This is a genomic window from Oceanobacter sp. 3_MG-2023 (assembly GCF_030688925.1).
Lineage (GTDB): Bacteria > Pseudomonadota > Gammaproteobacteria > Pseudomonadales > Oceanobacteraceae > Oceanobacter.
In genome coordinates this window covers 172559-287901 of record NZ_JAUYVX010000002.1, presented here as the reverse complement: position 1 = coordinate 287901, position 115343 = coordinate 172559, and the positions used below count along the sequence as shown (strand labels likewise).

The 115343-nt window shown below is 53.3% G+C and carries 101 protein-coding genes and 1 pseudogene (2 of these 102 running past the window's edge); 62 read left to right on the top strand and 40 right to left on the bottom strand.

Features of this window, described 5'->3' with window-relative positions; genetic code table 11:
- Nucleotides 1–496: the 5' portion of a hypothetical protein gene (locus Q8W32_RS03210; RefSeq protein ID WP_305413676.1), read on the bottom strand. Its footprint begins 203 nt before the window's first position; 496 of the gene's 699 nt are visible here — the first part of the coding sequence; it begins with the start codon at nt 494–496; its stop codon lies beyond the left edge, outside the window.
- A 199-nt stretch (nt 497–695) separates the two neighbouring features.
- On the opposite strand from Q8W32_RS03210, the gene smrA reads away from it, so the two are divergent.
- From smrA to Q8W32_RS03195, 3 genes are all read left to right on the top strand, one after another.
- On the top strand, nt 696–1280 hold the full coding sequence (smrA, locus tag Q8W32_RS03205; RefSeq protein WP_303431353.1) for a DNA endonuclease SmrA: 585 nt from the start codon (nt 696–698) through the stop codon (nt 1278–1280).
- Between the two features lie 125 nt (nt 1281–1405).
- Nucleotides 1406–1972, top strand: a complete 567-nt coding sequence (locus Q8W32_RS03200) for a DJ-1/PfpI family protein (protein WP_303431352.1) — start codon at nt 1406–1408, stop codon at nt 1970–1972.
- Between the two features lie 94 nt (nt 1973–2066).
- Nucleotides 2067–2381 (top strand): ribbon-helix-helix domain-containing protein, encoded by a 315-nt coding sequence (locus tag Q8W32_RS03195; RefSeq protein WP_303431350.1) that lies wholly within the window; start codon nt 2067–2069, stop codon nt 2379–2381.
- A 17-nt stretch (nt 2382–2398) separates the two neighbouring features.
- On the opposite strand, the gene ilvA is transcribed toward Q8W32_RS03195, so the two are convergent.
- Nucleotides 2399–3916 (bottom strand): threonine ammonia-lyase, biosynthetic, encoded by a 1518-nt coding sequence (ilvA, locus tag Q8W32_RS03190; RefSeq protein WP_303431349.1) that lies wholly within the window; start codon nt 3914–3916, stop codon nt 2399–2401.
- Between the two features lie 143 nt (nt 3917–4059).
- Here ilvA and rpiA point away from each other — a divergent pair, with 143 nt between their 5' ends.
- The 4 genes from rpiA (at nt 4060) to ppk1 (ending at nt 10851) form a co-directional block, all read left to right on the top strand.
- Nucleotides 4060–4734 carry a ribose-5-phosphate isomerase RpiA gene (gene rpiA, locus Q8W32_RS03185; RefSeq protein WP_303431348.1) on the top strand — a complete coding sequence of 225 codons (675 nt, stop codon included), beginning with the start codon at nt 4060–4062 and terminating at the stop codon, nt 4732–4734.
- On the top strand, nt 4734–7514 hold the full coding sequence (locus Q8W32_RS03180) for a YdbH domain-containing protein (protein WP_305413672.1): 2781 nt from the start codon (nt 4734–4736) through the stop codon (nt 7512–7514). The genes rpiA and Q8W32_RS03180 overlap by 1 nt, the downstream gene beginning before the upstream one ends.
- A gap of 217 nt (nt 7515–7731) precedes the next feature.
- Nucleotides 7732–8742, top strand: coding sequence for a porphobilinogen synthase (gene hemB / locus Q8W32_RS03175; protein WP_303431346.1), 1011 nt, complete (start codon nt 7732–7734; stop codon nt 8740–8742).
- Nucleotides 8743–8751: 9 nt separating this feature from the next.
- Complete coding sequence (gene ppk1 / locus Q8W32_RS03170; protein ID WP_303431345.1) at nt 8752–10851, top strand: polyphosphate kinase 1; 2100 nt, start codon at nt 8752–8754, stop codon at nt 10849–10851.
- Between the two features lie 66 nt (nt 10852–10917).
- Here ppk1 and ppx read toward each other — a convergent pair whose 3' ends face one another.
- The gene (ppx, locus tag Q8W32_RS03165) at nt 10918–12429 is read right to left on the bottom strand and encodes an exopolyphosphatase (RefSeq protein WP_305413670.1); all 1512 of its coding nucleotides are present in this window, start codon (nt 12427–12429) and stop codon (nt 10918–10920) included.
- A 160-nt stretch (nt 12430–12589) separates the two neighbouring features.
- Between ppx and trxA the strand changes: the two genes are divergently transcribed.
- Complete coding sequence (trxA, locus tag Q8W32_RS03160) at nt 12590–12916, top strand: thioredoxin TrxA (protein WP_303431342.1); 327 nt, start codon at nt 12590–12592, stop codon at nt 12914–12916.
- A 185-nt stretch (nt 12917–13101) separates the two neighbouring features.
- Nucleotides 13102–14364, top strand: a complete 1263-nt coding sequence (rho, locus tag Q8W32_RS03155) for a transcription termination factor Rho (protein ID WP_303431341.1) — start codon at nt 13102–13104, stop codon at nt 14362–14364.
- Between the two features lie 170 nt (nt 14365–14534).
- On the opposite strand, the gene rpoH is transcribed toward rho, so the two are convergent.
- The 4 genes from rpoH to ftsY all read right to left on the bottom strand — a co-directional run bounded on the left by rpoH (nt 14535) and on the right by ftsY (nt 18702).
- Nucleotides 14535–15407, bottom strand: coding sequence for an RNA polymerase sigma factor RpoH (gene rpoH, locus Q8W32_RS03150; RefSeq protein WP_303431340.1), 873 nt, complete (start codon nt 15405–15407; stop codon nt 14535–14537).
- Nucleotides 15408–15572: 165 nt separating this feature from the next.
- The gene (gene ftsX / locus Q8W32_RS03145) at nt 15573–16607 is read right to left on the bottom strand and encodes a permease-like cell division protein FtsX (protein ID WP_305413667.1); all 1035 of its coding nucleotides are present in this window, start codon (nt 16605–16607) and stop codon (nt 15573–15575) included.
- On the bottom strand, nt 16588–17265 hold the full coding sequence (gene ftsE / locus Q8W32_RS03140) for a cell division ATP-binding protein FtsE (RefSeq protein WP_303431395.1): 678 nt from the start codon (nt 17263–17265) through the stop codon (nt 16588–16590). Before ftsE ends, ftsX begins: the two co-directional genes overlap by 20 nt.
- A 9-nt stretch (nt 17266–17274) precedes the next feature.
- Nucleotides 17275–18702 (bottom strand): signal recognition particle-docking protein FtsY, encoded by a 1428-nt coding sequence (gene ftsY, locus Q8W32_RS03135; protein WP_305413665.1) that lies wholly within the window; start codon nt 18700–18702, stop codon nt 17275–17277.
- A gap of 170 nt (nt 18703–18872) precedes the next feature.
- On the opposite strand from ftsY, the gene rsmD reads away from it, so the two are divergent.
- Nucleotides 18873–19424 (top strand): 16S rRNA (guanine(966)-N(2))-methyltransferase RsmD, encoded by a 552-nt coding sequence (gene rsmD / locus Q8W32_RS03130; RefSeq protein ID WP_305413664.1) that lies wholly within the window; start codon nt 18873–18875, stop codon nt 19422–19424.
- 21 nt (nt 19425–19445) lie between these two features.
- Here rsmD and parC read toward each other — a convergent pair whose 3' ends face one another.
- Together parC and Q8W32_RS03120 are read right to left on the bottom strand one after the other, a co-directional pair.
- Complete coding sequence (parC, locus tag Q8W32_RS03125; RefSeq protein ID WP_303431335.1) at nt 19446–21704, bottom strand: DNA topoisomerase IV subunit A; 2259 nt, start codon at nt 21702–21704, stop codon at nt 19446–19448.
- Between the two features lie 55 nt (nt 21705–21759).
- Nucleotides 21760–23613, bottom strand: coding sequence for a bifunctional diguanylate cyclase/phosphodiesterase (locus tag Q8W32_RS03120; protein WP_305413663.1), 1854 nt, complete (start codon nt 23611–23613; stop codon nt 21760–21762).
- Between the two features lie 856 nt (nt 23614–24469).
- Between Q8W32_RS03120 and Q8W32_RS03115 the strand changes: the two genes are divergently transcribed.
- From Q8W32_RS03115 to Q8W32_RS03060, 12 genes are all read left to right on the top strand, one after another.
- The gene (locus tag Q8W32_RS03115; RefSeq protein ID WP_305413661.1) at nt 24470–25132 is read left to right on the top strand and encodes a hypothetical protein; all 663 of its coding nucleotides are present in this window, start codon (nt 24470–24472) and stop codon (nt 25130–25132) included.
- Nucleotides 25114–26184, top strand: coding sequence for a hypothetical protein (locus Q8W32_RS03110; RefSeq protein WP_305413659.1), 1071 nt, complete (start codon nt 25114–25116; stop codon nt 26182–26184). The genes Q8W32_RS03115 and Q8W32_RS03110 overlap by 19 nt, the downstream gene beginning before the upstream one ends.
- The gene (locus Q8W32_RS03105; RefSeq protein ID WP_303431330.1) at nt 26154–26672 is read left to right on the top strand and encodes a TlpA disulfide reductase family protein; all 519 of its coding nucleotides are present in this window, start codon (nt 26154–26156) and stop codon (nt 26670–26672) included. The genes Q8W32_RS03110 and Q8W32_RS03105 overlap by 31 nt, the downstream gene beginning before the upstream one ends.
- 10 nt (nt 26673–26682) lie before the next feature.
- Nucleotides 26683–27189, top strand: a complete 507-nt coding sequence (locus Q8W32_RS03100) for a hypothetical protein (RefSeq protein ID WP_303431329.1) — start codon at nt 26683–26685, stop codon at nt 27187–27189.
- Between the two features lie 3 nt (nt 27190–27192).
- A complete protein-coding gene (locus Q8W32_RS03095; RefSeq protein WP_305413658.1) occupies nt 27193–29124 on the top strand; it encodes a hypothetical protein in 1932 nt (643 codons plus the stop codon).
- Between the two features lie 112 nt (nt 29125–29236).
- On the top strand, nt 29237–31948 hold the full coding sequence (locus Q8W32_RS03090) for a tetratricopeptide repeat protein (protein WP_305413657.1): 2712 nt from the start codon (nt 29237–29239) through the stop codon (nt 31946–31948).
- Nucleotides 31929–32690, top strand: a complete 762-nt coding sequence (locus Q8W32_RS03085) for a tetratricopeptide repeat protein (protein ID WP_305413656.1) — start codon at nt 31929–31931, stop codon at nt 32688–32690. Before Q8W32_RS03090 ends, Q8W32_RS03085 begins: the two co-directional genes overlap by 20 nt.
- On the top strand, nt 32690–32986 hold the full coding sequence (locus Q8W32_RS03080; protein WP_303431325.1) for a hypothetical protein: 297 nt from the start codon (nt 32690–32692) through the stop codon (nt 32984–32986). Before Q8W32_RS03085 ends, Q8W32_RS03080 begins: the two co-directional genes overlap by 1 nt.
- Nucleotides 32987–33149: 163 nt before the next feature.
- Nucleotides 33150–33800 carry a MotA/TolQ/ExbB proton channel family protein gene (locus Q8W32_RS03075; protein ID WP_303431324.1) on the top strand — a complete coding sequence of 217 codons (651 nt, stop codon included), beginning with the start codon at nt 33150–33152 and terminating at the stop codon, nt 33798–33800.
- Nucleotides 33801–33813: 13 nt separating this feature from the next.
- On the top strand, nt 33814–34335 hold the full coding sequence (locus Q8W32_RS03070) for a biopolymer transporter ExbD (protein ID WP_303431323.1): 522 nt from the start codon (nt 33814–33816) through the stop codon (nt 34333–34335).
- Entirely contained in the window at nt 34332–34835 is a 504-nt protein-coding gene (locus tag Q8W32_RS03065) for a biopolymer transporter ExbD (protein ID WP_303431322.1), read from the top strand. Before Q8W32_RS03070 ends, Q8W32_RS03065 begins: the two co-directional genes overlap by 4 nt.
- Nucleotides 34832–35770: a TonB family protein gene (locus Q8W32_RS03060; RefSeq protein ID WP_303431321.1), complete on the top strand. Its 939-nt coding sequence runs from the start codon at nt 34832–34834 to the stop codon at nt 35768–35770. Before Q8W32_RS03065 ends, Q8W32_RS03060 begins: the two co-directional genes overlap by 4 nt.
- A gap of 134 nt (nt 35771–35904) precedes the next feature.
- On the opposite strand, the gene parE is transcribed toward Q8W32_RS03060, so the two are convergent.
- The 5 genes from parE to Q8W32_RS03035 all read right to left on the bottom strand — a co-directional run bounded on the left by parE (nt 35905) and on the right by Q8W32_RS03035 (nt 40542).
- The gene (gene parE, locus Q8W32_RS03055; protein WP_303431319.1) at nt 35905–37839 is read right to left on the bottom strand and encodes a DNA topoisomerase IV subunit B; all 1935 of its coding nucleotides are present in this window, start codon (nt 37837–37839) and stop codon (nt 35905–35907) included.
- 68 nt (nt 37840–37907) lie between these two features.
- The gene (locus Q8W32_RS03050; protein WP_303431394.1) at nt 37908–38516 is read right to left on the bottom strand and encodes a YqiA/YcfP family alpha/beta fold hydrolase; all 609 of its coding nucleotides are present in this window, start codon (nt 38514–38516) and stop codon (nt 37908–37910) included.
- A gap of 31 nt (nt 38517–38547) precedes the next feature.
- Entirely contained in the window at nt 38548–39354 is an 807-nt protein-coding gene (gene cpdA / locus Q8W32_RS03045; protein ID WP_305413654.1) for a 3',5'-cyclic-AMP phosphodiesterase, read from the bottom strand.
- A gap of 45 nt (nt 39355–39399) precedes the next feature.
- Complete coding sequence (locus tag Q8W32_RS03040; protein WP_303431317.1) at nt 39400–39885, bottom strand: DUF1249 domain-containing protein; 486 nt, start codon at nt 39883–39885, stop codon at nt 39400–39402.
- A 42-nt stretch (nt 39886–39927) separates the two neighbouring features.
- Complete coding sequence (locus Q8W32_RS03035; protein WP_303431316.1) at nt 39928–40542, bottom strand: NUDIX domain-containing protein; 615 nt, start codon at nt 40540–40542, stop codon at nt 39928–39930.
- Nucleotides 40543–40696: 154 nt separating this feature from the next.
- On the opposite strand from Q8W32_RS03035, the gene Q8W32_RS03030 reads away from it, so the two are divergent.
- Entirely contained in the window at nt 40697–42043 is a 1347-nt protein-coding gene (locus Q8W32_RS03030; RefSeq protein ID WP_303431315.1) for a TolC family outer membrane protein, read from the top strand.
- Nucleotides 42044–42165: 122 nt separating this feature from the next.
- Here Q8W32_RS03030 and glmU read toward each other — a convergent pair whose 3' ends face one another.
- Together glmU and Q8W32_RS03020 are read right to left on the bottom strand one after the other, a co-directional pair.
- The gene (gene glmU, locus Q8W32_RS03025; RefSeq protein ID WP_305413652.1) at nt 42166–43569 is read right to left on the bottom strand and encodes a bifunctional UDP-N-acetylglucosamine diphosphorylase/glucosamine-1-phosphate N-acetyltransferase GlmU; all 1404 of its coding nucleotides are present in this window, start codon (nt 43567–43569) and stop codon (nt 42166–42168) included.
- Nucleotides 43570–43756: 187 nt separating this feature from the next.
- Entirely contained in the window at nt 43757–44731 is a 975-nt protein-coding gene (locus tag Q8W32_RS03020) for a metal ABC transporter solute-binding protein, Zn/Mn family (RefSeq protein WP_305413651.1), read from the bottom strand.
- Between the two features lie 57 nt (nt 44732–44788).
- Between Q8W32_RS03020 and Q8W32_RS03015 the strand changes: the two genes are divergently transcribed.
- From Q8W32_RS03015 to znuB, 3 genes are read left to right on the top strand one after another with little or no spacing between them, the layout of a single operon-like run.
- Nucleotides 44789–45292 carry a Fur family transcriptional regulator gene (locus tag Q8W32_RS03015; protein WP_303431312.1) on the top strand — a complete coding sequence of 168 codons (504 nt, stop codon included), beginning with the start codon at nt 44789–44791 and terminating at the stop codon, nt 45290–45292.
- Nucleotides 45285–46052 (top strand): ATP-binding cassette domain-containing protein, encoded by a 768-nt coding sequence (locus Q8W32_RS03010; protein WP_305413650.1) that lies wholly within the window; start codon nt 45285–45287, stop codon nt 46050–46052. The genes Q8W32_RS03015 and Q8W32_RS03010 overlap by 8 nt, the downstream gene beginning before the upstream one ends.
- On the top strand, nt 46049–46846 hold the full coding sequence (gene znuB, locus Q8W32_RS03005; RefSeq protein WP_305413648.1) for a zinc ABC transporter permease subunit ZnuB: 798 nt from the start codon (nt 46049–46051) through the stop codon (nt 46844–46846). Before Q8W32_RS03010 ends, znuB begins: the two co-directional genes overlap by 4 nt.
- A 56-nt stretch (nt 46847–46902) precedes the next feature.
- On the opposite strand, the gene Q8W32_RS03000 is transcribed toward znuB, so the two are convergent.
- Nucleotides 46903–47541, bottom strand: a complete 639-nt coding sequence (locus Q8W32_RS03000; protein WP_303431309.1) for an SCO family protein — start codon at nt 47539–47541, stop codon at nt 46903–46905.
- 38 nt (nt 47542–47579) lie between these two features.
- Here Q8W32_RS03000 and Q8W32_RS02995 point away from each other — a divergent pair, with 38 nt between their 5' ends.
- The gene (locus tag Q8W32_RS02995) at nt 47580–48998 is read left to right on the top strand and encodes an MATE family efflux transporter (RefSeq protein WP_305413646.1); all 1419 of its coding nucleotides are present in this window, start codon (nt 47580–47582) and stop codon (nt 48996–48998) included.
- 97 nt (nt 48999–49095) lie between these two features.
- Nucleotides 49096–49686, top strand: a complete 591-nt coding sequence (locus tag Q8W32_RS02990) for a hypothetical protein (protein WP_303431307.1) — start codon at nt 49096–49098, stop codon at nt 49684–49686.
- Here the strand turns inward: Q8W32_RS02990 and Q8W32_RS02985 are convergent.
- Nucleotides 49683–50600 carry a LysR family transcriptional regulator gene (locus tag Q8W32_RS02985; RefSeq protein ID WP_305413644.1) on the bottom strand — a complete coding sequence of 306 codons (918 nt, stop codon included), beginning with the start codon at nt 50598–50600 and terminating at the stop codon, nt 49683–49685. The genes Q8W32_RS02990 and Q8W32_RS02985 overlap by 4 nt on opposite strands.
- 180 nt (nt 50601–50780) lie before the next feature.
- On the opposite strand from Q8W32_RS02985, the gene Q8W32_RS02980 reads away from it, so the two are divergent.
- Together Q8W32_RS02980 and Q8W32_RS02975 are read left to right on the top strand one after the other, a co-directional pair.
- Nucleotides 50781–51320 (top strand): cytochrome b, encoded by a 540-nt coding sequence (locus Q8W32_RS02980; RefSeq protein WP_305413643.1) that lies wholly within the window; start codon nt 50781–50783, stop codon nt 51318–51320.
- Nucleotides 51321–51397: 77 nt separating this feature from the next.
- Complete coding sequence (locus Q8W32_RS02975; RefSeq protein ID WP_303431304.1) at nt 51398–51967, top strand: YceI family protein; 570 nt, start codon at nt 51398–51400, stop codon at nt 51965–51967.
- Nucleotides 51968–52010: 43 nt separating this feature from the next.
- Here Q8W32_RS02975 and Q8W32_RS02970 read toward each other — a convergent pair whose 3' ends face one another.
- The 6 genes from Q8W32_RS02970 to Q8W32_RS02945 all read right to left on the bottom strand — a co-directional run bounded on the left by Q8W32_RS02970 (nt 52011) and on the right by Q8W32_RS02945 (nt 59194).
- Nucleotides 52011–53078 (bottom strand): hypothetical protein, encoded by a 1068-nt coding sequence (locus Q8W32_RS02970; RefSeq protein WP_303431303.1) that lies wholly within the window; start codon nt 53076–53078, stop codon nt 52011–52013.
- Between the two features lie 3 nt (nt 53079–53081).
- Nucleotides 53082–53714, bottom strand: coding sequence for a penicillin-binding protein activator LpoB (locus tag Q8W32_RS02965; protein WP_305413641.1), 633 nt, complete (start codon nt 53712–53714; stop codon nt 53082–53084).
- Between the two features lie 79 nt (nt 53715–53793).
- The gene (locus tag Q8W32_RS02960) at nt 53794–55479 is read right to left on the bottom strand and encodes a hypothetical protein (RefSeq protein ID WP_303431299.1); all 1686 of its coding nucleotides are present in this window, start codon (nt 55477–55479) and stop codon (nt 53794–53796) included.
- Between the two features lie 133 nt (nt 55480–55612).
- Complete coding sequence (locus Q8W32_RS02955; protein WP_303431298.1) at nt 55613–55894, bottom strand: YheV family putative zinc ribbon protein; 282 nt, start codon at nt 55892–55894, stop codon at nt 55613–55615.
- Nucleotides 55894–57969, bottom strand: a complete 2076-nt coding sequence (prlC, locus tag Q8W32_RS02950; RefSeq protein WP_303431297.1) for an oligopeptidase A — start codon at nt 57967–57969, stop codon at nt 55894–55896. The genes Q8W32_RS02955 and prlC overlap by 1 nt, the downstream gene beginning before the upstream one ends.
- A gap of 151 nt (nt 57970–58120) precedes the next feature.
- Nucleotides 58121–59194: an alkene reductase gene (locus Q8W32_RS02945; protein ID WP_305413638.1), complete on the bottom strand. Its 1074-nt coding sequence runs from the start codon at nt 59192–59194 to the stop codon at nt 58121–58123.
- A 146-nt stretch (nt 59195–59340) separates the two neighbouring features.
- Here Q8W32_RS02945 and Q8W32_RS02940 point away from each other — a divergent pair, with 146 nt between their 5' ends.
- The 9 genes from Q8W32_RS02940 to Q8W32_RS02900 all read left to right on the top strand — a co-directional run bounded on the left by Q8W32_RS02940 (nt 59341) and on the right by Q8W32_RS02900 (nt 68607).
- Nucleotides 59341–59928 carry a gamma carbonic anhydrase family protein gene (locus Q8W32_RS02940; protein ID WP_303431295.1) on the top strand — a complete coding sequence of 196 codons (588 nt, stop codon included), beginning with the start codon at nt 59341–59343 and terminating at the stop codon, nt 59926–59928.
- Between the two features lie 127 nt (nt 59929–60055).
- On the top strand, nt 60056–60697 hold the full coding sequence (locus Q8W32_RS02935; RefSeq protein WP_305413636.1) for an LON peptidase substrate-binding domain-containing protein: 642 nt from the start codon (nt 60056–60058) through the stop codon (nt 60695–60697).
- 435 nt (nt 60698–61132) lie between these two features.
- Nucleotides 61133–62086 (top strand): arsenosugar biosynthesis radical SAM (seleno)protein ArsS, encoded by a 954-nt coding sequence (arsS, locus tag Q8W32_RS02930; protein ID WP_303431293.1) that lies wholly within the window; start codon nt 61133–61135, stop codon nt 62084–62086.
- 18 nt (nt 62087–62104) lie between these two features.
- The gene (locus Q8W32_RS02925; RefSeq protein WP_305413635.1) at nt 62105–64327 is read left to right on the top strand and encodes an FAD-dependent oxidoreductase; all 2223 of its coding nucleotides are present in this window, start codon (nt 62105–62107) and stop codon (nt 64325–64327) included.
- The gene (locus Q8W32_RS02920) at nt 64320–65327 is read left to right on the top strand and encodes a DUF547 domain-containing protein (protein ID WP_305413633.1); all 1008 of its coding nucleotides are present in this window, start codon (nt 64320–64322) and stop codon (nt 65325–65327) included. The genes Q8W32_RS02925 and Q8W32_RS02920 overlap by 8 nt, the downstream gene beginning before the upstream one ends.
- A complete protein-coding gene (locus Q8W32_RS02915; protein WP_303431289.1) occupies nt 65296–66045 on the top strand; it encodes a TIGR04283 family arsenosugar biosynthesis glycosyltransferase in 750 nt (249 codons plus the stop codon). The genes Q8W32_RS02920 and Q8W32_RS02915 overlap by 32 nt, the downstream gene beginning before the upstream one ends.
- A complete protein-coding gene (locus Q8W32_RS02910; RefSeq protein WP_305413631.1) occupies nt 66042–66686 on the top strand; it encodes a TIGR04282 family arsenosugar biosynthesis glycosyltransferase in 645 nt (214 codons plus the stop codon). Before Q8W32_RS02915 ends, Q8W32_RS02910 begins: the two co-directional genes overlap by 4 nt.
- Before the next feature lie 44 nt (nt 66687–66730).
- Nucleotides 66731–67759 (top strand): methyltransferase domain-containing protein, encoded by a 1029-nt coding sequence (locus tag Q8W32_RS02905; RefSeq protein ID WP_305413630.1) that lies wholly within the window; start codon nt 66731–66733, stop codon nt 67757–67759.
- A 41-nt stretch (nt 67760–67800) separates the two neighbouring features.
- Nucleotides 67801–68607 (top strand): sterol desaturase family protein, encoded by an 807-nt coding sequence (locus Q8W32_RS02900; RefSeq protein WP_305413629.1) that lies wholly within the window; start codon nt 67801–67803, stop codon nt 68605–68607.
- A 179-nt stretch (nt 68608–68786) separates the two neighbouring features.
- On the opposite strand, the gene Q8W32_RS02895 is transcribed toward Q8W32_RS02900, so the two are convergent.
- Both Q8W32_RS02895 and Q8W32_RS02890 read right to left on the bottom strand, forming a co-directional pair.
- Nucleotides 68787–71957, bottom strand: a complete 3171-nt coding sequence (locus tag Q8W32_RS02895) for a DUF3427 domain-containing protein (protein WP_305413628.1) — start codon at nt 71955–71957, stop codon at nt 68787–68789.
- Between the two features lie 63 nt (nt 71958–72020).
- The gene (locus tag Q8W32_RS02890; RefSeq protein ID WP_303431276.1) at nt 72021–72299 is read right to left on the bottom strand and encodes a hypothetical protein; all 279 of its coding nucleotides are present in this window, start codon (nt 72297–72299) and stop codon (nt 72021–72023) included.
- Between the two features lie 416 nt (nt 72300–72715).
- Here Q8W32_RS02890 and Q8W32_RS02885 point away from each other — a divergent pair, with 416 nt between their 5' ends.
- The 5 genes from Q8W32_RS02885 (at nt 72716) to Q8W32_RS02865 (ending at nt 78432) form a co-directional block, all read left to right on the top strand.
- Entirely contained in the window at nt 72716–73423 is a 708-nt protein-coding gene (locus tag Q8W32_RS02885) for a tRNA-uridine aminocarboxypropyltransferase (RefSeq protein ID WP_305413626.1), read from the top strand.
- Between the two features lie 202 nt (nt 73424–73625).
- Entirely contained in the window at nt 73626–74348 is a 723-nt protein-coding gene (locus Q8W32_RS02880; RefSeq protein ID WP_303431273.1) for a YebC/PmpR family DNA-binding transcriptional regulator, read from the top strand.
- Between the two features lie 312 nt (nt 74349–74660).
- Nucleotides 74661–76442: a choice-of-anchor I family protein gene (locus Q8W32_RS02875; RefSeq protein ID WP_305413625.1), complete on the top strand. Its 1782-nt coding sequence runs from the start codon at nt 74661–74663 to the stop codon at nt 76440–76442.
- A 219-nt stretch (nt 76443–76661) separates the two neighbouring features.
- Entirely contained in the window at nt 76662–77654 is a 993-nt protein-coding gene (locus Q8W32_RS02870) for a hypothetical protein (RefSeq protein ID WP_305413624.1), read from the top strand.
- A 1-nt stretch (nt 77655) separates the two neighbouring features.
- Complete coding sequence (locus Q8W32_RS02865; protein WP_305413623.1) at nt 77656–78432, top strand: HIRAN domain-containing protein; 777 nt, start codon at nt 77656–77658, stop codon at nt 78430–78432.
- A gap of 73 nt (nt 78433–78505) precedes the next feature.
- Here the strand turns inward: Q8W32_RS02865 and aroE are convergent, their stop codons facing one another.
- From aroE to Q8W32_RS02830, 7 genes and pseudogenes are all read right to left on the bottom strand, one after another.
- Nucleotides 78506–79330, bottom strand: a complete 825-nt coding sequence (gene aroE / locus Q8W32_RS02860; RefSeq protein ID WP_305413622.1) for a shikimate dehydrogenase — start codon at nt 79328–79330, stop codon at nt 78506–78508.
- A 45-nt stretch (nt 79331–79375) separates the two neighbouring features.
- A complete protein-coding gene (gene hemF / locus Q8W32_RS02855) occupies nt 79376–80326 on the bottom strand; it encodes an oxygen-dependent coproporphyrinogen oxidase (protein ID WP_305413620.1) in 951 nt (316 codons plus the stop codon).
- 29 nt (nt 80327–80355) lie between these two features.
- Nucleotides 80356–80913, bottom strand: coding sequence for an L-threonylcarbamoyladenylate synthase (locus Q8W32_RS02850; protein ID WP_303431267.1), 558 nt, complete (start codon nt 80911–80913; stop codon nt 80356–80358).
- 170 nt (nt 80914–81083) lie between these two features.
- Nucleotides 81084–81806: pseudogene (locus Q8W32_RS02845) on the bottom strand (IS3 family transposase); the annotation flags it as partial.
- Nucleotides 81807–81829: 23 nt separating this feature from the next.
- A protein-coding gene (locus Q8W32_RS02840; protein ID WP_303434947.1) for an IS3 family transposase occupies nt 81830–82971 on the bottom strand; the annotation gives its coding sequence in 2 pieces (ribosomal slippage) (nt 81830–82722 and nt 82722–82971; 1143 coding nt in all).
- Between the two features lie 463 nt (nt 82972–83434).
- Nucleotides 83435–84544 carry a DNA-processing protein DprA gene (gene dprA / locus Q8W32_RS02835; RefSeq protein WP_305413619.1) on the bottom strand — a complete coding sequence of 370 codons (1110 nt, stop codon included), beginning with the start codon at nt 84542–84544 and terminating at the stop codon, nt 83435–83437.
- 65 nt (nt 84545–84609) lie between these two features.
- Nucleotides 84610–85668 (bottom strand): LysM peptidoglycan-binding domain-containing protein, encoded by a 1059-nt coding sequence (locus Q8W32_RS02830; RefSeq protein ID WP_303431260.1) that lies wholly within the window; start codon nt 85666–85668, stop codon nt 84610–84612.
- A 159-nt stretch (nt 85669–85827) separates the two neighbouring features.
- Here Q8W32_RS02830 and def point away from each other — a divergent pair, with 159 nt between their 5' ends.
- Genes def through Q8W32_RS02805 form a run of 5 tightly spaced genes read left to right on the top strand, consistent with a single transcriptional unit; the run spans nt 85828 to nt 91554 of the window.
- Nucleotides 85828–86349, top strand: a complete 522-nt coding sequence (def, locus tag Q8W32_RS02825) for a peptide deformylase (RefSeq protein ID WP_303431259.1) — start codon at nt 85828–85830, stop codon at nt 86347–86349.
- A complete protein-coding gene (gene fmt, locus Q8W32_RS02820; RefSeq protein ID WP_305413618.1) occupies nt 86349–87326 on the top strand; it encodes a methionyl-tRNA formyltransferase in 978 nt (325 codons plus the stop codon). Before def ends, fmt begins: the two co-directional genes overlap by 1 nt.
- A complete protein-coding gene (gene rsmB, locus Q8W32_RS02815) occupies nt 87323–88699 on the top strand; it encodes a 16S rRNA (cytosine(967)-C(5))-methyltransferase RsmB (protein WP_305413616.1) in 1377 nt (458 codons plus the stop codon). Before fmt ends, rsmB begins: the two co-directional genes overlap by 4 nt.
- Before the next feature lie 2 nt (nt 88700–88701).
- Nucleotides 88702–90075, top strand: coding sequence for a Trk system potassium transporter TrkA (trkA, locus tag Q8W32_RS02810; protein ID WP_303431256.1), 1374 nt, complete (start codon nt 88702–88704; stop codon nt 90073–90075).
- A gap of 30 nt (nt 90076–90105) precedes the next feature.
- Nucleotides 90106–91554 carry a TrkH family potassium uptake protein gene (locus Q8W32_RS02805; RefSeq protein ID WP_303431255.1) on the top strand — a complete coding sequence of 483 codons (1449 nt, stop codon included), beginning with the start codon at nt 90106–90108 and terminating at the stop codon, nt 91552–91554.
- Between the two features lie 26 nt (nt 91555–91580).
- On the opposite strand, the gene Q8W32_RS02800 is transcribed toward Q8W32_RS02805, so the two are convergent.
- Entirely contained in the window at nt 91581–92462 is an 882-nt protein-coding gene (locus Q8W32_RS02800) for a lysophospholipid acyltransferase family protein (protein ID WP_305413615.1), read from the bottom strand.
- Between the two features lie 427 nt (nt 92463–92889).
- Between Q8W32_RS02800 and Q8W32_RS02795 the strand changes: the two genes are divergently transcribed.
- The 5 genes from Q8W32_RS02795 to Q8W32_RS02775 all read left to right on the top strand — a co-directional run bounded on the left by Q8W32_RS02795 (nt 92890) and on the right by Q8W32_RS02775 (nt 98614).
- Nucleotides 92890–93543 (top strand): sensor histidine kinase KdpD, encoded by a 654-nt coding sequence (locus tag Q8W32_RS02795; RefSeq protein ID WP_303431253.1) that lies wholly within the window; start codon nt 92890–92892, stop codon nt 93541–93543.
- A gap of 208 nt (nt 93544–93751) precedes the next feature.
- A complete protein-coding gene (gene glyQ / locus Q8W32_RS02790; protein ID WP_303431252.1) occupies nt 93752–94771 on the top strand; it encodes a glycine--tRNA ligase subunit alpha in 1020 nt (339 codons plus the stop codon).
- Nucleotides 94771–96849, top strand: a complete 2079-nt coding sequence (glyS, locus tag Q8W32_RS02785) for a glycine--tRNA ligase subunit beta (RefSeq protein ID WP_305413614.1) — start codon at nt 94771–94773, stop codon at nt 96847–96849. The genes glyQ and glyS overlap by 1 nt, the downstream gene beginning before the upstream one ends.
- 157 nt (nt 96850–97006) lie before the next feature.
- A complete protein-coding gene (gmhB, locus tag Q8W32_RS02780) occupies nt 97007–97582 on the top strand; it encodes a D-glycero-beta-D-manno-heptose 1,7-bisphosphate 7-phosphatase (RefSeq protein ID WP_305413612.1) in 576 nt (191 codons plus the stop codon).
- 207 nt (nt 97583–97789) lie between these two features.
- Nucleotides 97790–98614, top strand: a complete 825-nt coding sequence (locus tag Q8W32_RS02775) for a 1-acyl-sn-glycerol-3-phosphate acyltransferase (protein ID WP_303431247.1) — start codon at nt 97790–97792, stop codon at nt 98612–98614.
- A 500-nt stretch (nt 98615–99114) separates the two neighbouring features.
- Here Q8W32_RS02775 and fabV read toward each other — a convergent pair whose 3' ends face one another.
- The 5 genes from fabV to dnaA form a co-directional block, all read right to left on the bottom strand.
- Nucleotides 99115–100305: an enoyl-ACP reductase FabV gene (fabV, locus tag Q8W32_RS02770; RefSeq protein ID WP_305413610.1), complete on the bottom strand. Its 1191-nt coding sequence runs from the start codon at nt 100303–100305 to the stop codon at nt 99115–99117.
- A gap of 296 nt (nt 100306–100601) precedes the next feature.
- Nucleotides 100602–103019 carry a DNA topoisomerase (ATP-hydrolyzing) subunit B gene (gene gyrB, locus Q8W32_RS02765; RefSeq protein ID WP_305413608.1) on the bottom strand — a complete coding sequence of 806 codons (2418 nt, stop codon included), beginning with the start codon at nt 103017–103019 and terminating at the stop codon, nt 100602–100604.
- Nucleotides 103020–103074: 55 nt separating this feature from the next.
- Nucleotides 103075–104166, bottom strand: coding sequence for a DNA replication/repair protein RecF (recF, locus tag Q8W32_RS02760; RefSeq protein ID WP_303431242.1), 1092 nt, complete (start codon nt 104164–104166; stop codon nt 103075–103077).
- A gap of 6 nt (nt 104167–104172) precedes the next feature.
- Entirely contained in the window at nt 104173–105273 is a 1101-nt protein-coding gene (dnaN, locus tag Q8W32_RS02755; RefSeq protein WP_303431241.1) for a DNA polymerase III subunit beta, read from the bottom strand.
- A gap of 16 nt (nt 105274–105289) precedes the next feature.
- A complete protein-coding gene (gene dnaA / locus Q8W32_RS02750) occupies nt 105290–106795 on the bottom strand; it encodes a chromosomal replication initiator protein DnaA (protein ID WP_305413607.1) in 1506 nt (501 codons plus the stop codon).
- 522 nt (nt 106796–107317) lie between these two features.
- Between dnaA and rpmH the strand changes: the two genes are divergently transcribed.
- The 6 genes from rpmH to Q8W32_RS16565 all read left to right on the top strand — a co-directional run bounded on the left by rpmH (nt 107318) and on the right by Q8W32_RS16565 (nt 111544).
- A complete protein-coding gene (rpmH, locus tag Q8W32_RS02745; RefSeq protein ID WP_303431238.1) occupies nt 107318–107452 on the top strand; it encodes a 50S ribosomal protein L34 in 135 nt (44 codons plus the stop codon).
- Between the two features lie 32 nt (nt 107453–107484).
- Nucleotides 107485–107877, top strand: coding sequence for a ribonuclease P protein component (rnpA, locus tag Q8W32_RS02740; RefSeq protein ID WP_303431237.1), 393 nt, complete (start codon nt 107485–107487; stop codon nt 107875–107877).
- Nucleotides 107837–108133, top strand: a complete 297-nt coding sequence (yidD, locus tag Q8W32_RS02735) for a membrane protein insertion efficiency factor YidD (RefSeq protein ID WP_303431236.1) — start codon at nt 107837–107839, stop codon at nt 108131–108133. Before rnpA ends, yidD begins: the two co-directional genes overlap by 41 nt.
- Before the next feature lie 2 nt (nt 108134–108135).
- On the top strand, nt 108136–109785 hold the full coding sequence (gene yidC / locus Q8W32_RS02730) for a membrane protein insertase YidC (RefSeq protein ID WP_305413606.1): 1650 nt from the start codon (nt 108136–108138) through the stop codon (nt 109783–109785).
- A gap of 93 nt (nt 109786–109878) precedes the next feature.
- On the top strand, nt 109879–111273 hold the full coding sequence (gene mnmE / locus Q8W32_RS02725; protein ID WP_303431234.1) for a tRNA uridine-5-carboxymethylaminomethyl(34) synthesis GTPase MnmE: 1395 nt from the start codon (nt 109879–109881) through the stop codon (nt 111271–111273).
- A gap of 100 nt (nt 111274–111373) precedes the next feature.
- Nucleotides 111374–111544: an AAA family ATPase gene (locus Q8W32_RS16565; RefSeq protein WP_368501347.1), complete on the top strand. Its 171-nt coding sequence runs from the start codon at nt 111374–111376 to the stop codon at nt 111542–111544.
- A gap of 292 nt (nt 111545–111836) precedes the next feature.
- On the opposite strand, the gene Q8W32_RS02720 is transcribed toward Q8W32_RS16565, so the two are convergent.
- Nucleotides 111837–112385 carry a TetR/AcrR family transcriptional regulator gene (locus tag Q8W32_RS02720; RefSeq protein WP_303431233.1) on the bottom strand — a complete coding sequence of 183 codons (549 nt, stop codon included), beginning with the start codon at nt 112383–112385 and terminating at the stop codon, nt 111837–111839.
- A 613-nt stretch (nt 112386–112998) separates the two neighbouring features.
- On the opposite strand from Q8W32_RS02720, the gene Q8W32_RS02715 reads away from it, so the two are divergent.
- Nucleotides 112999–113601 carry a hypothetical protein gene (locus tag Q8W32_RS02715; protein WP_303431232.1) on the top strand — a complete coding sequence of 201 codons (603 nt, stop codon included), beginning with the start codon at nt 112999–113001 and terminating at the stop codon, nt 113599–113601.
- A 509-nt stretch (nt 113602–114110) separates the two neighbouring features.
- Nucleotides 114111–115343, top strand: partial view of a tRNA uridine-5-carboxymethylaminomethyl(34) synthesis enzyme MnmG gene (mnmG, locus tag Q8W32_RS02710; RefSeq protein ID WP_305413605.1) — the 5' portion only. It continues 669 nt past the right edge of the window; 1233 of the gene's 1902 nt are visible here — the first part of the coding sequence; its start codon is at nt 114111–114113; the stop codon falls past the right edge of the window.

Genomic DNA, 115343 nt, shown 5'->3' with positions numbered 1-115343 from the left:
TCAGCTCCATCTGGCGATGATCAATCGGCCAGTGGAAATCTGCTGCAATCGAGGCCTGGGCTTTTTTCAGACGATGACGCTGATCGGCAGTCAAATCCAGTTCTTGGGTGATTCGCTCCAACATGCCAGCCGCTGCTTTAGTGTGAAAACGTTGCACAATGGTATCGGCCTTCAGACGTTGCGATTCATTCAGTACCTGCCGTAATTGCTGTCTTATGCCAGCCTCCAGCTCCCGCTCCCTGGCTCGCTGCTCCAACCACCGCTGCTCATCAAACCCTTGTCCCCACCGGGGGATGGCGTCATCACGCAACTGCTGAAAATGCTGCAGGAAGCTGGCTTCTATACCTTTAATGTCAGCTTGCTGCTGGCTGCTCAAATCGAGTAGCTGTGCCCAATCCATCACCCGATGGGAGCCCTCGAAGGCATTGGCAACAACGCCAATGCCGAGCATCGCCAATGCACTTGACAGCAATAATAATCGTCGAAATATTGTCATGACTCGCCTTCAGCGATCCTGTTCATTAAACACCCAACGATATACCACATTAAGATCACTGACCGTCCCCAGTCTGTGATTCTGAGCAAAGATTTGTCACTACATGGCCCAATGCCCTCGGTTCAAGGGTCGTCAATTTTACCGCATCTCAGTAATACTGGTTATTATAGACAGGAACACTGGCAAGGGCGCCCCCCTCATGACTGATCACGACGATACGTTTTCCCAGCACATGCAAGACGTCAAACCCCTGCAAACCCGGGACAGAGTCGCCATCAAAAAAGGTGATATTACCCGCGCCTCACAGCAAGCCCGCCGTATTGCCGCGGTGGATAGCAGCCCGAAACGCGACCCGAATCACTTGCAAACGACCGGCGTCCAGCGTGTCGGCCCCCACGACGTCGTGGGGTTCAAGCGCCCCGGTATCCAGGATGGTGTTTTTCGCAAATTGCGCCTGGGCAAGTACGAAAGCGAAGCCCGCCTTGATCTGCATCGACGTACCGTCGAAGAAGCCCGCCGCCAACTGTTTCATTTTTTGCAGGACTGTATGGCACATGACATTCGCAGTGTGGTGATATTGCCCGGCAAAGGAGACCGCAGCGAAGGTGATCCGGCCATCCTGAAAAGCTATCTGGTGTATTGGCTGGAACAGATCGATGACGTTCAGGCTTATCACACTGCCCAGCCTCAACATGGCGGCACCGGAGTCTTGTATGTTTTGTTGCGAAAAAGCGAGAAAAAGAAACAGGAAGCGCGTGAGCGCTACAGCAAGGGCCGACTGTAACGGCCACTGCCAGGTGCCTCTGCCATGTAGTAACCCGCTGTTACCCACCGTCACTCACCAGCCCTTAGAGTAAAAGCCCATTGTCGTTACAGCGACGATTCAGATAACAATAAAGGAACTGACTCATGGCTAAAGTACTGTTTATTGCTGGTGATTTTGTTGAAGACTACGAGTTGATGGTGCCTTTCCAGGCGTTGCAGATGGTTGGTCACGAGGTGCATGTAGTCTGCCCGGACAAAGCCGCAGGGGATATCGTCAAAACCGCGATCCACGACTTTGAAGGCGACCAGACCTACACCGAAAAGCCGGGCCACAACTTCGCCCTGAATGCCGATTTTGCCGGTCTGGACCCTGCCGATTATGATGCCTTGCTGCTTCCCGGTGGTCGCGCGCCAGAGTACTTGCGTCTGAACAGCGACGTTATCGCACTGGTCAAATACTTTGCAGACAACAACAAACCCATTGCCGCTGTCTGCCATGGTGCCCAGATCCTGACCGCCGCCGATGTCATTCGTGAGCGTACCATTTCCGCATACCCGGCCTGCGCTCCGGAAGTTGCCATGGCCGGTGGTATTTATGCCGACCTCGCGGTAACGGATGCCATCACGGATGGTAATCTGGTCACCGCACCCGCGTGGCCTGCCCACCCGGCCTGGTTGGCTCAATTTAACCAACTGCTGATGGCATTGTAAGTTTCCCTTCCTGCCAAACCCGCTAGAATCATCCAGACATGCCCTGCCATACCGCAGGGCATACTGACCTTGGCCAGGGCCAGGAGAGGGTGTTATGTGTGAGATTTATTCTGCTGCCGAACCGGAGCTGTTTGAACTGAAAACCCGCTCCATCCGACTCGATGGTGTGGTCACCAGTATTCGGCTGGAAGCGGTTTTCTGGCATCTGCTGGAAGACATTGCCAGCGATGCCGACTTGTCTTTGGGGACCTTCTTGAGCCGTATTCACCGAGAAGTGATTGAACGGCGCGGCGAAGTCGGTAACTTTGCCTCTTTGCTGCGGGTGGCCTGTACCACCCATCTGAATCAGGGCCAGCGCCTGACAGTGCCAGCTGCCCGAACCCGGTTAAGCCCGGACATTTCGCACTGACGGCAGCAGCATCAGCCCTAGCGCAAAAACAACTGGTACGCCATGTTGTCGCTTTCGTCCCAGTAGGGATAACCCAGCTCATCCAGATAACCATGCAGTTGCGCCAGTTTTTCGGCCGGTACCTGTAAGCCCACCAATGTACGAGCACTGGCCGCACCGTGGTTACGGTAGTGGAACAGCGAGATATTAAAGCGCTTGCCCAGTGTTTTCAGAAACAGCAACAAGGCTCCCGGACGCTCCGGAAATTCAAAGCGGTACAAACGCTCATCCTGAACAGATGCCGGTGCGTGCCCACCGACCATATGGCGAATATGATATTTGGCCATTTCATCATCGGTCAGATCCAGCACCGGATAATTATCCGCGCGTAATTCCGCCAGCAACGCATCCCGTGCCCCCGGTTCCGGCCCGACCTTGACGCCGACATAAATCCTCGCCATATCGTCATCACCATAACGATAGTTGAACTCAGTAATCGGACGCTTGCCCAGCAACGCACAAAAACGCTGGAAGCTGCCCGGCTGTTCCGCAATGCTTACTGCCAGAATAATTTCGCGGCCTTCACCAATTTCCGCCACTTCCGAGATATACCGCAGGCGGTCGAAGTTAACGTTGGCGCCACTCAAGACCGTGACCAGATTCTGGTTCTCACAACCTTCGCGCTCAACGTATTTTTTGACCCCGGCAATGGCCAGTGCACCGGCCGGCTCACAGACCGCCCGGGTGTCATCAAAGACATCCTTGATGGCAGCACAAATTTCATCCGGCGTACAGGTAATGACTTCATCCACACAGTCTTTGGCGATTGCCCAGGTGTGTTCACCAACAGTCGCTACCGCCACCCCATCGGCAAAAATGCCCACCGATGGCAAGGTAACGCGCTCACCCGCTGCCAACGCCGCTGCCAGACTGGCTGACTCCGTGCTTTCAACACCAACCACCCGGATTTCCGGGCGGAGGGCCTTGATATACGCCGCCACCCCAGCCACCAAACCACCACCACCGACCGGAACAAAAATGGCATCGATCGGCTGCGGCATCTGACGCAGGATTTCCATACCAATCGTTCCCTGACCGGCAATCACCTCAGGATCATCATACGGGTGGATATAGGTCATGCCTTTTTCAGCCACCAGCTTTTGCGAGTAGGCAAAGGCATCATCAAAGGCATCACCATGTAACACCACTTTGGCCCCACGGGCCTTGACCGAACGCACCTTGATTTCCGGCGTCGTACGCGGCATCACAATAACGGCTTTCAACCCCAGCTTGCTGGCAGCCAGAGCCAGCCCCTGGGCGTGATTACCAGCAGAAGCGGTGACAACACCACGTGCTTTTTCCTGAGCCGTCAACTGAGCGGCTTTGTTGTAAGCACCTCGAATTTTGAAGGAGTACACATCTTGCTGATCTTCACGTTTAATCCAGATCTGATTGCCCAGTCGCTCAGACAAAAACGGGGCAATATGTAACGCCGTCTCGGTAGCGACATCGTAAACCCGAGAAGTAAGGATTTTTTTCAGATACTCGTTCAACATGGTGAAGTGGCCAATCCAGAAACAAGGCCAGGCCGGATTGCCTGGCGGGGGAAGAATAAGAATGAAGCCAGACATTGTAACGCACAGCGCTCTATAATGGGCACCGTTTAAGCGCCAGTATCATTTGCACATACGGAATCAACATGACTCAAGATGAACTCAAACAAGCCGTCGGTGCCGCCGCGGTGCAATATATTCTGCCTCACCTCGAAGACAGCAGCATTGTCGGCGTAGGCACCGGCTCCACCGCCAACTGCTTTATTGACGCCCTCGCCCAGCACAAGGATCTGTTTGATGGCGCTGTCGCCAGCTCCGATGCTTCAGCCCAACGACTGCGAGATCATGGTATTCCGGTGTATGACCTGAACTCCGCCAATGTCATCGACTACTACATCGATGGTGCCGACGAGATCAATCACCATCTGGAAATGATCAAGGGGGGCGGGGCCGCGCTGACGCGCGAAAAAATCGTTGCCGCCGTTGCCCGTCATTTCATTTGTATTGCCGACCAAAGCAAACTGGTCACCACCCTGGGCGAATTCCCGCTGCCCGTGGAAGTGATTCCCATGGCCCGCTCTTACGTAGCCCGCGAAATCGTCAAACTGGGTGGAGACCCGGTCTACCGGGAAGGCGTGATCACCGACAATGGCGGCCAGATCCTCGACGTCTATAACCTGCGTATCGATGCTGCCATCACACTGGAAAAACAGCTGAACCAGATCACCGGTGTTATCACCAATGGCCTGTTTGCCATGCGCCCGGCCAATACCCTGCTGCTGGGCACCGACAAGGGCGTCCAGACCCTGACTGCGCAGTAATGAGCGCCCAGCACCCGACCGGCTGGCGGACCCTGGGCGCGTGGCTGTGTCGCGGCTTGGCGGCCGTCGGGTTATTGGTTATCTGCCTGCTGATTCTGGTGCTGGTGTCATTACCGGCCTTGGTCAAATCGGCTGCCAACCAGTGGCTGCCCGGCCTGGTGCAGCAAGTGACCGGTATTGAAGTCAGCTGGCATATCAAGACCTTGCAGCTGGATCGGCTCGAACTGGATTACCTGTCAGCCCGGCTCACCGATGGCACCACTCTGGCTTTGCAGGACGCACGCCTGCAATACGACTCCATCGGATTACTGGGCGGCCAGCTGGAGCAACTGCAGATTCACGAATTGAATATTGTGCTCGGCAGTACCAGCACCCAACTGGCGACAGCGCACGCAGACAGCACTGAAGCCGCTGCCCGCGCACAGCTGGAAAGTGAGTGGATCGAGTTACCAGAATTAAGTCAGCTACTGACCACTCTGCCGATCAACGATATAGCCATTGATACTCTGCGCATCGAACATCCCCAATTACACGCCCGACTCAGTGCCCACCTAAACTCACAACGCTGGCAACTGCTCGGACAATTAACCCCTTTTCCTGCCGAGGCAAGCGCAAGCACAAGCAGCGCCGCACCGTGGAACCTGAACCTGCAGTTACTGGCTGACGGCCAGATTCTGGCGCAAATCTCCGACCAGTCGACCCTGCTGGCACACTGGTTTGTCCAGCTGCAACAGGATGACACCACCACCCAGGCTAACGTTCGTCAGGTACTGGTACTGCCGGAGTTATCCCGCCAGGCCTATCGACTCCCCCACGACCTGCGCCAGCTATTCAGCTCCCACCCCGTGTTGTCAGCACTCGAAACACTGGAATCCACTGCCACCCTGTCGGTAAACAACCGGTTTCGTTTTCCTCAAGACCTGCAGGTGGAGTCGACCACCCTTTTAACCATGCGCCCCGGCCAACACCAGCTCAGTCGCGAGCTCCCCGATACAACGATTGAAGCCCTGACTGACACCGGTCACCGCCTCGGCCAATGGCAATTCAGTCTGCAACACCAACAGGATGCCTGGCACAGCCAGCTCAGTGGCCCAGCCATCCATCTGCGCCAACCAGGCCAAAGCGTTCACATATCACCATGGCAGGCGACGATGCAATGTGACCGGTTGCTGACGGACTGCCAGGCCAAGACCCAGCCCGGTATGCACTTCCAGTGGCAAGACCAGGACCAGACCCGCATTGACAGCCAGATCACGGTACCGATGCAGCTGCAGTGGCACAGCCTCAGCACCGCCAGCCACCCCATGCTCTCGGCCCAGATGCAGCTGGCCGCCACCGGCACGCTGAACAGCACCGGCCTGACCAGCGCCTGGGACCTCACCAGTCATCTACAGCTCACCCTTAACCCTACCGGCCCGATTACACTGCAACTGGACAACACCCGGATCAACGCCCAGCCACAGCCGATTGAACAGTGGCAACTGTCTGACCTGCAGCTGCGCCAAAGCGAGCACTTGCTGGCGACCTGGGACACGGATAACAGCACCGCCCCCTTTGCCGCCCTGACGGAGCTGGCGTTCGACCTGTCACCGCTGACGGCCCGACAAGAAGATCGGGTAATCCGTACCGGTGCATCACAGCTCGGCTGCATGCTCGATCTGGCAAAACCACGCTGTCAGTTACGGCTGCTGTTGCGACCATCCCAATGGCAACAGTGGCCCTTGCCCGATGCTCGCCTGACGGCCAACCTTCGCTACCATGTTGCCACCACCCGACTGACCGCCAACCCCGAGCTGCGCCTGGGCAACGGCGAGTTACAATTACGTAGCCAGCTGCAGCACCAGCTCGATTCCGGTATCGGCTCCTGGCAATTCCAGCTACTGGACAGCAGCATCGTCTGGAGCCAGCTGGGGCTGAACAGCATGCCCAACCTGACCGGTGTCGAGATTCTCAGTGGTGAGCTGTCTGGCCAGGGCTGGGTTGACTGGGATCTGGAACAACAGCGCATCCAGCCCGATATCATGTTACGCGGCGACAATATCAGCCTGGTCTACGACAACCGCATCACCCTGGATCGCTGGCAATTCCTGATGGCCATGCGCTCCGACGCAGACCAGCACTATCAGATCAACAGCCAGATCAGTGGCAGCACCCTGAACACTGGCGTCGAGCTGTCCGAACTGCTGGCCCGGGCCGACATCACCCTGCCCCAGGACTTCAGCTGGGCAACGGCCAATGTCCACGAACTGCATACCCGGTTACTGGGTGGCCGGATTTATATTCCAGCCGTGCAATACGACAGCCGCAAAGAGATCAACTCCTTCGGTATTGCCATTGAACAACTGCAGCTGGGCAGTCTGGCCAGGCTGGAACCCAGTGCCGAACTGGATGCCGACGGTCTGCTCGACGGTGCCTTGCCGATTGTCCTGACCCCGCAAGGCCCCAGCATTCCTGCCGGCAATCTGTTTGCCCGCGCTCCCGGTGGCACCATTCGTTATCAGACTGACGCCAGCGAAGCCCTCAAACAAAGCGACCCCAGCGTCGCCCTGGCCATGCAGTTACTGGAAAACTTCCACTTCAAGGAACTCAAATCCGGGGTACGCTACCAACCCGATGGCGCGCTTAACCTCAGTTTGCAGTTTGAAGGCAACAACCCCGATTTTTTTGACGGCCAGGCCACCCACCTCAACGTCAATCTGGAATACAACCTGCTCGATTTGCTCTCGAGCCTGCGGGTCGCCGACGACGTGATCAACCGGCTGGAACAGAAATACCAATAGCTGTTGATCCGGCCACGGTTCCGCTCTGGACACCGGATCAAACCCGACAGGACGGTGGCGGATATTTTGCCGTAAAACCGTCATGTTCTTGCTCTAGGCTGCTGCTCCTTTGATTCAGGTTCAGAATTCCGCGTTGTCCTGCCGGATAATGTCCCCAGCCTTGGCCAAAGCGGGCTACAATCGGACTGATTTTTCACGGGTAACTCAGGAGTACATCATGGCCTTTAACGATTCACAGCGAATGTTCCCAGAAACCCGCATGCGCCGCATGCGTCGGGATGATTTTTCACGCCGCCTGATGCGCGAAACACAGCTGACGACGGATAGCCTGATTTACCCGATGTTTGTTCTCGAAGGTCATCAGGAACGTGAGCCTATTGCTTCCATGCCGGGTATCGAACGCCTGTCCATTGATGAGTTGGTAAAAGAGGTCAAATACCTCTATGACCTGGGCATTCCCTGCATCGACCTGTTTCCCTATACCCCGGCAGATGCCAAGTCTGAACGGGCGGAAGAATCGTTTAACCCCAATGGTCTGATCCAGCGGGCAATCCGTGCCATCAAGGACGCCGTACCAGACATGGGCGTCATGACCGATGTCGCACTCGACCCTTTTACCACCCACGGTCAGGATGGCATTATTGATGGCGATGGTTATGTGCTTAACGACATCACCGTTGAAACCCTGGTGAAACAGGCGCTGTCCCATGCCGAAGCCGGTGCCGATGTTATTTCGCCGTCCGATATGATGGATGGCCGGATTGGTGATATCCGCGCGGCACTGGAAGAAGAGAGCTTTGTGAACACCCGTATCATGGCCTATTCCGCCAAATACGCTTCCGCTTTCTATGGCCCGTTCCGGGACGCCATCGGTTCTTCCGGCAACATAGGCACAGGCAACAAATACACCTATCAGATGGACCCGGCCAACAGTAATGAAGCCCTTCATGAAGTGGCGCTGGATCTGGCAGAAGGGGCCGACATGGTGATGGTCAAACCGGGCATGCCCTATCTTGATATCGTGCGTCGGGTAAAAGATGAATTCCAGGTGCCAACCTTTGTCTATCAGGTCAGTGGTGAATATGCCATGCAGAAAGCAGCGGCTCTTAATGGCTGGCTGGACGATGAAGCCATCATGCTGGAATCGCTGACCTGTATCAAACGAGCCGGTGCCGATGGCATCCTCACCTACTATGCCAAGCAATACGCCGAGTGGATCAACGCTTAAGGAAGCCGAATGAGCGACGTACAGACAACCGAAGCACCTATCGATCTGAGCAGCAGCGAATACTACTTCAATCGTGAATTGAGCCATTTGCAGTTCAATATCCGGGTACTGGAGCAAGCACTGGATGAAAGCCATCCACTGCTTGATCGCCTGTTTTTCCTGTGCATTTTCAGCCGCAACCTGGATGAGTTCTACGAAGTCCGGGTCGCCAACCTGACACAGCAACTCACCTTCGCCCGTGAACAGGCCGGTGCCGATGGCATGCATCCACAGCAGGTTCTGAGTGCGATTCATACCCTGTGCAGCGAAACCGTCGAGCGTCAGTATCGTATTCTCAATGAAACCATTCTGCCGGCGCTGGAGCAGGAAAATGTTCACTTCCAGCGACGCCGGGACTGGACCGAAGAGCAGCGGCTCTGGGTGGAAGAATATTTTCGCGACAGCATTCAGCCACTGGTCAGTCCGATTGGTCTCGATCCTTCTCATCCGTTCCCACGACTGGTCAACAAGAGCCTGAATTTTATTGTGGAGCTGGATGGCAAGGATGCCTTTGGCCGTGAAACCGGCCTGGCGATTATTCCGGCACCACGTTCCCTGCCGCGCATCATCCGGATTCCGGATCATCTCACTAGCGGTGGCGACCACTTTATTTTCCTGTCCTCCATGATTCACGAGCATGCCGCTGAGCTGTTCCCAGGCATGAAGGTCAAAGGCTGTTACCAGTTCCGGGTAACCCGTAACGCGGATCTGGAGATCGACGAAGACGGCACCAACGATCTGGCCTCCGCGCTTGAAGATGAGTTGCACTCCCGTAACTTCGGTGAAGAGATGCGACTGGAAGTGGCCGACAACTGCCCGTCCGAGCTGGTGAACTTCTTGCTGCACAAGTTCAACCTGGCGGCCAACGATCTGTATATGGTGAATGGTCCGGTGAATCTGGGCCGCATGATGGAAGTGATTGGCCAGATCAATCGCCCCGACTTGCAATACACGCCATTCACTCCTGGCCTACCCAAGAACATCAAGTTCAAAAAGAGCATTTTTGAAAGCATGCGCGAACGCGACACGCTGCTCTTACACCCGTTCGAATCCTTTACTCCTGTCGTCGACCTGCTGCGGGAAGCCGCCAAAGATCCTGCGGTACGCGCCATCAAGCAGACGCTGTACCGTACCGGTGCCAAGTCTGAAATTGTTAACGCCCTGGTCGACGCCGCCCGCAGTGGCAAGGAAGTCACGGTTGTAATCGAGCTGCGCGCGCGATTCGACGAAGAAGAAAATCTCTACCTTGCCAACCGCCTGCAAGAAGCCGGAGCGGTGGTGGTGTATGGTGTAGTTGGGTATAAGACCCACGCCAAGATGATGCTGATCGTGCGCAAGGAAGAAGATCGCTACAAACGCTACGTGCATCTGGGAACGGGCAACTATCACGCTGGTAACGCTCGTGCTTACACCGATTACAGCTTCCTCACCAGTAACGATGTGATTGGTGAAGATGTCGCCGCGGTGTTCCAGCAACTGACGGGCATGGGCGCAGCACTGAAAATCAAGAAGCTGTTTCACGCTCCCTTTACCTTGCACAAGAAACTGATCGAACTGGTTGATCGCGAACGCAGCCATGCCGAAGCAGGTCTGCCAGCACTGATTCGCCTGAAAGCCAATGGCTTGACGGAACCCAAGCTGATCCGGGCGCTGTACAAGGCGTCTCAGGCAGGGGTGAAGGTGGAGTTGATTATCCGTGGCATGTGCTGCCTGAGACCGGGAGTACCAGGTGTTTCCGAAAACATTGAAGTGCGCTCCATTATTGGCCGCTTTCTTGAACACACCCGGGTGTATTACTTCCTCAATAATGGCAAGGACGAAGTCTACGCTGCCAGTGCAGACCTGATGGAGCGTAACCTGCTCAACCGGGTTGAAACGGCCTTTCCGATCGAAAGTAACAAACTGAAAGAGCGCGTCAAGTCTGAGCTTGAAGCCTATATGCTCGACAACAGCCAGGCCTGGATCTTACAGTCGGATGGCCGTTACCTGCGCAGCGAGCCAGCAGAGGGCGAAGAAGTTATCCGCGCGCAAAATATCCTGTTGGCGACACTCGCCACAACCTCAAGCTAGCCTTTCAAGCCCGCCTCGGCCGCCAGGCCGAGGCGACTGGTCACCCGTCGTCGATGCTGGCACCGGTTACTCAACCGTCAGTGTCATACCCGCCGCTTTCTGGTAATCCACTTCCGCCATCAAGTCACCCGCCGTCAACGAATGCCCTGCCAGCCAGCCAGCCGGCAGTGTCAGGCTTAGCGAGTCATGGTCACCGGCAATAATCTTCAGTTCCGGCACCGGTACCGGATGTGCTCCCCGGCCATGATTCAGAATCACCGCAATACGTAACAAGCGCGTCAGCTGGATAACAAAAGCCCGGCTTTCCGGAGACAGGGTTGCAAATTCACCCAGATTGAATTTACGTCGGTGACAACGTACCAGGGCCGCCAGTTTGGCTTGCCCTTGGCGGGTAAAGCCCAGCATATCAGCATGCTGCAGCAGATAAGCACCATGTTTATGGAATCCGCTATGCGACAGGCTCAGTCCAATTTCATGCAACTCGGCCCCCCACAACAGCCAGCGCACCTGGCTCTCCTCCAGACCAAGATCCTGGTACACCTGCAGAAACAATGCACGGGCCATATCACTGACTCTGGCGGACTGGGCCTCATCGATATAGAAACGCTCCTGCAAGGAACGCACAGTGCGCTGACGCACATCTTCATGGCTTGAGCGTCCAAACAGATCCCATAGTGCGCCTTCACGCAAAGCGCCGTCGGAATACACCATGTGTTCAATATCGAATGTATCAAAAACAGCGGTCAAGATAGCAAGGCCTCCAATAAAGACCTGCCGACGCTCAACCTTTACACCAGGCAAAACCACATCATCCAGCGTCTCGAACTGCAGCGTTTGTTTGCGCAGCTTTTTTAACGCCTGGCGGGTAATGCCTTCGGTTGACCAGCCAAATTCCACCACGGATTGCTCTACTGCGCGGATCGTACCGGATGAGCCGACAACGTTTTGCCAACCAAGATGCTTGTAGTCGGTTTCAATATGCAGCAATTCCTGACGAGCCGCCGCCACCGCCCGCTCAAACGCGGCTTCGGTAATCTGGCCATCAGCAAAAAAGCGCCGGGTAAACGACACACACCCCATATGCAGGCTTTCCAGCGCCTTGGGTTCGAAGCGTTCACCAATAATAAATTCGGTACTGCCGCCACCAATATCCACCACCAGCCGGTTACCGACATCGTCGGCCAGCGTATGCGCCACACCCAGGTAAATCAGGCGGGCTTCTTCGCGCCCGGCAATCACCTCAATGGGGTAACCCAGCACCGCTTCGGCACGATCGATAAAGTCTTGCCGGTTGCGAGCGGCCCGTAACGCATTGGTGGCCAGTACGGTTACTCTGGTGGAGTCCATACCTTGCAAGTGTTGGCCAAATTCACGCAAACAATCCAGACCACGCTGCTGGGCCTCTTCAGACAACATGAACTCGTCATCCAGGCCTGCAGCCAGCTGAACTTTTTGTCCGCGCCGCTCCAGAGTACGAAATTCACCATGAAATTCGCGGGCGATGACCATATGAAAACTGTTGGAGCCCAGATCAACCGCTGCAATCAATTCGCCTGGCTGGGCTGAGGAATCTGACATAACTCGAAGTCCTGAAACTGTCTTTTTTGAGGGCAGGCCACGAATATGCAACTCACAGGGGCAGGCGTCCAGTAGATCTTTGCGCTATCTCTGCGATTGATTCCCACAGAAGCCCGCGTACAATGACATAAATTATGACCTCAACACGCAAGGGGAAACCATGAGCGATCTCATCACAATGACGAGTGACGACAGTTTTGAAACAGATGTACTGGCCAGCGACCTGCCTGTACTGGTGGATTTTTGGGCTGAATGGTGTGGTCCATGTAAGATGATCGCCCCGGTATTGGAAGAAATTGCTGAAGAGTTCAAAGGCCAGTTAAAAATAGCCAAACTGAATATCGATCAGAATGAAGCCACTGCACCCAAATACGGCATCCGTAGCATCCCGACCCTGATTCTGTTCAAAGGCGGCAACGTCGAAGCCACCAAAATTGGCGCCATGAGCAAATCGGAACTGACAGCATTTATCCAGCAAGCCCTGTAAATGCGACTTGCTTGACACGTCCAACCAACCCAAAAATGGTTCAACATTTTTGGGTTGGTTGGACTGGACACCCCCGGACATTGGGTCTATAGTTTCTGTACGCCTTGGGTTCTCCAAAGTTTTTCTCCTCTTGATATCATTCAAGCTCCGCCCCAACACCCACTAAATTGCATCTATCTGTCCCTATGAATCTTTCCGACCTTAAATTGAAAGCCGTTCCTGAGCTCTTGGCTATCGCCAAGGAAATGAGTCTCGAGAACGTTAGCCGTACCCGCAAACAAGATATTATCTTTGCCATTCTCAAGCATCATGCCAAGGGCGGAGAAGATATTTATGGTGATGGGGTGCTGGAAATCCTGCAAGACGGGTTTGGTTTTTTAAGAAGCTCCAACAGTTCTTATCTTGCCGGCCCTGATGATATCTATGTTTCACCCAGCCAGATTCGACGCTTCAATCTGCGCAAGGGTGACAAGATAGCAGGCAAGATCCGGCCTCCCAAGGATGGCGAACGTTATTTTGCGATGTTGAAAGTCGCTGAGATTAACGACGACAAACCTGAAAACGCCAAATCCAAAATCCTGTTTGAAAACCTCACCCCCCTCTTCCCCGATCATCGTTTCTTCCTTGAACAAGGTAATGGTTCAACCGAAGATCTCTCTTCCCGAGTACTCGATCTGGTAGCACCCATTGGTAAAGGCCAGCGTGGTTTGATTGTCGCGCCACCCAAAGCCGGTAAAACCATGCTGCTGCAAACCATCGCCCAATCCATCACCCGTAACAATCCGGAATGTGATGTGATTGTGCTGCTGATTGATGAGCGGCCGGAAGAAGTAACCGAAATGAAACGTTCGGTACGTGGTGAAGTGGTTGCCTCCACCTTTGATGAGCCACCTGCGCGCCATGTTCAGGTGGCTGAAATGGTGATTGAAAAAGCCAAGCGCCTGGTTGAACACAAACGTGACGTGGTGATCCTGCTGGATTCCATTACCCGTCTGGCACGTGCCTACAACACCGTCGTCCCCAGCTCAGGCAAGGTACTGACCGGTGGTGTCGATGCCAATGCACTGGAAAAACCAAAACGTTTCTTCGGCTCTGCCCGTAACGTGGAAGAAGGTGGTTCCCTGACGATTATCGCCACCGCTCTGGTCGACACCGGCTCCAAAATGGACGAAGTGATCTATGAGGAATTCAAGGGTACCGGTAACCAGGAACTGCACCTCGATCGCAAGATCGCCGAAAAACGCATCTACCCAGCCATCAATATTCGTCGCTCCGGTACGCGCCGTGAGGACATCATGTTTGATGAGTCTTCGCTACAGCGTCTGTGGATTTTGCGTAAACTGCTGACCGAAATGGAAGATGTGCAATCGATTGAATTCTTGCTGGGCAAATTGAGCCAAACCAAGACCAACGATGAGTTCTTCGACTCCATGCGTGGCGGCAAATAATTTGTTACGCCCTTGATGCTTTTTGGCCCTGCCGGACAAAACCGGAACAAGGGTTAAAACAGCCATAAAAAAAGCCACCCGAGCGGTGGCTTTTTTTATGGCTTGAATTTATACCTTGAAACATGAAACAGACTGACGGACCCGGCTGACCCCAGCCAGCAAAACGCAGATCAGATTGCCGGAATCAGGCTACCGCCCATGGCATTCTTGAGCTTTTTCATGGCGTTCTTTTCCAGCTGACGAATACGCTCAGCGGAAACATTGTAAATCGCCGCCAGCTCATGCAGGGTCGCCTTTTCATCGCTCAGCCAACGCTGCTGCAGAATCGCCCGACTGCGGTCATCCAGATCACTCAACGCCGAGCTTAAACGTTCGCTGGCATCCTGCTCATAATTATCGGCTTCGACGGTCAGTGCCGGATCAGCACTTTTATCTTCCAGATAATACGCAGGGGCCTGATAGGCGGAATCATCATCGTCATCGACACCGGCATCAAACGCCGCATCGTAAGCATTCAGCCGGCCTTCCATCTCGAATACCGTACGGGTTTCAACCCCCAGATCGGCAGCGATGGATTTGGCTTCTGCCTGGCTCAACCAACCCAGACGCTTCTTCTGGCTACGCAGATTAAAAAACAGTTTGCGTTGTGACTTGGTGGTAGCCACTTTGACGATACGCCAGTTACGCAGGATAAATTCGTGAATTTCGGCCTTGATCCAGTGCACCGCAAATGACACCAAACGCACACCCACTTCCGGGTTAAAACGTTTGACGGCCTTCATCAGACCAACATTACCTTCCTGGATCAGATCGGACTGGTTCAGCCCATAGCCGGAATAGCTGCGGGCAATGTGAACAACGAAGCGCAAGTGAGCCATAACCAGTCGACGCGCCGCTTCCAGATCTTCCTGGTAGTGCAGGCGGTTGGCCAGCTCTCGCTCTTCTTCAACACTCAGAATAGGAATCGCATTAACCGTTGAAATGTATGCCTCGAGATTGGCTCCCGGGGACAGTGCATCGACGGCTTGCAAGCCTTTGTTCATTACATACTCCATTAGCGACAAGGTAGCGAATTGCTCCACCGCATAAACTGTGGCGAGGTTCGCTACAGAATCTGAATTTCAGGGTCAGTGTAGCACCCGGATTCTCCGACATCCAAGGCAGCACTGAGTTCCATTACAGCAACAATAACGGCATAAGTCACACTATCAGGGTTCTATTTCATGCAGATGGCGGCTTACAGACCACCAGGCACCTAACCAACCCAGCAACATCGCGCCAGACAACAAGACCAGAGCGGCATTGGCGGACAAGGGTTGCAGCTCAAAGGCAGAGCCATACAGGGCGGACAGTTCTGCCACCGGTTGTTTCAGCAACAGCCAGCAACCAATCAACATCAGCCAGGCCAGCAGTCCGCCCACCATGCCGTACCACAAGCCGGTATACAAAAAAGGCCGACGCACATAGGCGTCTGTGCCCCCCACCAGCTTGATCACCCGGATTTCATCCACCCGCGCGGCAATGGACAAGCGAATGGTGTTACCGACCACCAGCAAGATAGCCAAGGCCAGCATCACCCCCAACACCCAGATCAAGCGTTCGCCCAATGCAATGATGGCCCGTAACCGCTCCAGCCAGGCCATATCCAGCTGTGCGCTATCGACGATATGGAAAGAGGTCAGCTGCTGCAGCAACTGTTGCAAGCGCTCCGCAGTCAGCCCCAACGGCGGCTCTACCAGAATCACCGCAGGCAACGGGTTTTCCGCCAACATGGCCAACGCATCCGCCAGGCCGCTGGCGGCACTGAATTGCGCCAGTGCCTGCTCGGCGCTGATGTATTCGGTGTCGACCACATCTTCCAGCCCTTCGATACGTTGCAGTAATGTCTGCCCTGCAGCCACACTGGCTTCTTGCTGTAAATACAGGGTAATACGGCCGGACTGCTGAAAATTTCCACTCAGCTGCTCAATATTGGTCAGAGACATCCACAATGCCCCCGGTAACGTCAAGGCAATGGCAACCACCAGCCAGGTCAACAGGCTCGATGCCGGTCGTGCCAGCAAGGTCAGCAAGGTCTCTACCGCCACAAGCTGGTTATGAGCCAGCCAGGCGGTCGCCCGATGAACAAAACCAATACTTTGTGCCGAGGCTCCTGACGACGCTGAACGCGTGGGCTGAGCCGCAGATGCGGCGGAACGCGACGCCGCAACGGCGCCCCGTTTTTTATCCGGAGTGGTCGACATGCAAATCGCCTCCCATCTGACCATGATCAAGAATCAGGCGACGCTTGCCCATACGTTCAATCAGGGCAATATCGTGGGTGGCGATCAATACGGTGACCCCCACTTGCTGAAAGCGTACAAACAAATCCATGATTTCTGCTGACAGTTCCGGGTCAAGATTACCGGTTGGCTCATCAGCCAACAGCAGAGGGGGTTTGTTGACCACGGCGCGGGCAATACCCACCCGTTGCTGCTCTCCTCCAGACAATTCCACCGGATTGCGGCCTTCCAGATGCAGCAAGCCAACGGAATCCAGCGCTGCCCGTACCCGTCGGGCACAATCCAGTGGTGAATACCCGGCAATCTGCAGCGGCAACGCGACGTTATCGAATACCGGACGATCAAACAGTAATTGGTGATTCTGGAATACCACGCCGACCTTACGGCGGTGATAAGGCACCTGTCCGGCCCGCAAGCGGTTCAGGTTCTGGCCATCCACAAACACCTGTCCCCGGGAGGGCCGCTCCATCAGCATCATCAGCTTCAGCAGTGTGCTTTTACCAGCGCCACTGTGACCGGTCAGGAAAGCCAGCTCACCCCGTTCCAGCTCAAAGCTGACGCCACTGAGCGCTTCCTTGCCCCCGGCGTAGCGTTTGCCCACCTGGTCAAAGCGAACCATGCTCATCGCTCAGTCTCCGCTGTTGTCGCGCTGGAACAGAGCATCGATAAATTGACCGGCATGAAACGGACGTAAGTCTTCAATGCCTTCACCGACACCAATAAACCGCACCGGAATACCAAACTGTTTCGCCAGTGCAAAAATCACCCCACCCTTGGCAGTGCCGTCCAGCTTGGTCAGCGTCAGGCCGGTCACGCCGACGGACTGCAGGAATTGCCGGGTCTGGTTGATGGCATTCTGGCCAGTACCGGCATCCAGCACCAGCATGACTTCGTGAGGGGCTGCCGGATCAAGTTTTTTCATCACCCGAACCACTTTTTCCAGCTCTTGCATCAGATTGTCCTTGTTGTGCAGACGTCCGGCAGTATCGGCAATCAGCACATCGACCTTACGGCTTTGCGCCGCCTGCAGCGCATCAAAAATCACTGAGGCGGAATCGGCTCCGGTATGTTGGGCAATCACCGGTACGTCGTTACGTTCACCCCATACCTGCAGTTGCTCAACCGCCGCGGCCCGGAAGGTATCGCCTGCAGCCAGCATCACGCTCTTGCCTTCACTCTGGAATTGGCGAGCCAATTTGCCAATCGTGGTGGTTTTACCCACACCATTGATACCCACCATCAGGATGACATAGGGTGCCGCCTGCGCCGTCACCAGCAGTGGTGCTTCCACTGGGGATAGTGCGCTTTTTAATTCATCAATCAGGGCGTCGTACAACGCGTCGGAATCTTTCAGTTCCTTGCGGCTTACGCGGTCGGTCAGTCGCGACATGATATCTGCGGTGGCCTCTACACCAACATCCGCCATAATCAGCTGGGTTTCCAGCTCTTCCATCAGGTCGTCATCAATGGCTTTTTTGCCCAACAGCAAGTTCGCCAGCCCATCGGTCAGACTGCTGCGGGTGCGGCTGAGGCCAGCCTTGATGCGGGCGAAAAAGCCGGGTTTTGAGACTTTTTCTGGTGCTGCCGGTGTGGCTGGGGCGATGGGTTCGGAGTCGGGTTCAGGGGTTATATCCACGACTGGCTCGATGGATGCTTCCACGACCGGTTCAGGTTCAAGAGCATCGTCAACAAGGCCGTCAACCTGGGCGTCAACAGGAATATGAACAGCAGGCTCCTCAGCCGCTGCCAAACCAGAGTCTGAGGCAAGATCGTTTGTTATCGGCGCTGCTTCATCCAGAGTATCTTCCAGCTCGGGAAAGGCAGACATCCCGGATGGGCTGTTATCCTCGACAGCCCAAATCGGTGGATGGTCAAGGTCATCCGATTCAATCGCATCGGTAGCGTCTACCTGTGGGGCATCGACCACACCGGCATCACTCTCTGGTCCGGCCTCTGCCGGGTCGGTTGTTACATCAGCACTGACTACCGCATCGGTCTCTGCCGGTGATTCGGTGGCTGGCTGGTTTTTCTTTTTGCGCTTAAAAAACTTAAACATGGCGTTCACTGTCAGCGTGGCTGGGAGAATATGCCGGAAACGGCTGAAATAGGCGGCTATGCTACCACTATTCCTGTCTTTTGGATGTCCCGGGTTGCAAGTCCGATGTCGACATTCGGGCTGCGCTTGATACCATCCGCCGATACCCATGGTTATTGATGAGATTCTGCGTGAGTAAGTTACCAACCCAACAACTGAGAATTATTGGTGGCGAATGGCGCTCCCGTCGACTGCGCTTTGTTGCGGTTGATGGTTTGCGTCCAACCATGGACCGGGTTCGTGAAACCATTTTTAACTGGCTACAGTTTGATGTCGAAGGCGCGCGGGTGCTGGATGCCTTTGCTGGCAGTGGTGCACTTGGTATCGAGGCGCTGTCTCGCGGAGCACGGGAGGTGGTATTTCTGGAAAAGCACCCCAAGGTTGCGCTACAGATAAAGGATAATCTCAGCGTATTAAACGCCCTGAATGCCCAGGTGTGGGCCGGTGATGCCCTGGCCTGGTTGCAACAAAACCCACAGCCTTTTGATCTGGTTTTCCTTGATCCGCCGTTTGGCAAGCAGCTACTGCAACCAGCGATTGATGCGCTGACGTTATTACCTGGCACCCTGGTCTATATCGAGCATGAAGCAGCGCTGCAACCAACCTGGCCCAGCCATTGGCAGGAACGCAAAAGCAAAACCACCAAGGAGTTCTGCTTTCGGTTGTTTATTGTCAGCGACTGATTCGATTACTGACGATTGCTGTCAGTCCTGTGGCGACAGCAGTTCCAGTCGGTCAACGTTCTGGAAGCCGCGCGGCAGCTTGTTGCCTCGCCGTCCCCGCTCACCGAAATAATGCTCCAGGTCGCTGAATTTCATTTTCAGATGACGCTTGCCGGAGTAAACCAGCAAGGTATCGGTTGTTTGCAATGCCTGGACCGATACCATCAGCTCCACACCTTCGGCCGCACTGGCAGCGCTGATATTAATCATCCGGTTGCCTTTGCCCTTGCTCAAGCGAGGCAGGTCGGCAGCCGGGAATACCAGCATACGGCCTTCGTTGGTCACCACGGCAATCCAGACCTCATCGCCGGCAGGCAATACACTTGGTGCCAATACCCGGGCATTGGCGGGCAAGGTGATCAGCGCCTTGCCCGCCTTGTTTTTGCTTTGCATATCCGCGAAGCGGGTAATAAAACCATAACCGGCGTCACTGCAGAGCAAGTATTCGCTGCTGTCTTGCCCCATGAGCATATGCTCAAACGTCGCCCCCGGGGGAGGATTCAAATGGCCGGTCAGTGGCTCTCCCTGACCGCGGGCACCAGGCAAGGTGTGAGCAATCAGGCTATAACTGCGGCCGGTATCATCCAGGAACACCACCGGCTCATTACTCTTGCCTGGCGTGGCCTGCAAAAAGGCATCCCCAGCCTTGTAGCTCAGCTTTGCCGCATCCACATCATGGCCTTTGGCCGCTCGTATCCAGCCTTTTTGTGACAACACCACGGTGATCGGATCAGCGCTCAGTAATTCGGTCTCGGTCAATGCCCTGGCTTCGGCCCGTACAACCAGTGGTGAACGGCGATCGTCACCGTATCGCTCGGCATCGGCACTGATTTCTTTCTTGATCAGGGTTTTCAGGCGCCGTTCGGAACCCAGGGTTTTTTCCAGATACTGGCGTTCTTTTTCCAGTTCATCTTGCTCTCCCCGAATGTTCATTTCTTCGAGTTTGGCCAGATGCCGCAGTTTTAATTCCAGAATGGCTTCGGCCTGCTTGTCGGAAATACCAAAACGCGCCATCAGCGCCGGTTTCGGCTGGTCTTCCTCACGGATAATCTCGATCACTTCGTCGATATTTAAAAAAGCGACCAACAAGCCTTCAAGGATGTGTAAACGGGCCAGCACCTTGTCGAGCCGGAACTGGAGACGGCGGCGCACGGTGTCGGTTCGGTAGGTCAGCCATTCGCTCAACATGGTGATCAGGTTTTTTACCTGCGGCCGTCCATCCAGACCAATCACATTCATATTGACGCGGTAGTTACGCTCCAGATCGGTGGTCGCAAACAGGTGAGTCATCAGCGCATCGGCCTCGACCTTGCGGGTGCGCGGTACAATCACCAGCCGGGTCGGGTTTTCATGATCAGACTCATCACGCAAGTCGGCAACCATCGGCAGTTTTTTGGCCTGCATCTGGGCGGCAATCTGTTCCATGATTTTGGAGCCGGATGCCTGGTGTGGCAAAGCGGTAATGACAATATCACCGTCTTCACGGGTGTAGACCGCTCGCATCTTGATACTGCCACGCCCACTGTGATAGAGCTTCTGCAGCTCCTCCCGAGGGGTGATGATTTCCGCTTCGGTCGGAAAATCCGGCCCTTGAACCAGCTGACAGATATCGTCACTGGTGGCCCCCGGATGATCCAGCAAATGAATACAGGCACTGGCAACTTCACGAATATTATGTGGCGGAATATCCGTGGCCATCCCCACAGCAATACCGGTGGTGCCATTCAACAAAACATGGGGCAAACGAGCTGGCAAGGTGGTGGGTTCGTCCAGTGTGCCGTCAAAATTGGGTTGCCAGTTGACGGTCCCCTGTCCCAACTCGGACAACAGCACATCGGCAAAGGCCGATAATTTGGCTTCGGTATAACGCATGGCCGCGAAGGATTTGGGGTCGTCCGGAGCTCCCCAGTTGCCCTGGCCATCCACCAGAGGGTAACGATAGGAAAAGGGCTGAGCCATCAGGACCATCGCTTCATAACAAGCGCTGTCACCATGGGGATGGTATTTGCCGAGCACATCCCCCACGGTCCGGGCGGACTTTTTGTACTTGGCCGTGGCTTTCAGGCCCAGTTCGCTCATGGCATAGATAATACGACGCTGTACCGGTTTGAGTCCGTCTCCTACGTGAGGCAAGGCACGATCTAGGATGACGTACATGGAATAATTCAGGTAAGCGTTCTCGGTGTACTGGCGTAGAGACTGGCGTTCTACGCCATCATCGGTATAGCTGATTTGCGTCATTGGTATCGGATACGGCTGGATTCAAGTGGACTGATTGTGACTGAGGCCCATCAGATCAGCAATCATTCTCCGTGGTCATGCTGTCGTTTTCTGCCGCAGCCGGGGTAACACAAGCGCTGGTGTCGTCACGGTAGCGAGCCAGAAAGTCGTCCCCGGACAATGGCTGACTAAACAAAAAGCCCTGCACCCAGTCGCAACCCAGGCGCTGCAGTATCGCTGCTTGTGGCTGCGATTCAATGCCTTCAGCCACCACATGCAGGCCCAGGCTTTTGGCCATCAGGATAATCGCCCGAACGATTTCATAATCATTGATATCGTCGTTGATATTACGCACAAAGGATTGGTCGATTTTCAGTACCGTCACAGGCATCGATTTCAGTTTGCTCAGTGAAGAATAACCCGTACCAAAATCATCGATCGAAAACTCGACTCCCTGATTACACAACAGGGTGATTTGGCGGCTGACTTCAGTAATGCTGCTCATGATGGCCGTTTCGGTAATTTCCAGCTCCAGCCAGGCGGGGTTGAATGACATGGCATTCATCGATGCCATTAGCCGGTCGGCAAATCCGCTGTTGATCTGAATGGCAGACACATTGATGGCTATCTTTTCCAGCCACAGGCCTTGCTCGCGCCAGTCCAGAAATTGTCGGCAGGCTTGTTCCACCGCCCACTGTCCCATATCGTGAATCTGACCCGTGGTTTCCGCCATCGGGATAAATTCCAGCGGCGAGACACTGCCCAGCCGTGGATGCCGCCACCGCATCAATGCCTCAACCCGTCGTGGCTGTTTGTCCCCAAAACGGAATTGTGGCTGATACATCATCTCCAGCTGACCCAGATCGACAGCCTCACGCAAATCGTGATCCAGCACCGAGCGCTCGTTCAGGGTTTCCAGCATGAATGCTTCATAGAAGCACAATGCCTTGTGTCCTTGGGATTTGGCCTGATGCAAGGCGGCGTCAGCATGGCGAACCAGGATGTCAAACTCATCGCCATCCTGTGGAAAACAGCTGATACCCACATGGCTGGAAAGTGACAGAGTATGGCCATTAAGTTCATAAGGTTCTGCAATCACAGCCAACAACTGCGTCGCCTTGGCGACCAGGTTATCGTGACCGCCAAACTCTGGCAGTACGAGCAGAAATTCATCTCCGCCCATACGGGCACAAAGATCGGAATCTCTCAGATTGCTGCTAAAACGGCGCGCCACGTCCTGCAACAACAAATTACCGATATTGTAACCAAAGGTGTCATTGATCCCTTTCAAGCGGTCGAGATCAAAAAGCAGCAGCGCCAGGCTCCCTCCCTGACGCCGCGCCAGACGTAAGGCATAGTCAGCTTTTTTCGACAACAGCGTATGGTTAGGGAGGCCGGTAAGCGCATCATGATGCGCAACAAATTCCAGATTATTCTGAATCTTGCGCAGCTCGGTCACATCGCGGCTGACACCAAGCACCCCCAGACAGTGCCCTTGCGCATCAAAGAGCGGTGACTTGCTGATTTCCATCAACACTCGCTCTCCTCTGGATGACGTTACCCATTGCTCTCGGCGGTAGCGACAGCCCTGGTCAGACACTTCATCATCAGCGCACTGGCATTCCCAGGCCGGGTCACCATCAAACAGCTCAATATCTGTTTTGCCTAGCAAGTCGGTCCCGATGGCTCCCATTGCCCGCTCGTTGGCATAACGGTATACGCCATCACGGTCTTTAAAAAAAATACCATCGGGCAGGCCATCAAAGATGGCTTGTAATACGCCACTGTGCTGCTGCAAATGCAACCGGTTAGAGTGCATCATCCAGGCTCGACAAATCGTCAAAACCACCACCACCAACACCCAGAAAACCAGCCAGTAACGAACTTCAGTGCCATCCATAAAAGGCATAAGCAGAAGCGCTGTCACCATCGGCAACAGCATCAGCGAATGATAACTTTTCAGCCAGTCGAAATGACCTGCCCTACGAGATGAGGTGAAATGCATCCATTGTCCCGCTAAAGAAGTCTGTAAAACCGATTCCTGTCGGAACCCTGTGAAGGCATCATATCCTGCATAGTGTTAACTTATGTAACTCTATCTCCCCAATTGACCGGTTAGCGAACTGTGATCAGAATGTCAGCAGTCGCCTGTCAGCTGCCTGAAACATCGAAGTAACCAGAAAAATTCCCTTGATCAAATCGGAATCAATTCACAATCTGTAAATTTTTTTTATCCTGACGGTGGTTACAAACGCCGGGGAAAGTGCGGATAACAGGCAACTTTATTGCTTATATTCAACATGCTTGGTCGATTTGCTAACAATCCAAAGGCACAGTATTAGCAAGAAGCCTCGGTCTGAATAGGGCTCAATGATGATTGAGCCATATCTTCCCTGCAGATGACGCAATACCGCCATTCCTGCGCACAAACAGAGTGGTTATACCTGTTCGCCATGTCGGACAATCACTCAGGCCCCTTCTATTTATTATCGAACTGACATAAAACCGTCCAAATAGACTGTTATTCTCATCGCTTCGTCATAAGCCAGCGATCAGTACCATACCGACGAAGTGCGCAAAAGATGTCGGAATTAACGTGATGTAACATAATTGATACACTGTGTTGACGAGCACTGAGCGGCTAAGCATACTGCCCGCCGTTGTGCCACAGCCACGAATACTGGTAACTCACACAAGGAACTGGTGCCGACATGCAGGCGAATCCGGAAACAAAGCAACGTTCGACAGACTATTTAGTCGGCAGACTGCTCACGCTGATCAAGGCTATGGCACTGAGTGTCGGTCTTGTTTCTGTTGCGACCGCAGCGCCCATTCAGCTGCGCATGGGGCCGGCCGATACTTATCCCGTGACGACGGATGTACCGTCTGATACCGCACTGATTCCCCTGAAGCGCCAGCTCAACTGGCTATACGTACAGGCAGGTGAATATCACGGTTGGATCAGTGTTGAATCACTCGACGCATTGCCAGAAAATATCAAACGACTTGAACCACTGCAGTTTCTTGATCACAGTGACGACAACAACCCGCAGTTTGAAGTGGCCGCAACATCTGAAACCGCTCTGACTCTGGGAGCCAACTTCACTCTGTTTGATCAGGCTGCAGTGGTACGTATAACCCGTTCCACCGACACAAATGACGACTGGTACTCAGTGGAAGCAGGCAAGCGCTTCCCTTTTGCAGAGAACGGCCGCTGGTCATGGGATGGGTATTTGGGAGTTGGCATTGGCAAGAGTTCCGGCGGTTCGACCCGCTGGGATGATGATGGGGACGACACAACTGTGCCGGTACTGTCAGCCACGACCGACATCAACTGGAATATAGCTTACAACGTCAGCATCGGCGGCCGGGTTCAGGTCCAGCAAGCCTTGTCTGGCAATAGTGCAAATCACGGAGCGTTGGCCCTAGTATGGAAAATTCGTTTCTGAAAAGATCCAGTCTTGCACTGGGTTTCCTCCTGGCAGCGTCGTCAATTGCAGCTGCCGAGACTTCTCCATCATCTATTGACGACCCCGCTGTATTGCAAAATCTGCTGAGTTTGGTCGCAGATAAAGCCAAGGCTGATGCTGAGCTGGCGCCGGGAAACCCGGATGCTCTGAATGATCCAAGAGTGCTCGAAAAAATGCTGGGTGTGGTCGCTGAAAAGGCCAAAGCCGATGCCGAGCTGGCTCCAGGAAACCCGGATGCTCTGAACGACCCGAGAGTGCTAGAGAAGATGCTCTCCATGGTTCCTCAAAAAGAGCCGACCGAGGTATCCGCGTTTGATAACCCGGCCATGATGGAAACCATTCTGGCTCAGATGGCACAACTGAGCTCAGAGCAGAGCTATATGGCAGATGAAGTGCCGACTGATCCCAGCTCTGTTCTTAGTGGGGCCAATATCATGCAAGGCATCTTGCCTCTCGCCGGTGTTGCCGCAACGCCACGAACGGCAGAGATATTTGAACCTATTCCCCGCACCTTCGATTTTTCTGATGGCATACCTGAGCAGACCATGCTGATCGGCATGTCTCTTGGGCAACAAACCTCCGCCGAATACGGTGACAGCCTGCTGTTTGGTGGCTCTATCCGTTACCACCTGACCGATCGCCTGGATGCATTGGGTAATATCGAGCTTGGATTAACATCATTTGGTAATCCAACAATTGAAGATGACGATGGCAATGTTGACCTGAAAGAGCATTCATCTTTCCGCGCCATCACCGCCGGTCTGGGTTATTCCCTCCTCAAAGGTATTACCAGCCTCGATGGCGAAACATTCCTGCCATGGCAGCTGAATGTGGATGGCCTTATTGGTGAACAGTTCACAGGCAGCAGCCATGGTATGTACCTCGGTGTAGGGACATCGCTTCAGGTCATGATGGGCGACTACTGGATTGGTACCGAAACCCGTTACTACCACGTCGATGATGAAGTACTCAACCAAGAAGGTTCGCACCGAGGTCTGCAATGGAGCATAGCAGTCGGTTTTTACTACTAATCCTGACAGCCCTGATCAGCAGTTTTTCGATAGCTGAAGCAGCTCCGAACAAACTGTCGATTGGCGATACGCTGACCGAGCTTGCGCTCCCTCCTGTAAAAGGTGGCTATGCGTTGAGCCTGGAAGAACAGCGCGGCAAGCCAGTCATGCTGATTTGGGTGGGTGCCTGTAAAGACTGCCAGAAAGCACTGGGACACTACGAACGGCTGGCGCGTCAGTACAGCAAAGACGGACTGGTTACCTGGGTGATCTGGGATGCCAATGACCGTTTTGTCAAAGACGCACCCCGTACACGTCTGCCGTTACTGGCATACGACCAGTCGCTCACCAGGGCATGGCAAATCAACCCTTTGCCTGCCGTTATGCTGGTCAGCCCGGACGGAACACTGGATTACCTGTACGCAGGTAACCTTTTCAGAAATATGGAATTCACTCGTCGCGCCCTGAGTCACTGGTTATCTGTGGACGGCGTGGTACGTCAACGTTGATGAGGTGGTTATGAAGTTTTTAGTTGCAGGGATGCTATGGTTCTTCGGTATATTCCAGGCCGTAGCTGCAACCCCGGAAGACATTCAGCTTGAAATCGATTCAGCCAAACGCTCCGTCGTTGAGTTGAGTAGTGAACTGTCAGCCATCGAAAAACAACTGATCAGCCCGATCAGTACCAAGACGTCACTCTACCTGGCACTCAGTAACGGTAAATTCTTTACCCCCATGTCCATTACCATATCAGGGCATGGCATCTCGCCAATTAATTACTTGTATACAGAGAAAGAAGTTCAGGCCCTCAAGTTTGGTGCTGTCCAGCCTCTGACCGATCTTGAACTGGCACCAGGTAACCACCTGTTGAAAGTGGTCGTTCGTGGACGTGACGACAACAACCGTGTCCGCGATCTGGTCTATGAAGGCGTTTTTCGTAAAGGTGGCAACCATCTCAAACTATTGCTTTCTATTACGGACGACACCGCCAAACGCAGCGCAGTTGCTACTCTGAAGGCTTGGTAAGTCATGCAAAAGTCAGGATTACTCGCTCTGGCCGTAGCGGCTACCGCTTGGGTAAGCAGTACGGCCTGCGCACAGCCTACGGCGCCAGACAACGGCCTTATATCCACACTGAGTGCCTCTGTTCCGGCACCCAAGACCCCGCTTGAGATATTGAATCATGAGCTGGGCAAACGCGTGTATTTTTTTCATTATCTGACCAGCACACCGCTGGACGCCATAACCGATGATGATGCAGAACCCACGCTCTCAGATATGGATATCATGTACACCCTTCCAGCAGGCTTGTCAGAGTTGGGAATGGACTCTTATGCCAACGTCTTGCTTAACGACCCGGCTCTTGGCCTCTCTCCAGGAATGGGAAATACCTGGTTCATGCTGGCTCGTAACGCCTCCGACAGAAATGACTGGCTACAGGCCGGTCGGCTGATTGGTCGAGCCATGGCCAACGATGCCCTGCTAAACCCGACAGACACATCGGAAGCGGCATTTATTGCTGCCACCTCACACGCCAACCGCGATCAGATAACACAAGCCGAACAAGCGTTTGATTTGATTGACGAGGAGAGTGAATGGTACCGGTTTGCGGGTTACAACCTGATGCTGGCAAAAATGCGACTGGGCATCTCTTCCAAAGACTTACAGCAATGGGTTGGCGAATTTCTTGTTGATGAAGCAGAAGACCAGCAACAATCGGCACTGAATGACCGCTTTCGCCTGACAGCTGGCAAGTATGAATTACGCAACAAGCATTACGATGAAGCGATCAGTTACTTGCGGCTGGTCTCCAAAGACGGTCCTTATACCTCTGATGCGCTACTGCAATATGGCTGGGCACTATCAAAACGCTGGCAATACGACCAGGCCTTACAGCCATGGAGGGTCTTGCAGGAGCACTTTCCCTTACTCAACATTCATACACTCGAATCATTAATGGCGACCTCTTACGTTGCCGAGCTGATGAATGGCGGAGTGCCATCGTTGCCTGTTTATGAATACACAGAAAAACGTATGACCGAAGCACTTGAGCAACTTGACCAGCTCAACAATATCGACACACTTTCCCAGTGGGTCAGCCATTGGGAAGAGCAACAGTCCGACGCTTCTGACAACATACTTAGCCCCGACCTCCAGGGGGTTGCCTCATCATCAACCAGTCGTCATCTCGAAGGTTTGCTGAGCACCAGTGCATTCTTGCAAGAACAGCAACGTCTGATCGATATTCGCAGCATGCTTGGGTGGGTTCAGCAACAGCAGCAACACCTGTCAATCGCAAGAGCCGACAAGCTCGCCAATCAGGCAATTTACCTGGAAGTGGTTGAATCTGATCATCTGGCCCAAGTAGCAGACAACACCAAACAGCTACAACAACAAATCATACAGATCAATCATCAGATACAAGCGCACCGCAACCAACCGTTGGGGTTTGCAATACAACCTGAGCGGAACAGGCTGGATCAGTTGGAGGCCATTACCAATGAATCCAAAGATGGCACCTCTATGGAACAGGATGTACAAACACAGGCAAGTATCCTGCAGGGCATCACGCTGTGGCAGCTGACCAAAGCCCAGCCACAGCGGGCCTGGGCACTCCAGAAACAGCAACTTGTTCTGGAACAGCAATATCAGGATCTGAATACTCAACTGACCAATATTAATGAGTTATTGGCACAGGCCGGCGCTTTTCATGCCAGATCAGAAGAGCACCTGGCAACGATCGATGCAGTATCGAACAAGCTCGGCGCACTGGAGCAGACACTAACAGCACTTCACACCAAACAGCAGCAGCAGATTGTCACCGTTGCTCAGAGCCATATCGGCATGTTGAAAGACCGACTCAAGGATTATCTCGCGACTACCCGTTTGTCGATCGCACGACTTTACGATGGCGAGTTACGTCGCAACACCAACAGCGGAGGCCTGGGTGAATATGACTGACCAGCGCTCACTGATATGGTCCTCTGTCGTCTCCTGTCTGCTTGTAACTGCTGGCTGTGCCCAGGTACAACCACACCAGGCTGGCACCATATCGGATCTCACATATTACGGATTGAAAGCACCATCCAATGAGCCACTGATCGTCACCAATGAAGACGTGGTGGCTCGTTATCGGGCTTATATTGAAGTAGCAGATCAACACCAGTACGAAGTGCTGGCTTCTCGACGCATTGCCGCACTGCGCTTGCATGAACAAGAAGCTGCCTGGGCTGGTGATGATCTCCTTTCCGAGGAAGAGAAAGACGTTGATCCTGAAGAACTCGCTGCTTCTATTCAGGAATTTAAAGCCATCCTAGAAGAGCACCCTGATAGTGAAGGCAATGACGAAATTCTCTACCAGCTGGCCAAAGCCTACAGCATAGCCATGCAGCCGGAAGACACAGCCGAGGCCTTCCAGCAATTGGCGGAACAATACCCGGATTCTATCTATTATCTGGATGCCGAATTCCGCCTCGGTGAATTACGCTATGCCATGAAAGACTATGTCGCAGCGGAACAATCATTTCGACGCCTGGTTGAGTATGGCCGTACCGGCAACAAATATTACAGTAACGCCGGCTACATGCTGGGCTGGTCGCTGTTCAAACAGAGCCGTTACGATGACAGCCAGATTGCCTTTGCCCGTTTGCTGGATGAAGACTATCCGGACCAGAATAGTATTGATAACGCCACGGGTGCCAGTCTAGAGATCCTGAAAGACAGCATTTACACCATGGCCGTTACCTTCAGCTATGGCGGAGAGTGGGAAGAAATCGGTGAGTTTTTTGATGAGTATGGCCACCGCCATTACGAATACCTGATTTACAACCGCCTGGCGGATTATTACTACGAACAAAAATATTATCAAAGTGGTGCATCTGCTCTGACCGCGTACATCGAACGCTATCCGGACAGCGAGCAGGCGCCACTGTATTTCCAACGCATGATTGAACAATATACCCTCGCGGGTTATCCGGTACTGCAACGGGAACGGGAAGCGGATTATATCGATCGCTTTGGTATCGACAGTGACTACTGGGCCAATCATGACGATGCCGTACGCGACACCATCCGTGAGCCACTTGCTGTCTACATTATGGATCTGGCCAAATTCAACCATGGCTGGGCGCAACAAACCCAGGGTGATGAAGAAAAAGCCGAACGCTACGCTGCAGCCGCCAAATGGTATGACGTTTATTTACGCAGTGTCCCAGACGCAAAAGATGCACCGGAAGCTCACTTCCTGTTGGCAGAAATCGCCTATGAACTGGGTAATTATCAACAGGCTCGCGACCATTACCAGATCGTAGCCTACGATTACCCGGATCATGAGCTGGCACCGGAAGCTGCTTACGCGACCGTTTTGGCATACAACAAATACCAGCCGGATAACGCTGAGGAAGCGACGGCATGGCGGCAGCAAAGTGCAGAAAACTCCATGCGCTTTGTACGCACATTCCCGGATCACGAAGAACGTGGCAAGGTGCTGGTCAGTACCTCTGAACTGTTTCTTGCTGACAAGAATTACGAAGAAGCACTGATTGTATCCCGTACGGCCTGGGATATTCAGGACAGCCTTGCGGACAACTATCGTTATGGTGCAGCACTGGTTCGCGGTCACGCCGCCTTTGAACTGGGCTATTACGAAGAAGCAGAAGAATCGCTTCAGGAAGCGTTGAAATATAGCGATATCGACCCTGATGTCCGCAATGATATTCGTGAAAAAGTCGCCGCCTCGATCTATAAGCAGGGTGAAAAAGCCCGTGAAGAAGGTAACTATGAACTGGCGGCTTCCAGCTGGAACCGTATCAGTGACGTCACGCCAGGCAGCGAAAACTCCATTATTGCAGAATACGATGCCATCACCTTGCTGTTTGAAGTGGAAGATTATGCGGGCGCAGAAGAAGCGCTCAACACATTCCAGAACAAGTATCCGGATCACAAACTCAGCCAGGATATTCCCAAAAAGCTGATTTTCACCTATGAGAAACAGGAGAAATGGTCAGCCGCAGCCAATGCTTTGGCGGATGTGTGGCGCACCAGCAAAGATGAGGAAGAACAGCGTATTGCAGCCTTCCAGGCCGGTGAATATTATGAGAAAGCTGGAGATATTGGCAGCGCCATTGTGATGTTCAAGCGCTATGCCAACAACTATTCCGAGCCTTTTGATCCGGCCATTGAGTCTCGCTACAAACTGGAACAACTGTACGGCATGGAAAGCAGCGAAAAAGACGAAGAAAAACGCCGCTACTGGCTCGACAAGATTATCAGTCTGAATGCTGAAGCGGGTAACAAGCAAACAGAGCGGTCAAAATACCTGGCTGCAGGGGCTTCCTACGAGCTGGCTGAATTCGCACGGGAAAAATACGTGAATCTGCCACTGACCCTGCCGCTGAACGAGAGTATTCCGGCCAAAAACAAGGCCATGCAAGAAGCCCAAGCCCTGTATACCCAGGCCGTGGCAATGGGAGTGCTTGAGTTCACGACCTCTTCGACCTACCGGATCGGTCAGCTGTACACTCAGCTGAGCAAGGCATTGTTAGAGTCTGAGCGACCCAAAGGCCTGGATGAACTGGAGCTGGAAGAGTACCAGTTCTTGCTGGAAGACCAGTCTTACCCCTTCGAGCAGGCTGCGATGGACGTTCATCTCAAGAACATCAACCGTACCTATGATGGTATTTATGATGAGTGGGTTAAAAAGAGCTTCGATGTCATGGCTGACCTGGCACCGACCCAATACCGCAAGAAAGAAAAGGAATTGAGCTATGTTAGTGAGATTCGCTAGTTTTCTCTTGGTGATGACGCTGGCAGGTTGTAGCTCGCTGATGAAGAGTGGCGACGAGGCCACCGAACCAGAACAGGAAACAACAGCAGAAGAAGAGACCGATGCCTCTGGGCAAGAAGACTCTGCAAACGCAGGCCTTGATGCTGAAACCCTTGGTTTCTTCAAGCATGGTTTGTTGCTGCTCAAATCCCAGCGCTATGATCAGGCCCTGAAACACTGGACCATTATGTCGGAACGGACCCCGGACTACCCTGGTGTCTGGGTTAATCTTGGGCTGTCACAATATCAGACCGAGGATTTTGAAGGAGCTAAAGCCAGCATCGAGCAGGCTTTGGCTCTGGATAGTGAATTCTGTGCAGCATTTCAGGCCATGGGGCCAGTTGCACGGGAACTAGGTGATTTTACCTTGGCCGAGGAAAGCTACTCCAAAGCCATTCAGTGTTCTGCACCCAATCCCGATTTGCATTACAATCTCGGGATTTTGTATGACCTGTATATGAGGCAGTATGGCAAGGCGCTGCTGCAATACCGGACAGCACAGCAGTTGAATACAGAGGAAGATCCACTGTTAAATATATGGATACAGGATCTTGCCAAACGGGTTCCCAGTACTCCAGTACCTGATACAGATGCGGCAGCCACTGCAACAGAAGACTCGAACCCGCAAGCTGATGAAACATCCGATCAACCAGAAGAGCCGCAACCAACAGAGGCTGCTGTGGATTCGGAAGGAGACTCCTGATGAAAATATGGTTATTCACTTTACTGGCTCTGATTACCCCGACAAGTGTTTTCGCAGCCGACGTCATTCAATTGGAAGGTATATCCATTCTTGGTAATTCTGAAGACGCTGGCATGATGACGATTACTTCGTGGAGAGATACACCCGACGTGGAAATACCGTTCGAACCGCTCACTGGCTATGAAGAAGAACGCTTCGAGCCGTTACAACCGAAGCAGTTTCATCTTGAAGTGGAATATGCCAGGCGTTTCAGAGACGGTTTTGGTGATCAGGCAACGGAAAGGAAAGCGAACTAACTAACACAAGGATCGCGAAGGCTGGAAAAAAATAAGTCATATCGACTGTTTTTATTGGCCGGTTGTCGATTAAATGCAATTTTCTTGCTGTTAAATACCGATAACAGCTTGGAAGATAACAGTAAAATACTATCTACCACGTAATAAATCTGGGGGAAATTCTATGGATTCCATCGTACGTTTTTTTCAAGAAGGCGGCGTATTTATGTACCCGATTGGCTTCATCATGGCAGTAGGTGTTGCCATTGCACTGGAGCGTTTGATCTATTTGACAAGAGAAAAATCAAGTAATCGCAAGACGTTTGATGAAATCCTGCCAATGCTTGAAAGCCGTGATATGCGTGCGGCTCTGAACTATGCCAATGAGTCCAGCACCAAACTGGGCGATATCTTCTCTGCTGCCATTGCTCGTATTCCTGGCAGCCAACGTCGCGAAGAAATCGAATATGCTCTTGAAGAAGGCTTGATGGAAGCTGTTCCACAGCTTGAAAAACGTACTCAATATGTTGCCACCATGGCAAACATTGCCACCCTGATGGGACTGCTGGGTACCATTATGGGTCTGATCGCGGCCTTTACCGCGGTTGCCAACGCAGCTCCGGCAGAAAAAGCCACGCTGCTGTCACAAAGTATCTCGGTTGCGATGAACACCACCGCATTTGGTTTGATGGCTGCTATTCCGCTGCTGTTGCTGCATACCTACCTGCAAACCAAAACCAATGAAATTGTCGACAGCATTGAAATGGCCGGAGTGAAGTTCCTGAACATCATTACCGAGCGCAAGCAAGGTCAATCCACTACCGGCAACAAGTGAGATGTAATTTCCAATGAGACGCCAACGCAATCAAGAACAGGCGGAGCTCAACGTTACATCTTTTATGAACCTGATGATCGTATTGGTACCAGTACTGCTGATGAACATGGTGTTCTCACAACTGGCCGTAATCGATCTCAAGTTGCCGGCGGGCGATCAGCCTACTGTTGTAGACCCAAAAGATGTGACGCTAGAGGTCATCATCCGCTCAGACAGCATACAAGTTTCTCATAGCTATCTGTTGCAGACGGTGGTGCACGCGACATTCCCGAAGGAAGAAGGCGCAAGCTATGACCTGGAAGGACTGTCAACCATCCTGCAAGAGATCAAAAAAGATCCTGTATTTGCTCAAAAAACCGACATCAGCCTGCTTCCTGAAGCAGGAATTGATTATCAGACTCTGGTATCAGTGATGGATGCGGTTCGTATATACCCTGCCGTTGTTGTAACGTCAGTGGTTGATGCAGCCCTGTTCCCTGATATTTCTCTGGGTGCAGCACCTGACCTGGCGACCACAACGGAGGTGACACAATGAAGAAGACGTCCCGCCGCGCCAAGCGCATGGATCGCAACCATAAGCGCAAGAAAGGGGAAGCAACTCTTAATCTGACGTCGCTGATGGATATTTTCACCATTCTGGTATTTTTCCTTATGGTGAACCAGAACGACGTGAAAGTTGAAGATAGTGAACAGATTGAGCTGCCGAACTCCATTGCTGAAAACACGCCAGACGAAAATCTGGTCGTGATGGTGAACAAGCAAGAGATTCTGGTTCAGGGTCGGTCTATTGTTACCATACCTCAGGTTGAAGCGTCTGAAGGTGAAACCATTGATGCACTCCTTACCGAGCTGCAGTATATGGCCGAACGTTCACCTCTCTCACCAGAACTGCTGGAGTTGGGTCGGTATATCACCGTTGTGGGTGACAAAGACACGCCATACGCTTTGCTGAAGAAAGTAATGAACACATGTTCAAAAGCAACTTTCAGTAATATTTCTCTGGCCGTCAATAAAGTCGATGGGGGTGCCCCATGAGTGAAGCCCTCGTTAATCGACACGAGCCGATCTTACCCTGGGTAGATACTGGCGGTAAGCGTTACATCTCGATTCTGGTGATAGCCCTGCTGTTCACAACAGTACTGGGTATTCTGATCCCGATGATGGATGTACCGGAACCGGATCGGAGTGAGTTGGAAAAGATCCCACCCGCACTGGCAAAATTGCTGGAACAGAGGAAACCAACGCCGCCACCGCCACCGCCGCCACCGCCGGAAGAGAAAGTAGAAGAACCAAAACCGGAGGTGCCTAAACCTGAAGTTGCCGACGTACCGAAGCCTAGGCCCAAGCCTGTACCCAAGGTAGAAGCCAAGCCAGAAGAACGTAAAAAAGCTCAGGAGAAGGTAAAAGAAGCACTGGGTAGTGATGCTCTGAACTCGTTGGCTGCTTTGGCAGCTGCCATTCCGAACGTCAAGCTGGATACCAGCAGTGCGGCTTTGAGCAACGTTGGTAGCACCGCAGTCAGTGCTGGTAGTGTTGTCGATCCGAATGCTGTCATTGCCTTAAGCGGTATTGATGAGTCAACCCTGACAGCAGCTACCAGTGGCGAGCAGCTTGGTGAACGTACGACAACGGCTGTTGCAGTTTCCAGCGAAGAAATTCGCAAGACAGAGGAAGCCGGCAGCAATCGGACTCAGGAAGAAATGCGTTTGGTGTTTGAAACCAGCAAACAAAGCTTCTTCAATGCCTATCGCCGAGCTCAGCAGAAAGACCCTACGCTGGCAGGTACCGTGGTATTGGCTCTGAAAATTACCCCTTCGGGTACAGTTCAGTCGTGTGAAATTGGTCGCAGCGAGCTGAACGATGAAGCTCTGCATAAACGTCTGCTGTCACAATGCCGTCGTATGCGATTCAAGGATCGTCCGGAAGTCGAGGTGACCAGTGTTGAGTTCCCCATCAACTTTGTCCCGTAATAACCGGATACTGTACGTTGCTTAAGAATAAGGGCTGCATTTGCAGCCCTTGTTTGTTTTTGTTGTTTGCCGTATTCAACCCGACCTATCCATACCCGGACTGCCATTACTCCTCTATGACAGCCTCAGGATTGTTATGCCAGCTCAGCCTCGTTACCACGGCGTTCAAGCCAGATCTTGCGATCACCAGCTCGTTTTTTGGCTAGCAGCATATCCATCAATTCCAGTGTCTCGGAGGTTTGCTGTACTTCTTCTTCTGGATCATCTTCTTCCAGCACCAATTGCACCAATCGACGGGTATCCGGATCCATGGTCGTTTCTCGCAGCTGCATCGGATTCATTTCACCCAATCCCTTGAATCGTTGCACGTTGATCTTGCCACGCTTTTTCTCTGCGCCGATACGCTCGAGAATGCCACTGCGCTCGGCCTCATCCAGCGCGTAATAGACATCCTTGCCAATGTCGATCCGATACAGAGGAGGCATTGCCACATACACATGACCTTCGGATACCAGTGCCGGGAAATGGCGTAAAAATAGCGCACACAACAAGGTCGCAATATGCAAACCATCCGAGTCAGCATCAGCCAGTATGCAGACCTTGCCATATCGCAAGCCGGAAAGATCATTCGAGCCAGGGTCAATACCCAAAGCAATGGCAATATGATGGACTTCCTGTGAGGCCAGAATCTGATCCGAATCGACCTCCCAGGTATTAAGAATTTTGCCGCGTAGCGGCATGATCGCCTGAAATTCCCGATCCCGGGCCTGCTTGGCAGAACCACCGGCGGAGTCACCCTCGACCAGAAACAACTCCGTCCGCTCCCCATCCTGTCCGGTACAGTCCGCCAGCTTGCCAGGAAGTGCGGGGCCTTGGGTAATCTTTTTGCGAGCTACTTTTTTCGATTTGCGTAATCGGCTTTGAGCGCTACTGATCGCCAGCTCTGCCAACTGCTCCGCAGCAGGAATGTGGTCATTCAGCCATAAGGCAAACGCATCTTTCACCACACCAGAAATAAAGGCCGAGGCTTCCCGTGAAGACAGTCGCTCCTTGGTCTGTCCAGCAAACTGGGGATCGGTCAACTTGGCAGAGACAACATAGGAGCAGCGTTCCCACAAATCATCCGGCGTCAGTTTGATGCCTCTTGGCAGCAGATTGCGGTACTCACAAAATTCCCGCAAGGCATCCAACAATCCCGAACGGAAGCCGTTGACGTGTGTGCCACCCTGAGCTGTAGGAATCAGATTGACGTAGCTCTCTTGCAATAACTCACCTCCCTCCGGCAACCAGTGTACCGCCCAATCAACTCCTTCGCTGGGGCCTGACATAACACCAGTAAAAGGGGTAGTGGGTAACACCTCATAACCACTGGCGGCACTTACCAGATAATCCTTGAGGCCATCTTCGTAATACCATTCCGCATTATCAGCACTGTCAGGAGCCACAAAGACAATACGCAAGCCCGGGCATAACACCGCTTTCGCCCGTAATACATGCTTCAGCCGTACAATAGAAAAGCGAGGGCTATCAAAATACGATTCATCCGGCATAAAGCGCACGCTGGTACCGGTTTTTTTCTTGCCACAACGGTCAACCACCTGCAAGTCGGTTACCTTATAACCATCCTTGAAGCCGATGCGGTGCACCTGGCCATCTCGCCAGATTGTCACCTCCAATGCCTTGGACAAGGCATTGACAACCGAAACCCCAACACCGTGCAACCCACCAGAAAACTGGTAACTGTCGTTAGAGAACTTCCCTCCGGCATGCAGCTGGCCAAGGATTAACTCAACACCAGAAACGCCATGTTCCGGATGGATATCTGTTGGCATACCACGGCCGTCATCCTGTACTGTCATGGAGCCATCAGCATGCAATGTGACATCAATACGCGAGGCATGGCCAGCCAGAGCCTCATCCACCGAATTATCAATCACTTCCTGAGCCAGATGATTAGGACGCGTGGTATCCGTATACATGCCCGGACGTTTGCGCACCGGATCCAGTCCACTCAGAACTTCAATGGATGCGGCGGTGTATTGACCAGATGTTTTGCGGGTGTCAGACATGTTGACCTCTGTTAACGGTACGGCAGGCACGGAGTATACCCAGCCATCGGGTATCATTCACCCGCCGCTCAACGCAACCGGAAACGGTGGCTGACAAATGCCATAATGCGCGGCAAGAACTGTTGATAACTATCAAAACCATGAGAACCACCGGCCTGGTTCCATCCCGGACAAGCCCGATACAAATCAGCCGCGTAGCGATAATCCAGCGTCTCATCGGCCGTTTGCAACAGCAGCAACATATCCTCAGGATAGGCAATCTCAGTTACTTCCAATGCAACCAGCTGCTGGAGATATGACTCTGTCACTTCAAACGTCTCACCACTATGGTAGTGCTGATGAGGGCCAAGATAATGTCGGAACAACTGATGAGGCCTAACCGCAGGGTTAACCAGAATGGCTGGAATTTGATAGTTCTGTGCCAACCAGGTCGCATAGAATCCACCCAGAGAACTGCCAATAACAAACACATGTTCATGGCGCTGCTGCAGTTGCTGCAGTTGATCGGCGGCCTGTGCGATGGCTTCTGCCGGGGCAAAGTGCAATTCAGGTAATCGTAATGATGCTTCCAGGCCTTGCTGCCGAAAATAGGCCAGAGTTTCTTGCGCCTTCAGCGACTGTGGTGAACTAAGAAAACCATGTAAGTACAAGCATCCAATGCTATCGAGGGTAATCACGGTCAAGAACGTTCCTGAACAAGAAGGGGCGTCAGTATCCCTTAACCGAATAATCGACTTCAAACTCTATATGCTCAACCCGCTTGATATCGCTCTCGATACGGCCATCAGGCAACAGATCCAGCCAGCGAAACCCCGGACTCAATCGATCGATGGTAAATTCATCCGTCCCGGGGGCAAACTGGACACACGTCGAGGGTGTCGATAACAAGCGTAAATCACCCTCTATCTGATCACTTTCCTGATGCACATGCCCCCAGAGCAATCCCCGTACATTGGAGAAACGCGAGACAATCGCCATCAGATCCCCTGCGTTACGCAGACCGATGCTGTCAATCCAGCGACAATCCATAAAGACAGGGTGATGGTGAAAGCACACCAGCGTATGCAAATCAGGGGATTGCGTCAGGATCGCTTCCAGCCGGGCCAACTCGCTGTCAGCCAGCTCACCATACACCTGCCCGGATACGCTGCTGTCGAGCATAATCACTTGCCAGTGCGGTGTGCGCAGTATGCGATCTTGCAGTGTTGTACCAGCTGTGACAGTCGCCATTGCCGTGAGGTCGTCATGATTGCCGGGAATCCAGAAACTGGGTATTGCCAAAGGCGCGAGTTCAGCCTGTAAGCAGCGATAGGATTCAATGCTGCCATCCTGGGAAATATCCCCTGTGACTAGCATGGCATCAGCGTTCAGGTGTCCAGCACGAATAATGTCCAGAACACAGCGCAAGCTGTCCAGCGTATTCATGCCCAACAAGTGGCCGCTTCTCAGAGCACACAAATGGGTATCTGTAATCTGGATCAACCGGAAAGTTGATGCTCTATCAAAAAAGACCAAACGCCACTCCCATCAAATAACAGGCGATCCAACAACCGAGATTCCCTACACGCCGTCAGCTGGAGAATGACTTCCAGAACTCAAAGCCACTGACTGGTCAATATGTCCGAATTTCATACAATGTTCCAGCCAGTCAGCCAGAAAGCGGTTTAACTGCGTTTTTTCATCAGGCAGCCGCATCTGGTCATTCGGATAATCATATCGCCCCTCACCAACCCGCTCGTTCTGATAACCAATCACTTCCGCCATGCACACATCATGATACATACGAACCGTCATGACTGGCGGAGCAACCCAGCGCTTGGCCTCATCCATCTGAGACACTTTCAACATCGTGGTGTAGCGGTGATTTTCCTCGATTTTAACGGATATTCTGCTGGCAGGCTGCGAGCCATTACTCATGCTGTACGCATGTTCCACTCCTACAGTGTGATCTGTCACTAATTTTTGCAGCCGGGCATAGTTCGCTTGCCCCAAAGAAGACAAGACCGTGAGGTCAGGAATATAACGCTGTCGTATACGGTTGTTCATAATCACAATCAAGGTGATACAGTCGATAAAGCCAATACCCGGTTAGTACTGACTTAGCTCACTGTGATGAATTTTCATCCATTGCAGCGCGATAATAGTGGCCGCGTTGTCAATTTCTCCAGCTTCGAACGCCTGCCATGCGTCCTCAAAACTCATGGGCCGCAGCCGGATATCTTCATGTTCTTCTGGCAGTCCATGAATCCCTTCAACACCCCGACTGTCCAGTAATCCGCAAAAGAGATGCACCCGCTCACTGGTACCACCAGGAGAAGACCAGTAGCTGCAGATAGGCAACAATCGCTCAAACCGACAGCCGGCCTCTTCCATCGTCTCACGGGCAGCGACATCTTCCACCGACTCACCGGCTTCTACCATGCCCGCCACTAACTCGGTCAGCCAGGGCGTATTATCCGCACCGATGGCCCCTACGCGAAACTGCTCCGTGAAAACCAACACATCCCGTTGCGGGTCATATAACAGCACGCACACCACTTCGCCGCGTTCAAACAACTCCCGACTGAAAGTGTCGGTCCAGCCACCGGCGAATGTTTTGTGCCGCAACCATAACCGCTCAATACGGAAAAAGCCCTGATACGCCACTTCTTTATGCGTTAATTCCCAGTCCTTATGGCCAGGAGTCGATTTGTTATTATCCATGCTTGACCTGACTATATTACTCAACAAGAATACTTAAGCTTCGCGGGAGGCACGCACTGTTCTGAACGCATGCACAATGCCAAGACAGCCCATCAGTTTTTTTCTGATAGACTCAATGGCAGTCTATTTTCCAGGATTCAGCAAAGGTTTTGTCATGAAAAAACTGCTTTCCATCTCAACCCTGGTACTTGTATCCAGTATCGCTACCGCGAGTGACCTTAGCACCATTTACCGCCAAGCGGCCAGCAACGACGCTGAAATCGCCGCTGCCAGAACAGAGCGGGAAGCAAATGGCTACAATGTGACGATTGCTCGTGGTGCCATTTTGCCACAAGCCCAGGCCAGCTATAGCTATACCCATTATGATGTCGAAGCTGAGAGTGCCAGCATCATCAGTATCATTAATAACAATGACTACTCGGTATCAACCAGCACCGCCGATTATGAACTGGGCGCGCTGCAGCTATCCGCCTCCCAAACCCTGTTCAATCTCAACAGCTGGTACACCTATCAAGCTGCCAAAACCATAGACAGTAGCTACGAATCCCAACTGCAACTGGCGGAACAACAGTTGCTGCTCCGTACGGCACAGGCCTATTTCAATATATTGCGGGCAGCAGATAATCTCGAAACAGCCAAAGCAGAAGAACGTGCCGTCAAACGCTCACTGGAACAAACCCAGCAACGCTTTGATGTTGGCCTGATTGCCATTACCGATGTCCATGAAGCACAGGCGATTTATGACCTCACCTATGTCAACTTGCTGAGCCTGCAAGCCGCCCTGGATATCAGTTATGAGGCATTGGAAGTCCTGACCGGCCAACGCTACGATCAGGTTGCCAGCCTGCAGGATGACATCAGCATGCAAATGCCAGCCCCGGCAGATGTTTCCAGCTGGGTTGAATCCGGCCTGGAAAAATACGCGGGCATCCGTATGGCGATTGCGCAAAAAGAAGGGGTTCGCCTGCAACGTAACGCAACCCGCTCCAACCGTTTGCCAACCGTCGACCTCAGTGCCAGTTACACCATCTCGGACGTGGCACCCACTTACACCACCGATCCAACCGACTCAACCGTTGGCACCATTGGCCTGACCGTATCCATGCCGCTGTTTACCGGTGGTTCTCTGTACGCACAAAGCAAACAGTCGGCCAGCAATCTGGCAACCGCTGATTATCAGCTCGAGCAGCAACGTCGCGGTGTAAAACAGAATATCCGCAGCCTGTTTCGTCAGCTGCAGACCAGCGTGCAAAATATCGATGCCCGCAAACAATCCATTACCTCGGCTGAAAGTGCTCTGAAAGCCACAGAAACTGGCTACCAGGTAGGAACCCGTAATATCGTTGAAGTGCTGGATGCCCAAAAGAACCTGTTCAGCGCCCAACGCGACTACGCCAATGCCCGCTACGACTACATTATCAACCTGCTTAACCTGAAATTTTATGCCGGTACTCTGAGCGAACAGGATATCGATGTATTAAACAGCTGGCTGGAGAGCTAGCTCTGACAGGGCAAACGGGTCATACCGGTTCCTGTCATCCATATCCATAGCAGACAGACAATAAAAAGCCGGAACAACTTTCCGGCTTTTTATTGTCTGTCTTTTTTATCGTCGCACAGTAATCAGGACTTTTTCTGCGGCCGCTGCCAACCATCGATATTGCGCTGCTTGCCCCGTGCAATCGCCAATTGCTGATCAGTCACTTCCCTGACAATCACAGACCCGGCACCAATCGTGGTGTTGGCACCGATCTCGACCGGTGCCACCAGGGCTGAATTGGAACCGATAAAGGCATTATCCCCGATACGCGTCGTTGCCTTGTTCACCCCATCGTAATTACAGGTAATGGTACCAGCACCGATATTCACACCGACGCCAACATCGGCATTACCGATATAACTGAGATGGTTGACCTTGGAGCCGGCTCCGATACGTGATTTTTTTACTTCGCAAAAATTGCCAACCTTGGCACCGTCGGCCAGCTCCGCCCCCGGCCGTAACCGGGCATAAGGACCAATGGCACATGTCTGCGCCACGGCCGCGTCATCGAGATGACAATAGGCCTCAACCTGGGTTGAGGCCGCCAACTGGCTGTTTCGTATCACACAATAAGGACCAATACTGACGCCGTCTCCCAGCACGACATCACCTTCAAAAATACACCCCACATCAATCGACACATCCTGGCCCACCGTCAGTGAACCCCGAATATCCAACCGTGCCGGGTCGGCCAGCGCCACCCCGAGCCGCATCAGCTCATCCGCTTGCTGTCGCTGAAACACCCGTTCGAGACCGGCCAGCTGCAAGCGATCATTCACCCCCTGCACCTCGTGCTCATACTGGGGATGAATCGCCCGTACCGCCGTACCTTCCGCCACCGCCAGCGCAACAATATCCGTTAGATAATACTCACCCTGCACATTGCTATCTGACAAGAGCGGCAACCAACGCTTCAGATGACTGGCTGCCACCGCCAGAATACCGGTATTCACTTCCCGGATAGTCCGTTGCTCTTGCGTCGCATCCTTGTGTTCGACAATCGCCTGAATATTGCCACTGTCATCCCGTACGATACGGCCATAACCCGTCGCATCCGCCAGCTCGATCGTCAGCAATGCCAACCCGCCGGTTTGTTCGGCCGATGCATGAGTCTCCGCCAACAGAGCAGACAAGGTTGATGTGCTAATCAGCGGCACATCGCCATACAGCACCAGTACGATAGCGTCATCCGGCACTTCAGGCATCGCCTGGGCAACCGCATGGCCGGTACCTTGCTGCTGTGATTGCATGACCCAGCAAACATCTTGTGTCATCGCGGCCTGTACCTGTTCTGCCCCATGACCAATCACCACATACTGACGCGCACCGGCCAGTTGACTGGCACTGTCGAGCACATGCTGCAACATCGGCTTGCCAGCCAGCGGGTGTAACACTTTGGGTAAATCGGATTTCATCCGAGAACCCTTGCCTGCGGCCAGGGTAACAATTGCTAGCGGGAGATCGATCGAAGAAGAGGGCTGAGACATGATGAGTGCTCGCTTACCGGGTGGCTACCTGAATTAAGCATCATTCTAGCAGGTTGTTGCAGCGCGCTTCCAAAACGCAGTTGGCTGAATATCAAACCCGCCGCCTCAAGCAAGGGTCATCCACGCAGGGAATTGCCGGGTCTGCGCCATAAGCCCAAACCCGGGGTAAAACAACGATCAGCCATGATTATTCATGGTGGTGATCGGGTTCATGATGATGGTGGTGATCACTCGCTTCGTCTTCCGGATCATCCGGGCCCGGCGACGCCTTGTCGATCTCGGTTTCCCACTCCAGAACACCGGCCTTATCCATTGCAACCGCTTCCAGACAAGTCCTGGCGCGGTGTGCCATATCCATCAAGAGTGCAGGATAGGCATCGCTGGCAATCTCGACTTGCAGCCCCATCGGATCCAGTTCACCACGACCGACCGTAATGCCTTCAACAATACGATCCACCAAGGCCGGTGAGAATTCCGGTTCACTGAAGACGCAGACCACCTCACCACTCATTAACTGTGAACGCATGGTCTGCAAGGTGCGGATACCCGGCTTCTGTTCCGGGCTAAGGGTGAAATAACCCACCTGGTTCAAGCCCAGTGCCGCGACCCAATGGTCGTAGGCGCGGTGAAAAACAAAAAAGCCACGCTGCCGCACAGGGGCCAACAGGGTTCGGCTTTCGTCCACCGCCAGATCGACGGCTGCGGCAAAGGTTGCCGAATCTCGCCCGACCTGCTCTGCCAGCTGCTGCTGCGCCAACTTCATAACGCTGGGCGACAGCCACCAGTGAGGGTCCTGGATCGGGCTGTCTTGCCCCAGTTCCGCCACGTTGATCCATATTTTGTCGGGCCAGCGGTTGGCAAAGCCTTTCAGGTACGGCTCAGTCACCGGCCCGGCCCACAGAATAATGTCAGCATTCTGGATCAGGTCGATATCCGAAGGGCGCAGGGCAAAATCATGGGGTGTCATCCCCGGAGGCACCAGCACATTCAGCCGCTCTGCCGGAACGACAGAAGCCGCGACCAGCGCCAGCGGGTGCACACTGGCCAACACGGATGGCATCCGGCTTTCGGATGTAAGGGCATCGTCCATATCTGCAGCGGCAAACGCTGGTGTGGAGGCGCCAAGAAGTACCAATAACAGTAAAAATATCACTTTGTTCATTGTGTCTCGTTCAGTCTTTCGTAATATTGCAACATTATAACCTAAGGTTGACCTTCCATGAGTCAGAATGTGTACCAACCCCACAATCATTCGCATTGTGTCGCCAATGCGCTGAGCCAGGCCCAATCCTTGTGCCATGACAAGGGAGCACGCCTGACCAAAGTCCGCCAACGGGTGCTGGAACTGATCTGGCAAAGCCATAAGCCGGTTGGTGCCTATGAACTGCTGCCAGCCCTAGCCAATGATGGCTTCAACTCTGCACCTCCGACGGTGTACCGGGCGCTGGATTTCTTGCTCGATCTGGGACTGGTACACCGGCTGCATTCATTAAATGCCTATGTAGGCTGTAATCATCCGGGAGCCAATCACCCAGTGTGCTTTTTTATCTGTGAACACTGTGGCCAGGCCCAGGAGCTGCCCAACGACAAGCTGAATGCATTAACCCGACAAGTCGAACAGGTGCTGGGAGTGCAGGTGCACCACCAGTTGACCGAACTGACCGGCTTATGCCCGAGCTGTCAGCCAGCATCTGGGGAAACCACGGCCAATGATCATGCCTGATCGTCCTCTGCTATTAAAAGCGACTGGTTTGAATCTCAAGCGTCGTCATAAACAGGTGCTGACGGATATTTCCCTGGAGCTGCACGCCGGCGAGATTCTGACCCTGATCGGCCCTAATGGCTGTGGTAAATCGACCCTGATCCGTATTTTACTGGGGCTGGAGAAGGTCGACTCCGGCTCCGTTTGGCGTCGCAAGCCGCTGACGATTGGTTATATGCCACAGCATCTGCAACTGGAACCAAGGTTGCCTCTCACCGTACTCGGTTTTCTGCGTCTGGCTCGCAGTGCACAGGACAGTGCCATTCATGGCTGGCTCAATCGCCTGGGTATTCAGCTCCTAGTCAATCAGGATATCCAGGACTTGTCCGGTGGCGAATGGCAGCGCGTCTTGCTGGCCCGGGCCCTGCTGCTGAAACCCGACCTGTTGGTACTGGATGAGCCTGTGCAAGGGGTCGACGTCCAGGGGCAGCATGAGCTCTACCGGCTGATCCCAACATTGCGTGACGAACTCGGCTGTGGGGTGCTGATGATTTCCCACGATTTGCATCTGGTCATGGCAGCGACGGATGAAGTGATCTGTATGAATGGCCATATTTGTTGTTCCGGCCATCCCGACCTGGTCTCCGTCAGTGATGCTTACCAACAACTGTTTGGCCAACGTACGGCGCCAATCGCTCACTACACCCATCACCATGACCACCAGCATTGCCTCGTTGGCCATACCGATGACGACCCAACAGCGGAAACCCGCCAGCCATGAATGCACTGATGATATCTTACTGGTGGTTAATGCCATTACTCAGCGGCTTGTTGCTCTCCTGCGTCACCGGGCCTCTGGGCAGCTTTGTTGTATGGCGACGCATGGCGTTTTTCGGCGACACCCTGGCCCATGGCGCGCTGCTAGGCATTACCCTGGGTGTGATTTCCGATATCAACCCGACCCTGGCCTTGCTGCTCAGCTCGGTGATACTGGCCTTGTTACTGTATCCGATGCAACGTATTGCCTCTCTGTCTTCGGATACGTTACTGGGGATTATTTCGCACAGCATGCTGGCCGTTGGACTCGTCGTTCTGAGTCTGGCCCATGATGTGCGAGTGGATCTGATGGGTTATTTGTTTGGTGATCTACTGGCTGTCACCAGCACCGATACACTGATGGTAGCGATAGCGGCTGTAATCTGTATCGGCCTGATTATCTGGCAATGGCGCGGCTTGCTGGCAACGACTGTCAGCCCGGAGCTGGCCGCTATTGATGGCTACCCGGTGGCTCGACTGCAATTATTACTGATTCTGATGCTGGCGCTGGTGATTGCCCTGGCCATGAAAATTGTTGGCATTCTGCTGGTCAGCGCCATGCTGATTATCCCGCCAGCAGCAGCTCGCAGTTTATCCCGCACCCCTGAGCAGATGGCCCTGTTCGCCAGTCTGATCGGGTTGGTATCGGTACTGATGGGCATGTCGGCCTCGTTCTGGTGGGACACCCCCGCTGGCCCCAGTGTTGTCGTCGCGGCCACCCTGCTGTTTGTTGCCAGCACCGCCGTTAACCGGCGGTGAGGTTCTTTTCGTATCGTACTGTAACGTACTGTACCGGGCCAATATCCGCCATTTTGTTATCTATCAACAATAGCCGTCAAAATCGGGATTAAGCGGTCAGGCCGGAATGGCGGTTCGATATAACCACGAAACTGCCAATCCGCATCGACCAGCATCAGGTTGGCCGAATGATCCATCAGATACGGCGCATCACCACGATCAACCCTGGCATAAAATCCGTTGATTTCCTGCGCCAGCAATGACAAGGCCTGGGGATTACCCGTCAGCCCTACAAACGCTGGATTAAAATATTGCAGGTAAGGTGCCAGACTGGCCGGCCGGTCGCGCTGAGGATCTACCGACACGAAGACCACTTCCAGATGCTGAAGCGTCTCGTCAGGCAATGCCTTCCACACCCGATTCAGGTCCGCCAATGTGGTCGGGCAAATATCCGGACAGAACGTATAGCCAAAAAACACCAGCTTCCAGCCAGAAGAGAAACTGCGTTGATCACGCCGCTCACCATGCTGGTCAATAAATTCGAAGTCTGAAACTGGACTGCCGCTCTGGAATAACATCATGCCACTGGTAGAACCCAATCGAGTAGCAGGGTCGGTCAGACGAGCTGCCAATGTGCCCACTACAGCCGATACAGCCAACACCACGAAGAGTAAGATAGCGCCGAGACGAGACGCTGAAGACACCCGGTTGTTCATTGTCATTCTCCTGTTTCTGAGTATTGAGTATATCAGTCATGTCATTGACACCTGCTGCCCCTGCGACTGGCTGGGCCGCGACACAAGGTCGCATTCTGACCATTGCCTGGCCAGTTATGTTAAGCAATATCACCGTCCCGTTACTGGGACTGGTCGACAGTGCCATTCTGGGGCATCTACCTGATGCAGCGTATCTTGGTGCGGTGTCGATTGGCGCTCAACTTTTTACACTGCTGTGCTGGAGCTTCGGTTTTCTGCGCATGGGCACAACAGCCCTGACAGCTCGCAGTCGCTCGGCCACAGAGCAGGTTGATGTGTTGGGGCATGCATTCTGGCTGGCCATCCCCCTGAGTGCCATTATTGGCCTGTGTGGCTGGTTGCTGTTACCTCTGGTGATTCCCTGGATGGGAGCCACTCCTGCCGTATCAGATGGCGCCCAGCTGTACCTCAGTATTCGGGTGATCTCGGTACCGGCTGTTTTTGCTCAATACGCTCTGCTGGGCTGGTTTATTGGTCGAGGCCAGACCCGCGTACCACTGATCATCATGACCATCACCAATCTGGCCAACGGCGGTCTCGACGCCCTGTTTGTCTATGGTATGGATATGACCACCGACGGCGTGGCTTTCGGTAGCGTGATGGCTGATTATATCGGTCTTGCCACTGGTCTCTGGTTTGTTTTGCGACAAACAAACAGTGCCGATCAACCCCTGCTCCTCCGGGCCAAACAGTATTGGCTCCAGCGCCCTTCCTGGCAGCAACTGCAACCCATGATCCGCATCAACCACCAGCTGTTTGTCCGTACCTTGACCCTATTATTGCTGTTTGCATTTTTTAACGCCCAGGGGGCACGTCAGGGAGAGCTGATTCTGGCGGCCAACAGCCTGATCATCACCTTACTGATGCTGATTTCCAATGCCCTCGATGGCATCGCTCACGCCGCGGAAAGCCTGACCGGGCAAACCCTGGCACAAGCGTCTGCCAGCCAAACCACACACAAGTCGCCCCCACCCACTCAGACGCAGCAGGATCAGTCTGCCAATGTTCGTCGTATCATTCTGATTACTGGCGTCAATTCCGTATTACTCGCCGTATTGCTGAGCCTGCTTTTTGCCGCAGCAGGCAGCTGGTTATGGCCACTGCTCACTGATAATACGGCACTGCTGCCTCTGCTGGACGAGTATCAAATCTGGCTGGTCGGATTACCCCTGGCAGGCTTCTGGAGTTACTGGCTGGATGGTTTGTGTATCGGTGCCGGGGCCACTCATACCATGCGTAATGCCATGTTGGCTGCAGCCTTGCTGGTCTTTATGCCGCTCTGGTGGCTGACCACGGATCTGGGTAATACCGGCTTGTGGCTAAGTTTTTACGCCTTTCTGTTGGCCCGGGCGGTATTTGTGACCCGGTTCGCAATTCAGCTCTATCGCCAACCTGTCTCTTTCGCACCGGCCCACTAATCGACTGGCCAGTTTGCCAATCTTGGCTATACTTTTTTTATCAGCTCAATTTGAAATCAGTAAGTAATTGATTTTATTGATATAAAAAGAATCAGAGGTGAAAATGACACCCATGGCCCACCGCCTGCGAGAACAGCACAACCACCTGCCTGCATCGGAACTGGAAATGCGTATTACTGCCAACCTCAATAATCTGAGCCGTATTGTCCACCTCGCCAGCGAGGCCGCTGTCAGCCAACTATCCCAATACAGTATGGCTTACTGTGTTTACCAGCGCCTGATTCAGGACCAGCTTGAGCAACGGGCGCCACGTCTGTATCAGCGTATCGAACACAACTTGCCCTACCTGGATCGCTCGCTCCCGGCAAACACCTCTGCCAATATGGTCTCACTATGCCACGCCTATTTTACCCTGAGGATGCTGGAAGCCTGCAGCGATGCGTTTATTCATCACCATGGCCGGCCCTTGCTGGATCATGACCCGTCAACCGCCAATATTGTGATTCATACGCTACTGGGGGACGATGCGCTCCGGATTGACGCACAAGTCGATGCATTGACCTACTGCCCGGATCAGTTGGTGCGCCAATATCCCGCGATCGCCACAACCCGCTCAACCATCACCCGCATCTGCCAACCCTGGCCTTGTCTGTCGGCCAAACTAGGTACCCCGAGCCAGTTACTCTAGCGCGGGTGGCTTATCGCACGGGCTGCCATGAGCTGCAATCGCTCAACAATAAATTTCTGTAACGCCTGAATTCTGCCACTCCCACGCATATCCTTGTGGTACACGAACCACATATACGACGGCTCCATTACAACGCCAAAGTCGACCTGCTGCAGTGACGCATCACGGCTGCCTATCCGTTGCAAAGCCCCTACCGGGCCAATGCCCATCCCTGCCGACACCGCAGAGTGAATATCGGTAAAGCTGTTGCTCTCAAACACAATTTGCCGGCTATCCAGGGCTGCCAACAATTGCCGAATACCGGGAATATGCCGCTTGTTACCCGATGGCAACACCCATTGATGACGATTCACATCAACCAGCGAGGCCGGCATGCCATAACGCTGGATATAACGGTCGGCGGCGTAGAATTCCATCTCAACCGGTAACAGTTTCCGTGCAATCAAATCCGGCTCTTGTGGCTGCTGCCCCATCCGGATCGCCACATGCACATCACCACTGGCCAGCGACATCTTATCGTCCGTTGCCACCAGCTGAACCCGGGTTTGTGGATACTGCTCGCGAAAGTCATGCAACAAGGGGGCAAAAAACAACGAAAAATCCGACACCGTTGAAATCCGCAACGTCCCTGGTGGCGATGCATCAAACGCCGTCAGACTCGTCTGCAGTCGCAGCATTTCATCAGCAACCGGTTGCATACGTTCCCGCATCAGTTGCCCTGCATCGGTGAGTCGATAACCTCGCTGATGGCGGATAAACAGCTTTACCCCTAACTGCTGTTCCAGGCGTGAGAGGCGGCGCAGCACGGTCGAGTGATTCACCCCCAGTTGCTCCGCGGTTTGACTCAACGTCCCGACTTCCGCCACTCGATACGCAACGTATAAATCGTCCCAACTGAAGCTATCTTTTTGCACAGCTTATTACTCCCATCCCTTTAGTTCTGTGCATTTTTGCACAATAGTTGTCGAGTAATCGCTCTGTTTGGCGTATTCAATTGTACGTAATGTATAGCGTTATCATTTACCTTGAAAATGGCGACATCAGCACTCCCTGATGCAGTGCCGAATCAACCCGAGCTGAACAGAGAACCTGCCATGATCCTAAATACCCCGAATCGCTACGGACTGGTTGCCATTGTCCTGCACTGGCTGATGGCGCTGGGAGTGATTGGCATGTTCGGGCTTGGCCTTTATATGGTTGAGCTGACCTATTACGACAACTGGTATCACGGCTCACTGGAATTCCATAAAGCCGTGGGCGTGCTGTTGGCGCTGGTCTTTCTTGCCCGCCTGATCTGGCGTCAGTTCAACACCGTCCCCACCGGTCTGGCGGACAAGGCCATTGCAAACAAAGCCGCCCATTGGATGCACTTGGGTTTGTATCTGGTGATGGCGGCGCTGTTTGTCAGCGGCTACCTGATTTCGACCGCCGATGGCCGGGCGGTGGACGTTTTTGGTCTGTTTTCTGTGCCCGCCACCCTCACAGACCGCGGCAGCCAGGAAGAAATTGCCGGACAGATTCATGAGCTGCTGGCGTGGTCACTGGCCGGCATGGTGGCGCTGCATGCCCTTGCAGCCCTGAAACATCATGTCATCAACAAGGACAACACCCTGAAACGCATGCTGCGGCCATAAGACCGACAGCATCCATACACGCGATTGAATACACCATTTAATGAACGACTGACGATCCCCGGATCAAGGACCCCACTATGAAAAAACTGCTTATTGCTCTGTCCGTATCTGCCGCGGCCATGACCGCTACCGTCGCCAACGCGGCGGAGTACATTGTGGATACCAAGGGTGCCCATGCCTCCATCCAGTTCAAGGTCAAACACCTGGGTTACAGCTGGCTGACCGGCCGCTTTAATACCTTTGAAGGCAACTTCGACTGGGACAAAACCAAACCGGCGAATACCGAGATCGAAATCAAGATTGATACCGCCTCAATCGACTCCAACCATGCCGAGCGTGACAAACACCTGCGCAGCAAAGACTTCCTGTCTACCGACCAGTACCCCACGGCGTCGTTCAAAAGCACCGGTTATAAACCAACAGGGGCTGGCACTGGCGAACTGAGCGGTGATTTTAATTTCCATGGCGTCACCAAAAGCATTACCTTTCCAGTCAGCCAGGTTGGTGAAGGTGATGATCCATGGGGTGGCTACCGTGCCGGCTTCAGTGGCTCAACCACGATCATGCTGAAGGACTACAAAATGGATGGCCCGCTGGGGAATCTGCCCGTCGATCTGGAGCTGTATATCGAAGGTATTCGTCAGTAAGGCAACGGGATACCGGCTCCTGTTGCAGGAGCCGGTATCTGTTTTAGCGCAACCGCTCCGCCAGGGTTTTGGCCAATTCCTGTTGCAACTGGTCGGCCACAGCACTCGCAGCCCCCTGCCAGGCCTTGGTTTCCAGCCCGGATACACCTCGCGCTGTGTCACTGAATGACGACAACACCCGGCTCTGACTATCCGCAATGGTGATACGCGCCTGCACAAAGGCATAAAAACGGCCGCCCTGCTGTCGCGAACTGCGTTCAGCACTGACCGCAAAAACCAGATCGGTATTACCCTGGGTCTGTACCCGCAAGCCCTGTGATGCCAGCGTTTCGATCAGTTCACCCTGCATCAGGCGGGCATCGTCATTGTCAAAGGATATCCGTACCGTCAACTGATCCAGCAAGCTATAAACCCGTTGCTGCAAGGCTTGATGCTCTGCAGACAGTGCCGGGATCTGATGCTGGACACTGACCAGCCCGAGTTTGTCAGCAAAGGCCTGGCGCTCGGCTATCAGCCCCAATACCGGCAACATCACACGCAGCTGCTGCAAGGTATCGCCTTGCGGCGCAACATCGGTGTACTGGTCCAGCTGCTGTTCTATTTCCGACATCTGCTGGCGCAAGCGGGCTGCTGCCGCGGTGCGATCCAGTTCTGCCAACGCGTAAGCATAACCGCCCGCGACGGAGGCATCGGTAATCGTTACCTCGTCCAGCTGTACCTCAGCCACCTGACTGCGGGCGTATTGACTGACATTACGCTGCACCCGGGTTTCCTTGTCGCTGCCTGATGTTTCTGTCACCGTCGACGAAAAATCACCGCTGATTGTCACCCGTAACTGGCTGACCAGATCAACCCGCGCCAGCTCGCTGGCACGCTTGATGGCACTGACCGGGTCGCCATACACCTCGATACTGCCAACCCCGTACGCCATCCCGGCAGCAGAAGGTGGCGTCAGTGCCCAGTCCGGCATGCCGTCTGGCCGCTGGCCGGTGCTGGTCTCCGCCAGGCTGTCTGTTGTTTGCCTGGGCGTGGAGGCACACGCCACCAGCAGCAGACAACAGCTTGCCGCCGCCAGGTTTTTGAACATCGAGAGGCGTGTTTGATTAGTCATGAATTACAGCCCGAATGACGACTTTTTCTGATATTTCTGAATCTTCTTCTGACCATTCCAGACCTCGATATTGGACTCCATATCGATCAGTTTCAGATCCACCTGATAAAAAGTGACACGCTCTTTATCGGCCTGGTCCACGATCGAATTCAGCGTCCCGGACAGCGCATAATCCGCGGCTTTTTCTTGCCCTTGCGACTTGGCGTCCTTGGCATTCAGCTCCTGATCCGAACGTTCATCCCGTACCGATTCACGCTCTTCGCCACTCGCCACAAAACTGGCTTTACCGGAGCGGATAATGCTGCGCTTGATGTCGTTGATAAAGGTATCGACGGCAATATGCTCGTGGGATTTATTGCTGATACGCTGGATAATCACCGTCGGGTTGCGACCATGATCCATTTCAAATTCGGTCGCCCAGGGGAACGACACCATGTCGGTCACCATTTCTTCGGCCACCAGGCGAGAGTCGGTCGCATTCCAGCGATCACTCAAGGCGATCTCTTCGTTGCTGTCGACCCGCTTGACTTCGGTACTACCACAACCACTCACTGCAGCCGTGGCAAGTACCACACAACCGAGTAACACCGTCCGTGGTGATGTGATCAACGGGGACGTGCGAAATCTACTAAACATGGTCATCCTCTCCCTTTTCGACAACTATTTGCCGGTCTGAATTGATCATCGGCGCACTGCCAATCATAACAGGCGCCGATTATTTGCTTGTTGATATATTCCCCAGCGACCGTACCTGCCACAAGGCAATCTCGCCCGCCTGTAATGTCATCCGGGTTTGATGACGGTCGACCACTCCAGGTTCCAGTGTCGACGTCAGTGTCAGTTCATTATCGCCAGCGGGCAGCATCACCCGGCGGATACGAATATCGTTGGGCAACAGCAACCAGCTGCGGGTTTCCGCGGCTTCGGTTAATTGCGCGGCCATTTTGCCAATAAACGACACCAGCCCCTGTGAATCCACACTGTCACCCACCGCCTGGGCCGAGACGGCTTTCAAGGCTGAGCGCGCCAGTGCTTGCTGGATGTCTGCCGAAGAGTGCAGCAAGCGTTGCTGCAGTGCCAGCTGGGCTGGACTGGCCGCCTTGTCCATCACCAACGACTGCTCCTGACCGGAAGTGTTCACCGTCAAGGTAGAGCCTCCCAATGGCGTGATACGTCGATAGTAAGGCACAGTTACCCGTAACGAAGAACCAATCGCCTTGTCGAGACCGAGGCTTTCCAGCTGTTGCCAGGCCGGCCCGAGCAATATGGTCTTGGTAAACGGGCTAAAGCTGAAACCATACTGCGTGCCATCCAGATACGCCGTCAGGATGTTGTAAACACCCTTGTCGGAGTAGAGCAAATAGAACCAGGCCCAGGCATCCGAGTCATTGGCCAACAAATAGGGCTGCAGCTTGAGTGAACGGGTATACGGGTCGGCCCACATATTGACGTTGAGTTCTTCCAGCTCCGGGGCCAGCCCTTTGTGTTCAATCACAACCACCTGCGCCTGCTGCGGATCAAACTGCTCCAGCTGCTGACGCTGGGCCGAGGTCAGCTTGTCCTGTTTCAGGCGCGCCAGTTCGGAATCGTAGCCACCAGCCAGGGCCATCATCCGGGCACTATCCAGCCAGGCTTGCTGAGCCATGCCGTTACCCAGCCGATATTGTTTGGCGTAGCCCTGCTCATAGGTTTCCGCGGCACGCTGGTAGCTGATACGGGCGTCATCGTACTCGCGATTCATTTCAAAACTGAGGCCGGTGAGGTAATGCGCCAACGCATCATCTCGATACGTGAGGTTATCTTCGTTGATCACACTGCCGGATAACGCACTGAATACGTCGTTCAGCAGCGCGAGCGTACCGCTGTCCTGTTCGGCTTGCTCGGCGTAACTGCCCTGCTGGTCTCGCATATCATTCAGTTTGAGAATCAAGCGCCGCGCTTCAACCCGGGCACCATCCAGGGCATCCAGGCGTTCATTACGACCTTCCTGCCCAGCGGCCAACGCCAGATAGTTCAGTGCCTTGAAATAATTGATCAACAGTTTTTCGTGGGGTTGGCCAGCGTAGTCCGCCTGCCGGGCATTACTGAACATTGCCAGTGTGCTGTTTACCAGACTGGTGGTTTCCAGCTGTTCACTGATACGTTCAGCCTGTTCGAAGGCCTGATTGCTGCCGCGATAATCGGCATTCAGGTGGCGGATCACGCCAAGTTCGAGGTAATAGAGCAAGCGGTCACTGCCGCCAGGAGAAAGCGCCTGCTTGAGCTGCGCTTCTGACGCAGCAAAATTGCCTTGCTTGACGTCTTCCAATACTGCGCCCAGACCGGCCCCATACGTGGCGCAGCCTTGCAGCAACAGCAAGAATAATATCGGCAATATATTGCGCACCTGCCACTTGATCACAACAAACGACTCCGTGTTGGAAGATGGCCAGTCTAACCATCCCGATCGCCGTGACCAAGTTTAAAATGCGTTTCCTTACGTATACACACAGACCCGAGGCTCATTACCAGCTCCCGGGTACAGAACTCAGGGGTCAGGGGTCAGGGGTCAGACCGATAATTTTGAGCGGCTGCTCTTCATCATCCAGCAGTGCCTTGCCATCCAGCGGCGAGACCCGGGTGGTCAGCTCGGTCGCCAGGTTGTTCTGTTCATCTTCCAGCACCTGTTCCGAAGTGGTTTGGGTATAGCCACAGCTGACACATTCGCGGACTTCTTCGCCGGCTTCATTGGTGAACATCACCAGCCGGTCCATTTCAGCACATTTGGGGCATACCGCCCCGGCAATAAAGCGGCGTGGACGTCGAATTGCAGTCATCAGGCAATCTCTTCTTCAGTAGCGGATTGTGACAGGTCGATACCACAGTGACGCAGCAAGGGTTCAACCGATGGCGCCCGGCCCCGGAAGTTCTCGAACAACTGCGCCGCTGTGCGGCTGCCGCCCTGGCTGAGAATTTCATCAAGAAAACTCAAGCCGGTGTGTTTATTAAAGATCCCTTCTTCTTCGAAGCGGGAAAAGGCGTCGGCACTTAATACTTCCGCCCATTTGTAGGAGTAATACCCGGCAGCATAACCACCGGCAAAAATATGGGTAAAGCCATGCTGGAAACGACTGAACGGCACGGTTGGTACCACGGTAACCTGGCGACGCACATCGTCCAGTAACGCCTGGACATCGGCACCCTGCTCACGAAATTCGTGGTGCAAACGGAAATCAAACAAGGCAAATTCAATTTGCCGCATGGTGCCCATGGCGCTCTGGAAGTTTTTGGCAGCCAATAATTTATCGAGCAATGCTTTTGGCAACGGCTCACCGGTTTGATAGTGTCCGGAAATAAACGCCAGCGCCTCTGGCTCGTAACACCAGTTCTCCAGAAACTGGCTCGGCAGCTCCACGGCATCCCAGGCAACCCCGGAAATACCACTCACCGCCGCCACATCCATACGCGTCAGCATATGGTGCAAGCCATGACCAAATTCGTGGAACAGCGTGGTCAGTTCATCATGGGTCAACAACGCCGGTTGCTCGCCCACTGGCGGAGTGAAGTTACACACCAGATACGCCACCGGCAATTGCAGCCCGGTACTGGTATGACGCCGGGTACGGCAGACATCCATCCAGGCACCGCCGCGTTTTTTCGCCCGGGCGTACAGATCCAGATAAAAAGACGCCAGATGCTGGCCGTCTTTGTGAATCTCAAAAAAGCGGACATCCGGGTGGTAACGGTCAAACGTCTGCTGTTCCACAAACTCCAGCTCGAACAGCCGGGAGACGGTTTCAAACATGCCTTTGATGACGGTATCAACCGGCAGATAAGGACGAATATCTTCCTGCGACAAGGCATAACGCTGCTGCCGCAGTTTCTCGGCGTAGTAGCCAACATCCCAGGGTTGCAAGTCATCGGCGCCGTATTCTTCCAGCGCAAACTGCTTCAGCTCGGCAATTTCACGCTCCGCCTGAGGCTTGGCTTTTTGCGCCAGATCGTTCAGGAATTCCAGCACCTGATCCGGAGTGTCAGCCATTTTGCTGGCCAGCGACAACGCCGCGTAGCTTTCATAACCCAATAATTGGGCCTGCTCATAACGCAGTTGCAGGATTTCCAGCATCAGGGCGGAGTTATCAAACTCACCCGCATTTGGGCCCACATCGGACGCCCGCGTGACGTTGGCGGTGTACACCTCACGGCGCAACTCACGATTGTCGGCGTAGGTCAACACCGGGTAAAACGAAGGAAAATCCAGTGTGATCAGATAACCTTCCAGTTCTTTCTGCTGCGCCAGTTGCGCCAGCAATGACTTGGCACTATCCGGCAGCCCGGCCAGCTCAGCCTCATCCGTAATCTGTTTATGCCAGGCGTGGGTGGCATCCAGAACGTTCTCGCTGAACTTGCTGGTGATTTCCGACAAGCGCTGGCTGATAGCACCAAAACGCTGTTTTTTCTCGGCGGGCAAATCGACACCCGCCAGGTGAAAATCCCGCAATTCGTTATTGATGGTGGTTTGCTGCTGGACACTCAAGGTGGCAAATTCGTCCGACGCTTGCAACGCTTTGTAGGCATTACACAGTTCTGCATTCTGGCCGACTTCGGTGCTGTACTGACTCAATAATGGCAGGCAGGCGTTATAGGCTTCCCGCAGTTCATCCGAGTTATTCACGCCATTCAAATGACCCACCGGCGACCAGGCCTTGCTCAGTTCGTCATCCCACTGCTCCAGTGGTGCCACCAGGGTGTCCCAACCGGGGGTTTCACCCGATGTCTTGAGGTCGGCCAGCAATTGCGCCATGCGCTCACGATTGCGGTTCAGCAGGAATTCAATAGCAGGCTGTACATGCTCAGGCTGAATCGCCGAAAACGCAGGCAACAGCGAATCTTCAAGCAAAGGATTGGTCATGAATAGTCATCCGTAATCGAGAGGGCAATACACAGAGTATTTGGGGCAAGTAGCCACAATTCAAGCAGAATCCTGTAACGATATATTTTGACTATGAAGACAATCGCCCCGCAACCACGTCAAGCGACGCTGGCCGCAGGGCAATGACCGCTCAGGCATCCATTGATGGATAGTCGGTATAACCCTCTGCCCCCGAGGTGTAAAAAGTGTCCGGATTCGGTGTATTCAGTGCCGCACCGGCTTTGACCCGAGCTGGTAAATCCGGGTTGGCCAGCAAACCGGTACCAAAGGCCACGGCATCGGCGTGACGGGCACTGAGGGCTGCCGCCGCTTCTTCCGGGCTGTAGCCCATATTGACGATCAAGGAGCCGTTGTAATACTCACGAGCCACGGGCACGACGTCGGCGCTTTGAATACCAAAAAAATCCGCCCGCATAACGTGTAAATACGCCAGCTGGTAGCGGTTCAGCCCAGTCGCCAGATATTGCATCCAGCCCAGCGGGTCACTGTCACGCATGCTGTTAAAACTGTTTAGTGGCGACAAGCGCAACCCCACTCGACCACTGCCGATTTCTGCGGTGACAGCATCCAGAACGTCGAACAACAGCCGAGCCCGGTTTGCCAATGAGCCGCCATACGCATCCGTTCTCTGGTTCGAACTGTCCCGCAGAAACTGATCTATCAGATAGCCATTGGCACCGTGTACCTCCACACCATCAAAACCCGCACGAATGGCATTGGCTGCCGCCCGCCGGAAGTCTTGCACAATATCGGCAATCTCAGTGGTGGTTAATGCTCGGGGCACGGTATAGGGTTGTTTTCCTTCCGGGGTATACACCTCATCTTCGATTGCAATGGCACTCGCCGACACGGCTTCTTTACCATGATTGAGCAAAGGATGAGCAGCACGACCCGCGTGCCAGATCTGCATAAACACCTTGCCGCCACGGGCATGTACGGCATCAGCCGTTTGCTTCCAGGCATCCACTTGCTCGGCAGCATACACGCCGGGGTCATTCCCAAACGCCGACGTTCCTTCCGTGACCATCGTGCATTCTGTAATCACCAGACCAGCACTGGCCCGTTGTCCATAATATTCCGCCATTAATGCATTCGGCAGATGACCTACAGCCCGGCAACGGGTCAGTGGTGCCATCACAAAACGGTTAGCCAACTCAATGTCACCCAGTGACACTGGCGTAAACAACACATCCAGATTCGACATAAACAAGACCTCTAGAGAATGGTGGGGAAGCGCTAATATAAGTACAGTAAAGACGTGTTTCACCCACCCGACCCGAGACACATTGTTGCACCAGAAGACCAACAGGCCACTACAAAGCTATTATTGTTTCTGCCTGGCAACACCGCATGCATAACAGACAAGCCACCACACAGGAGTACACCACGATGAACAGCGTCCGCCGTTTTCAGGGCCAAACCCCAGACTTGGGCCAACGGGTTTTTGTTGACCGCAGCGCCGTCGTTATTGGCGACGTGCAACTGGGCGACGACAGCTCGGTCTGGCCACTGGCGGTGATTCGTGGCGATATGCACCATATTCGCATCGGCGCCCGCACCAGTGTGCAGGATGGCTCAGTGCTCCACATCACCCACGCCAGCGATTACAACCCCGGCGGCTACCCGCTGATCATTGGTGACGACGTCACCATCGGCCACCAGGCCATGCTGCACGGCTGTACCATCGGCAATCGCGTGCTGGTCGGTATGAAAGCCATGATCATGGACGGCGCTATTGTCGAAGACGACGTGATTGTCGGCGCTGGCGCGACCGTCACTCCGGGCAAGGTCCTCAAAAGCGGCTGGGTTTATATGGGAACACCGGCCAAACCGGTACGGGAAATCACCGCCAAGGAACGCAGCTTCTTTACCTACGGTGCCGGTAACTACGTCAAACTGAAAGACAAACACCTGACTGAAGGGTACGACCAGCCTTGAACCTCGCGGCGGGTGCCTGCTGCCCGCCGTAACAATCTTTCATCGTCCAACCGCAGTCATCAGGGTATAACAGACCAATCTGACCAGCGTTATACGGGCACACGCCCGTCCGTTCCGGAGACCATTTATGACCGATATCTGTATCTTCCCCATCCCGGACTGCGTGACCTTCCCTGGCACCGTCTTCCCCTTACATGTGTTCGAACCCCGTTATCGCAAGATGATCCAGCATTGTCTTGATACCCAGACACCGGTTGCTATCTGCCATACCCAAAAGCTGCTCAGCCCGGCCAAGCCCAATCAGGATCCGCACACTGCGCTGCATTCCAACCAGGCGACTTACAAGCCTTACCCGATATTTTCGGCAGGTCAGCCAGAGTTGCTCAAGGCCCTCGACGATGGCCGTTTGCTGCTTAATATTCATATTCGCCAACGCTACCGGGCTATCGCGGAAAAACAGACGCTGCCTTATATGGTCTACGACTGCGAACCCTTCCTGGACCGCGAGGCTGACCCGGACGATCACGACTACCACAAGGAACTCAAGCAGCGGATTCTCAAACGGCTGGATATCCTGGCTTTCCGCCAACCGGAATTCCAGGCGATGTACCAGGCCCACGACTGGCAAACCAAACCGGTCAACGAGTTCAGTTTCCAACTGTTTGGACTGATTGCTTTTGATGCGGACACCCAGCAACAACTGCTGGCAATGGATACCATTACCGACCGGCTCGAGCGTGCATTGGAACTGCTGCTAGGCATTGACTGATTTGGCGATTGGGCCGCCAGGGAATTATTTTCTGCTCCCACCCCTCTATCCACACAGACTGTTTACACCGCCCGTTCACATCACCTGAGTCATTGCCTTGTCCATAAAGCGGTTATTTGGCTGGGCAGTGTCCTGAGGACATCTATTTAATCCGGTGCTCACTCTGGGCCACCGGATGATTTCGAATCACGAAGCCGACTTGCACCACACTCATCCCTCTTACCCCACAAAGGCGCCAACCTGAACCGTAACCCCCTGTGACACCCCCAGGCTGCAGGCCGATATTCTGCTCCCGGGGCTTGTCCGTCGTTTGGTTGCGCATAATAAACAGTCGCAAAAAAACCTCTTTATTTGTAAGCAATCGCGCCGAGCAGCGACCACACTTATAAATAACAACCGATTAACGCCGCTTGATTACCCAAAACCGGAGCCTTTATGCACGCGACACTCCCCTTGCTGGAAGTGACTGACTTCCCTGCCCTGCAACGCCAACCACTGGAAATATTGCAGGTCAATCTGGGCTATCGCTGCAATCTCAGCTGCCTGCACTGTCACGTTAACGCCGGGCCAAACCGCACCGAAATGATGGACAGAGAGACCATCGACCTGATCGTACCGATACTAAAAGCCCGTCAGATTCACACCCTCGACCTGACTGGTGGCGCACCGGAATTACACGATGATTTCCGTTATCTGGTCAGCCAGGCCACTGCCGCTGGCGTCAAGGTCATCGACCGCTGCAACCTCACCGTATTATGCGAACCCGGGCAAGAACAACTGGCTCAATTTCTCGCCGAACACCGCGTCGAGATTGTCGCCTCCATGCCCTGCTACTCGGTGAAAAATGTCGACCAGCAACGGGGGAATGGCGTCTTCGACAAAAGCATCACCGGACTACGACTGTTGAACGAACTGGGCTACGGCAAAGCCAACAGTGGCCTGACCCTGAACCTGGTATTTAACCCTCAGGGCCCAGTATTGCCGCCCAATCAACAAGCCCTCGAAGCCGACTATCGCCGCGAGCTGAAACAACACTTTGATATCGAATTCAACCAACTGTTTGTGCTCGCCAATATGCCCATCAAACGCTTTGGTTCCACGCTGATTTCCAAGGGTCAGTTTGCCGACTATATGCAGCTGCTGAAAAGCCACCATCAGGACGACAACCTCGCTGGCGTGATGTGCCGCACGACCGTCAGCGTCGACTGGCAGGGCAATCTGTTCGACTGCGACTTTAACCAACAACTTGAAATGCCGTTAGCCGACCATGCCACCCGACACCTGCGTGATTTGTTGACCCACGACCTGAACAACCAGCCGGTCGCCGTGGCCGACCATTGTTACGGTTGTACCGCAGGCCAAGGCAGCAGCTGTGGCGGCGCACTTTAGCCCAACCTGGAGAACCCGATGAAGAAGCTTTCCCTGATACTGTTGGCGCTGGCACTGGTTGGCAGTTTTTTTTACTTCGACCTGAACCAGCTACTGACACTCGACGGCCTGAAAAACGGCTTGAGCGATTTTGAACAGCAACGTCAGGCGGAGCCTCTGCTCAGCGGCGGTTTGTTCCTGCTGGCCTATATCGTGATGGCAGCCCTGTCGCTACCCGGCGCGGCGATCATGACCCTTGCCGCAGGAGCCCTGTTCGGATTAGGCTGGGGGACGCTGATTGCATCGTTCGCCAGCTCCATCGGTGCCACGCTGGCATTCCTCGCCTCACGCTATCTATTGCAAGACACCGTACAAAAACGTTTTGGCGAGCGCCTGCAAGCCATTAACGATGGTGTCCGCCAAGACGGCGCTTTTTATCTGTTTACCTTGCGTCTGGTACCGGTCTTTCCCTTCTTTCTGATCAACCTGTTGATGGGACTAACCCCTGTCCGGGCCGCCACATTTTACGGCGTCAGTCAGCTCGGCATGCTGGCCGGCACTGCAGTATACGTTAACGCAGGCACCCAGTTATCGCAGCTGCAAAGCCTGTCTGGCATCTTGTCACCATCGCTGATTTTATCCTTTGCCCTGCTGGGCTTGTTCCCGTTGCTAGCCAAAAAACTGCTGGCCGTCATCAAAGCCAGACGTGTCTACGATGGCTACAAAAAACCCCGTCATTTTGACCGTAACCTGATAGTGATTGGAGCCGGTGCCGGTGGTTTGGTATCGGCGTATATCGCCGCCGCCGTCAAAGCCAAAGTGACCCTGATTGAAGCCAACAAGATGGGGGGTGACTGCCTCAACTATGGCTGTGTCCCCAGCAAGGCCCTGATCAAAAGCGCCAAGGTCGCGCATCAGATTCGCCATGCCGAACACTATGGCCTGACAGCAGAGACACCAGCAACCGACGTCCCCCGCTTCTCGTTCCGTACTATCATGGCGCGGGTGCATCAGGTGATTCAGGCCATCGAACCCCACGACAGCGTCGAGCGTTACACCAAACTCGGTGTTGAGGTCATGCAGGGTTACGCCAAACTGATTGACCCCTGGACCGTTGAAATTCGTCGCCCGTCGTCCACCGGTGGGGAAGACGAGGTTCAGCATCTGACCAGCCGTTCAGTCATTATTGCCACTGGCGCTCGCCCGACGATCCCGGATATTCCTGGCCTGAATGAAGTTGGTTACGTCACCAGCGATACATTATGGGACACCTTTGCCCAGCTGGATCAAGCCCCAAAACGCTTGGTGGTACTGGGAGGCGGCCCGATCGGCTGCGAGCTGGCCCAAAGCTTTGCCCGTCTCGGCTCTCAGGTTACGCAAATTGAACGTGGCCCACGCATTCTGGCACGGGAAGACGAAGACGTGTCCACCCTGGCTGCCGATTCATTACAACAAGATGGCGTCACGCTGCTGACCCATCATCGCGTCGTGCGTTGCGAACAGGTCGAGACTGAAACAGGCGTTAGCAAGCGTATTGTTCTGGTCGCCCATGACCCGGCCAAGCCGTCTCAGGAGACGACAGAAATCACCCTGGAATTTGACCAGCTACTGTGTGCCATCGGCCGCAGTGCCCGGCTGAACGGCTATGGCCTCGAAAATCTTAATATCGAAACCAACCGCACCCTGGTCACCAACGAATATCTGGAAACGCTCTACCCCAATATCTTTGCTGCCGGGGATGTGGTTGGGCCGTATCAGTTTACCCACGTTGCCGCCCACCAGGCCTGGTACGCTGCGGTGAATGCACTGTTTGGCTCATTCAAGAAATTCCGCGTCGATTATCGCGTCATCCCGGCCACGACCTTTCTTGACCCTGAAATTGCCCGGGTTGGCCTCAACGAGCAAGAAGCCAAAGCCCAAGGCATCGATTATGAAATCAGCCAATACAACCTCGACGACCTCGATCGGGCCATCACCGACGGTGCCGCCCATGGCTTTGTCAAAGTACTGACCGTGCCAGGTAAAGATCGCATTCTCGGCGTCACCATTGTTGGTGAACATGGCGGCGATCTACTGGCCGAATTTGTACTGGCCATGAAACACAACCTGGGACTCAACAAGGTGCTTGGCACCATCCACGCTTACCCAACCTGGGCCGAAGCCAATAAATACGTCGCTGGCGAATGGAAGCGGGCACATGCACCAGAGCGCGTACTGGCCTGGCTGGAACGCTACCATAACTGGAGACGCGGCAATGCCTGATACTCACGAGATTCACCGTCAAGTTCATCCTCCAATGGCAGAACCAGGAGTGCGAGGCGCTCGTCAACGCCGGCCCAAACGGGTTATGGCCAGTGGCCTGGCCCTACTGTTTTCGCTGCTGGGTTCACTGCCTGTCCAGGCTGACACCGCGGCACCTGACCAGCCTGGCGCCAGCGATCAGGTTATCGACGCAGGGCAAACGGTTAATGCCGGACAAGCCGTACATACCGAACAAGCAATGGACAACAGTGAAGCTGGACCAGCCTTCGACCATACCCAATGGAATCAGCTGCTCAGCCGTTATGTACACACCACTGCCGATGGCCAATCCACCCAGGTGGATTATCAAGGCATCAATGCCGAACGACCGTTACTGACGCAGTATCTGGAAGCGCTCGCGACCGTATCAGAAGCCGATTTCCAGCAATGGCACAAAGACGAACAACTGGCCTTCCTGATCAATGCCTATAACGCCTGGACGGTCGAACGCATTCTGACCTCCTGGCCCAACCTGGACTCCATCAAAGACCTGGGTAATTTTTTCAGCTCACCCTGGAGCAAGGAAATTATCCCTTTATTGGGCCAAACCCGCTCGCTGGATGATATTGAACACACGCTGATTCGACAGCCCGGACGCTACAACAACCCGTTGATTCACTTTGCCGTGAACTGCGCCAGCATAGGCTGTCCGCCCTTACGGGCAGAAGCCTACAGCGGCGCCCAGCTCGACATTCAGCTGAATGAGCAGACGCGCCAGTTCCTCAGCAACCGTCAGCAAAACCGCCTCGATGGCGACGTTCTGGCAGTCTCCTCGATTTTCAAATGGTATCGCGAGGATTTTGAACAGGGCTGGAAAGGCTACCAACGGCTGGAAGATTTCTTCCTTCACTATCATGCCGCCCTAGCATTACCAGACGACGCCATTCAACGCTTGCAAGCAGGCCAACAAGACATCGAGTATCTGGACTATGACTGGCGACTTAACCGCACCCTGCCCTGAGCACCGGATACCGGAGCACAGCCCGGTGCTGTCCATCATCGTCCCGATGCTGAACGAAGCCGGCTCCCTGCCCGACTTGCTGGCCCATCTGACTCGCGTTAGAGAACAGATAGGCAGCCACCGCTGCGACGTTTTGCTGGTCGATGGCGGCAGCCGGGACGATTCGGTCGCCATTGCCACCCAAGCCGGGTTCCGGGTAGTACCGTCAGCCCGTGGCCGGGCCAGACAAATGAACACCGGCGCTCAGCATACCCAAGGGCACTTGCTGCTGTTCCTGCATGCCGATACCCGGCTACCGGAACAGCCACACCAGGTGATCGAGCCACTGCTTCAACATCATTTATCACCACTTTGGGGACGTTTTGATGTAACGATCAGCGGTGACGCCCTGATGCTGACGGTGATTGCCACCCTGATCAACCTGCGCTCTCGCCTGAGTGGTATTGCCACCGGAGATCAGGCCATGTTCGTCAGCCGTACCTTGTTCGACCACGTTGGCCAGTTTCCCGACCAGCCACTGATGGAAGATATCGAGCTGTCCAAGCGTCTGAAGCGCCAACAACGCCCACACTGCCTGCGCGCCCAGGTACACACCTCAGGCCGCCGCTGGCTGCAACATGGCGTGTGGCGCACCATTTTCCTGATGTGGCGGTTACGCTGGGCTTACTGGCGCGGCGCGCCGGCAGAACAACTGGCAAAGGAATACAACAAAACATGAGCAAACCTAACACCCGTACACGACTGGTAATCATGGCCAAAGCGCCACTGCCGGGTTACGCCAAAACCCGGCTGATTCCGGCCCTGGGAGAACAGGGGTCTGCCCAACTGGCCCAGCGCCTGCTGCAACACACTCTCACCGAAGCACTGGCCGCCGGAATTGGCCCGGTTGAACTGTGTGTCAGCCCTTCGGTACACCATCCGATCTGGTCGACTCTGGCACTGCCAGCTCTCGTCACCCTCAGTGAACAAGGCGGTGGCGATCTTGGCCAGCGCCTCAACCGGGTCGTACACCGTGCGACCGCCGCCGGTGAAGCCATACTGTTGATAGGCACCGATTGCCCCGGCCTGAACCGTGACCATTTACAGGCAGCCGCACATGCTCTCGATAGCCATGACACCTGCCTCACGCCCGTTAGCGATGGCGGCTATACCTTGCTCGGATTACGGCAACCGCTGGACAGCCTGTTTACCAATATGCCCTGGAGTACCGCCGCCGTGGCACAACTCAGCCGTGAACGCATTCTGGCTGACCAGCGCACCCTGGCCGAACAACCCATGCTGCACGATATCGACGAACCCGACGACCTGCGCCATCTGCCCAGCCACTGGCTGGTGACAGAAGCGCTCAACGCCTGCTGATTACCCATCGACCTCACAACCAGCCCCGCTCCGGAGCCACTGATATGCATGACATCGTTCAAGACTACTACGGCAAACAGCTACATAGCTCCGCCGACCTGAAAACCACCGCCTGCTGCGACCCAACCGCCATGCCGGGCTGGCTCAAACCCCTGCTGGCCGCCATTCACCCGGAAGTATTAACCCGCTACTACGGCTGCGGACTGGTATGCCCAACCCAATTACGCGGTTGCCGGATTCTCGACCTCGGTTGTGGTGCCGGTCGTGATGTTTACGCCCTGGCTCAGCTGGCCGGGCCTGAAGGTGAAGTGATTGGTGTCGATATGACCGACGAACAACTGGCCGTTGCACGCCAACATCAAGACTGGCACGCCGATGCATTTGGTTTTTCCAACGTTCGTTTTATTCAAGGCTTTATCGAAAAACTCGACGAACTCGGTCTGGAACCTGAGTCATTCGACGTCATTGTTTCCAACTGCGTGATCAACCTCTCCCCCGACAAAGCCGCCGTACTGAAAGGCGTCCATCAACTGCTGAAACCCGGTGGTGAATTTTTCTTCTCCGATGTGTATTCCGACCGCCGCGTCCCCGCTGCCGTACGTAACGACCCGGTGTTATATGGCGAATGCCTGGGCGGCGCCCTGTATACCCAAGATTTCCTGCGGCTCTCAAAAGCCAATGGCTTTGCTGACCCGCGTTTAGTCGAGGCTCACCCGCTGGAAATCACCGACGATGCCCTGGCCTTGTCGACCGGCAATTTACGCTTCTCTTCCGCCACCTATCGACTGTTCAAACTCGAAGGGCTGGAAAGTGAATGCGAAGACTATGGCCAGGCTGTTATCTATAACGGCACCCAGACCCTGTCGCCTCACTGTTTTGAACTGGACAGCCATCACCGCATCGAAGCCGGACGCCTGTTCCCGGTATGCGGCAACACCTGGAAAATGCTGCACGATACCCGCTTTGCAGAACATTTCCGTTTTATCGGTGACTTCAGCCAGCACTTCGGGTTATTTGAAGGCTGTGGCAATGCGCTACCGGAAACCGACACCAATACCCAGGCCTGCTGCTGACAGGCTACCAACACAGACCTCAAGGACCCACAGGACAGACCATGACCGACTGGCAGACATATGAACCGATCATCCGTACCAGCGTCTTTTTTGGGGTCTTGTTGTTGATGGCGTTACTGGAAATGCTCCAGCCACGCCGACCGCTCCACGCCAGCAAACCACAACGCTGGCTCAACAACCTCGGCCTCGTCGTTCTCAACAGCCTGATACTGCGACTGCTGTTTCCTGCCGCTGCCGTCGGCATCGCCCTGCTGGCCGAACAACACCATTGGGGACTACTGCATACCCCACTGCTTGAACAGCTGCCCAGCCCCCTGCTGCTGGTTGCGACCATCCTGCTATTGGACTACCTGATTTGGGCGCAACACCGGGTTTTTCACGCCGTGCCGTTATTATGGCGATTACACCGCATGCACCACACCGATCTTGATATCGACGTCACCACCGCCCTGCGTTTTCATCCGCTGGAAATACTGCTGTCGATGCTGATCAAAACCGCCGTTATCACCCTGCTTGGCTTACCGGCACTGGCCGTCCTGCTGTTTGAAATCCTGCTGAACGCCTCTGCCATGTTTAACCACGCCAACATCAGGTTGCCCGACCGCCTCGACCGCCACCTGCGACGGATCATCGTTACCCCCGATATGCACCGCGTGCATCATTCCTGGCACCCAGCTGAAACCCACTCCAACTTCGGCTTCTTCCTGAGTGTATGGGATCAGCTGTTTGGCACCTACGTCCCCCAACCCAAGGATGGCCACCTCAATATGACCATTGGCCTGAAACAATATCGACAGCCTCAGGATTCAAGGATTGATCAGTTATTAATACAACCATTCAGGGAGTGAGAGGAGAGAGAAGAGCGGATCAATTCCAGCGATTATGCAGATTGGGGAGAGTTGCTGCTGACACCGGGGAAAGACAGAGCCCACACTAAATTAGTGCCGACAGGCATAATTTAATAACAAGCTTACTGGTATCAGATCATCATTTAAAATAATTACAGCAGCCCTGTAAAAAAATGATATCAACCTAAGGAAAGCTTCGCAGCAGCATGCCAAATAAATGCAGGCATTGGCTTTTCAAGCTCCCAAGTAATATTCATGGGTTTAGAGCCAGAATGGCTTACGTAATTAACACATCCCAAGTTAACAAAGGCCATAGTTCTACCATCCAAATCTTTGGTTTTTTCGCGTACAAATAATATTATTTTTCGACCATTTATAGCTTGTTGAATATAATCTTTTCCCCTGCCACGATCAGGCCTAGCACTATTTTGTGTTTGCCAATGAAAAAGAGTTTCTGTTACTGCATAATCATGATACATCACGGTAGGAGAGAAATGTTTTTCTGTCTTATCTAATGTTACGAATAATAGTTCGGTATTTGTATTCTTAACAGAAATAACGCCCTCAAAGGCAACCGTCTCACTTTCAAAATCATTTAATCCATAAGCCGTGAATATTTGCTCTCTTGAATATCTACTATGCAAAAACAGTGGGACATCAAAAATATTATCAGGAGCAATCTCTACATGTTCAATCCGGCCAATAGAAATATCAATAACATCTACAAGCTCTGCTTGTAATTTTTCATTCTTCAAAGCCCTAAGGCTTTCCTCTAGACAGGAAAATCCGAGACTAAGACCAGGCTTACCCCAAAATGCGTAATGCGTCATAATTCCATATATCTTTTCTTTTTTGGAAATCAATGGCATATCGAAATTACTGCAACATAACGTTTTAAGAAATTTAAGATAGTCCATGCTATTACAAGACATAATATGTCGATATATGGCCCGTCCATAAGGGTTTGTCAAATCCATTCCTACTTCAGGTTCTTGTATTTCTCCAGAAAGTACAGAATCAACCAATTGATTCCACCCTCGCTTGTTGTTAGTTTGAACTTTATAGATATCTTCAATAGTGACTTGAGGATTTATTTTCAAAAAATTTGACAAAGTAAGCGGTAAATCAGTCTGGTGTTTGAAATTAACTAGCATCCTCTTTAGTCGTGTTAAGTTAAAAACTGCTGCTCGTATATTATTTAAAATTTGAGCTTTTGCTTTTTCTTCTACCACTAAGTTACAGCCAGATGGAAGATGAGGAAAGCCATTTTCAACTTCTTCCTTAATTGATTTTTTAGTTTTTCCAATCAATGCCCGCAAGCGCGAAGAAAAATCATACTCCGAGCGTGAATTTCCAACAAAATCCAGAACCGTACAACTATCCTTATCCATTGTAAGTCGTAATCCACGTCCGAGTTGCTGCAAAAAAACAGTTAATGATTCTGTAGGCCTCAAAAACAATAATGTATCGATCTCTGGAATATCGACACCTTCATTAAACATATCAACAACACATAATATATTAATTTCTGCCATTCTAATCTGTCGACGTAACAAATCTCTCTCATGACTATTATTTGAGGTCAAACACCCCGCCTTTAATCCTACCTTTAAAAACTCATTCACCATAAATTCAGCATGCTCTCGATCGACGCAAAAAGCTAATGCTCTACATTCAGAGACATCTGTTAAGATATCTGTCATTGCCTGTAAGATGTGTTTGGTTCTCACAGGATCTTGTCTATAAAGACGGCTCAATTCTGCCTGGTCATATCGCCCATTATTCCAATTAACTGATGCTAAATTGGTATCATCATAAATCATAAAATAATGGAATGGTGTCAAAATTCGCTGGTTAATAGCCTCTGGCAATCGAATTTCTGCAGCAATAACACCATGAAAATCATCAAGTATATCTAAGCCATCGTGACGCTCAGGAGTGGCTGTCAAACCAAGTAATATTTTTGGTTTAAAATAAGACAATATTTCACGATATGAATTGGCTGCTATGTGGTGGACCTCATCAACAACAATAAAGTCATAGAAGTCACCTGTCAGCGACAACTTTCCATTTGACAAATTATTTTTCAAGCTTTGAACTGAAGCAAAGAGAGAATCATAACTTGTTGGACTTTCGCCACTAAACCATAATGCCCCCCAATTTTTATCACGCAAAATTGATCGATAACTGGACAGCGCTTGTTGTAAAATCTCCTGTCGATGAGCAACAAATAAAAATTTCGCCTGTGGATGTGCACGATAATAGCGTGAAAAATCAAATGCTGATATTAAAGTTTTTCCAGTACCTGTTGCAGCGACGATAAGATTACGGAAACGACCATGTAGTTGCCTTTCTACAGTTAATCGCTCCAACACTTCTTTCTGATGAGGATAAGGGTTTATATCAAAATCCACACCTGAGAATTCATATTTCGAACCACCTTCATTACTTAAAGATATTCGTAGTTTTTTCTCACTACATTCAGATCCATCGTATACTTCAAAGTCACTCGAATTCCAATATACTTCAAACATATCCAAAGATTTTTTCAAAATATGTGGAATCTCTTGCGATGTAACCTTTAGATTCCATTCGAGCCCGTTTGTCAATGCCGAATGAGATAGATTCGATGAGCCAATATATCCGGTATCAAAACCAGTTTTACGTTTAAACAAATATGATTTAGCATGCAGCCTCTCAGAGCTGGTATTGTAACTGAGCTTTACTTCCGTATTCGGCAGACCAGCCAGAAACTGTACCGCTTTAAAATCTGTTGCTCCCATATAAGAAGTTGTAATGACTTTTAATTTTCGACCAGATTTAGTAAAACTTTCTAATTCATCTTTGAAAATACGAATACCAGTCCACTTTATAAACGATACTAATAAATAAATTTCGTCTGCCGATAAAATCTCTCGCTTAATCTCACTCTCAAGTGACAATCCAGAATTATTACCGCAGAACAATTCACTTTCAGACAGTCCTGTCAGCGGCATTATTCTCTCTGCGTAGGCTTCTAAGTCTGCGGCAATGGGGTTTTCTTTCTGCAGCAAGGCTGTAAGAATTCGGCCTTTAGTGTCGAGTAAATTCTCACTTAATAAATTTTTTTCCAGTAAATTATCATCAACCCATTGCATCAATTGGTTAGTGAATTCTAGTTTATCTTTTAATGAATTACCTGATCTTGGTAGGTTTTCTAATGCTATTGATAAAATCTTTGCTAAAAAATTTGCCAACCATAATGCGGCCTCATCCGGCTCAATTTTTCGTTCTGCTATATAGTATTTATCACTATTCAACTGCAGCTTAAGTGACTCAGTGATTAGTTGTTCGTAAATACCCTGTTCCATCAGAAAAACCTCATCATTAAGGACAAATCTAACAAATATTTTTTAGAAATTTCAGTAATTATACTACCCCACAACCTCGATAAAGACGTCCGCTGGCTCGCGGGTAATCACGTAGCCCAGGCTTTTAAGGGAGGTAAAGCCGCTGCTTAATACCGGTGTTTCACTGCCGCTATCGGCATAGGTCCAAACGTTTTCGGGGGACTCTTGCATGATTTCGAGCACTCGGGCGTACTCCAGTCCGCTACGCCCCATCAGGCAGCCATCCAGTCCGGCCTGTTCGTTATGGGGGTTACGTATGGGGCGATATTCTTCAAAAAATTCCTGGGTGGTGATGGTGCGCATGCTGATCTCCGCTGGTTTGCTGCGATGTGCCTGAATCTGGTGTGGATGTACCAAGGTGGAGTGTACTTGGCTGTCATCCATTTGGGTGCAGGTATTTGCTGGAGTGTCCTGGTTTGGTCATAAAATCAGGAGTAGTGGTGGTTTTTGTCGTTATTCTGTCTCTCGGGGCTATTGTTTAACCGCGCCAGGCCTGTTCAATACCGGTTCATACTCCGAACCTATCCCCTATCCCCTATCCCCTATCCCCTATCGCCCGGTATCGCTGTTCAACCACCCAAACACCGCTGTTTAACCATTGTTCTGTCCCGGTTTTCTGACGACGGTCTGGCCCGCTTCTACCCGATAAGGCAACCACAATTTGCCGCTGCGGTCACTTTGCCTCACTATGCGCTCCCTTTTCTCCCCGTGTACTGATCATGTCTGATGTTCCTCCTGTGCTCGAAAATGCGGTTACTCGTCTGCGTCAGCGCGAGTTGGCGCAGTCCCGGCGGGCATTTATTGCCCGTGGCGGGCGGATGGTTCGTTGTCCGCATTGTTTGCTGTCGGTGCCCTTGTGTTTGTGTTCAGAACGGCCAGCGCCGTCGGATGAAGCGGCCGTTTGTCTGATTTTTTATAAGGGTGAGGTCTACAAACCCAGTAACAGCGGCCGTCTGGTGGCGGATGTATTAAGCGATAATCACGCTTTTCTGTGGAATCGCACCGAGCCGGATCCGGCCCTGCTGGCGTTGCTGACCAATCCGGCTTATGCCCCTGTACTGGTGTTTCCGTTCCAGTACGCCGACAGTCACCGTCGCCTCGATACTCCTGCGGCGTTGCAGCAATACCGTACACAGGCCGCTGAGTCCCGGCGCAAACCGCTGCTGGTATTGCTGGATGGCAGCTGGCGCGAAGCGCGCAAGATGTTCCGTAGCCCCAGTCTGGCTAATCTGCCGGTGTTGGGTATTCAGCCACAGGCTCCGGGCAACTATCAGTTACGGGAAGCGGCGCACGATTATCAATTGGGTACTGCTGAGGTGACGATCGAGATCCTGCAGCAGTTGCAGGCACCGGTTGCCAGCGCCCGTCTGGCGGTATATTTCAACCTGTTCCGTGAACGTTATCTGGCCGGCAAGCCCAGTCACTGAGCGGCAATGTGGCCAGCCGCGGATTTAATCAGCGGTCAGAAGGCTGTTTTCTGGCGCTCAGAATGATTCAGCAACGACTGACAGACGTCGGCTTTGCGGTGGAAATCCATGGCCTGCGGCCGGATCGACAAGACAGCTTCCGCTGCAATGGGTACAATTCGGGCGTTTTTTGACTTATTCACCCAAGAAAAGACTGATTCCCATGGGCAGAGCGTATCAAAACCGGAAAGAATCCATGGCCAAAACGGCCGCGGCAAAAACCAAGGTCTACTCCAAGTATGGCCGTGAAATTTATGTAGCCGCCAAGGCGGGCGGTACCGACCCATCGGCAAACCTGTCGTTGCGTTCCCTGATCGATCGGGCCAAGAAAGACCAGGTACCGACCCACGTGATCGAGAAGGCCATCGACAAAGCCAACGGTGGCACGGGCGAAGATTTCCAGCCCGCGTTGTACGAAGGCATTGCTCCGGGTGGGGCCATGGTGTTGATCAGCGCCCTGACCGATAACCCCAACCGTACTTTCGGTGAAATCCGCGGTGTGTTCTCCAAATGCAAGGCCAAACTGGGCAGCCAGGGCTCGGTCTCACACATGTTCGATCATCGCGCCATGTTTGTATTTGCCGATGACAGCGAAGATGACGCGCTGGAGATGCTGATGGAAGCGGATATCGATGTCTCGGATATCGACTGCGAAGACGGCATGGTAACGGTGCTGGTGCCACCTACTGAGTTTTTCAAAACCAAAACCGCTCTGACCAGCTGGCGTCCTGATATTGATTTCGAAATGGAAGAAATCACCTATCTGCCGCAGATGCCGCACCCGATTGCCGCCGACGATGTCGAGCACTTTGAGCGTTTTGCCAATCTGATGAACGATCTGGAAGATGTGCAGGAAATCTACCATAACGGTGAATTTGAAAGCTGATTCCCAGCGATTGCAGGTCTTGAACAGCCGCCAGCTCTGGCGGTTGTTCCGCTGTTGGCCGCACCACACCGGCTACCGTTTTCTTGCCCGGTTATGATCCACTTCTCGCTTGTATTGATTCTTTAATGGATCAGTAACACCCACTCCAACACCCGCTCCCTAGCCTCTCTGAAACTCTTTAATGGCGTCAGCATTCTGCCATTTGAGTGTCATCCAACTGTCATACCCGAGTCAAAGCACTGTCATTAAACAGTCATACGCTAACGCACCATATATGACCTTAAAAAACATTGGCTTACAAAGGATATCGCAATGACTCTTGAGATGATGAAGAAGACGGCACTGGCTGTAGCAATGGCATCACTGCTGGCTGCGTGTGGCTCTGATGGCGATGACGGCACCAATGGTGTTGATGGCACCAATGGCGTTGACGGCACCAATGGTGTTGACGGCACCGATGGCGTTGACGGCACCGATGGCGTTGACGGCACCGATGGCGTTGACGGCACCGATGGTGTTGACGGTACCGATGGTGTTGATGGTACCGATGGTGTTGATGGCTTCAGTGGTCAGCTGGTTCAGGTCGGCCGTTATGAGTCGGGTATTTATGACGATGGCGGTGCTGAAATCGTTGCCTTCGACAGCACCACCAACAAACTGTTTGTGATCAACTCAGGGAATGCCGCGGTTGACGTGCTCGACCTGAATGATCCATCCGCCCCAACGCTGCTGGGCACTATTTCTGCCGAAGACGCCGGTGTAGCCGGCTTCGAAGTCGGTGGTGTTAACAGCGTTGCCGTCAGTAATGGCATTCTGGCCCTCGCCGTCGAAGCAGATACCAAACAGGACAACGGTCGTGCTTACTTCTACAACAGCGACTCGCTGACGTTCCTTGCTTCTGTTGAAGTGGGTGCCTTGCCAGATATGATCACCTTCTCACCCGACGGTAACACCGTACTGGTCGCCAACGAAGGCGAGCCCAACGATGATTACACCGTTGACCCAGAGGGTTCAGTCTCCATCATCCGCCTCGTCAACGGCGTACCAACCGTCAGCACCGCGGGCTTCTCTGCGTTCAATACTGATGGCGCCACCCCGATTGATGACGACGTCCGTATCTTTGGCCCTGGTGCCACCGTCGCCCAGGATCTGGAGCCAGAATATATTGCAGTGTCTGCCGACAACAGCACGGCCTTTGTATCGCTGCAAGAAAACAACGCCATGGCAATCGTCGACATCGCTACCGCTACGGTAACAGACGTAGTAGCGCTGGGCTTCAAGGACCACAGTGTTCAAGGCAACGGCCTGGATGCCAACAAGGAAGACGAGGTTGCCAATATCGAACAGCAACCACTGCTTGGCATGTACATGCCAGACTCCATCGCTTCTTACTCGTTTAACGGCAACACCTATATCGTTACCGCCAACGAAGGTGATGCTCGGGACTACGATGGCTTCTCTGAAGAATCCGATCTGGAAGACCTGGACCTGGATACCACAGCCTTCACTTCCGACCAGATTGCCGTACTGCAAGACGCCGACGCTGGCCTGGGTGGCCTGACCGTATCCGGCGTTGATGGCGATACCGACAACGACGGCGATATCGATGAAATCTACGTCTACGGCGCGCGCTCGTTCTCTATCTGGAATGCAGAAGGCGACCTGGTGTTTGATTCTGGCGATCAGTTCGAGCAAACCGTTGCCGATACCACGCCTTATTACTTCAACGCCTCCAACGACAACAACAAGATCGACAACCGTTCCGACAACAAAGGGCCAGAGCCAGAAGGCCTGACTCTGGGTGAAGTGAACGGCGAAACCTACGCGTTTATTGGTCTCGAACGTCAGGGTGGCATCATGGTGTTTAACGTCAGCAACCCGTTCGCACCACAGTTTGTAACCTACGAACTGAACCGTGACTTCTCTGTTGATATCGACGAAATCGACGATGGCAACCTGGCCGCTGGCGCAGCTGGCGATCTGGCTCCAGAAGGTCTGGCCTTTGTCTCTGCCGACAACAGCCCAAGCGGTAACGCCCTGGTTATTGTGGGTAACGAAGTGTCCGGTACTACTACCGTGTACGAATTCAAGTAAGTCGCACCACGCTCGAAAAAAACCGGCTGAATAGCCGGTTTTTTTATGCCTGTCTCCCATAACCGTCTGTAGTCCCCCTGGCTATCTGCTGGGCAAACCGACAAGTTGTTAGAGCCTCGATTCATGGATACTATTTCTTTGCCATACAGAGATCGTCTGTCGATCGTATGCCGTATTACACCAGTTAGGAATTTTGTCTTTTAATGGCGTAACAACGCCATGATTGATCGGCAAGAGGTTTATCAGAAGCCTGATCAGATCATCGATATTGCAAACTGGAATATCCATCAGGACTACGAAGTCTTTCCCGTTGGGGCGCGCGAGAAATCATTGCGCGTGTGCCCGATGAAAGCTCCATTTGATTTCTGTCTTCCTGGTCATCGCTACCTGTTTAAAGAATCCATCAAAAGTGCCAGAAATCCGGAACAATCACGTTATCCAGATCAGTACTGGGCCGAAGTGATCGCTTTTCGTATCGGGTGCCTGATGAAACTCAGGCTTCCCCCTGTGTTTGTAGCGATCGATTCAACCCGTAACGAGCCAGGAACGCTAAATGAGTGGTTTCTGGGTTATCCCAACTCCCCTGAAGAACGCTTCTTTGCCGGCGGGGAATATATGCAGCGCCTTATTCCTGGCTATGACCGGGAAAAGGGCCGACAGCACAACCTGACGACTATAATCAAACTGAGCAAGGTATTGGAGCGCAAGAAATACCTCGCATCCGACTGGCAATATTATTGGGGATTGTGCCTGTGTTTTGATGCCTTGATCGGCAATACCGATCGTCATCAAGAGAATTGGGGATTGATTTGGTCAGAAACAGATCCCCCTGTACGGTTTGCTCCTTATTTTGATAACGGCACCAGTCTCGGGCACGAGTTGCAGCGGGACAAAATGCAGAACATGATGCGCGACCATCATCAGCTAGACTGTTACATTCGCAGAGGCCGACACCAAATGCGTTGGCACTCCGAGGATACCCAGCGCCTATCATTAACCGAAGGTGTTGTCCGCTATTGTGAGTATTTCCCCAGAATCAAACCAATACTGATAGAGCGCCTGACAGGGCTGTGCGAAGATGAAATCAGACAGCCGTTGCATGATATGACTCTTTTTGATATGCCACATCCATTGACTCAGCAACGGGCTGATTTTATTACCTTGCTGACCCTGACAAGGAGAGATGGCCTGCTACAGGCACTGGAGAACTGACATGAACCGTTTCATCGAACACTTGGTTGAGCCACAACGATTACTGCTGTACTGGCAGGCGCGCGAGAGCCAACAACGCTCGCGATTTCGTGTGGGCCAAATAGTAAAACAAGGTGAAAAGGTAGTGTTGCAGTACAGTGCTGAACACGACATGACACAAGCCAAACAAATGGGGTTTCAGGGTCATCCTGCTTTTCCGCTACAACAAGAAAGGCATGAACATCAGGTAATGGAGGCATTTACCCGGCGTCTGCCACCACGTAGTCGGCGTGATTTTACTCGCTACATGGCCCTTCGGGCCATTCCGGAAGATGCACAACTAAGTGATTTTGCTTTACTCGGTTATAGCGGTGCCAAATTGCCAGATGATGGTTTTGAGCTGGTTCATCCTTTTGACGAACCTCCGGAAGTATTTGAAATACTGATTGAAATTGCCGGTTTTCGGCACGAGACAGAAGTTAAAGCAGAAACATTAAAAGCGGGTGATTCAATCCGCTTTGTGATCGAGCCAGATAATTCAGTGGACAACGATGCAATACTCATTGAGCACGCAGGCCACAAACTTGGCTATGTCCCCAGAGGGCATCTTGATATGTTCCATCGCATGCTTTCTCAAGGAGCAAACATATCCGGAGAAGTTTTTCGTATCAACGGCAGCCTGGAGCGACCTCTGATTTATGTACTCACCCAAATTGCACAAAGCCCTCTGCAAAAACCTGCATTGATGTGCGCAAGCACTTCTGATGGTCAGCATGAGATGGCCAATACAAAGACATAAAAAAACGTCTGAGTACCAGCTATGCCAGTACTCTCTTGAGTAGCAGAATCCACGCTAAAGAAGAACCATGCCGCTAGCGACGGCGGTCGTTCCGCAACATCGACAACACCGGAGCCACATCCGGGCGCTTGCCACGCCAGACGTAAAACGCTTCTGCGGCCTGCCCGACCAGCATCCCCAAACCGTCGATCGTCTGTGCTGCCCCGAGGGCATCGGCCCAGGCGTTGAATACCGTGGCCTGATCTCCGTACATCATGTCGTAGGTGATGGTGTGATGTGCCACCAGCTCATCGGCCAGCGGTGGCAAGTCGCCTCCCAGGCTGGCAGAGGTGCCGTTGATAATCAGATCAAATGGCCCACTCAACCCAGCAAAACCGCTGGCGCAGATATTGCCCAGATCACTGAAATCTGCCGCCAGTTGTTCCGCCTTGCTCACCGTGCGGTTGGCGATCACCAGCTCTGCCGGGTGTTCTTCCAGCAGGGGCTGCAGCACACCTTTAACGGCACCACCGGCTCCCAACAGCAAGATACGTTGCCCGGCCAATGGCACCTGGTGTCGTTTCAGATCCAGCACCAGTCCGGCACCGTCGGTGTTATCTCCCAGCAACGAGCCATCCGGCTGTTTTTTCAGGGTGTTGACGGCACCGGCTCGCCGGGCCCGGTCGGTATAGGCATCGGCGAGCTGATAGGCCTCTTCCTTGAACGGTACGGTGATATTCATGCCACAACCGCCACCATGTTCAAAAAACAGCCGGGCGTCGCGCTCAAAACCATCGCGCGGGAATAACAGCGCGGTGTAGAGAATGTCTTCGCCGGTTTGCGCCGCAAACTCGGTGTGTATCAGCGGTGACTTGCTGTGCCCAATGGGATTGCCCACAACGGCGTAACGATCGGTCATACAGAAACTCCTGCGTATCCTGGCGATGGTGTGTCAACCCGGTGCTCAGACCCAGTCTTTATGAGGCAAAAAGTCGGTGTATAAACGCGCTTCGGCCGATCCCGGTTCTGGCTGCCAGTCGTAATCCCAGTGCACCACCGGCGGCAAGGACATCAGGATGGATTCAGTACGGCCACCGGTTTGCAAACCAAAAATCGTTCCACGATCAAATACCAGATTAAACTCGACATAGCGGCCACGGCGATAACACTGGAACTTGCGCTCACGCTCACCCCAGGGCTGGTCTTTGCGACGCGCCACAATCGGGACATAGGCATCAATATAGGCATTACCCACCGCTTGCATAAAGGCAAAGCTTTTGTCGAAATTACGCTCGCCACCCCATTCGTTGAGGTCATCAAAAAACAGGCCGCCAACGCCTCGGGTTTCGTTGCGGTGCTTGAGGAAAAAGTACTCGTCACACCACTGTTTGTATCTCGGGAAGACTTCATCACCAAAGGGGGCACAGGCGTCCTTGGCGGTCTGGTGCCAGTGCACCACATCCTCTTCGTATGGATAAAACGGCGTCAGATCCAGACCACCACCAAACCACCACACCGGCGCTTCGCCGGGTTTTTCGGCCACAAACAGCCGCACATTGGCGTGTGATGTCGGCACGTAGGGGTTTTCCGGGTGTATCACCAGCGAGACGCCCAATGCCTGAAAACTGCGTCCAGCCAACTCCGGCCGGTTGGCCGTCGCCGATGCGGGCAAGGTTTGCCCACGCACATGAGAGAAATTCACCCCACCTTTTTCAATCACCGCCCCGTTGGCAATCACACGGGTACGGCCACCACCAAGCAACTGCAGGCTGCCCTCGGCTTCGTCCCGCTCCCAGGTGTCTTCACTGAAGCGGGCCTGGCCATCCTGCTGCTCCAGTGCAGCGCAGATACGATCCTGTAAATCAAGTAAAAAAGCTTTGACTGCGTCGACGTCGCAGTGGCTGTGATCGGTCATTAAAAGAGGCTCCTGAGGGTCGACGGGCATCAGCGCAAGCGCGTGCCGTCCAGAGTTCGAATTTCGGAAGGTTGACGACGGCCGCCCAGTACACCAGGCAGTAAATAATCCAGATCGTCGGCAAAATACTGCCGCACCTTCAGCGCCGTGCGGGCAGGCTCGGCTCCGGCCGGATTGGCAGAGGTCGAGACCAGTGGCCCGACCTGTTGGCACAAGGCCGACACCAGTGGATGATCGGCAATACGCACCGCCAGCGATGCATGTTCGCCCCGTAACAACGGACTGACGTCATCCCTGCAAGGCAACACCCAGGACACCGGCCCTGGCCAGCTGGCACGCACCTGAGCTTCATCACTGCTGCTCAACGGCAAGAGCCAGTCATCCAGCTGTGATAACGAGGCAGCCACCACCACCAGACCTTTTTGCCACGGCCGCTGTTTTAACGCCAGTATCCGCTCGATCGCACGTTCATCCGCCGGGTGACAACCCAGCCCCCAGACGGCTTCGGTCGGATAGGCAATCACGCCACCGCTGTTCACGGCACGGCACGCCTGCTGCAAATGCCAGGCATTAAGGTAAAAAGACAAGGTGCTGTTCCTGCAAGATAATTGGCCGAACCCTACCCCATCACCGGAAGCTCGACAAGCATCCGCCAGCGCAACGTGCTGGCTGGCTGATTGAGAGCAGATTGTTTGGCTGTTGGGTATCCTTGCGCTTTCGTCGGTATGGACTGTTCTGGTCAACAAAACCGGACACATTAATTGGCTAATTTCTCATGCTCCGCCGGTGACAAGTCACCGTTCGAGGAGTGCAGTCGATCCAGGTTGTAATATTTCATATAGGCCGCAACATCCTGTTTCATATGAGCCCGCGTCGGCTGGTGTACTTTGAACAGCCAGTCATGTTTTAGGCTCCCAAAGAAGCGTTCAACCACGGCGTTGTCCCAGCATGCACCAACGTCTCCCATTGAAGCTCTCATGTCATACCCTTTCAGCAGTTTGGCGAAGGATTCACTGGTGTACTGTGATCCTCGATCACTGTGGAACACCAGGCCTTTCGGTGGTTGCCTGAGGTTATAAGCTTTGATCAAGGCTCGACTGATCAGACTTGTGGTCATGCGTTTGTCGATGGCCCATCCAACTATCCTGCGCGAGTAAAGATCCATAACGATCGCCAGATACATCCAGCCTTCACCGGTTTTCAGGTAGGTGATGTCTCCTGCCCAAACCTGATTTTTACCCACCGGATTAAATTGTTGATTGAGCAGGTTATCGGCTACTCGGTCACTGTGTTTTCGTTTGGTTGTCGCCTTGTAAGCCACGCGCTGCGTGACTTTAAGATCCAGTTGCTGCATCACTGTTCGTACTCGATGTCGACTCACCTGAATGCCTTCTTCACTCAACTTTTTGACCAATTCGCGACTCCCCAAGCTGTTTCTGGAGGCTTTGAACAGTGCTTTGGCACGTCGATACAGGTGTGTTCTGGTCAACAAAACCGGACACATTAATTGGCTAATTTCTCATGCTCCGCCGGTGACAAGTCACCGTTCGAGGAGTGCAGTCGATCCAGGTTGTAATATTTCATATAGGCCGCAACATCCTGTTTCATATGAGCCCGCGTCGGCTGGTGTACTTTGAACAGCCAGTCATGTTTTAGGCTCCCAAAGAAGCGTTCAACCACGGCGTTGTCCCAGCATGCACCAACGTCTCCCATTGAAGCTCTCATGTCATACCCTTTCAGCAGTTTGGCGAAGGATTCACTGGTGTACTGTGATCCTCGATCACTGTGGAACACCAGGCCTTTCGGTGGTTGCCTGAGGTTATAAGCTTTGATCAAGGCTCGACTGATCAGACTTGTGGTCATGCGTTTGTCGATGGCCCATCCAACTATCCTGCGCGAGTAAAGATCCATAACGATCGCCAGATACATCCAGCCTTCACCGGTTTTCAGGTAGGTGATGTCTCCTGCCCAAACCTGATTTTTACCCACCGGATTAAATTGTTGATTGAGCAGGTTATCGGCTACTCGGTCACTGTGTTTTCGTTTGGTTGTCGCCTTGTAAGCCACGCGCTGCGTGACTTTAAGATCCAGTTGCTGCATCACTGTTCGTACTCGATGTCGACTCACCTGAATGCCTTCTTCACTCAACTTTTTGACCAATTCGCGACTCCCCAAGCTGTTTCTGGAGGCTTTGAACAGTGCTTTGGCACGTCGATACAGGTGCAATTCTTCCGCAGTGATCACCTTGGCTGGACGAGCTTTCCACGCGTAGAACGCCGACTTGCTGACGTTCATCACATGACAGAGCAATCGCACCGGATAACTCTGTCTGTGATTTTCAATAAAGTGGTATTTCACTTCATTTCTTTCGCGAAGAAAGCACTGGCCTTTTTTAAAATCTCTTTCTCCATGCGCAGGGTTTTGACTTCCTGACGAAGCCGCTTCAGCTCTTCCAGTTCCGTTTCTGCAGGCTTTGATTCACTGGTTGACTGCGCCTGTTTTTCCTTCCACCGATAGAGCAAGTTGGTGGCGATACCCAGAGACTTCGCGGCCTCCGGAACTGAATAACCTTGCTCGGTCACGAGAGAGACGGCTTCTTCCTTAAATTCTGGCGGATATTGCTTGTAACTACGTTTCTGGCTCATGGTTGGCACCTCTGTTGGTGAAGAGTTTATCTCTTCTTGAGGTGTCCGGGATATTCAACCAGAACATTTTTCCCAAGAGAAAACAAACCAGATTGCCCCAACCACCTCACTCCGTTTCAATTAAAGTACTCCTTAATGCATAACAGTTTATTCATGCGCATGCTCGTTTTTCTGTTTTAACGTGCGCATTAATTTTGAGTTAAAAACGCAAAACCATTGAACTTCATGAGATTACACTCACACCGACCGGAAATACGCGCATGGATTTTCTCTCCGACTCAATAATACTGTTTATATACACAGCCTTATCGAGAGAGGCAGAAGCATGAGCAAAAGCCATTTTATCAATCACATCTCCAGATTCATGCGGCTGAATGGATCAGCCTCAGAACAGAGAGGTCATGATGACTGGGCAGCAGGCTCTGGTAACCCTCTGTATCTTAGACTCCAATCAGGCCAGCCCTCAGCGCAAACGCCGATAGCCGCCCGGCTCCTGTACCAGCCAGCCTTCGAGTTCCAGCTCCAGCAGATTCGCCATCAAGGAGGAGACCGATTCGCCAGTACGAATGGCCAGTACATCAAGGCTGGTGGTCGAGGCAAAATCCAGTTCCGTTACCAATGCGGGGGCCGCCGGGCTGGCTGTGGTCGGAGTCGCTGTGGCTGTTGACGATACAGATACCGGGGCTGACGGTGCCGTCAGGTCAAATAACGCCAGCTCTTGCAGAATGTCTTCGGCATCCCGCACCAGCAGTGCACCATCACGAATCAGCTGATGACAACCGGCGGCCAGTGGGTTGGTGACTGCACCGGGCAAGGCCATGACTTCCCGCCCTTGCTGGGCCGCCAGCCGGGCGGTAATCAGCGAACCGCTCTTGATCGCGGCTTCAACCACGACAACCGCCTGACACAAGCCACTCACGATCCGATTACGGCCAGGAAAGAAGGATGCCTGGGGCTGGGTACCTGCTGGCAGTTCCGACAAGACCAGGCCTTGCTGGCGTATCCGGTTGTACAGTTGCCGATGACGTTTGGGATAAACCACATCGGCACCACAGCCCAGCACCGCTACCGTGCTGCCTCCACTATCCAGCGCCCCCTGATGCGCCGCCGCGTCAATGCCCAGTGCCATACCACTCACGACGCACACACCGGCCCGGGCCAGGTCAGCAGCACACTGTCTGGCCCAGTCACGGGCATAAGGGGTGGGATTACGACTGCCGACCATGGCCACCAGCGGTTGTTGCAGCAGCGCCGGATTACCACGCCAGTAAAGCCACAATGGGGCATCACTGAGGCTTGCCAGGGCTGTTGGGTAGCGGGAATCGTCGCAGGTCAGTACGCCCTGGCCCGGCTCTGCTTGCCAATCCAGTAAGGCATAAAATACATCGGTGAGGGGTTGTTGCTGATATTGCTGTACCGCGGCCGGTTGCAACCCCAGTGCCAACAACTCATCAGGGGTGCAGGCAAGCAGCGCATCGAGGCTGCCCAGCTGTTCGCGCAGTTGATAGAGAGTGGTAACGCCCACCCCACGTACCTGGCGCAGACGCCACCAGGCTGCTAACCGCTCATCCATGAGCATGGCTCCTACTGTTTTCTGTTCGTTAACACGCCTGTCTGACGGTCTGGCCTGCAGCGCTGTTATTCAGGGCTGGTGAATTTATCGCCAACTTTTAATGGCCGTGTTGCCCGCATGATCAAGGCATAGGACAGTTTTTCGAAGGTACGGAAGACCATCATGCTGCCTGCGCGCTCTTCTGGCAGCACGACTTTTTCGTCGGCAGCCCGGTCAAACACCACCGCACCGGCTTTTTTCAATATCAGCACATCGCCGGGTTCCAGGTAATCCCGTTCGCCCCGGTTCAAGACCACAACATCATACTGTCCGACCTGGGAAACGCCGTCCGAAACCGCCAGGATCTGACCAGCGACCTTGCCGTTAGGGCTTTTGGGGAAATACTGGGTGATCAGTTCGCGGTCTTCTGTGGGCAACAAGACGTCACCTACAGCGACTTGCTGGTTGGTACGATCCAGTTCTACTGTGCCAATCTCGCCATTACGGGCAATGACGCGGGCAAGGCCGATATCAATCGCTTCCAGACCCAGAATCTCTTCGGTTTCCGGGTCGGTATACAACTGACCCTGACGGAAGATGCCAAAGGCATCGGCGCTGTGGAGTTTGAAATCACCGCGGGCATACACCCGGCTGCCGGCTCCCATCAGCAGGTGGTCATCCACCCCTGACAGAATGCGTGGTGCATTGGTCAGAGTATCACCGTCGACTACCCGGTGTTCACGCAGGAAACCCCGGATGGCACCAACCGGAATCGCCGGAATCGCCGACTCAATTGATTCGATCCGCGCCGTTGGCTGCAATTTAACCGTTCCCGGGCTGAGTTTGACGGTGCGGCTGGCATCACCACGGCTGACAATGCCCACTCGGGTTTCGCCGTTGATTGTCATCAGGCCAATCACATCGCCAGGAAAAATCAGGTGTGGATTGCTGATTTGCGAATTCTGGTACCAGATTTCCGGCCACATCCAAGGGTCATTGGTATAGCGGGCAGAGATATCCCACAGGGTATCGCCCTTAACAACCACGTACTCACGAGGGGCGTCTGGTAACAACTGCAACGCCGAGACATTCGCGGTTATACAAATCAGCGCGGCAAACAGCAGGCGCTTGATGGTTTTGCTCATCCTCTATTCCCTTTATCATTCCGATACTAACGTTAATCGTATTCACCGGGGTGGTGGCAGGCTAAGCTGGACAGGTTAACACCAGCCCGCGCTCGGCAATTGCAAGCCGGGCAAGTTTAACAAGCCACTACCCCCAAGTTCTATAAGCACAGTTGATCTATGGCCATTCTGGAAATACTTGAGTATCCCGACCCGCGTTTGCGCACTGTTGCCGCGCCGGTCACACAGGTTGACGATCGTATCCGCACGATCCTCAACGATATGTTTGACACCATGTATGACGCCCCGGGTATTGGTCTGGCGGCGACACAGGTCAACGTCCATGAACGCATCATTACGATTGATGTGAGCGAAGACAAGACCGAACCGCTGGTGTTTATCAATCCTGAGATCCAGGTCCTCGAAGGTGAGCTGGAAACCATGCAGGAAGGCTGTTTGTCGGTGCCCGGCTTTTATGAAGACGTGACCCGCATCGAGCACTGTCTGGTGAAAGCCCTCGACAAGGACGGCCAGCCATTCGAACTGGAATGCACCGGCCTGCTGGCGGTTTGCATCCAGCATGAAGTCGATCACCTCGAAGGCAAGCTGATGGTCGATTACCTTTCCTTGCTGAAGCGTAATCGGATCAAGGACAAGCTGGAGAAAAAACACAAGGCGGAAGCCCGTCAAGGGAAACGCTGATGGCCCTGCGTATTGTTTTTGCCGGTACACCAGACTTTGCCGCCAGCCACTTGCAGGGGTTGCTCGCAAGCGAACACGATATCGTCGGGGTTTATAGCCAACCGGACCGGCCAGCGGGACGGGGTAAAAAACCGCAACCCAGCCCGGTCAAGCAGTTGGCGCTGCAACACGAGATACCGGTATTCCAGCCGCTGAATTTCAAGACGCCAGACAGCGTCGAGCAACTCGCCAGCCTGAATGCCGATCTGATGGTTGTGGTTGCCTATGGCCTGATTCTGCCAGAGGTCGTGCTGAACACTCCCCGTTATGGTTGCCTCAATGTGCATGCCTCGCTGTTGCCTCGCTGGCGCGGCGCAGCACCGATCCAGCGTTGTATTGAAGCGGGCGACACGCTCACCGGTATTACCATCATGCAGATGGACGTCGGTCTGGATACCGGCGCCATGCTCAATATCATCAGCACCGCTATTCTGCCCGATGACACCGGTGGCAGCCTGCACGATCGACTGGCCGAACTCGGGCCACCGGCCTTGCTCGCCACTCTGCAACAGGTGGAAGCCGGTACGCTGACGCCTGAAGCGCAAGACGATGCCCTGGCCAACTACGCCCACAAGCTGACCAAGCAAGAAGCCCTGATCGACTGGCAGCAGCCTGCCACTGAGCTGGCGTTACGCATACGGGCCTTTAATCCCTTTCCGATGGCCTACACCCTGTTAAACCAGGATCGTGTCCGGGTACTGGCGGCAGAGGCACTGGAGACATCCGATAGTGCCGCACCGAGTGCCATACAGGAGAGCCTGACACCGGGAACAATTGTTGCCGTCGGCAGCCAGGGGCTGGATATCGCCTGCGGCAGCGGCCTGTTACGCCTGACTCGGGTGCAGCTGGCCGGTAAAAAACCCATGAACGTGGCCGATCTGATCAATGGTCAACCACATCTGTTTCAACCCCACTACGTACTGGCATCCTCCCTTTGAGCCGAACACATCCGCTATTGTCGACATCCACCCATGACCCGCGCGCCCTCGCCGCCATTGGTTTGTATCTGGTCGAGGGCGGCCAGTCACTGAACACACTGATGCCGGCGCTGGAGGGCCAGGTGGAAGACGTCGACCGGGGGTTCCTGCGCGACTTGCTGCTGGGCAGTTGTCGTTATTATTTCCGCCTCAATGCCATTGCCAAGATCTTGCTCAGCAATGCGTTCAACGACGAGCAGGAAGTGCTGCACTGTTTGCTGATTGTGGGTCTCTACCAGCTCGAAATCCAGCACAAGGCCGCCCATGCCGCCGTACACGCGACGGTAGAGGCCTGCGATGAGCTGGGTCATGGTCAGGCCCGAGGGGTAATCAATGCCTGCTTGCGCCGTTATCAGCGCGAGCAAACCGCTCTGGCGGCCCAACTGGCGGACAACCCGGTCACCGCCACCAGCCACCCCAAATGGCTGGTCAAGATGCTGACCAAAGCCTGGCCGGAGCAATGGCCCGATATACTGCACAACAATAATCAGCTGCCGCCGTTGTGCTTGCGGGTCAATCGCCGTCAGGGTGAGCGTGATGCGTATTTACAGCAGCTGCAAGCACTCGGAATCGAAGCCCGTCCGGCGCCGTTTGCGCCCCAGGGTATTTACCTCAGTGAGCGCTGTGATGTCACCACACTGCCCGGGTTTATGGAAGGTGCGGTCAGTGTCCAGGACGAAGCCGCTCAGCTGACCGCTGACTTGCTCGCGCCCCAGGCAGGAGAACGGATTCTTGATGCGTGCGCCGCTCCCGGTGGCAAAAGCTGTCATTTGCTGGAGCTGGCCGATATCGATCTGACGGCGGTCGACCTCGAACCCGGCCGAATGGCCCGGGTAGAAGAAAACCTCGCCCGCCTGCAGCTGTCAGCCACGCTGCACAGCGCTGATGTTGCCGAGACCGATCAATGGTGGGATGGCCAGTTGTTTGATGCCATTTTGCTCGATGCTCCCTGCTCTGCCACCGGCGTTATCCGCCGTCACCCGGATATCAAGCTGTTGCGGCGGCGTGAAGATATCGCCCGGTTGGCCGAAATTCAGGCTCTCTTGCTGGATGCCTGCTGGGCGATGCTCAAGCCCGGTGGCCGCTTGTTGTATGCCACCTGCTCGGTATTGCCGCAGGAAAACAGCCAGCAAATCGAAACCTTTGTCCAGCGCACCACTGCCGCTGGTCACTCTAACGTCACGCTTTTGTCACTGGACAAGCCGTGGGGAAGCGCCTGTAATGCCGGGCGTCAGCTGTTCCCTGCGGCCGACAGTACCGACGGCTTTTATATGGCCTTGTTACGCAAAGACATTGCCACTTCATCTGCCACTGACCATGGGGACTCCGTGTAGCCATGAAAATTATTATTCTCGGCGCTGGCCAGGTCGGCGGCACCCTGGCTGAAAACCTGGCCGTCGAACACAATGACATTACGGTGGTGGATACCGATCAGGTACGGCTGCGAGAGCTGCAGGACCGTATCGATATCAAGACGGTCTCCGGTCATGGCTCTTACCCTCATGTCTTGCGCGAAGCCGGAGCCGATGACGCCGATATGCTGGTGGCTGTCACCAATTCGGATGAAACCAATATGGTGGCCTGTCAGGTGGCTTATTCGTTATTCCGGACGCCAACCAAAATCAGCCGGATTCGCTCCAATGCCTATCTGAAGCAACCGGATTTGTTCCGGGTCGATGCCTTCCCGATCGATGTACTGATCTCCCCTGAGCAAGTAGTTACCAACTACGTACGCCGCTTGCTGGAGTATCCTGGTGCGCTGCAAGTGCTCGATTTTGCCGACAAACGCGTGCAGCTGGTGGCTGTTACCGCCTATTACGGCGGCCCGCTGGTGGGTCAGGCAATCCAGCAATTAAAGAGCCACTTGCCCGATGTCGACACCCGGGTGGCAGCGGTCTTCCGTCGCGGCAAGGCGATAGAGCCAACGGGTGACACCATTATCGAAGCCGATGACGAGGTGTTTTTTGTTGCTGCCAACGCGCACATCAAAAAGGTGATGTCCGAGTTACGCCGCACCGAAGACTCTTACAAACGCATTATCATTGCCGGGGGCGGTAATATTGGTTATCGCCTCGCCAAAGAGCTGGAAGCCACCTATCACATCAAGATCATGGAGCGTAACCGCGACCGCGCCCGCTTCCTCAGCGAGAACCTCAATCACGCCGTGGTACTGCTGGGCACCGCCACCGACAAGGCGCTGCTGGAAGAAGAAAATATCGAGAATACCGATGTGTTCTGCGCCCTGACCAACGATGACGAGGTCAATATCATGTCGTCGTTATTGGCCAAACGCTCCGGCGCCCGCAAGGTCATGACGCTGATCAACAAGGCCGCCTATGTCGACCTGGTGCAGGGTGGCTCCATCGATGTTGCCATCTCTCCCCAGCAGGCCACCATTGGCAGCCTGCTTACCCACGTACGCCGCGGCGACGTAGTGAATGTGCACTCGTTGCGACGTGGTGCCGCAGAAGCCATTGAGGCCATCGCCCATGGTGACAGCCACTCTTCCAAGGTGGTCGGCAAGGCCATCCGTGAAATCCAGCTGCCACCCGGCACGACCATTGGTGCCATCGTTCGCGGTGAAGAGGTCATCATGGCGACCTCGGAAGTGGTGGTGGAATCGGATGATCACGTCATCCTGTTTGTGATGGATAAACGTCATATTGCTGATGTGGAACGGCTGTTCCAGGTTGGGCTTGGTTTCTTCTAATACAAATACAGACGTAAGGCGAACCGGATTATGCATATCTCCGTGATTGCACGGGTATTGGGTATCTTCCTGATGTTGTTCAGCTTGACCATGCTGCCCCCTATTCTGGTCTCTTTGTGGTTTAACGATGATGCCCTGCCTGCGTTTGTCAGTGCGCTGGCGATTACCTTTGGCCTCGGCTTTTTATGCTGGCTGCCGGTGCGCCATGAACATCACGACCTGCGCACCCGGGACGGTTTTGTGATCACCGTGCTGTTCTGGATTGTGCTGGCGTTGTCGGGGTCGTTTCCCTTTATGCTATCGGACAACCCGGGGCTGAGTTTTACCGACGCCTTTTTTGAATCGCTGTCTGGCTGGACCACTACCGGGGCGACCATTATGACCGGCCTCGACCAGCTGCCTGAGAGTATTCTCTGGTATCGCCAGCAGCTGCAATGGCTCGGCGGTATGGGGATTATTGTGCTTGCCGTTGCGGTACTGCCGATGCTGGGCATTGGTGGCATGCAGCTGTTCCGGGCCGAAACACCCGGGCCACTGAAAGACTCCAAACTGACACCCCGTATTACCGAGACCGCCAAGGCGCTCTGGTATATTTATCTGAGCCTGACCATTGCCTGTGCGCTGGGTTATTGGCTGGCGGGGATGACGCCGTTTGATGCCGTCAGCCACAGTTTTTCCACCGTGGCGATTGGCGGATTTTCAACCCACGATGCCTCCATGGGTTACTTCGACAGCGCCACCATTGAGATGATTGCGGTCTTTTTCATGCTGACCTCATCACTCAATTTTGCGCTGCACTTTTACGCCTGGCGCTACCACTCCCTGTCGCATTTTATTCGCGACTCCGAGCTCAAGTTCTTCTTTGCCGTGATGGCCGGAGGCATCGCCCTGACCATTCCGGCCTTGTGGCTGACCAACACCTACGAGCTGCCCGAGGCAGTACGTTACGGTATTTTTGAAACCGTTACCGTGGCCACCACGACGGGGTTCAGTACCGCTGACTTTTCTGCCTGGCCGATTTTCCTGCCCGTATTGCTGTTTATGATGGCCTTTATCGGGGGCTGTGCCGGTTCAACCGGCGGCGGTATGAAGGTGATTCGGGTGCTGCTGATTTTCAAACAGGGAAATCGTGAGATTAATCGGCTGGTGCACCCCAATGCCGTGATTCCTGTGAAAATCGGCCGTCAGCCGGTATCCGAACGGGTACTGGAAGCCGTGTGGGGATTTTTTGCCCTGTATGTTCTCACCTACATGGTGATGATGCTGTTACTGCTGGCCACCGGGCTCGACCACGTAACGGCCTTTTCCGCCGTCGGTGCCTGCCTCAACAACCTCGGTCCGGGCCTTGGCGAAGTGGCCACTCACTACGGTGATATCAGTGATGCTGCCAAGTGGATTTGCGCTCTCACCATGCTGCTGGGGCGGCTGGAAATCTTTACCTTGCTGGTGCTGATCAGCCCATCGTTCTGGCGCGGCTGAGTGCGCCCGCAACACGGGCGCTTGTCTCAGGGTACCCCGGCTGCTTTATACGGGCTGGGGGTGCCATCGGGCTGACGCTTGAAGCGTTTGTACGTCCACTGGTATTGCTCCGGTGCCATGGCGACCACTTGCTCGACACTGCGGTTCAGTGCGGTGCAGGCAACGTCGGCATCCTTGCTGTAGATATCGGCATCCGGTTCCAGAAAGTGCACATCAAACCCCTCGGCATCAGGGCGACGCAAGGCAAACGCCATTAACGCCCGTGCCCCGGTCCGCTGTAACAGCTCGTGGGGCATGCGCGGCGTCAGTGTTGGAACGCCCATAAAAGGGACGATCACGCCACTGCGACGCTCAGGTTCCTGATCCGGCAAAAAGCCCGCCACGCTCCCTTGCTGCAGCGTTTTGAACAACGCCCGTACGCCTCCGGCCGTGGTCGGCACCAGTGTCGCACCGGTGTTCTGGCGACGCTGTCGCATCCAGCTATCAAACAGCGGATTCTTTGCCGGCTTGAACATGATGGTGATCTGGCAGCGGTTACTGAGGTAGGTATTCAGCTGCTCCCAGTTGCCAATATGCGGGGCCAGAATCAAGACACCCTGGCTGTCGGCCAAGGCATCATCCAACAGTTTGGCGTTATGCACCCGTCGTATCAGGCTCAGTACATCGATCGTATTCTTGCCCCAGAAAACACCCATCTCTGCACCGGTCATGCCGTTGTGCAGCAAGGTTTTTTTCAGTAACTGATCGCGCTCTGCGGTGTCCATATCCGGCGCCGTCAACGCCAGGTTCACCCGTGCCACTTCCCGTGACCGGGTGCGGCGTAACCACAGCAGCCAGCCCAGGCCACGTCCAATACGCTGGGTCAGCCCCAAGGGCAGCAGTCCCAGCAAGCGAACAAGGCCAATCATCCAATATCCGGTAATCTGTTTCACCGCTTCTCACTGTTCTGACTTGAAAAGCGCAGTGTACGACCTGTGTTTATTCAGGCAAGTGTTATAGCAGCTGGCTCAAAATGACACTGGCATGACGTTGACGATAAAGGTTCAATCCTGTCCAGACAGCGGCATCGTCTATACTGAGAAGCTGGACAGCCAATCCACGGAGGGACACCATCACGAATCCTGGCCGCACGAGGTGACAGAGACACGCCTCAACGCTAAAGTGCCTCTGAGCACTGCCCTGGCGGCAAACGGCAAAATCGCTAACGCCACAGATATCTGTCCCGGATATCCATAGTGGTCGCGGACGAGATGGTGTAACGCTTGTCCCTGAACCGTTTGTGCGCTCCCGGCGCTCGATGAACCACTTTACTCGCTTGCTCCAGGAGCTTGCTTCATGAAATTTGATTACATGATCGGTGCGGTCATCCACGACCTGAAAAACCAGCTGCAAACGCTGCTGGCGTGCGAACAGGAAGCGCTGACGCATATTCCTGAACGCTACCATGCCTATCTCAAGCCGATTTTGCAGAACACCAGCCGCCTGCAAAACGACGCCATCCAGATGATGACGCTGTTCCGGATGGAAAAAGAGCGTGATTTCCCCCTCGATGATGCCTGGCCCCACGACACCGTCCTCGATGCCATCGATTCAACCCAGTTGCAGTTTCCCAATATTCGTTTTGAAAACAACATCGACGAAGCCATTCAGGGTTTTTACAGCGAAGATCTGGTGCATATGGCACTGGTGACGCTGATCACCAACAGCGCCCAGGCCGGTGCCACGCGCATCCGTCTCAGTGCCGCCATCGAGAGCGGCAACAACACGCTGGTTTTCCGGGTCGAAGACAACGGCCACGGTTTTGATCAAAGCATCCTGAACGGCGAGCGTATCACCACCAAAAACGGTGGCAGTGGCCTCGGCCTTTACCTGATCGGTGAAATTGCCCGCCATCACAAGCAAGGCGAGCAGCAAGGCCGTGTCAGTTGTGGCAACCTGCCCAAAGGGGGCGCAGAAGTCTGTATTGTTCTGCCTCATATACAGCATTAACAGCGGCTCGATTTCGCCGACCGGTAGAGTGATGATTGGCCGGCATCCACTGCGCCTGTTCCGTTGATCGCCGTACAGGCTGGCTATCCCTTGTTCCTCTGCCAGGGCCTGCAAGACCCTCATGACGGATTGCCTCTGTCTTCAACCTCCAGCGCTGCTATAATCCCGGCCTTTGTTTTTCAGGAACATCTCCCCAGGGGTAGAAGCTGTGAGTCAGAGTCGCCATAACGTCAAAACCTTTCAGGGCATGATTGCCGCCCTGCAAGAGTACTGGTCCGATCAGGGCTGTGTTATCAACCAGCCACTGGACCTCGAAGTCGGGGCCGGTACTTTCCATGTACACACTTTTTTACGCGCCATTGGCCCGGAAAAATGGAACTCGGCCTACGTTCAGCCCAGCCGTCGTCCCACCGATGGCCGTTACGGTGAAAACCCCAATCGCCTGCAGCACTATTATCAGTTCCAGGTGGTCATGAAGCCTTCCCCAGCCAACTTCCAGGAGCTGTACCTTGGCTCTCTGAATGTGCTTGGGGTTGATACCCTGATCCACGACATCCGTTTTGTAGAAGACAACTGGGAATCGCCAACACTGGGCGCCTGGGGTCTGGGCTGGGAAGTCTGGCTCAACGGTATGGAAGTCACCCAGTTCACCTACTTCCAGCAAGCCGGTGGGTTGGAATGTTTCCCGGTCATGGGTGAAATCACCTACGGTCTCGAACGGATCGCCATGTACCTGCAGGAAGTCGACTCGGTCTACGACCTCGTCTGGACCTATGGCCCCGACGGAGAGCCAGTCACCTACGGCGACGTCTTCCATCAAAACGAAGTGGAGCAATCCACCTACAATTTTGAATTCGCCGATGTCGACTTTTTATTCCAGGCCTTCGATCAATACGAAAAAGACTGCACCAAGCTGGTCGCTGCCAACCTGCCACTGCCAGCCTACGAACAAACCCTGAAAGCCTCGCACACCTTTAACCTGCTGGATGCACGCGGGGCAATTTCTGTCACCGAGCGTCAGGGCTATATTCTGCGTGTTCGCACCCTCGCCCGTGCCGTCGCTCACTGTTATTACGACAGTCGTGCCGAACGTGGCTTCCCGCTGGCCGAAGACGGTATTCGTGAGGAAGTGCTGGCCAAGTGGTTAGCCGATAAAGAAAAGGACGCTGAAAAAGCACGCAAGAAGGCTGAGAAAGAAGCAGCCCAAGCGGCTGGGGAGAACAAATAATGGCCACTCAAGATTTTCTGGTAGAGCTGGGTACCGAAGAACTGCCACCCATGGCATTAAAAAGCCTGTCGGAAGCCTTTGCCGACGGCATCGTCAATGGCCTGAACGACGCCAGCCTGACGACTGACAAGGTCACCATTTTTGCTGCACCACGACGTATGGCCGTGCGTATTACCGGCCTCGCCGAGCAACAAGCCGATCAGCAGGAAACCCTCTATGGCCCACCGGCCAAAATCGCCTACGATGCCGACGGCAATCTGACCAAGGCGGCGGCAGGTTTTGCCGCCCGTGCCGGTGTCGATGCTAGTGAGTTACAAACCGCTCCCGAATCTGCCGGTAAAAACGCTGGCAAGCTGATGATCCAGCGTACGATCAAGGGTAAACAAACGGTTGAGTTGCTGCCGGCCATCGTACAGACCAGCCTCGACAAGCTGCCGATTCCCAAGCGCATGCGCTGGGGTGACTCCCGGGTTGAATTTGTCCGGCCAGTACAATGGTTAGTGATGCTGTTTGGTAACGCCGTTGTCGACGCTGAAATACTGGGCTTGCAAGCCGGTAACACCTCCATGGGTCACCGCTTCCATGCACCTGGTGAAGTAAGTATCAACTCACCGGCCGAGTACGAAGAAACCTTGCGTGCTGCCTATGTGATGGCCAGTTTTGCCGAACGTTCGGAGCTGATTGCCAAACAGGTAAAAGCCGCCGGTGAAAAACTGGGTGGTGAAGCGGTTATCAGTGACGACTTGCTCGAAGAAGTCACCGCGCTTAATGAGTGGCCTGTCGCCCTGGCGGGTTCATTTGATGAAAGCTTTCTGACCGTTCCGGCGGAAGCACTGGTCTCTTCCATGAAAGAGCACCAGAAATACTTCCACGTAATGAAAGATGGCCAGCTGCTGAACAACTTTATTACCGTCGCCAATATCGAATCAAAAGATCCGGCCCAGGTGATTTCCGGCAACGAGCGGGTGATTCGTCCACGTCTGGCCGATGCCAAATTCTTCTGGGATACCGACCGCAAGCAGCCGCTGGCGAGCCGTTTCGACAAGCTCGAGAACGTTGTCTGGGTCAACAGCCTCGGCTCCATCGCCGACAAGGCCCGCCGCATCTCAACGCTGGGGCAGAAAATTGCCAGCGCCATGAACGCCGATACCGCTCTGGTTGAGCGAGCCGCCCGATTGTGTAAAAACGATCTGGTCTCCAACATGGTATTCGAGTTCACCGACCTGCAAGGTCTGGCGGGTAAATATTACGCCGAGCACGATGGTGAACACGCCGATGTCGCCGCCGCCATGATTGAGCAGTACATGCCCGCCTTTGCCGGTGATGCACTGCCCGATACCGCAACCGGTACTGCCATTGCGTTGGCCGACCGGCTGGACTCACTGGCCGGGCTGTTTGGCATTGGCCAATTGCCCACCGGCTCCAAAGACCCGTTTGCCCTGCGTCGTGCCTCTCTCGGTGTATTACGTATTCTGGTGGAAAAGAAGATCAATATCGATCTGTCGGATCTGCTCGACTGGGCACTCGACAATGACTGGCCGATTGAATTACAAGCCGACACCAAGGCTGCCCTGACAGAGTATCTGCTCGACCGCTTCAGTGCCTGGTACCAGGACGCGCATATTCCGGCGGATGTGTTCCTCTCGGTCCGTGCCCTCGGCATTACCCAGCCGCTCGATATTGACCGTCGGGTGAAAGCCGTACACGCTTTCAGCCAGCTGGAATCAGCCGCCGCATTGGCCGCTGCCAACAAACGGGTTTCCAATATTCTGGCCAAAAACGGCGGCGATACCATCACTGCCGAAGTCAACGCCGAGCTGCTGCAGGAAGTACAGGAAAAAGCCCTGTTTGAAGAAGTCACGGCGCTGGCCGATCTGGTTGGCCCGGTTATCAAACGCGGCGATTACGAAGGTGCCTTGACGGTATTGTCCACCTTGCGTGATGTGGTCGATAACTTCTTTGATAATGTCATGGTGATGGCAGATGACGAAGCGATCAAAAACAACCGTCTGGCGCTACTGAAGCAGCTACGGGCGATGTTTGTTGCCATCGCTGACATCAGCCTGCTGCAAGGTTAAAACCTGCTGAACTGGCACACAGACGACGGCAAGCAATATAAGCGGCTCAATCGTCTGTCTCTGACTACAAAAGCCCGGCTGGTCCGGGCTTTTGTGTGTTCGCTCACACTGAACGATGGATACACTGGCCTGTGCCATGCCCTCGGAGATCAATCCCATGTCACTGATTATTCTCGATCGTGATGGCGTCCTTAATCAGGACTCCGATGCTTACGTCAAATCTGCCGCGGAATGGATCGCTATTCCCGGCAGTGCCAAAGCCGTCGGCCGCCTGTGCCAGGCGGGTTATCAGGTAGCCGTCGCCACCAATCAGTCGGGGTTGGCCCGGGGTTATTTCCATCAGGATGATCTCGATGCCATGCACAGCAAAATGAATGCCTTGATTGAAGCCGAGGGCGGTCATCTTGCCCATATTGCCTGGTGTCCCCATGGCCCTGGGGATCAGTGTGATTGCCGCAAGCCATTACCTGGCCTGATCCATCAGATTGAACAGGCGCTGGGAGTCTCCGCCCAAGGGGCTGTCATGGTCGGCGATTCTATCCGGGATCTCGAAGCCGGTACCGCAGCTGGATGTACACCGATACTGGTGCGCACCGGCAAGGGCCGTGGCTCGGAAAACAAGCTGGCCACTCACCCAACACTCGCCCATACCGCCGTGTTTGATGATCTGTCATCCTGGGTAGATCAATTCCTCAATTCGGAAAATCAAAACCCGATAACCGGGCCTGACTGATAGCTCAATAGCCTCACGAATACTTGGTGTGTCGGAGCCGGGTCAGGTAGTCTGGCTGGCAGGCCCTGTAGCCCACAATCTGCTTGGAGTCCGGTGCAGTGCCCGTGCCCACAGGGAAACAGTCATAGGAAATGACGTAACAATCAAAACCTCATGGCAATGGTATAAACACGCAGACAGTTTGATTTTCAACAAGGCTTCTTCAGCATGATGAACAGCTCCAGTTATTCGGCCGCTGCCGACGTTCCAAACTCACCGTTCAGCCATAAACTACGCAGTATCCTTTTTTACATTTGGCTGACGGTAGTCACCGTTATCTGGTTTATCCCCAGTTTATTGATTGGCCCTTTTTTACCGCTCAAGGCACGTAATTATTGGGTAATGGGCATTCATTGCCGCCTGGTTATTTTTGGTTTGCGCTGGATTGCAGGTATTCGCTGTGAGGTCGAAGGCCGGGAAAATATTCCCAGCGATGGCCGTGGCTATGTGCTGATCAGCAAACACCAGAGCACCTGGGAGACCTTTATGCTGCCAACACTGATCTACCCGCACGTGCAGGTAGTCAAGAAAGAGCTGTCTTACCTGCCGTTTTTTGGCTGGGGTTTACAGTTGATTCAACCCATTTTTATTAATCGTAATAAAAAGACCAACGCTCTCAAGCAAGTCATTCAGCAAGGTGAGGTGCGGCTGAAGGCAGGTATTCACGTGCTGGTCTTTCCAGAAGGCAGCCGTATTCCTTCGGGCAAGCGCAAGCTGTTTTCCAAGGGAGGGGCCATGCTGGCGACCAAAACAGCTGCTCCGGTTATCACCATTGCCCATAACTCTTCCGAGCATTGGCCCAACACTCATTGGGTAAAATCGCCGGGGGTTATTCGTATGGTGATCAGTGCTCCCATCGAAACCGCAGGTATGAGTACTGCCGACTTGAATGAACTGACTGAAACCTGGATCAACGAGCAGGTCGATCGTATTTCTGATCTGCCATTCCAGGGTGAGTATGTGGAAGCTGTGACCAGCGGCAAGCGCTTCTAGCCAGCACACAGCAAACACCACGCAGATTGGTTTTAACAACGGCTCTCTGGTTTAACCTGAGGGCCGTTTTTATTGCTCTGCATATCGTGAGGCCATCCTGTTCCATGTGGAACATTCGGGCTTATGGTACCGGTCGTCCTCGTCCTGTCGTGAATTCTGACCTTACTTGGATATTGCACGCTATCTATCGCTTAGCGCATAACAAGAGAGCCATAAAAAAGCCGATGATTCTTTGGGAATCATCGGCTTTTTTACTGTTCTTCTGAGTGTGCCTGTCGCCTGTGTGGCTCTTGTCTTGATGGCTTGGCTGATCATCGCTGGCTGAAGAGTCTGTTTCACGTGAAACACGTCGCCGTTTCACTCTCTTTATCGTCTGCCAGTACCAGTCTGATTCTCTGGCACTGATCTACTCACACCCTACACCCCGGCTTCAACCCCGCTTTCAATCGCCCACTCAGACCCGGAACACCAAAGCCCGGAACATTCAGGCATGGTCCGATTTACTCGACCATGCCTTTGATGGTGACCAGCGGATTAACATCGGCTTCGTAGTCTACGCCTTCCAGGCCAAAACCAAACAGGCGCAAGAACTCTGCCTTGTAACCGGCAAAGTCGGTATCGGTCGCAATGGTGTCCGTGGTGATGGTATCCCAGGCATCTTCAACGGCTTTTTGTACTTCCGGAATCAACTCCAGTTCATCAACCCGGGCACGTCCTTCATCATCCAGACGTGGAGTATCTGAATACAGGCACTCGCTGTACAGGCGATACAGCTGTTCAATACAGCCTTCGTGAGTACCCTGCTCTTTCATCACTTTGAATAGCAGCGACAGGTACAGCGGCATAATTGGAATGGCGGAGCTGGCTTGTGTCACAACGGCTTTTAACACAGCAACCCGGGCATCGCCGCCTTTGGCCGCCAGTTTTTCACGGATAGCGATCACTCGTTTGTCGAGATCTTGCTTCGCCTGGCCAATGGTACCGCCCCAGTACAGATCCCAGGTTACCTTGTCGCCGAGGTAGGTAAACGCAGACGTTTTGGCACCATCCGCCAATACCCCGGCGGCATCCAGCGCATCGATCCACATCTGCCAGTCTTCACCACCCATAACGGCAACCGTATTGTCGATATCTTCTTGAGAAGCGGCTGGCAAGGTGAAGTCCTGAATGATTTCCTTATCGGTATTGATACCTCGCAGGGTAACGTCTTTACCGATGGGTTTCAGGGTCGAGTTATGGACAACTCCGGTTACCGGGTGCTGGCGACGAGGAGCAGCCAGACTGTAAATAACCAGGTCGACTTGACCCATATCGGCCTTGATGGCGTCGATGGTTTTTTGCTTGATCGCATTGGTAAAGGCATCACCGTTGATACTTTTTGCATACAAGCCATCGGCTTCAGCAAATTGATGGAACGCCGCCGAGTTGTACCAACCAGCACTGCCTGTTTTTTTCTCTGTTCCTTCTTTTTCAAAAAACACACCGAGTGTGGATGCACCTGCACCAAAGGCAGCCGCAATACGTGCAGCCAGGCCATAACCGGTCGAAGCACCAATCACCAGGACACGCTTGGGCATATCGATCTTGCCCTGTGCCTTGATAAAGTCAATTTGCTCTTTAACGTTTGCTTCACAACCACTTGGGTGGGTTGTTACACACATAAAACCGCGCACTCTCGGTTTGATAATCATGAATCATTCCTGTCGATCTGGATTACGGGATACCCGAAGCACTCGTCTGGCAGCAACAAGCAGGCTTCGGCCAATGCTGGGTTATTGTAGCTTGCCACCCACTATATAGCAGCTCTCTTTGGGACAAGCACTATTGAGTCAATCATCCCCTGCTGACCGGACATTTCTGTGGATAACTCAGTGGATGAAATTTTTTGATGCGTTTTTTCAGTGACAGAATCTTGCCACCCAAAAGCCTGAAATAAAAAAGCCCCGACCGAGATACCTCCGCCGGGGCCTGATAAACACTGGAGAAATCAGAAATCCAGGTTCGCTACGTTTAATGCATTAGCTTCGATAAAGGCGCGACGCGGTTCCACTTCATCACCCATCAGGGTTGTGAACATCTTGTCGGCGGAAATGGCATCCTCGATACCAACCTGCAGCATACGACGGGTATTCGGGTCCATGGTGGTCTCCCACAATTGATCCGGGTTCATCTCTCCCAGACCTTTATAGCGCTGGATATTGAAGCCTTTTTTAGCTTCATTCAGCAGCCATTGAATTGCATCCCAGAAATCAACGATAGGATAAACACGCTCCCCTCGTTGAATATAAGCATCACTTTCCAATGTATCGCTCAGGCGTTGGCTGATCATCGACAATCTGCGATAACCGGAACCGGTAAAAAATTCACGATCGAGAATATAATCACGTGGCACACCATGAGTAATGACCTTAACCAGTACATTAAACTCGTTACGCTCAGTATCCTGGATATGTTCCACGTGGAAATGGTTGCCACTGCGGCCAGCATCCGGCAGTACTGCGTCCAGCTGCGAAGCCCAGTTTTTCACAAAGGCTTCATCACCCAGAGCAGAGGCTTCCACAACAGGCAGCGTCAGTAGCTGATGCAATACGGCTTGAGGAATCAGGCCAGACAAGCGCTGTACGATCTCTTGTGCTGCCCGATAGTCGGCAACCAGTTCAGCAAAAGCCGTGTCCGTTATGGCTGGCGCATCCGCTGACGGGTGAAGTGCGGCTTTTTCCAAAGCGATATGAGTCAGGTACTCCTCCATCGCTTCTTCATCCTTGATGTACTGTTCTTGCTTGCCACGTTTGATTTTGTACAACGGCGGCTGGGCAATATACACATGACCACGTTCAATGATTTCTGGCATTTGGCGGAAGAAGAAGGTCAGCAACAGCGTCCGGATGTGCGCCCCATCCACGTCCGCATCGGTCATGATAATAATGCTGTGATAACGCAATTTGTCGGGGTTAAATTCTTCCCGGCCAATGCCACAACCCAATGCAGTAATCAGGGTGCCGACTTCTGCTGACGACAGCATTTTGTCAAAGCGGGCTTTTTCAACGTTGAGGATTTTACCTTTCAACGGCAAAATTGCCTGGGTACGACGATCCCGGCCTTGCTTGGCGGAGCCGCCGGCCGAGTCCCCTTCCACCAGGTAGACTTCTGACAAGGCTGGATCTTTTTCCTGACAATCCGCCAGCTTGCCAGGCAGACCGGCAATATCCAATGCGCCTTTACGGCGTGTCATTTCACGAGCACGACGAGCGGCGTCACGAGCACGGGCGGCATCGATCATTTTGCCAACCAGGTCTTTTGCCTGAGACGGGTTTTCCATCAGATATTCACTGAACAGGCGTCCCATCTCCTGCTCCACCGCAGGTTTCACTTCAGAAGATACCAGCTTGTCTTTGGTCTGGGAGCTGAATTTTGGATCAGGTACCTTGACCGAAATAATAGCGGTCAGGCCTTCGCGGGCATCGTCACCAGTGGTGGCCACTTTGGCTTTTTTCGCCAGACCTTCTTTTTCAATATAGGTATTCAGGGTACGCGTCAGGGCCGCACGGAAACCGGCCAGGTGACTGCCACCATCCCGTTGTGGAATGTTGTTGGTGTAGCAGAAGATATTTTCCTGGAAGGAGTCGTTCCACTGCATCGCCACTTCCACAGCAATACCGTCTTCACGCTCAGCATTAAAATGGAAAACGTCGTTCAGGGCGGTTTTGCCGTCATTGAGATATTTTACGAAGGAGGCTAACCCACCTTCAAACTCAAAAACGTCTTCTTTATCGGCGACTCGCTCATCTTTTAAATAAATGCGAACACCGGAGTTCAGGAAGGATAATTCCCGCAGGCGTTTGGCCAGGTACTCATAGGAGAATTCGGTTTTGGTGAAGGTTTCTTTTGATGGTAAAAAAGTCACCATGGTGCCGGTGGTGTCACTGACACCCACTTCCCGCAATGGGTAATCTGGCACACCGTGGCTGTATTCCTGTTCGAACAGTTTGCCACCACGGCGAATGGTCATTTTCAGGCTTTCAGATAACGCATTGACGACGGAAACACCCACGCCGTGTAATCCACCTGAAACCTTATAGCTGTTGTCATCAAACTTGCCGCCAGCATGCAGTACCGTCAGAATCACTTCCGCAGCAGAGACACCTTCTTCTTCGTGAATCTCGGTGGGGATACCTCGGCCGTTATCCGATACCGATACCGAATTGTCCGTGTGAATAACGACATTAACGCTGTCACAATAACCCGCCAAGGCTTCATCAATGGAGTTATCAACCACCTCAAACACCATATGATGCAGGCCGGTGCCATCGTCCGTATCACCGATATACATGCCTGGGCGCTTGCGAACGGCATCTAGGCCTTTCAGTACTTTAATACTGGACGAATCGTAACTCTGCTCACTCATTCAGTGTTCCTCTTGGGCGGAAATAGCATCAACAACTGCTTGTTGGATCAGGTGATCAGGAAAGGCTTTCTTCTTCGATTTTGCCGTGTTCCACATGAAACACCTTGAAGTCGGAGGGGGTCCAGCTGTCCATCAGTTGCTGCTTTTCTATACTTGTAATAAATACCTGACATTTTAAATCTTCCAGCACCTGGCATAAAGCCAAACGGTGCCGGGAATCCAGCTCTGAGGCCAGGTCATCGACCAGGTAAATAGGCGCATTACCACAGCTTTGCTTATACAGAATTCCCTGGGTAAGCTTCAGTGCTGCCACCACTGTTTTTTGCTGGCCTCGCGACAGTACATCCGCTGCCGGTAATTTATTCACTCGAATACGCAGCTCTGCCCGATGTGGGCCAGACTGAGTATAGCCCAGCTGTAAATCCCGCTCTTGCTGTCGGGCCAGAATATCCTTGAGCTGGCTGTCCTTTTCCCAGCCGGGATAATAATGTAATCCTACCTTGATGCTTTCATCGAGTGCTGCCAGCGTAGTCTCAAAGCGAGGCACAAAATCTTTCAGATAAGCTAGGCGATACTGGTGAATCTTTTCGCTGGCTTCCATAAAGCCATCATCCCAAACATCCAGCCAGCTGGTTTCTTTTTGTTTCAGCACGCTGTTGCGTTGTTTTAGTACCTTACGGAAGATCCGCCATTCTTCGATAAAGCCAGGTTCCACATGGAACACTCCCCAATCAAGAAACTGGCGGCGGTCTTCTGGAGATCCAACCAGTAACCGGAAGGTATTGGGCTCAATCACTTGAACCGGCAAGCAACTGGCGACCTGCGCCTGGGATGTCAGTACCGATCCATCGAGGCGAAACAGTACGTCACCATTACGTAAACGGAGGCTGTACAGGTTCTGTGTTTTTTCTTCATCAGGCTCGCCCATCTCGCATTCCAGCTCAAGCCGATCCGCATCGTGCAGGATCAGCTGTTTAATCTGATTGGAACGGAAAGATTTGCCAGAAGACAGCAAGGCGATGGATTCCAGCAAGCTGCTTTTACCGCTGCCGTTATCACCATAAATAAAGTTAACACGGGAATGAGGCTGAATCGTCAGCGGTGCCAGATTACGGACACCGCGAACGGACAAACGCCGAATCGGCATAAATACCTACAAGCGCATCGGCATCACAACGTAAAGCGAGTCGCCACCTTCCGGTTCTTCCAGAAGTGCACTGCTATTTGCGTCGGACAGCGTCAGTTTGACGTTTTCATTACTGATAACAGACATAACGTCCAGCAGGTAGGCAACGTTAAAGCCCATTTCAAGGGAGTCGCCACTGTAATGAACGGCTACAGATTCTTCGGCTTCTTCTTGTTCAGGGTTATTGGCAAACACTTGCAATAAATCCGGAGCCAGCACCAAACGCACACCACGATACTTTTCGTTGGAAAGAATCGCCGTCCGGGCAAATACCTGGCGTAATTCCTGGCGATCGGCCAGCATGACGTTGGTACCGTTTTTTGGAATTACCCGGGTGTAATCCGGAAACTTGCCATCAACCAGCTTGGAGATAAAAGTGAAATTCTCGGTTTGGGTGCGTAAGTGATTACCACTCAAAGACAAGGTCACGCTCATCTCGGCGTCTGTCAGCAGTTTTGCCAATTCCAGCACGCCTTTGCGTGGCAAGATAATCTGGCTGGCTTCATCCGGCCCGGATATATCAACACGGCAGGTCGCCAGGCGATGGCCGTCGGTTGCAACGGTACGCAGTGAGTCAGTGCTGACTTCAAACAGCATGCCGTTAAGATAATACCGTACGTCCTGTTGCGCCATGGCAAAGCTGGTGCGATCCAGCGCCCGGCGTAACACCTGTTGGCTCATGGTAAAGCTTTTTTCTTCACCCACCGATTCAACGTTAGGAAATTCGCTGGCAGGCAAGGAGGACAAGGTAAAACGTGAACGACCAGAGCGGATATTCACGCGCTGGTCATCAAGGGCAATTTCTATCTGGGCACCGTCCTGCAAGGAGCGGCAAATATCCATCAGTTTTTTGCCGGGCACAGTAACAGCACCTTCAACACCGGCTTCGTCAAGCGTTACCCGGCCAACCAGTTCGACCTCGAGATCGGTCCCTGTCAGGGATAACTGCTGACCACGCACTTCCAACAATACATTGGAGAGCACCGGTAACGTCTGTCGTTTTTCAACAACACCCGCCACCAGTTGCAGGGGGCGTAGCAAAGCTTCCCTAGAGATTACGAATTTCATGTTTCTCCACTCAGGTCTAGGTTGTCAGTGAACGCAGCAGGTTCTTGTAATCTTCAAGAACGTCAGCGTTGGTTTGTTGCAGTTCTTTCACTTTTCTACAAGCGTGCAACACCGTCGTATGATCTCTGCCACCAAAGGCTTCGCCAATCTCGGGAAGACTATGATTAGTGAGCTCTTTGCTTAACGCCATCGCCACTTGTCGTGGGCGGGCGATCGATCGTGTTCGGCGCTTAGATGATAAATCAGAGATCTTGATTTTGTAATACTCGGCGACGGTCCGCTGGATATTATCAATACTGACTTGCCGTTCTTGCAGAGCAAGCAGGTCTTTCAGCGATTCCTTGATAAACGGCAGGTTGATTTCACTGCCGGTGAATTGCGCACTGGCAATCACTCGCTTCAGGGCACCTTCCAGCTCCCGGACATTGGAGCGAATGCGCTGGGCAACAAAAAAAGCAGCATCATCAGGTAAGTGCACCCCACTTTGCTCTGCTTTTTTCATCAAGATGGCGACCCGGGTTTCAAGCTCGGGAGGTTCAACACCGACCGTCAGTCCCCAGCCAAAACGACTCTTCAACCGCTCTTCAAGGCCATGAATTTCTTTTGGGTAACGGTCACAAGTCAGAATCATTTGCTGACCACCTTCCAACAAGGCGTTGAAGGTATGGAAAAACTCTTCCTGAGAGCGCTCTTTACCGGCGAAAAACTGGATGTCATCAATCAGCAAGGCATCCAGACCGCGATAGAAACGCTTGAATTCGTTAATGGCATTCAGCTGCAGGGCCTTGACCATATCCTGCACAAAACGCTCGGAGTGTACATAAAGTACCTTGGCGTTCTGGTTTTTTGACTGTAGATAATTGCCGACCGCATGCATCAAGTGGGTTTTACCCAGGCCAACACCACCATATATAAAGAGTGGGTTGTACGACCCGCCAGCGTTTTCGGCAACCTGCTGGGCTGCAGCGTGGGCGAGCTGGTTCGATTTACCTTCAACAAAAGTCTGGAAGGTAAATGTCGGGTTCAGGAAGGAACGGTGCTTTACCCCTCCTTCAACCTGTACTTCCCGGCGGGAAGTGGAAGCCGCGGATGTATTGACAGGCATTTGTACCGGAGGTTTGGCAGTAACCGCTGGCGGCTGGAATTCATCCACCATTGGCTCATCATCTTCTGCTCGTGCCCGAGTGGCAGCAAAGCTGGAGGCCGGATTACGCGCCACCGGTGGCTGTGGTTCAGCCTGGCGCGGCGCAGGCGGTGGCGCACGAAACATCGGCTGCGATTCACCCACGGTCAGATCCACGTGAGTCAGCCGTCCGCCATTCAACTCGGAAAGAATTTCCTGGATTCGTTGCAGGTATTTGTCTTTGACCCAATCCCGAACAAAGCGGTTTGGCGCACTTAATACCAACCGCTGATTTTGCTCAGACGCCATCAGAGGTCGAATCCAGGTGTTGTACTGCTGGGTCGGCAATTCATGCTCCAGATGCCGTAAACATTCATCCCAAAAAACAGCCACACCCACCTCAATTTACGTTTTGGTCAAGGCCGCTAGTGTATCCAAAGTGGCAGAAGTTATCCACAGAATAGTCTGACTCGCAGCGGGTGAATTCAGTACCATCGAAACTGCCAACCAACAACCTGTGGAAAACCTGACCGTAATCACCCATTTACTCCACAGCAAATGATGGCGATCAGACAGCGACGGTATATCTTGCTCTTTCACACACGGGTTACGGTCAGCTTAATACCACCTTCATCACTGGAACAAGACCTGGTTATTAACTCTATAAATTCATTGGAATCAAAAGCTTAGACCGGTTATCCACAGAAAAACCGTGATGTAATAATAATAACTTCATCAGTCCTCCATCTCTTTTCAAACACTAATTCATACAAAATAATAATATTGGGACTGTGGGGAATTATGCTGACCGATTCGGTCATCAAAATTGGTCAGGAAACAGTCATTGCCATTTATCCGGCTTTCTCATACAATTGCCGCCCTTTAAAAACTGACCCCTAAACATTAACCGGGTATCCGAATATGAAACGTACATTTCAACCAAGCGTCCTGAAGCGCAAGCGCAACCACGGCTTCCGTGCACGTATGGCTACCAAAAGCGGTCGTCAGATCCTGACTCGCCGTCGTGCCAAAGGCCGTCAGAATCTGAGCGCCTGATCGGGCAGATAGCTCCCGACCGCAGTTTACTGATGATCGATTTGACCTTTGGCCGTGATGCACGATTGCTGAAACCAGCTGAGTTCAAACGAGTTTTTGATGATACTGAACGGCGCGGGAGTACTCCCCAATTGCTGGTCCTTGCTTCTGGCAACCAACAACAGCGTCCGCGTCTGGGGTTTGTGTTAGCCAAGAAGCAAATTCGACATGCTGTCGATCGAAATCGTGTCAAACGGTTGATTCGGGAATCATTCCGTCATCACCAGCCCGAACTGGGTTCATACGATTATGTCGTATTGGCGAGGTCAGGAATTACCGAACTGGACAACCGTCAGATACGTGAGATGATTGACTCCCTCTGGTTCCGATTAAAGCGACCAAACCATGGCAAGTCCGGCAACAATCAAAAAAGACGGCGACGTTAGTTTTGCAGCTCGAATACTGCTGTTGCTGATTGCCGGCTATCGCTACGCCATCAGTCCGTTATTGCCCTCCCGCTGTCGTTTTTACCCTACCTGCTCGTCTTATGCTGCTGAAGCGGTAACACGATACGGTGCCTTGCGTGGCGGTTATCTCGCCATCCGTCGTTTGGTCAGATGCCACCCCTGGGGGGATCACGGCGTTGATCTGGTACCTGATTTACCCAAACATTCTTCCAACTGTTGTCAACGGAAACCCTGAACATGGATATCCGCCGTACGGTTATATACCTTGGCCTGGCCATTTCGAGCTATTTTATCTTCATTACCTGGAACGACGATTACGGGCAAAAAACCCGTATCGATGCGCCGATCCAGGCAGAAACACCAGCAATCCCGGATGTACCCAGCGTTGCTGATGTAACAGCCGATGCGGAACATCCGCAGCTGGAAGCACCTCAGATCAGCTCCACAGGGAGTGCCCCGACACCATCCGGTGAGCTGATCCGCATCAAGACCGATGTGTTGCAAGTAACCATCAACCCTCGCGGCGGTGAAGTGACGGAAGTGTTGCTACCGGAGTTTCCGGCGTCTATCGAAACCAAGGACATCCCGTTTGTATTGCTGGAAAACAACCAGCGCCGTACCTACGTGGCACAAAGCGGCCTGATTGGTCGTGATGGTATCGATACCAATGGTGGCGCGCTCTTCAGTGCAGAAAAGAATGACTACACGCTGACCGAAGGTGACGATGAACTGGTGGTTGTGCTGTCAACCGAGACAGACAAGGGTATGGTCGAAAAAGTATTTACCTTTCACCGGGGAAATTACCTGATCGACATGCAATACCGGATTCACAACAACTCATCCGAGCCATGGGAAGGGGTGTTTTACGCCCAGCTGAAACGGGATGCCTCTCCGGATCCTTCTGCTGGTAGCGGTATGGGCATGCAGGCCTATCTGGGTGCTGCTTTGACGACGAAAGAGAATCGCTACGAAAAAATCACCTTCGATGACCTTGAAGACGAAGTATACAAAAACCCGCAAGAAGGCGGCTGGGCTGCGATGTTGCAGCATTATTTCCTTTCTGCCTGGGTACCGTCACAAGATGCGACCCACACCTACAATGGTCGCTTCGTCAAGGGTAACTACATCTTCGGTTTTTATGATCAGGCCATGGTGGTCGCACCGGGTACTGTCGGTGAAACCGGTGCCAGTCTCTATGTTGGACCCAAGGATCAGGACTCGCTGGAACAGATTGCACCGCACCTGGAACTGACCGTCGATTACGGCTGGTTGTGGTGGATTGCCCAACCGTTGTTCTTCTTGCTGACCTTTTTCCACAGTATTGTTGGCAATTGGGGTGTGGCGATCATCCTGCTGACCCTGTGTGTGAAAATCCTGTTTTTCTACCCGTCTGCAGTGAGCTATCGCTCCATGGCCAACATGCGCAAGGTTGGCCCGAAAATGCAGCAGATCAAGGAACAGTACGGCGACAACCGTGAAAAACTGGGCCAGGAAATGATGGCGCTGTACAAAAAAGAGAAGATCAATCCGCTTGGTGGCTGCTTGCCAATGCTGATCCAGATGCCGGTATTTATTTCTCTGTACTGGGTACTGATGGAATCGGTTGAGCTGCGTCAGGCACCGTTTGCACTCTGGATTACCGACATGTCGGTGATGGACCCTTACTTCATTCTGCCGCTGTTGATGGGTGCTTCGATGTTTGTACAGATGCGTCTTAACCCGACCCCTCCAGATCCAATGCAGGCGCGGGTGATGCAGTTTATGCCAGTGATGATGACTGTATTCTTCCTCTGGTTCCCGGCTGGTCTGGTACTGTACTGGGTGGTAAACAACCTGCTGTCGATTGCTCAGCAGTACGTGATCACCAAGCAGATAGAAAACAGCTGAAGCTGGTTTTCAGCGATCACGGGAGCCATTGGCTCCCGTTTTTGTATCTGCAAGACGACCTGCAACGATCCCCTTTCTCTCTGTGAGGCTGTCATGAGTAACACCATTCATCAGGACACTATTGCCGCCATTGCCACTGCTCCCGGCCGTGGAGGCGTTGGCATTGTGCGAGTTTCCGGCGCGGCAGCGCAAACCATTGCAGAGCGGGTGATTGGTTATCAGCCCCGGCCCCGGCATGCCCATTATGGTGCGCTGAAAGCTGCCTCCGGAGACGTTCTGGATGAAGGGATTACCCTCTTTTTCCCCGGCCCCCACTCGTTTACTGGCGAAGATGTGGTGGAATTCCAGGGTCATGGCGGCCCGGTGGTGCTGGATTTGTTGCTGAATGAACTGGTGTCACAGGGCTGTCGTCTGGCCCGTCCGGGGGAGTTTTCCGAACGGGCTTTTCTGAACGACAAGCTGGACCTGGCCCAGGCAGAAGCCATTGCCGACCTGATTGATTCCGCCTCCGAACAAGCGGCCCGTTGTGCCCTGCGTTCATTGCAAGGAGAGTTTTCCCGCCGCATACAACAGTTGCTCGATCAGCTGATCGAACTGCGTATCTACGTGGAAGCGGCGATGGACTTTCCAGAAGAAGAAATCGACTTTCTCTCCGACGGCAAGGTCGCCGCCAAACTGGTCACGGTTATGGCCGCGCTGGAACAGGTACTGGCCGAAGCGACCCGAGGCTCCATTCTGCGCGAAGGCATGACCGTCGTGATTGCCGGACGTCCCAATGCTGGCAAGTCCTCTCTGCTTAACGCCCTGGCGGGTCATGAGCGAGCGATCGTGACCGACATTGCCGGTACCACCCGCGACGTTCTGAAGGAACATATCCAGATTGATGGTATGCCTCTGCACGTAGTGGATACCGCAGGGCTGCGGGATGCCCCTGACGAAGTGGAACGTATCGGCATCCAGCGGGCCTGGGACGAAATTCGCCAGGCCGACCGTATCCTGCTGATGATGGATGCCACAAGCGACCAGCACAGCCCGGAACAACTGCTGCACGCACTCTATGACGAACAGGGTCTGGCCACCGAAACCGACGCCCTGATTCGCAGCGGCCGACTGACCGTGATTCGCAACAAGATCGACCTTGCCAACGAAACTGCAGGTCTGGACAACCAGGGCCCTTTTCCGGTGTTACGGATTTCAGCCCGTCAGCAACTGGGTATCGACGCTTTGCGCCAGCATCTGAAACAGGTGATGGGGTTTGATGCCGGTGGCGAAGGCGGGTTCTTGGCTCGACGCCGCCATCTGGATGCCCTTGAACGCGCCCGTATCGCACTGCAACAGGGGCAACAACAGCTATCCGGGCTTGCAGCAGGGGAACTCCTCGCCGAAGACCTGCGCGACGCTCAGAAAGCGCTGGGGGAGATTACCGGTGAATTCAGTGCCGATGACTTGCTGGGCAAGATTTTTGGATCTTTTTGTATCGGCAAGTGATGGTGCGAGTCTTGTTCTGGTCAAAAACAGGAGCCAACGTCATTGACTCCGGTAATATAATACGTACAGAGATTAATCGGGATAAGCAGGGTAACTCCAGATACTCCATTCACAGCACAGCGAAGGCATCAAAAAAATAGCCATCCTGGATACTCTGTTAGGCAATCGTTTTTCCGTCGTTTTTGTTGATGAACCCGAGTCAGCGCTACATCCAACAGCCATTGTGCAACTGATCGATATTTTGGCGTTACTGGCCGCGAAGGGCATGTAAATATTTATGGCGACTCATTCTTACTATCGTTGTCAAAAAACTGTTGTTGATTGCGAAACAGCAACAGTTGCCGATACCGTGCTTTCTTTCTGATAACAAGGGCGCCTGGCAGCAGAGTTGTTTACTGGCGGATGGATTGCCTGATACAGAGATCATCAATGAATCAGTGCGTTTATTTGTATGAAGATTTTTTGGAATATTTTTGAGAAGCTGGATAGTTCATTGTTGGGCATATTATGCGAATTCCAGAGCTTTAAAAGTAAGCAGTTGCTTACTTTTAAAGCCTTGTCTATCAAAGGCTGGTCAATGTCCCGAGCCATTCGCGGACGGACTCCAGATGAGGGGTGTCTGGCCGGACACGATCGGCAACCATTGCACCTTGCAAGGAAGATACAACGACCCGTGCCAGCGCTTCGCGAGAGACCGGCAAGAAGCGGGCTGAGCTGAGGCAGTCAAGTACCCACTCGTACAAGGCATCATAAAAAGCCTGGATTGCCGTCAGACTGTCTTCGGTCAGTTCGTTCATACCGGCGCTGTAAGCCTGGGCAAGGCACTGGCCATTGCTGCTGAAGTGATCCATGTACAAGTCGCACAGATGTTGCAGTCGCTGCCGCGGGCTACTGATGCCGTCGGTACGCTGTTGCAGTTCCGTAAAAAAAGCCTGTTGGTAGTCGGTAGCCAATTCCAGTAACAGTGCGTCCCGGCTTTTGAAGTGATAATGCACGGAGCTGGATTTGATCCCTGCTACCTTGCCCATTTCTCGAAAACTGGCTGCAGCCAGGTTGTTTTTGCAGATCTGATCAGTCGCAATGGATTTGAGATGATCTCTGGTATCGCTCACGGCACGTTCTCCCTGTATGTCTCTTGGATAAATTCTATCGGGTGTTAGGAATCAATAGAATGGCCTGGATCAGAAATATGCCGGTTTTTTGAGCAATGGTGCCTAAAAAACGGTATTGATGGCCTCTTTTGTGCCCTGGGCAACTCTCTGAGCCGGTTGTGTTCCCGAGCTTGCCGGTAGCCTGGCAACGGTTAGATGCTGCAGTCATGGCGGTTGCTTATATGACCCTTTCAGATATAGGGGGGTGGATGTCCGGCATTCTTGGGAAGACCAGTGATTAGCCGGTGATAAAGGACATATTTAGCAAAAGTTCACATTTTTGGCATTAAATGTGACGCAAAACACTATCTTTGTTGACATTTTTATGAATATTTGATGAAAAGGCTAGCTGCAGGACAGTTTTCCTGATGGAAGTTGCTGTTCCTTGTGATAACTAACCGCTTATCTACCAGGGATCGCCATGCGCGTTTTCACGATAACAACAATAATAACGACTGCATTGAGTTGCTCCGGATGTGTTTCTGGAAGTAATAATCAGGCCTATGAATCTTCTTATAATCGTGCCATCGCGCTGAATGGTTTTTGGGACGGTCAGTTTGATCAAAGCGGCGCTGTGCGGCTCTTGATATACGAAGGCAATATCTACGGTTTTGATGACAGCCGTGGTTTTACCGGTACAGCTGAGTACGACACATCCGAGCGCAGTGTCTCCATGAGTCTGGAATCCCGCTGGATCACCGGTAACGATGAAGCGCAGGGCGAGATGATGTCCAGTGGTACAGCCAGTAATGTTGGTGTGGATGCCTTGCTGATTGATGAGAGCGATGGCACCGGCCTGATTGTGGGCACTTATGCAACCGGCCTGAATGCGGGTGCCATAACACTGAAAGCCGACGGCAGCTGGAAGAACTCTTCTTCTTTGTGGAATACCCTGGGTGTTTGGCAAGCAGGTACGACCAGCCTCTATATAACCGAGGTGGACGGCAGGGCCAAGTTTGTTGGTCAGGGCGCAGACAGCTGCAGCTTTGATGGCGAACTCTTTTTGCTGAATACCGACTATCCCCTGCTGAAAGCACATATTTACAGCCGCTCTGGCTGCAATTTCTTTACCGTATCAACCCCGGTAGATGGCTACGCAGCCATTACCTCTGAGGGAATGCTGGAATTTTATTTCACTTCTGACAGTGAATTGCTGCGTCTGGAATACAGCCGCTAGGTCCCGTTTTTCCCCTTGGTCGTTATTTCTTGTTGTTGGCGGTTGTTGTGATCGCCACTCCTTTCTTTCGGGCTGATTAATGTCAGCCTGCCTTGTGTTGTATCTCATTGACCGTGGGCGGCGAGCGGCTGCCTGTTTGGTTGACACCCTGTGGGTAGTATCGTTTTGAGAGTTTGAGGTTTCCAGCTTGTGGATAATCCTGTTAGAAAATGTGGTAAAGCCATGGTGTAAGGGGGTGGTTATCCCTGGATAACTGTTATTCGGTTTTTGCCTCGTTTTAGCTTTTTAGCGTTTATAAGATTCTTATAAACAGCCTAGTATATTGATTCTAAAAGATAAATTTATGTTTTGAGGTGGCTGTGGATAACATTGTAAACAGCCCGATTCGGGGTGTTTAAGGTTGTGGATAGTTGTTCTGGTTATATATTGTACAGACTCTATCTGGGGGCTGAGGGAGTTGCTATAATCCGCGCCCGTTTTTGTAATTCCTGTGATTTGGTGAGGTGGCTGTGGAATACCCCGTTCGATATGACGTGATTGTGGTAGGTGGTGGTCATGCTGGTACAGAGGCTGCGTTGGCGTCGGCCCGTACCGGTAGCAAGACCCTGCTGCTGACCCATAGCACGGACACCGTCGGAGTGATGTCCTGCAATCCAGCCATTGGCGGTATTGGCAAAAGTCATCTGGTGAAAGAAATTGATGCACTGGATGGTGCCATGGCACGGGCAACCGATCGCGGCGGTATTCAATTCCGCACCCTGAACGGCCGCAAAGGGCCAGCGGTACGGGCTACCCGTGCCCAGGCTGATCGGGCTCTGTATCGTTCAGCTGTTCGCCATGTTGTTGAAAACCAGCCCAATCTGGATATTTTCCAGGCTTCTTGTGATGATTTGATATTGGATGGTGATGGGGTTGGCAGCACCGTTTGCGGCGTGGTGACACACACCAATATGAAGATTTATGCCACGTCCGTGGTGTTGACGACGGGTACCTTCCTCGGTGGCCTGATTCATATCGGTATGGAAAACCACAGCGGTGGCCGTGCGGGTGATCCGCCTTCTACTGCTTTGTCTCGACGGTTGCGGGAAATGCCTTTTGCTGTCGGGCGGCTAAAAACCGGCACCCCGGCGCGTATTGACCGCCGCAGTGTGGATTTTTCCGTGATGCAGGAACAACCGGGGGATACGCCGTTGCCGGTGATGTCCTTTATGGGGTCGCTGTCTGAGCATCCGGAGCAGGTCAGTTGTTACATTACCCATACCAATGAACGGACCCACGATATTATTCGTGCCAACCTTGATCGATCACCCATGTACGCCGGTGTGATTGAAGGGATAGGCCCGCGTTATTGCCCATCGATTGAAGACAAGATCACCCGCTTTGCAGACAAAAGCAGCCATCAGGTCTTTGTTGAGCCAGAAGGGTTAAACAGCAATGAGCTGTACCCGAACGGTATTTCCACCAGTTTGCCGTTTGATGTTCAGCTGGATCTGATTCATTCCATCCCTGGTTTTGAGCAGGCCCATGTGACGCGCCCGGGTTATGCCATCGAATACGATTATTTTGATCCGCAGCAACTGAAACACAGCCTCGAGACCCGCTGTATCAACAATCTGTTTTTTGCCGGTCAGATCAATGGCACCACAGGTTACGAAGAAGCCGGTGCCCAGGGCTTGCTGGCAGGCTTGAATGCCGCGCTGCGGGCGTTGGAAAAAGACGTCTGGGTACCACGTCGTGATCAG

What these genes read in the sequence shown, in the direction of transcription:
- Q8W32_RS03095 (WP_305413658.1), top strand. Translation starts at nt 27,193, where the DNA reads ATGCAAAAGTCAGGATTACTCGCTCTGGCCGTAGCGGCTACCGCTTGG.
- Q8W32_RS02910 (WP_305413631.1), top strand. Translation starts at nt 66,042, where the DNA reads ATGAGCAAACCTAACACCCGTACACGACTGGTAATCATGGCCAAAGCG.
- Q8W32_RS02940 (WP_303431295.1), top strand. Translation starts at nt 59,341, where the DNA reads ATGCATAACAGACAAGCCACCACACAGGAGTACACCACGATGAACAGC.
- rpoH (WP_303431340.1), bottom strand. Translation starts at nt 15,407, where the DNA reads ATGAACAAAGGCTTGCAAGCCGTCGATGCACTGTCCCCGGGAGCCAAT.
- Q8W32_RS02870 (WP_305413624.1), top strand. Translation starts at nt 76,662, where the DNA reads ATGATTGATCGGCAAGAGGTTTATCAGAAGCCTGATCAGATCATCGAT.
- Q8W32_RS02945 (WP_305413638.1), bottom strand. Translation starts at nt 59,194, where the DNA reads ATGTCGAATCTGGATGTGTTGTTTACGCCAGTGTCACTGGGTGACATT.
- Q8W32_RS03080 (WP_303431325.1), top strand. Translation starts at nt 32,690, where the DNA reads ATGAAAATATGGTTATTCACTTTACTGGCTCTGATTACCCCGACAAGT.
- Q8W32_RS02925 (WP_305413635.1), top strand. Translation starts at nt 62,105, where the DNA reads ATGAAGAAGCTTTCCCTGATACTGTTGGCGCTGGCACTGGTTGGCAGT.
- parE (WP_303431319.1), bottom strand. Translation starts at nt 37,839, where the DNA reads ATGTCTGACACCCGCAAAACATCTGGTCAATACACCGCCGCATCCATT.
- Q8W32_RS03100 (WP_303431329.1), top strand. Translation starts at nt 26,683, where the DNA reads ATGAAGTTTTTAGTTGCAGGGATGCTATGGTTCTTCGGTATATTCCAG.
- gyrB (WP_305413608.1), bottom strand. Translation starts at nt 103,019, where the DNA reads ATGAGTGAGCAGAGTTACGATTCGTCCAGTATTAAAGTACTGAAAGGC.
- Q8W32_RS02935 (WP_305413636.1), top strand. Translation starts at nt 60,056, where the DNA reads ATGACCGATATCTGTATCTTCCCCATCCCGGACTGCGTGACCTTCCCT.
- ftsY (WP_305413665.1), bottom strand. Translation starts at nt 18,702, where the DNA reads ATGTTTAAGTTTTTTAAGCGCAAAAAGAAAAACCAGCCAGCCACCGAA.
- Q8W32_RS02895 (WP_305413628.1), bottom strand. Translation starts at nt 71,957, where the DNA reads ATGGAACAGGGTATTTACGAACAACTAATCACTGAGTCACTTAAGCTG.
- Q8W32_RS03020 (WP_305413651.1), bottom strand. Translation starts at nt 44,731, where the DNA reads ATGAACAAAGTGATATTTTTACTGTTATTGGTACTTCTTGGCGCCTCC.
- Q8W32_RS03180 (WP_305413672.1), top strand. Translation starts at nt 4,734, where the DNA reads ATGAGCGCCCAGCACCCGACCGGCTGGCGGACCCTGGGCGCGTGGCTG.
- Q8W32_RS03085 (WP_305413656.1), top strand. Translation starts at nt 31,929, where the DNA reads ATGTTAGTGAGATTCGCTAGTTTTCTCTTGGTGATGACGCTGGCAGGT.
- Q8W32_RS02830 (WP_303431260.1), bottom strand. Translation starts at nt 85,668, where the DNA reads ATGAGCAAAACCATCAAGCGCCTGCTGTTTGCCGCGCTGATTTGTATA.
- parC (WP_303431335.1), bottom strand. Translation starts at nt 21,704, where the DNA reads ATGACGCAAATCAGCTATACCGATGATGGCGTAGAACGCCAGTCTCTA.
- Q8W32_RS03120 (WP_305413663.1), bottom strand. Translation starts at nt 23,613, where the DNA reads ATGGTGACAGCGCTTCTGCTTATGCCTTTTATGGATGGCACTGAAGTT.
- Q8W32_RS02970 (WP_303431303.1), bottom strand. Translation starts at nt 53,078, where the DNA reads ATGACTAATCAAACACGCCTCTCGATGTTCAAAAACCTGGCGGCGGCA.
- hemB (WP_303431346.1), top strand. Translation starts at nt 7,732, where the DNA reads ATGGCCTTTAACGATTCACAGCGAATGTTCCCAGAAACCCGCATGCGC.
- gmhB (WP_305413612.1), top strand. Translation starts at nt 97,007, where the DNA reads ATGTCACTGATTATTCTCGATCGTGATGGCGTCCTTAATCAGGACTCC.
- Q8W32_RS03060 (WP_303431321.1), top strand. Translation starts at nt 34,832, where the DNA reads ATGAGTGAAGCCCTCGTTAATCGACACGAGCCGATCTTACCCTGGGTA.
- yidD (WP_303431236.1), top strand. Translation starts at nt 107,837, where the DNA reads ATGGCAAGTCCGGCAACAATCAAAAAAGACGGCGACGTTAGTTTTGCA.
- Q8W32_RS02965 (WP_305413641.1), bottom strand. Translation starts at nt 53,714, where the DNA reads ATGTTTAGTAGATTTCGCACGTCCCCGTTGATCACATCACCACGGACG.
- fmt (WP_305413618.1), top strand. Translation starts at nt 86,349, where the DNA reads ATGGCCCTGCGTATTGTTTTTGCCGGTACACCAGACTTTGCCGCCAGC.
- Q8W32_RS02885 (WP_305413626.1), top strand. Translation starts at nt 72,716, where the DNA reads ATGTCTGATGTTCCTCCTGTGCTCGAAAATGCGGTTACTCGTCTGCGT.
- Q8W32_RS02775 (WP_303431247.1), top strand. Translation starts at nt 97,790, where the DNA reads ATGATGAACAGCTCCAGTTATTCGGCCGCTGCCGACGTTCCAAACTCA.
- Q8W32_RS02795 (WP_303431253.1), top strand. Translation starts at nt 92,890, where the DNA reads ATGAAATTTGATTACATGATCGGTGCGGTCATCCACGACCTGAAAAAC.
- hemF (WP_305413620.1), bottom strand. Translation starts at nt 80,326, where the DNA reads ATGACCGATCACAGCCACTGCGACGTCGACGCAGTCAAAGCTTTTTTA.
- Q8W32_RS02975 (WP_303431304.1), top strand. Translation starts at nt 51,398, where the DNA reads ATGAAAAAACTGCTTATTGCTCTGTCCGTATCTGCCGCGGCCATGACC.
- fabV (WP_305413610.1), bottom strand. Translation starts at nt 100,305, where the DNA reads ATGATTATCAAACCGAGAGTGCGCGGTTTTATGTGTGTAACAACCCAC.
- prlC (WP_303431297.1), bottom strand. Translation starts at nt 57,969, where the DNA reads ATGACCAATCCTTTGCTTGAAGATTCGCTGTTGCCTGCGTTTTCGGCG.
- glyS (WP_305413614.1), top strand. Translation starts at nt 94,771, where the DNA reads ATGGCCACTCAAGATTTTCTGGTAGAGCTGGGTACCGAAGAACTGCCA.
- rho (WP_303431341.1), top strand. Translation starts at nt 13,102, where the DNA reads ATGAATCTTTCCGACCTTAAATTGAAAGCCGTTCCTGAGCTCTTGGCT.
- Q8W32_RS02955 (WP_303431298.1), bottom strand. Translation starts at nt 55,894, where the DNA reads ATGACTGCAATTCGACGTCCACGCCGCTTTATTGCCGGGGCGGTATGC.
- Q8W32_RS03195 (WP_303431350.1), top strand. Translation starts at nt 2,067, where the DNA reads ATGTGTGAGATTTATTCTGCTGCCGAACCGGAGCTGTTTGAACTGAAA.
- Q8W32_RS02915 (WP_303431289.1), top strand. Translation starts at nt 65,296, where the DNA reads ATGACTGGCGACTTAACCGCACCCTGCCCTGAGCACCGGATACCGGAG.
- Q8W32_RS03110 (WP_305413659.1), top strand. Translation starts at nt 25,114, where the DNA reads ATGGAAAATTCGTTTCTGAAAAGATCCAGTCTTGCACTGGGTTTCCTC.
- ppk1 (WP_303431345.1), top strand. Translation starts at nt 8,752, where the DNA reads ATGAGCGACGTACAGACAACCGAAGCACCTATCGATCTGAGCAGCAGC.
- Q8W32_RS02900 (WP_305413629.1), top strand. Translation starts at nt 67,801, where the DNA reads ATGACCGACTGGCAGACATATGAACCGATCATCCGTACCAGCGTCTTT.
- Q8W32_RS03105 (WP_303431330.1), top strand. Translation starts at nt 26,154, where the DNA reads ATGGAGCATAGCAGTCGGTTTTTACTACTAATCCTGACAGCCCTGATC.
- ilvA (WP_303431349.1), bottom strand. Translation starts at nt 3,916, where the DNA reads ATGTTGAACGAGTATCTGAAAAAAATCCTTACTTCTCGGGTTTACGAT.
- Q8W32_RS03200 (WP_303431352.1), top strand. Translation starts at nt 1,406, where the DNA reads ATGGCTAAAGTACTGTTTATTGCTGGTGATTTTGTTGAAGACTACGAG.
- Q8W32_RS03000 (WP_303431309.1), bottom strand. Translation starts at nt 47,541, where the DNA reads ATGAACAACCGGGTGTCTTCAGCGTCTCGTCTCGGCGCTATCTTACTC.
- ftsX (WP_305413667.1), bottom strand. Translation starts at nt 16,607, where the DNA reads ATGTCGACCACTCCGGATAAAAAACGGGGCGCCGTTGCGGCGTCGCGT.
- Q8W32_RS03010 (WP_305413650.1), top strand. Translation starts at nt 45,285, where the DNA reads ATGCCTGATCGTCCTCTGCTATTAAAAGCGACTGGTTTGAATCTCAAG.
- rpiA (WP_303431348.1), top strand. Translation starts at nt 4,060, where the DNA reads ATGACTCAAGATGAACTCAAACAAGCCGTCGGTGCCGCCGCGGTGCAA.
- Q8W32_RS03065 (WP_303431322.1), top strand. Translation starts at nt 34,332, where the DNA reads ATGAAGAAGACGTCCCGCCGCGCCAAGCGCATGGATCGCAACCATAAG.
- rnpA (WP_303431237.1), top strand. Translation starts at nt 107,485, where the DNA reads ATGATCGATTTGACCTTTGGCCGTGATGCACGATTGCTGAAACCAGCT.
- Q8W32_RS03035 (WP_303431316.1), bottom strand. Translation starts at nt 40,542, where the DNA reads ATGGATAATAACAAATCGACTCCTGGCCATAAGGACTGGGAATTAACG.
- Q8W32_RS02905 (WP_305413630.1), top strand. Translation starts at nt 66,731, where the DNA reads ATGCATGACATCGTTCAAGACTACTACGGCAAACAGCTACATAGCTCC.
- znuB (WP_305413648.1), top strand. Translation starts at nt 46,049, where the DNA reads ATGAATGCACTGATGATATCTTACTGGTGGTTAATGCCATTACTCAGC.
- Q8W32_RS03040 (WP_303431317.1), bottom strand. Translation starts at nt 39,885, where the DNA reads ATGAACAACCGTATACGACAGCGTTATATTCCTGACCTCACGGTCTTG.
- Q8W32_RS03030 (WP_303431315.1), top strand. Translation starts at nt 40,697, where the DNA reads ATGAAAAAACTGCTTTCCATCTCAACCCTGGTACTTGTATCCAGTATC.
- mnmE (WP_303431234.1), top strand. Translation starts at nt 109,879, where the DNA reads ATGAGTAACACCATTCATCAGGACACTATTGCCGCCATTGCCACTGCT.
- Q8W32_RS02880 (WP_303431273.1), top strand. Translation starts at nt 73,626, where the DNA reads ATGGGCAGAGCGTATCAAAACCGGAAAGAATCCATGGCCAAAACGGCC.
- ftsE (WP_303431395.1), bottom strand. Translation starts at nt 17,265, where the DNA reads ATGGTTCGCTTTGACCAGGTGGGCAAACGCTACGCCGGGGGCAAGGAA.
- recF (WP_303431242.1), bottom strand. Translation starts at nt 104,166, where the DNA reads ATGCCGATTCGGCGTTTGTCCGTTCGCGGTGTCCGTAATCTGGCACCG.
- def (WP_303431259.1), top strand. Translation starts at nt 85,828, where the DNA reads ATGGCCATTCTGGAAATACTTGAGTATCCCGACCCGCGTTTGCGCACT.
- aroE (WP_305413622.1), bottom strand. Translation starts at nt 79,330, where the DNA reads ATGACCGATCGTTACGCCGTTGTGGGCAATCCCATTGGGCACAGCAAG.
- ppx (WP_305413670.1), bottom strand. Translation starts at nt 12,429, where the DNA reads ATGTCAGATTCCTCAGCCCAGCCAGGCGAATTGATTGCAGCGGTTGAT.
- dnaN (WP_303431241.1), bottom strand. Translation starts at nt 105,273, where the DNA reads ATGAAATTCGTAATCTCTAGGGAAGCTTTGCTACGCCCCCTGCAACTG.
- Q8W32_RS03115 (WP_305413661.1), top strand. Translation starts at nt 24,470, where the DNA reads ATGGCACTGAGTGTCGGTCTTGTTTCTGTTGCGACCGCAGCGCCCATT.
- Q8W32_RS02800 (WP_305413615.1), bottom strand. Translation starts at nt 92,462, where the DNA reads ATGATTGGCCTTGTTCGCTTGCTGGGACTGCTGCCCTTGGGGCTGACC.
- Q8W32_RS02865 (WP_305413623.1), top strand. Translation starts at nt 77,656, where the DNA reads ATGAACCGTTTCATCGAACACTTGGTTGAGCCACAACGATTACTGCTG.
- glmU (WP_305413652.1), bottom strand. Translation starts at nt 43,569, where the DNA reads ATGTCTCAGCCCTCTTCTTCGATCGATCTCCCGCTAGCAATTGTTACC.
- Q8W32_RS02890 (WP_303431276.1), bottom strand. Translation starts at nt 72,299, where the DNA reads ATGCGCACCATCACCACCCAGGAATTTTTTGAAGAATATCGCCCCATA.
- arsS (WP_303431293.1), top strand. Translation starts at nt 61,133, where the DNA reads ATGCACGCGACACTCCCCTTGCTGGAAGTGACTGACTTCCCTGCCCTG.
- Q8W32_RS02995 (WP_305413646.1), top strand. Translation starts at nt 47,580, where the DNA reads ATGTCATTGACACCTGCTGCCCCTGCGACTGGCTGGGCCGCGACACAA.
- trkA (WP_303431256.1), top strand. Translation starts at nt 88,702, where the DNA reads ATGAAAATTATTATTCTCGGCGCTGGCCAGGTCGGCGGCACCCTGGCT.
- dprA (WP_305413619.1), bottom strand. Translation starts at nt 84,544, where the DNA reads ATGGATGAGCGGTTAGCAGCCTGGTGGCGTCTGCGCCAGGTACGTGGG.
- yidC (WP_305413606.1), top strand. Translation starts at nt 108,136, where the DNA reads ATGGATATCCGCCGTACGGTTATATACCTTGGCCTGGCCATTTCGAGC.
- Q8W32_RS02980 (WP_305413643.1), top strand. Translation starts at nt 50,781, where the DNA reads ATGATCCTAAATACCCCGAATCGCTACGGACTGGTTGCCATTGTCCTG.
- smrA (WP_303431353.1), top strand. Translation starts at nt 696, where the DNA reads ATGACTGATCACGACGATACGTTTTCCCAGCACATGCAAGACGTCAAA.
- Q8W32_RS02920 (WP_305413633.1), top strand. Translation starts at nt 64,320, where the DNA reads ATGCCTGATACTCACGAGATTCACCGTCAAGTTCATCCTCCAATGGCA.
- Q8W32_RS02805 (WP_303431255.1), top strand. Translation starts at nt 90,106, where the DNA reads ATGCATATCTCCGTGATTGCACGGGTATTGGGTATCTTCCTGATGTTG.
- Q8W32_RS02875 (WP_305413625.1), top strand. Translation starts at nt 74,661, where the DNA reads ATGACTCTTGAGATGATGAAGAAGACGGCACTGGCTGTAGCAATGGCA.
- Q8W32_RS03070 (WP_303431323.1), top strand. Translation starts at nt 33,814, where the DNA reads ATGAGACGCCAACGCAATCAAGAACAGGCGGAGCTCAACGTTACATCT.
- Q8W32_RS03075 (WP_303431324.1), top strand. Translation starts at nt 33,150, where the DNA reads ATGGATTCCATCGTACGTTTTTTTCAAGAAGGCGGCGTATTTATGTAC.
- trxA (WP_303431342.1), top strand. Translation starts at nt 12,590, where the DNA reads ATGAGCGATCTCATCACAATGACGAGTGACGACAGTTTTGAAACAGAT.
- Q8W32_RS03015 (WP_303431312.1), top strand. Translation starts at nt 44,789, where the DNA reads ATGAGTCAGAATGTGTACCAACCCCACAATCATTCGCATTGTGTCGCC.
- rpmH (WP_303431238.1), top strand. Translation starts at nt 107,318, where the DNA reads ATGAAACGTACATTTCAACCAAGCGTCCTGAAGCGCAAGCGCAACCAC.